The organism is Paenibacillus sp. FW126-R14 (genome assembly GCF_058789495.1).
Map to the genome: position 1 here is coordinate 1 of NZ_JBYTBS010000017.1, position 115,343 is coordinate 115,343.

Genomic DNA, 115,343 nt, shown 5'->3' on the forward strand with positions numbered 1-115,343 from the left:
TGAACATTTTCTATAAAATCTCATTTTCCCAGAGAGAAATAATGCACGCTTCTAATGGCTTATTTTGATTCCAACCTCCAACTTGCCCTAAAAACCCTTCTACTCCTTTTAATTGCTTCCATTGTTCTTGGGCTATCGAAAACATTTGTCTTTGGCTTTCAAGTACTTTGCATGTAATCCATTTTATAATCATTTCTTTCACTCCATTTATGGAAACTAGATAAAATTGCTCCTTTATTTGAACAAATACTTTGCTAGAACCATTAATAAAGCAACTGCAATAAACATTAATGAACCAACAAATAGAATAAAAAGAAACACTTTAATTAATTTTCTAACGTAAGTTTTACTTGGCTCATCAACCAAAAATGATAATAAAAGTGAAATTAAACACAAAGCGAGGAATTGCCACTTATATCCAATATGTAAATAAACGATTATTGCGTAGAGTAAAGAACCACCATACGATAAGTATTTTGTTTTTTTTGTCATGTTATAATGCTCCAACCTCTTCTATAGGGTTTCTTATAAATTCTATGTCTTATTACTCGTATATTTTTGATGCGTATAGAATATCAGCAAGCATCTTCCATGATGGTTGCTCTGGAATGGGTTGATTAGTATTGTTATAGTAACTATCCATTGTTCCTATCCAAGCTTCCATATTTTCAAGGTATCTTTCTAACGTTGGATTTTCCCAATCGTCGTTACTTGTAGCTAAGTCCTTCCTAAGAGCGGAAAGAAACTTAATGAAATCCTCTTTTGACCTTATTTCATGTATCATTTTATGTAGAAGCATATAACCCTCCGCAATCAAATTGCTTATTTAACAACTATGCTGGAAATAAATCAAGTGCCACAACACTTAAATCATCAGCATCAACCCAAAGTTCAATATAAGGAACAAATGATGCAAACATCCTTAGCGTTATAGAATGGCGAAGTTCATCTCCCAACTTCCATCCCGTAGGTGACAACGGCAATCGTTCACCTTTTGAAAAATAAGCATTTTCGATAAATCGCTGAATAGACTTTGTATCAGTTATTTTTAAAGGCTCTAACAAGTCTGTGTTGACTCTGAATTTTCGAAGTGTACGGCACGGCTTTTGAGAACTAAGTAAGTTTCTATTTTTGTTGCGATACAAATCAGCAACTACAGGTATCTTACCGTCGACCATTAGGTCTTGAAACAGCTTTCTTGATGAATCCGTTAGATATTGCATCATAATTTCTTCTATCTCAGTTTCAACCCACACAGCTTTGACCACTTTAAAATGCGGAGCAATTTCGTTGAGAATAAGGTTTCTTGCAGTCGAATCATTTGCAGGCAATTGAACCATTGTATTTTCAGATAATAAATAGCTTGGAGCAGCGAAAAATTGTCCAAGTTCAGTTACATTTGTTGGATTAGTTTCAAATCGCATCTGTTCAATTTCTAAAGGGCTTATGTTCCAGCGAAATTGCACTAAAACTTTTTCGTTCGACCTCTTCCAACCATGAGAACATATTGATTACCTACTTTCAATCAAATCGTGCTTTCATGAATCCTCATCATCGTATGCGTCACCTAGAGGAATAAAATCTTCTTCAAGGAAGTACCAGTATTGACCTTTGTTTTCAATTAGCTTCATTAGCAATTCAGTAAAAGTAAAAGGATTCATTGTTATTAGCTCAGTAAAAATGTCCTCACTCAGAAAGATCACCTCTACTTTTCATTATTTTCTAACCATTCTTTCCCCTATGATATCGCAGAAGAAAAGAAAAAACTCCCTTCTATTTGCTAAACGGCGCAGATAAAAGAGAGCTTTTTTCTCGCTCTATTGTTGCAGGAGTACGTGAAACTCCAGCGCCTTCATCACTTGAAAGCCTCATGTATCAAGACTTCCAAGCGATGAACGACAATATTCCCAGTCTACTCGCTTTTTTCTACCGTTTAGGATCCATCCAGCATATCCATATCGATTACTTTTGAGACAGTCTGCTTAATTTAATCGTCCTCATTTCACCGGCACCCTCAAAACCACTACCGTCCCCTCTCCCACCCGCGAATCAACAGTTAACTGGCCGCCTGCGCTCTTAGCTCTCTCCTCCATACTAAACAGGCCTACCCCTTTAGCCATGCTGTTTCTTATAAAACCTTTCCCCTTGTCAACTATTCGCACCTCAACGCAAGATTCAATCTCATGCAGGGAAACGCTAGCCTCTGAGACATCCGCATATTTAGCAATATTGGTAAGCGCTTCTTGTATGACGCGGTAGATCGTTGTTTCTTCCAGCGGACCGAGTCGTTTTCGCAAGGAGCTTTCCAGCTTTACTTTTATCCCATAGTGATCTGCATAGTTATCAATATAGGTGCGTATGGCAGGCACAACGCCTAGATCATCCAAAACCGAAGGCCGGATCTGCCATGCTAAGCTTCGCACTTCTTCAATGATTTCGGAAACGTTTTGCCTCAGAATCGTGATCTCCGGGTTCGCCGTTTCCCCTTCTCCAATGAACCGATCCATCTGGATGAGCAAAGAAAAAAGGCTTTGACCAATGCCGTCATGCAGTTCGCGGGAAAACTTTCTGCGCTCTTCCTCTTGAATTTGCATTACCTGCGACATCATCACCTTGAGCTCTTCTTCCACTCGTTTAAGTTCCGTAACCTCATTCCGAATCGCGAGATACTGATAAGGTTTGCCCTTTTCATCCACGAATGGAACGATCGTTGTATCTACCCAGTAATAGCTTCCGTCTTTCGCTTTATTTTTGATTTCCCCATGCCATACCTGCCCTGAGGAAATCGTTTGCCAGAGATGGGACATGAATTCCTTCGGGTGATAGCTGGAGTTAATAATCCGGTGATCGCGCCCTAACAGTTCAATGCGGGGATACTTTGAAATTTCGCAAAACTTGTCATTGACATAGAGAATGACTCCTTTGGGATCCGTCACCGCGACAATGGAGGATTCGTCGAGCGCAAATTTCACATTGGACAACTGCTGCAGCGACTGTCGTAAGTCCTGTTGAAATACGGCATCTGCGATATGCTCGTCAAGGCGATCCAATAATTCGCCGACATGCTCGCCGATGACATTCGGAAACTCTTTATCCAAAGTCTCACTCAAAGTTCAGCAGTCCTTTCTTCACGGCGAATTTCACTAATTCCGGTCTCGTCTTGAGGCCAAGCTTCTCCATTACGTTGCTTTTATGGGACTCCACGGTTTTGACACTGATGATCAATTGTTCGCCAATTTCTTTATTTGAGAAGCCTTTGGCAATCAGGCTCAACACTTCCTTTTCCCGCTCTGAGAGTGATTCGAAAGTGTCTTTATTTTCACCTTGTTTTAAACGTTCAATATATTCATTCATGAGCCTTTTCGTAGCCGTTGGATATAAATAGGCATTGCCCGCTGCTACAGAACGGATAGCCGTCAATAGCTCCTCGTGCGGGGCGCTTTTCAAGATGTATCCGGATGCGCCGACATGAATGGCTCTGAATAAGTATTCATCGTCATCATGCATGGTCAAAATCAGAATGGCTGCATCCGGCATTAGTCGTTTTAGTTCCGTTGTCGCGGTAAGTCCGTCCATGCCTGACGGCATATTCAGATCCATCAAAACAACATCCGGTTTCAACCGCAAGGCTGCCTGAATCCCTTCTGCACCATCCGCAGCTTCTCCGACGACTTCCATATTGTGTTTGCCATGGAGCAGCATCATTAATCCCGACCTCACCACGGCATGATCATCCACGACTAGAATTCTCAACATCCCATCCTCCTTGTAACCGGCTATTATGACCAGCCCTTCTTCTTCTGTCCTCTAATCATAACAAAAATGATGCCTTCCCGTAAGAACATTCACGTTGCCTTTTCCTCTATGAAGGAAGTTAAGGTGTGTATTCTATCTTGGACAGCTTCTATTTCACTGGCTTCAAATCTGGTTTGTTCCCGTTTCCCGATATATAGCAGACCCAATATCCGATGGCTTGAGCCGGTCACTAGCGGAAAAGCCGCAGCAGACTGCAAACGTTCAGCAAGCATAACGGGACAATGCAGTCTTTCCTGGTTAATCCGGGGATTCGTTTCATCCAGTTTAACCCAGCGGCCAAGGCGCAGAACAGCTCCGGCTAGTCCAAGGCTCACTTTTTTTATGACCATTTGTCGATATTTGTCGTTTCCATTGCCTAGTACATACTTCCAGTAGCTGCGCCCTCTGTCATCAGGAGGAGGCGCCAGCGCAATGAAATCACTTGAGGTCAAGCTTCGCAAAAGCTCCAGTTCTACTAGTATGTTTACCTCTCTACTTGCCACACAGGGCACCTCCGTTTCGACGAAGCAAAGCTGAGTTTTTCTTCACCAATCATTGTAAACGTTTTGAGACTTCTTGTAAGTCAGGGAAAACCCTGATTCCCGCATCAGGAATTTACGCAAATGCAAGAGCTGGCTGTGATTTTCCTCACAATTAAAATAAGGAGTTTCCCCCTGAAAGATCAGTAGAACTCCCGATAACAACCTAGAACGAAATTCGATAAGATGAAGATAACCAAAGATACGATGAGGAGCTGGTCCCCATGGCTATGATGACTGCACGAAAAGATGAAATGACTGCTTGCAAGGCAGTGGCACCGAAAGATCCAAAAGGGAATATGAATGGTTTCTCTCCGGAAAATTTCGCAAGACTGCAGAGCATTATGCATGTAAAACGTGCTGCTAAAGGGGATTTTTTGTTCTGGGAAGGCGACACGGCAGACAAATTATATTATATCGTCCAGGGCGGAGTCCGCGTCACCAAACAGTCTGAAACAGGCAAAAGCTTCATTCTTTATCTGCATCAAGCCGGTGATTTATTCGGCCAAATCGATCCCTTTCAGAACTCGCTGCATAGTTTCGGTGCGGAAGTGACCGAGGATGGTGAAATTGGCGTCATTCAACGCAAAGACCTCGAAGTCCTGCTTCGGCAGCACGGCGACCTGGCTATTGAATTTATGAAATGGATAGGACTCGTTCACCGCATGACCGAAACGAAATTTCGCGATTTAATGATGTATGGCAAGCCGGGCGCGCTCTGTTCTTTGCTGATTCGATTAAGCAATTCGTACGGCGTTCCCCAAGGCGGCAACATTCACATTCATTACAAAATAAACAATTCCGAAATGGCGGACATGATTGGAGCCACCCGCGAAAGCGTCAATCGCATGCTAAATGATATGAAAAAGGACAACGCTCTCGACTTCAACAATGGCTACATTGTCATTAGAAACATAACTTACCTTCGCAATATATGCCGCTGCGAGAACTGTCCGTTGGAAATATGCCGCATGTAGGCTTATTGGCTTGACATCCCGCTACGCACGTAAATTCCTCCTTTGATCAATGTACCTTTATTATATGCCTTTCCTACAACTTTCTCTGTGAGGTGTATCACAGCTGGAATGAAGTAAAAATAATGCTACGAATAATCAAAATACAGATAAAGAAAGACCGCCAATTTTCACTATACTTATGAAAGGTTCATCAGGACTAGGAATGACAGGAGGATATGACATGGATTTGGGATTGACAGGAAAAGTAGCTCTAATTACCGGCGGAAGCAAGGGGATCGGATTGGTGACAGCGATCACGCTAGCGTCTGAAGGCGCTCATATCGCCATTTGCGCTCGCAATGAAGACGACCTGCGGGGCGCATCTGCGAGGATTGTAGAGAAAACCGGCGCGAAGGTTCATTATATTAGGGCCGACGTGTCATGTGAAGAAGATTGCCAAAGAGCTGTTGCGGAAACGGTGGAGCGCTTTGGGCGTTTGGATATTTTGATCAACAATGCCGGAACCTTCGCCGCCAGCCCTTTCGAGCAAGCAACGCACGAGGTGTGGACACAGGATCTCGACTTGAAATTGTTTGGTGCTATTCATTGTTCCAAAGCAGCCCTGCCTTACTTGAAGGAGTCAGGTAAAGGAGCGATTGTGAACATGTCTACCTCATCCGCCAAAACCCCAGGCGCATCAACGCTGCCCACTTCGGTCAGCCGTGCTGCAGGCTTGGCGTTAACGAAGGCGATGAGCCAGGATTTGGCCGCCAGCCATATTCGCGTGAATGCCGTCTGCGTAGGATTAATTCAAAGCGATCAAATCGAGCGAAGCTGGAAAAACCAGTATCCCGAGCTGACCTGGGAGCAATTCTCGCAGCTTCCCCACCATCAAATTCCTTTGGGACGCATCGGCTACACGCAAGAGGCCGCCAACGTCATCGCGTTTCTCGTCTCCGATGCCGCCTCTTATGTGACCGGCACATCGGTGAATGTCGACGGCGGAAAAGGTGCAACGCTATAAGGCTCTGTATGTGAAAACCCTCCACCCTGATCAAACAGGGTGGAGGGTTTATTATTAACGCTGCTTTCTCAAAGCCCATTGACCGCCCTGAAGGATCAACTTCCGGTACATCGGGTGCTTGAATGATTCCACATGATGCCCTGGCATGAGGTACACAACTCTGCCCAGACCGTACTCATGTGCCCAAGCAGCAGGCCACTTCTCGCCCTCATGCGTGTATTCGAGCAGCACCGTCTTCTCTGACAACGGATCCATATCATAACGGTAAGGCTCTTCATTCATGGAGAACGGCTCGATCCCTTGCGTGATCTCGTGTTCGGCGGAGGTAAGGTGGAAATCCAACGATGTATAAGGAGGATGTCCCGTAAATTTGGCGCCTATCAATTGGCTAAGCTCGTATCTTGCTTGCAGCGATACCCCGTTATGTATAACAAGCAGCCCGCCGCCTCCGCTTACATACGCTAGTACGCCTGCTACTTGCTCTGGCGTCACCTGGATCTTCCAACTATCCGTATAAGAAATGAATAAATCGAACGCTTTCAACTCTTCAAATGTTAGCTTCTCCCGGTCTTCCGATATTTCCACACCGATATGATCCCGGAATACTTCCGTAATGTCATCAGCTACCGCTTGAAGCGGATGATATTTGGCGTTTGTGATATCCCCCAGCAATAAAGCTTTTTTGTCGTTGTTCATATGCATACAAGCCCCTTTCGATTCTTTTACCAGCTCATTGCCTCTGCCTTGTAATCAAGGAAAGCCGGGTGCGTCAATACTTCTTTGTTTTCTTGATACTGCAATAGCGTTTCCACGATCTGTGAAGCTGCTTCTGCCGCTGCGACATCGGCTGAATCGTTTAATTTTCCGCTCATATACGTCTTCATCCAGCCTGGGTGGATGACAAGAACGCGTCCTCCTTTATTTTTCAATTGATTATGAACAATGTTGGATTGAATGTTTAACGCCGCTTTCGACATGCAGTAGCCGTACCAGCTCTCCCGCCACGTTTGATTAATCTGTCCGGCTTCGGAAGAAATGTTGACGATCAGCTTGTCTTCACCGTTCATCAACAGCGATATGACCGCATTCGTCACGCGCAGCGGACCCAATGCATTCACATTATACAACCCCATCATCGCGTTGAAATCAATCTCGCCAAAAATCTCATCGTCCTTGCCGCTGGCGATACCCGCATTATTAATAACAAGATCCAGCTTGCTCGTATACCCGCCGATCTTGAGCGCAGCTTGCCTAACACTCTCGTCATCCGATACGTCCAAATCAATCGCGATTAGCCTTCCGTTATAGGCATAGACCGCTTTGTCGAGCTGATTCCAATCCAGCATAAATCGTCCAGCGAACACGGTGTATCCTCTTTCAAGCAGTTGAACAGCCAACTCATACCCTAACCCCCGGTCCGCTCCGGTTACCAATGCACACTTTGACATGGCTATCCCACCCCCGCATTTTTGACTTACACTTTGACACTTGCAAATGATTTTAGCTTTCTGTATTCGACAGGCGTCAGCCCGTTATAAGACTTGAATATTTTGATAAAATAGCTCTGGCTGTCATATCCCAACAGCTCGCAAATTTTACACATCGGCTCATTGGTCATATCCAGCAGTTCCTTTGCTCTTTCCATTTTCATTCGGGTTACGTATTCAATAAAAGTTTCCCCGATCTCCTTCTTGAACAAACGGCTGAAGTAGCTGGAATTCAAAAACAGATGCTCGGCCACCTCCTCCAGAGAGATGCGCTTATCCAAATTCATGGACACATATTGCAAAGCATTCAGCACAGACAGACGCTTGCTTTGGTCCATAATTTCCCCCGTCACCGAGATAGCGGAATGGAAGTAATCGATCAGCCAATGCTCCAACTCCGTCATCGTACCGATCTCCAGAATATCCTTGTGCATCACATCGACGGAATACGTGGATCGGAAATGCTGTAAGGATTCCAATTTCAGCTTCAAATCCAGCAGCAGCTTGAGTACCCAATCCTTCACCATCTCCGGTGGATACGCCTGCTCCTTAAATACGTTCATCCAACGCTTGATAGTTGGCAGCAAGGCCGCTTCTTTTTTATCGACAAGTATGTCCCTAAACTCTTCATTGGCTCTATCGTAATTAGCGAATACGCAGGCTGGGACAAGCTCCCGCTCCTGTTGTCTGGCAATCTCCCCTTCGCCTAAATAGAAACGCTGTGCAGTGCTGCCCAGCAGCCCTTTAAGACCCAGCTTCAGTTCCTCGGGACTAACGCTTATGCTTCCGATCAAATAAGTCATCTTTATTTTCAAAAATCGGTGCAGTGCCCCTTGTATCAACGCAATCGTCCGCTTGGTTTGCTCATAGGGATTGATCTTAAGACCCGGAGGATATAGAAACAGCATAAAAGATTCTTTGGCATCATAGTTGACATGAATCGCCCCGGAATGTTCCTTATCCAGGACCTCCCGAATCACATTGTTAACAGCAAAGCGCAAAATATCGCCTGATACGAATCGCTGCGCAACGCTTCGGTAATTGCTGATAAAGCCCATGACCGGCAGGCATACCTGCCCTTGAAAGCTTAAGCCGAAAGCTCCAGCCTCCGCCTCCCACTTGGCTGCATCCAAAATAGGCTCTTGAATGGTGCTGCGAATAAACTTCTCCTTCATCATCTCTTTGCTGCGATCAACCAGATTAAGCAGATGGGTATGCAGCTGATCCTGCCGCTGTTCTTGATCCAGCTTCTCCTTGAATTGGGCTAGCAGCTTCTCCAGATCTGTTGGATTCAGCGTGTCCTTCAATAGGTACTCCTGAACATTCAGCTTCATAGCCTGCTGCGCGTAATGAAATTCACTATGGCATGACAGAATTGCGACCCGAATATCCGGTTTCCGCTGCTGCAGCTCACGTATGAGGTCCAAACCGTTCATCTTAGGCATGCCAATATCCGTAATGACAATATCCGGCATGTCCTTATCGCACGCTTCCAGAGCGCTAATCCCATTCTCATGAACGCCGGTCAACTGCAAATCGAGGCTTTCCCAGGCAATGGCTTCCGATAATAACTCAAGAACGGGATAATCATCGTCCACCAATATTACTTTATACATGGCTGCGTCCCTCCATTTCCCTGGGAAAAAGCATCGTTACCCAGCTTCCTTTTCCCCGTTCACTGTCGATCTTCATTTCAAAAGCATCCCCAAAGGTCAGCTTCATCCGTTCCCATACATTAGGCAAACCTACGCTGGAGAAGCGGTATGCGTCTTCGCCCTCCGCCGTGTTCAATCCCTTGCCTAACAGCACAGTATGACGGAGTTTGGCTAATACGTGGGGTTCCATGCCTTGCCCGTTATCCTCAACAATCACGACGAATTGGCGTTCGTTGACAATGGCCCTCAGCGTAATCGTTCCAGGGCATTGATTCAACCCGTGAATAAGCGCATTTTCGATAATCGGCTGCAGAAAGAATCTCGGCACCTTCTCATAAAGCACATCCGGTGACACATCAACTTCAAGATTCACCTTTTCCTTTTGCCGCATATCCATTAATTGCACGTACTCCTTGACGGTCTCCACTTCCTCGTGAAAGCAGATCAAATCTTGATCCTGAGAGATCGTCATTCGGAGAAGCTTGGAAAGTGAGCTCATCATCTGCGCGCTTTCCACATCTCCTTTACGCAGCACTTTCATTCGAATCGAATTCAGGACATTGAACAAAAAATGCGGATTAATCTGCACCTGCAGCATGGCCAGCTCTGCCTTGCGCTTACGCGTCTGAGTCTCTGTAATTTCAGCAATCATTACCTTGATGTGATCCAGCATGTGATCGATGGACATGCCGAGAATTCCGATTTCATCCCTGCCCCGGATAAAGGAGCGAACCTCCAAATTGCCCCGCCGTACGGTTGCCGCCACTCTGCCAAGATGTGCAAGCGGTTTCGTGAACGCTTGGAGGAGATACAGCAGCAGCAATAAAAACACAAGAAATGAAATGACTTGATAAATCAATACCTTTTTAAAGATGGAATCGATTTTGAAAATCGCTTTTTTGTATGGAATTAGTGACACAAGCTTCCAATCCGTAACGCTTAGCGGGAGCGTTGTCAGCAAATAATCTTCATCCTCGATGCGAATGATATTCGAAGCGTGCTCTGCTGCTTGCTTCACATAAGGAAATTTCAATCCGACGTGCTCGCTGTTCCTTTGTGAAAGAATCGTATCTGACTCATCCAGCAGCAAGGTTCCCTGATCGGAAGCAATGCGGTTGAAAATTTGGTTCACTTGATTTTCCATGATGGTGACAATAACATAGCCGTAGATATCGAGCCCTTCGCCTCGCAGTGTGCGGGCTACAGAGATTTGATGTGAATTTTTCAACGACTTTTCGGTTGAAAACACGGTCGGCGCCGTTCCCACCCAGTAGGATTGAAGCCCGCTCAAATCTTTTAATTTACCGAACCAAGGCTCTTCGAAGATTTGCAGCGGTTCATACTCATACAGCGGGTAGTTGGTATAATACGTTCCGTTTTTCAATAAAATCGTGACATAGCTTTTCTCGCCTGTGAACGTAATATTCGTGATTTTGCTCGTTATCTTATATCTGTCTGCAAATTTCCGATATTCAATATCCGCTCCCTGATATCCGGTTCCTGAAACCTCTCTCAGAATCGTATTAATTTCCGAATCCATTTGAATATAATTCGTAATATTCAGCATGTATTTCAGTAAATTCGTGACGTAGCCGTCTACCAGCTTTAGCGATTCCGCCGCATTGGATACCGCTTGTTCCTTAACCGCGTCGCGCGTCAAATAGTTGTAGACCGAGATGGTCATACAAGCCGGAATCAAGATGCAGACAACGGATGCAATCATTAATTTAAATCGAAGCGTTCGGGGTGGCATCATTCTAGCCAGCATCTTCCACATCTGCGATCCTCCCTTATTGAAACCAGGAAGGGCTAGCCTGTGCCCCCTCCTACTTGCTTCTATTATAGCTATTTATTTTTTATTGGCATCAATCAATTTTTGAACGCGATCATTCGATTTTTTGATCATCGTGTCGATATCCTGCTTGCCGAAAATCAACAATTCAAATTCCTCATTGATCGCTTTATTGATTTCCGCTTGATACGTCACAGGAGGAATCGATTTGGCTGATTTGTAACCGGTCATCACGTTCGTAATCGAGGCTTTATCCACCTTTTCCGGGTTTTTCGTTTTGCTCAGAATGACATCGACAATTTTCCCCATTTCCTCCGGCTTGACTTTGCTCCATGCTGGAATCTGCTTGCCTTGGACGATTTGCCCTTCTGTCGTATACCAACGAATGAACTTATACGCTTCTTCCTTATGTTTGGAATTCGCCGCTATCGCCATGTAATCTGTGATATACGGCGCGTAGCCGCTAGGATCGCCAGGCGCGTTTTTCGGATATGGCGCTACGGCCACATTGAAATTCAGCGGGAATTGGTCTGTACCGCCAAGCTCGCTCGTAAACCAACTGCCCATCAGAACCATGCTTGTCGTTTGGTTAAAGAAGGCCGGACGATAGTGCAGCTTTTGCGATATTCTTTCGTCGTACGGAGTTAAAGATTTGTCCTCCTTCTCCATTTTGAGGTAAAGCTCAATTGTTTTTCTAAATAAAGGGCTATCGAGATTGGAGGTGCCGTCCGCTTTCAGGAATTCCATATTTTCCGGTTGATTGCCTAACTCCAGTTTCATAAACTCCATGAATCCGCCGTCAGTCGGCCCGTGGAAGAATGCTCCGTAACGCTTTGTTGCGCCATCGACTTTCGTCAATTTCTTGGCATAGTCCCTGAACTCATCCCAGGTCCAATCCGTAGGCACCTTCAGTCCCGCTTGATCCAAATGGTCTTTGTTCAAAACAACATACCAAGGTGTAAGCTTCGTCGGCAGAGCATAATATTTGCCGTTGAGCTGCGTATCGACCTTATATTCTTCACTAACCTTAAAGCCTTCTTTGGCAATGAATTCATCCATCGGCGCAGCAATCCCCAAGGCAACCCGCTTCGCAAAGCTGGCTGGGTCTGTCAGCATCAAGACATCCATCGTTTCCCCGGAGGAAGCGGCCAAATCGAGTTTTTTATTCGCCTCTGCCGTATCCCCCTTATCGCTAAGCTGAACCAGATCAATCTTAATATCGGGAAATTTCTTCTCAAAAGCGGGAATGGTTTCCTTCCAGTTGTAGTTCGAGTCCATGCCGTGCGTCAAAAACCGAATCGTAACCGCTTCCTTCGACTTCCCGCCGGACGGCGTGCTGCTTCCCTCTTTGGATTGTGTTTTATTTTCGGCGGAACAACCGACAAGCAAACTGATTCCCACAGTTCCTACTAGCAAAGCCTTGAACGCATTCTTTTTCAAGTGTACCCCTCCATATTTTGTGATAGCGTTTCCATTGCATGCTCGATTATTGTAACAAGATCTTTGACTACTTCTATAAAAGAGAATTGACTTTTTTACAGACTATTTTGACTTTATAACGTCAGCTCGCCCTGTCTTTATGCCAATTACCCTTTCACGCCTCCCATCGAGATGCCTTCAATAACGCTCTTTTGCCCGATCAAGAAAACGATGAGCAACGGGAAGATCGCGGAAACGGCAGCGGCCATAATGAGGGAATAGAACTCGCCATTAATGCTTGAAAATTTCTGCATAGCCAACTGGATCGTATACAACTTATCTGTTCTTAAGAAAATTAACGGATTCTGATAATCGTTCCATGTCCAAATGAATCGCAGGATGGCATAGGTGGCTATAGCCGGACGCACCAGGGGAATCGCAATGCTTAAATAAATTTTGAAATGTCCTGCGCCTTCCATTTTGGCCGATTCTATGTATTCGTTATGGATACCGATAAAAAACTGTCTCAGCATAAACGTACCGAGTACACTAAAGCTGTTAAGAATAATCAACCCCATATGGGTATCAAAAAAACCGGCGGAGCGGTATAAAATGAACTGCGGAATAAGAATGGCCTGTCCCGGAATCATATAGGTGGCAAGTACGATCAGAAACAGCCACTTGCCGGCTGGAAATTGAACTTTGGAGAAGCCATAGGCTGCCAAGCTGGAAACCGTACAGGAGATCAGCGTCGTTAGTACACTAATTTTAATGGAATTCCAATAGTACGTATAGAAGGGATAATGGCCAAACCATACCTCCTTGTAATTTCCCCAAGCATTCCAATGCACAGGAATCCATTCAATGGGGAAGTTGAAGACATCCGCTTCAATCTTGAACGATGCCGAAATCATCCAGAAGAAGGGCATTAGAAAAAGCAAGCTGAACAGAAACATGATGCCGGTAAGCGTTACTTTACGCAAATTGATTGCAGATTGCACAAGGCTTCCTCCTTCCTAATAATTGACCCATTTCTTTTGACCGAACCATTGCAGGATCGTAATAAGCAGAACGCAGAAAAACAACACGGATGCCATCGAGGAGGCATAGCCTATTTTCAAATTAACAAAAGCCATTTCATACATGTCCCACACCATCATCGAGGTCGCTCTCATCGGACCGCCTCTTGTGAGGACAGCAATCAAATCGAAGACTTTAAAGGTTGCAATGATACCGGATACGAGTAGAAAGAAAGAGGTAGGCGACAGGAGCGGCAGTGTAATTCGCTGAAATTTCACCCAGCCGTTGGCGCCGTCAATGTCAGCCGCTTCATACAGATCCTTGGGAATGTCCTGTAACCCGGCAATATATATGATCATATTAAAGCCGATTGATATCCATACGGATACCATCATCAGCGAAGGCAGCGCGTAGGACGGATCAGCAATCCATTTTGGCGGATTATTAATCCCAATAGAGACCAGAAATTGATTGACAGGACCTGTAGCTGGATTGAACAGCACCATCCACACCGTCGCAACAGCAACCACACTGGAAATATAGGGCATGAAAAAAGCGACCTTAAAAAAACTTTTGAAATAGATATGCTTTTCGATCAGAATCGCGAGCAGCAGCGCAATCCCCATATAAATCGGGACCGTCAGTAAAAACATGGCATTATTTTTCATCGACTTCAAAAACGAGACATCGCCCATCAGGGTTTGAAAATTACTTAAGCCAACCCATTTGAAGCCGCTAAGCCCCATGATAAAATTCCAATCCGAGAACGCGATCAGGAACGTAGCTAAAATTGGAATGAGCGTTAGAAACGTAACACCCAGGATCATCGGACTAACGAACAATAAACCTGCTAAGGATTCTTTGCGCTGCAACGATCCTAACCGCTGCTTGGAAACCGGTCTATCAATGGAAACTACCGAGGAATTTTGGTTCATCGACATTCACCTCTCTAATGAAATTTGTTGTGCAGACCAATCGCGAATCTTCTTATCGGATGGAAGCAGGAAGCCCATGCCGCCCAATAACGGCATAAACGAGCAGGCTGTAATGACCAGGGTCAAGCTCGTAGCATCAATCATTCCCCCCAAAGCTACGGCGCCTATCGCTCCCATGCCGAAAGAGAGACCTGTAATCAAGCCCGAAACGGTTCCCACCTTGCCAGGAACCAACTCCTGCACGTAGACGACCGTGACCGAAAAACTGCTATGGTTGAGAACACCAATGATAAATAACAGCGGATAGGTCCACAGCGCATTGGCATGCGGGAGCAGCATTGCGAATGGTGCCGAGCCCAGCAAAGAAAGCAAAATCACATTTTTCCGACCGATTCGGTCTGACAACGGGCCTCCTACAAATGTTCCGAGAATACCTGCGCCCAAATAAATGAATATATAGAGCTGCGCTGTAGGGACGGATATTTGAAAATGCTCCATCAAGTAAAATACGAAGTAGGTCGAGATGCTGGATCCAAACCAAGACCTGGCAAAAGCAATGAAAATAATCAAAATGATGGCATAGCGGATCGCCTTCTTGTGCATTTCATCCACCGGCTTGGCGTTCGCGCCGCTTTTCTTCACAGGAATGAGCGATAGATGCGCTCTATACCAGCGCGCAACCCGCAGCTGAATGGCTATGCCTATAGCTGCCAGCAGCGTGAACCAGATGGCTCCGAATTGTCCATACGGAAAAAAGATCAGTGCCGTCATCAACGGCGCGAGCGCGTTGCCCGTGTTTCCTCCAACTTGGAAAATGGATTGCGCCAAGCCCCTGCGCTGCCCGGCAGCCAAGTAGGAAATCCGCGACCCCTCCGGATGGAACATCGCCGAAGCCACGCCTACGCAGGCAACGGCGGCGAGCACCATCGCATACCCCGGGGCAAAAGCCAGCCCCAGCATGCCCAGAAGCGCGATCGCCATGCCCAAGGGCAGTAAATTCGGCGTAGGTCGCGCATCCGCATACATGCCGACAAAAGGCTGCATCACCGAAGACGAAAAATACAAGATGAACGTAATCATTCCTATTTGCGTAAAGGATAGATGCAGCGAATCCCTCAAGATCGGATATGAAGCCGGAATGACGGCTTGCAGCGCATCATTGATCAAATGAGCCAAACCTATCGCAAATAAGACGGGATAAATCGTGGGTTTCATCCTAAGTTGAACCTCCCTCTCTTTCTTTATAGCTTTCATTATAGGGGAAGGGGCTGCGGCAACTTTGCCACTATTTTGATTTTCTTTTGTAGAATTATGACTTTTGTCGCTCGGGATAAAAGAAAAAAACCGTCAGTTCACCCTGACGGCTCTTTATAAATCTATATCAACAGAAAAAGGATTCCAAATCCGTCATCACTTGCTCCGTTATTGGAAAAACAACCTGTTCCTCTATCGTAAAGTGGTCGTTTAATATCAAGCACGCTTGAACAAGATGAGCTGTGATCTCTGCTAATTGCTTCTTTGATACAAGAGGTGATACCTTGCTGGCAGCTTCTTGGAAAGATTCGATAAACGACAGCCCAAGTTGATGGTCTTTTTCCAATACCCAGAAAGAAGGCAGGATCGAAGGCGCCGAGTGCCGATCGAAATACGTCAGCAAAAACGGAAACAATTCCCGCTCCTCCCAATGGGAGTGCCGTTCCAGCATTTCTACGAATTGCTGAGTCTGATCTCTGAGTTGTTGAACAAGCTGTTTGCTCTTCAGCACATTATCCGATACAATCACTTCCTTGGCGCCCGTTTCGAGCTCCCTTAGCTTTTCTCTCAGTTCCTCATGCTCTGTCCTTAATCGATCGGTAGCATAAGCAAGCTCGTCTGGGTTTGAAGAAGCAATCCCTGAAGTATAGCCAGTCCCATGTATTTCCATATAGCGTCCCTCCCCATATCATCGTTTCCTCCCCTGCTCAATCAGATCTCTCGCCCGGGCAACCTCGCGATCAGTCGGTACAGGGCAATGTTCGAGCGGATACTCTTTCCCCATTTGCTGCCACTTATGAACGCCCATCCTGTGATAGGGCAGCAATTCCAATTTATTTACGTTTCGCATAGAGCCGATAAACTTGCCTAGCTCAAGCAAATCTTTGGCATCGTCCGTCCAACCCGGTACAAGCACATGGCGAATCCAGACAGGTTTGCCCATCTCGCTCAAGTATCGACCAAAGCGCTTCATGAGATCATTAGGCTGCGCCGTCAGCGCGATGTGCGTCTCTGGATTGATCTGTTTCAGATCAAGCAGCACTAGATCCGTGACGTTCAGAAGCTCCTGCGCATGACTCGGCTCACAAAACCCGTTGGTATCCAAGGCGGTATGCAGGCCCCAGCGCTTGCGGCATTCGGCAAACAAACGGGCCAGGAAGGGGGCCTGCAAAGTCGGCTCCCCGCCTGTTGCCGTAATGCCGCCTCCCGAGCGCCGGTAGTATTCGACGTAGGGTTCGATCTCCCGGAGAATCTCCTCGATCTCCATCTGCCTGCCCGCATGCATTTCCCATGAATCCGGGTTATGGCAGTACTTGCACTGCAGCGCACAGCCCTGCATGAAAAGCACAAAACGGATGCCCGGACCGTCAACGGTGCCGAAGGTGTCGAAGGAATGTATGCGTCCTTTCACCGGTGTGCCTCCTCTCTATCCTTACATGGTACCGTGGAAAGTACGATGTATTACGTCAAGCTGCTGTTCCTTGGTCAGCTTAATGAAATTGACGGCATAACCGGAGACACGAATCGTCAACTGCGGATACAGCTCCGGGTGCTCCATGGCATCAAGCAGCTTCGTCCTATCAAACACATTAATATTCAAATGATGACCTCCGTTAGCCATATAGCCGTCCAGCATGGCAACCAGATTCGAGATGCGCGTTTTCTCTTCCCGGCCAAGCGCCTTGGGCACGATGGAAAACGTGTTGGAGATGCCATCGAGGCAATGCTCATAAGGCAGCTTGGCTACGGAGGCGAGTGAAGCTAAAGCTCCCTTCCGGTCGCGTCCATGCATCGGGTTGGCGCCTGGGGCAAAAGGCTCTCCGGCTTTGCGGCCATCCGGCGTGCTTCCTGTCTTTTTGCCATAGACGACATTCGAGGTGATAGTCAGAACGGACATCGTTGGCACCGCACCGCGATAGGTGGTATGCTTCCTAATCTTATTCATGAACGTTTCCGTCAACTGCACGGCAATCACATCTACTCGCTCATCATTATTGCCATACTGCGGGTACTCGCCTTCAATGTCAAAGTCCACGGCAATGCCTTGTTCATTGCGGATCGGGCGTACGTGCGCATACTTAATCGCGCTGAGGGAGTCGGCTACTACCGATAAACCGGCAATGCCTGTAGCCATGGTGCGTACAATTTCACAATCGTGCAGAGCCATCTCCAAGCGCTCATAGCAGTATTTGTCATGCATATAGTGAATAACATTCAGAGTGTTTACGTACAGCTTCGCCAGCCACTCCATAATCGTATCGAAGTTCTCCATGACTTGCTCGTAGTTCAACACGTCTGTGGTCATAGGATCAATTCGAGGACCTACCTGAATCCCAAGCTTCTCATCTACTCCGCCGTTAATGGCATACAGCAATGCTTTGGCTAAATTGGCGCGAGCGCCGAAGAACTGCATCTGCTTGCCGATGCGCATAGCGGAGACACAGCAAGCAATGCCGTAGTCATCTCCGTAATAAGGACGCATGAGGTCATCATTTTCGTATTGAATCGAGCTCGTCTCGGCAGATACTTTAGCGCAGTACGCCTTGAAGCCATCCGGCAGCTGCGTGGACCAGAGCACGGTTAGATTCGGTTCAGGCGCCGGCCCCAGATTGTATAAGGTATGAAGAAAGCGGAAGGAGTTTTTGGTCACTCGCGCTCGGCCGTCCAGTCCCATGCCGCCAATGGATTCGGTCACCCACGTCGGATCCCCGCTGAATAATTCGTTATAATCAGGTGTTCGTAGAAACTTCACAATCCGCAGCTTCATTACAAAATGGTCAACGAGTTCCTGCGCCTCATCTTCCGTCAGCGTCCCCTCGTTCAGATCCCGCTCGATATAAATATCAAGGAAGCTGGATACCCGTCCAAGGCTCATCGCTGCACCGTTCTGCTCTTTAATCGCTGCCAAATAGGCAAAATACAGCCATTGCACGGCTTCCTTGGCATTCGCTGCCGGCTTCGCAATATCGAAACCGTACGTTTGGGCCATCTGCTTTAATTCGCCCAAACTGCGGATCTGCTCGGAGAGCTCCTCGCGCAGCCGGATCACATCCTCCGTGATGGCGTCAACTTCCATGAGCAGAAGATCTTTCTTCTTTTCTGCGATTAACCGGTCTACGCCGTACAGCGCAACCCGCCGGTAATCGCCGATGATCCGGCCGCGTCCGTAAGCATCCGGCAGCCCGGTAATAATGGCGGCCTTGCGCGCTGTTTTCATCTCAGTGGTGTAAGCATCGAACACACCTTGATTATGCGTTTTACGAATATCTGTAAAAACATGGACCATTTCTTCCGGCAGCTTGAATCCGTAGGCCTCGCAAGCATCGATCACCATGCGGATACCGCCGAAAGGCTGCACAGCGCGCTTCAGAGGAGCGTCGGTTTGCAGACCGACGATTTTCTCCTCATACTTGTCGATATAACCGGGCGCATGGGAGGTAATCGTGGATACCGTGCGGACATCAACATCCAATACGCCCCCGTTCTCCCGCTCTTGCCGGGTCAGCGCGCTGACTGCCTGCCACAGCTTGTTCGTTGCTTCCGTAGGACCGGACAGGAAGGTGTGATCACCTGAATAAACCGTCATATTGGTATCGATAAAGTCTTTCACATCAATCGCCGTTTGCCATTTTCCCTGTACAAATCCATGCCAATGACGGCCTGCCGCCAACTCTTCTGCTCTGATTGCCATACTCGTGCCTCCTTCGAAATCGCCATTAAAACTTGCCGTAAAAAGCGTTGCGATAAACGTCAGCCAACTCTGTCACCAGCGGCATCCGCGGATTGGCTGTCGTACATTGGTCTTCAAATGCCCGGTCCGCCAAATAATGCACCTTCGACTCGAATTGTTCCGCCTGGAATCCCAAATCCTGAAATTTCTCAGGAATGCCAAGCGTTCTGTTCAGCTTACGGATCGCTTCGATCAGGCTGTTCACGCCTTCTTCCGTTGTTTGGGCCGGCAGTCCCAGCATACGGGCAATTTCGGCATAGCGCTGATCCGCGATGAAATGATCATATTTCGGAAATGAAGTGAACTTGGTCGGTTTTTGCGCATTATAGCGAATGACATGCGGCATCAAAATCGCATTGGTACGGCCATGCGCGGTATGATATTCGCCGCCCCATTTATGCGCCAAGCTGTGATTAATACCGAGGAAAGCATTCGCAAAGGCCATGCCTGCGATCGTTGAAGCGTTATGCATTTTCTCCCGGGCAATCGGATCTCCCGTCGCAAACGACTTCTCCAAGTTTTGGAACACGAGCTGAATAGCTTTCATGGCCAACCCGTCGGAATAGTCGTTCGCCATAACCGACACATAGGCTTCAATGGCATGGGTCAAGACATCCATTCCTGTGTCGGCTACTGCCGTTTTAGGCAAGCTGTACACATAGTCAGGATCGATGATGGCAACGTCCGGCGTAAGCTCATAATCAGCCAGCGGATACTTCGTATTGCCTTTTTCCTTGTCGGTAATCACGGCGAAAGACGTCACTTCCGAGCCTGTGCCCGAAGTCGTCGGAATCGCGACGAATTTGGCTTTGCGCCCCAGACGCGGATATTTGTAGACCCGTTTGCGAATATCCATGAACTTTTGCTTCAAGGCGTCAAAGCTCGTATCCGGATATTCATAGAACAACCACATCGCCTTAGCCGCATCCATCGGCGATCCGCCGCCCAACGCAATAATGCAGTCCGGCTGGAAGCCGGCCATTTGGGCCCGCCCGCGTTCCACGGTTTCGACGGATGGATCTGGTTCCACATCCGAGAACACTTCGATGTAAACAGGCAGCTGCCTTTTGCGAAGATAGTATTCCACCCGCTCTACGTACCCAAGCTTCACCATCATAGGATCGGTGACAATCATAACCCGCGAGATGTCAGGCATTTTTTCCAAATACTGCGTAGCGCCTTTTTCAAAATAGATCTTTGGCGGTATCTTGAACCACTGCATATTGACCGTGCGGTAGGCTACCCGCTTCACGTTGATGAGATTGACAGCGCTCACGTTGGAAGTTGTAGAGTTATGTCCATAGGAACCGCAGCCAAGCGTCAAAGAAGGCAAGTTTGTATTATAAATGTCTCCAATGGCGCCATGTGTGGATGGCGAGTTGACGATGACGCGCCCCGTTTGCAGGTTGCTGGAGAAAGCCTGAATCACCTCTTCGTTCTGGGAATGAATGACCGAGGAATGGCCCATTCCGCCAAATTTGACCACTTCTACCGCACGGGCAATGCCTTGCTCCGCATTCTTTACTTTGTAACAAGCGAGCACAGGACTTAATTTCTCAGCGGATAATGGGAAAGCCTCTCCGACTCCGGCTAGCTCCGCCACCAGTATCCTCGTAGCCGCAGGCACCTTAATGCCGGCCATCTCAGCAATTTTCACGGCAGGTTGACCTACAATGACGGCGTTGACCGCACACTTCTCATCATTAATGACTAATTTGGAAACAGCTTCGGTTTCTTCTTTATTCAAAAAGTAACAGCCCTGATCCGCCATTAACTTTCTTGTTTCCACGTACACGGCTTCCTCGATGATAACAGCCTGCTCAGAAGCGCAAATCATACCATTGTCAAACGTTTTGGATAAAATCAAATCGTTCACAGCCTGCTGCAAATTCGCTGTCCTCTCAATGAAGCAAGGGACATTGCCCGGTCCGACACCCAAAGCCGGCTTCCCTGTGCTGTAGGCTGCCTTCACCATCGAAGACCCTCCGGTTGCCAGCACAAGCGCTACATCCGGGTGATTCATCAGCTCCTGCGTTGCTTCCACTGAGGGATGCTTCACCCATTGAATACAATGCTCGGGAGCTCCTGCTTTCAACGCCGCTTCCAGTAAAGACGCTGCCGCTGCCGTACTTGATTGCTGGGCGGACGGGTGGAACGCGAAGATGATCGGGTTGCGGGTTTTGGCCGCAATCAAGGACTTGAACATCGTCGTTGAAGTCGGATTGGTAACCGGTGTCACCCCGGCAATGATGCCGACGGGCTCCGCTACCACGCGGTAGTTCTCATACGTGTTTTCTTCGATTACACCCACCGTTTTGATGTTTTTGATGCTATGGTAAATGTACTCTGTCGCAAATAAATTTTTGGTGATTTTGTCTTCATACACACCACGGCCGGTTTCCTCCACAGCAAATTTGGCAAGAACCATGTGCCTGTCAATGCCCGCAAGTGCCATTTGCTGAATGATATGGTCGACCTGCGCTTGATCCAACTCCAGAAATTGCTGCTGCGCTTCCTTCGCTCTAGCCACCAGTTGGTTAACTTCGTCCTGCGCTGAAATTCGTTCGTTCGTTTTCGCTTCCTTGGTTGTCATGATTCCTTCACTCCTTTATTTGCTGATGAAATATGAGTACTTATCTTAATTTTGTTTTTAGATGGAATCGTTCCAAGACCTTATCGAACCATTTGTGCAGGTAGGGGAGAATCAAGTGGTCCACACCAAATTTCCCTGCGTTTGCGCCAGCAGCTATGATGAAGAAGCCTAGAAGTACTAACCAAGGATTCGTGCTAACCGTACCTGCGAACATATACATGAAATTCATCAATAAGCCAAAGAACACGGCTGCTGTAGTCAGCGCCCCAATCAGTAAGCCGATTCCCACCAAGAGCTCTCCCCAAGGAACTAAAACATTAAACCAACCGATATGGGGCAGTGCGAAGTTTTTCAAAAAGGCCACATAATTCGCATACACCAAATCATTCGTTCCACTTTCAAGAACAGGTTTGGCAATGGCCCCTTTCAAATATCCTGTGGCGTCAAAAGCTTTGTCGCCTGTAATTTTGTGCCATCCAGCGACTGCCCATTCCCACCCTACATATAATCGAATCACCGTCAACAAGATTGCCGCGTAATTATTTCCTCTTAACCAATTCATCATGTGAACCATCTCCTTCGTATCTGATGACTTTATTATAGATCGGAGAAAAACAGCTGTATGTGAAATAAATCACAGCCCACACGTTTCTTCTTGTTTACAATAAATGCTATATCCATTAAAGAAAAAAAGGAGATGATTCCTAGTGAAAAAAGAAATTACCGTTCATTTTAAAGTCATCCATCATGACCGAAGCTCCCTGTTAAGAGGGATTCTTTTCTTAGAGGAAAATCAACAGCCAACCATAGCCGATTACGAACAATGTCTTAGGGATTGCGGCCATAACGTCATGCTAGAGGATAAAGAGCACATCATTTTTCGAGCTTCTACGCCGGATGAAGCCTATATCATTCACATTTTAGAGGAAGAGAAAGCGACGATTCGGGATGTCATTGTTGAAAGATTAGTTAGTAATCTGATTCATTTAAATTAGATTTAAAATAAGAAGAACCCAGCCTGCGGCTAGGTCCTTGTCTTCATCTCATATCCATTCGCTTTCTCTTCCCCCGATTCGGTTGAAGGAGTCCAATGTCACCCTTCGGACACAGCGGCCGTTATTTTCGCGAAAAACGTCGTGTCTCTCTGTTGACGGACATCAGAGTCCTTATTTGCCAATTTCGGGGAAGAATCAGTCCCCAGGTGAGCAAGTAACAGCGCTGGTGTCCATTAAATGTTCGAAGAGATTCATTTCCTTCGAATAAGTGCCTCTCAGTCCGCTGGCGAGGACAAAAAACTGCAAAAAGCAGTTCATATTGAAATTCCGATCAACTAGGAGTAAGCTTCGCTTCCCCAAAACAAAGAAGGCTGCCTCAACAGGCAGCCTCCTTTCATGCTATTCCTCTTCTGGGTCCACCTCATAGGTGCATAGAAACCTCTCGACGCCTGGATATTTATCGCCAAGACTGCGAATCACGAAGCCGATGCTCCGGTAAAATTGTACCGCTTCCTCATCTGTCTCTGCCACGATTCTCACGGGGTGCATCTCTTCAATCATTTCGAGGATAATGCCCCGCCCGAATCCAGCCCCTCTGCTGTGAGGTTCGACCGCCAGATGTTGAATCGTCATTTCCTGTTCGGCATCGATGCGAAAACCGATAATTCCGACGAGAATTCCTTCTGATTCATATCCATAGAGCCACATGTTCGAATCGTTCTCGTAAAGCTTAATCGTCTCTTCCAATACATCGGGATCGGGAAAAACGCTGTAGCTGAGCAGTTCTTGAATAGCAGCCTCCTGAAGGCTGGATTTAACATCAATTAACACTTGCCGTCACTTCTTTCTCTTGATCTTCTGTAATCTATACATAATCTAACAGACTTAACAGGTTGTCAATGTGGGCTGCGGGCGTAACTCCCCTTTCCGCCAACGCAGAAGCCTCTATTTTATAACTTATGAATGGAATCGCCGCTCCCATCGATGCTTGGCCATCCAACCATGAATCTCCGACGGAAATCCAGTTCTGCGCTTCAATATCGGGAAAATGCTTCAAAACAGCCAAATGCCCTGCGGGTGAAGGCTTCATCGCCTCCATCTGCTCTCTGCCTATGATCAAATCGAACCGCTCCTTGGTGCCGGTCGTCTCCAGCGCTCGAACTGCAGCCGCATAGGAGTTGTTGGTCACTACTACTAAAGTATAAGCTTCATGCAGCTTTTCTAAAAGTTCTTTCGCTCCTGACTCCAGACCCGCTCCTTCCATTCCTCGCAGTTCATGTCCTTGTGCAAGCTGTAAGGCGGCGGCAATGATTGCCTCGGATGCTCCCTTCTCTTTCACATGAGCAAGGATTGTCGATGTTGTGTGATCCCCAACCGGGAAATCACGCGGCAGAAGCTCCTCATCGCTCAGAAATCGGGCAATCTCCTCCTTCATCGCTTGGAAATCGATATGGGATTGAAGAAGCGTATTATCCATATCAAAAATAATGCCTTTAACCGAACTTTCTTTGTTCTTCAGCGCTTCCACCTCACTATATCAAGATTTAGTGTATTTCGACATTATTCGATGCAAACTATCATGAACCGCTATATACACAGAATTGCCTGACAACTATAATAAAAACGATTGAAGACCGACACCATGTATCTAATCAAGAGAGGAAATGGACATGCATCTTGCAGATACTCATTACTATCGTTTATACCTCATCCTCCTGGCTTTCGCCATTGTTTTGTTAGCTTCATATACGAGTCTGAATTTATTGAGAAGGGTTGCCGCTGCTAACGCCCGGCATCAAAAACTTTGGATCGCATGCAGTGCAATCACCCTTGGCGTAGGCATCTGGTCGATGCATTTTATTGCGATGCTGGCCTGCCCTTTGCCTGCGGAGATCACTTACGATATTTCTACCGTCTTTACCTCCATGGCCGTCGCGGTCATTGGTTCGCTCATCGGTTTTTTTGTAACGTACTTCGTCAAATTCCACACACCTAAATTTCTGCTCGGCGGAACGTTCATGGGACTTACAATTTCCGGGATGCATTACATCGGAGTTGGCGCTCTTAATCAAGTTGAGATTCGGTATTTGCCCATTCCTTTCATACTTTCAATCCTGATTGCGATATTGGCCTCCATCATAACCTTATACCTGTCAGCTAGTTCTCGTCAAAGTTTGGTCACCAGCTGCCTCGTCATCTCAGTATCCTTTATAGGAATGCACGATATGGGGATGCTTGCTGCTGAAATGACATTCCCATATCTTGACACGCTTGCAATTCCTCAAAGCGCACACATAGACGTTTTTGTATTGGCCATCCTGGTCGCTTTCGGTACACTCATCTTTTTATCAATCAGCATGATTTGTTCTCTCAAAATCGATCAGCAGCTCGCTGAACAATCCGCTCTGAAAGCATCGCTGCTTGATACGAGTGTCGACTGTATGATGATGTTCAACAGCCGGGGGTGGATCATTGAATGTAATCCGGCTGCGGCGGCAGCGTTTGGTTATACCCGCAAACAAGCTTTATCCCTGACGATGTTCGATTTTCTGTTTCCTTTTGATCAAAACGGCGAGGCTGCCGCATCCCTGTTTCAGCAATTGAAACGTCAAGATGCAGCCTTGATCGGCAAACGGATCGAAATGACGGCCTATCGCTCAGACCGCTCCGAATTTCCTGCGGAAATTACGATAACCGGGTTTCAATTCGGCGGAAAGCAAGTGTTTGCGGTGATCATCAGAAATCTGTCCGAACATAGCAGGATAACAACAGCCACTGCTTCCTAATTGCAACAGTCACTGCCAATAATCAGAAAAAAGGAGTTACGCGGCTTGCATCGTACAAGCGGCATAACTCCTTTGCTTTTTTACAGCCTTTTACAGCTCCCTTATAGGACAGCCTCTTCTTTCTTTCCTCTATGCCGTCTGTTTAGACGTGGATTGGATCGCAAACGGGATAAACATCGCCACTATACTCATGATGAGGCCGAAAACGAACATCCCGTGAAAACCGCTGTAAAAAACGACCGCTTTCGTTAAAATCGCCCCCATAATCGTCACGGAAACCGCAGTTCCAATATTTCGCGCGAACAGTTGAAGGGAAGTGGAGATCCCTTTCTGATGCGCCTCAACGAGCTGCTGCGAGCCTATGGTTGTTACCGTGAAGATTAGTCCGAAGGCAAGCCCCAGCATCGTCATCGTTGCAAAAGAGTACCAGAAGGATGTGTTCTCACCCATCAAATAAAGCATAACAGCCGTTATCACGTGCAAAACGTTCCCCACAATGAGCAGCGGTTTATAACCGTACTGCAGCACCCATTTCCCGCAAGGGACCGCAACAACCATCCAGCCGATAGACGTTCCCAACAGCGCTATGCCACTGATAAATAACGAATATCCCTGGTTTTGCAAATAGAGCGGTATAAAACTCGAAGTGCCAAACAAAGCCGCGCAGGAGAGGAACGAGATGGCAATCATGATAGCAACAGGCCGGTTCCGAAGTAAATTCAAAGGTACGATCGGAGCACTGTGCCTTTTTTCATATAGGATAAAGGCAACTATGAATAATCCTCCTAATCCCCCGTATATGTAATTGTAATGCTCGACCGTTGTCGTGAGCAGCAGTAAAGAAATTCCTAGGGCGAACAAAACGGCGCCGCCGTAATCCACCACAGATTTCTTTGGTTGATACACTTCCTTGTATGGCTTCAATGCCAATAGAGAGACCAAGCAGATTGGAATATTCACAAAGAAAATCCATCGCCAACTCAAGTAAGTCACGAAAAATGTACCTAATAGCGGAGCTAAAACCGCTGACAGTCCCCACATCGCGGTGAAGAAAGCTTGTACTTTCCCGCGCTGCTCAACCGGATAAATATCCCCTGCGATAATCGCAGGAAAGGGCATCATCACGCCTGCGCCAATCCCCTGAATCGCTCTGAACAAGATGAGCTGCAGCATACTCTGGGACAGACCGCAGAGCACAGAACCGCCAAGGAACAACAAAATGCCTGCCGCATAAATTCTTTTCCGCCCGAACAAATCGGATAACCTGCCCGCTAACGGAGCGAGCACAGTAGAAAGCACCATATACGAAGTGAATGCCCATGCAAACAGATCGCTGCCGCCTATCTCTTTCACGATAATCGGCATTGTCGTATTGGCTATGGTTGCATCCATCGATGCCACTAGCATTGCCAAGACTATGCTGATCATGACCGTTGTTCGATTACTTCGATTACTCATGTTTGCGTACCTCCTAAGCCATCTTCATAGTCACATCCATATATTGTAACTGATTCCCTTACTAATGAATAGTTTATTTAGAGATTTGCCATCCGCGCTTCGATCCTATGTATCAAAAAATTTTTCTTTACATATAGCTTTACCTTATAATAAAATTAATCCAATTGAATTAGTCGGTAATTGATTGGGGACATGACAACATGACTTTAAGTGTTTTATTAATGGGTGTAATCGTTGGTTTCTTAGTCGGATTGACAGGTGTTGGCGGAGCTTCGCTGCTCACCCCCATCTTAATCCTCATCGGTATTCATCCTTCCATTGCCGTCGGAACAGATCTGCTTTACAATTCGATCACGAAGCTCTTTGGCACCATTCAGCATTGGCGGCAGAAAACGATTGATTTTAAACTTGTCAAAATGTTAGCTATGGGCAGTATTCCGGGTGTCATTGTTGCAGTTATTTTTCTGAAACTTTTCAATTCGTTTTACAATAATCAAGAGGTCATAATTAAGCACGCGCTAGGCTATGTCTTGATTCTTGTCGCTTTCGCCACGTTGTTCAAAGTTTTCTTCGGCCACAAGATCAAAGAAAACCGCTGGCAGCTCAAAAGCCTGGAGGAGAAAAAAGGTCTCATCATTACCGTGGGCGCAGTCCTTGGCTTCGTGGTAGGTCTGACCTCCATCGGTTCCGGCTCCTTGTATGCCATTGCGATGCTCTATTTCTTCCGCATGGCGCCTGCCCAGCTTGTCGGAACAGATATTGCTCACGCCTTCTTCTTGGCAACGACAGCAGGCATCCTGCATGCAAGCATGGGGAATGTCAATTACACGCTTGTGATCAATTTGCTCTTGGGCTCAATTCCCGGAGTTCTGCTCGGCAGCATGCTCGCAACGAAAGCTCCCACCAACGTCCTGCGAACGATCATTGCAAGCTTGGTTTTAATTAGCGGCCTTAAATTAATATGAAGACATCCCGGGAAATAAGGGAGGATGTCTCCAATAAAAAGAGCTATCGCGCAAGCCATAAATTGGCTGTAGGATAGCTCTTTTTTGTAGAAAGCAAGGTTTGTTTAGGATTCGCCTAACTTATTTTCTTCGTACAAACGGTACATCGCTTGAATCAGAGGCTCCGCTGGATCACGATTCAATAAATATAACGTCATTAAATATTGCAGCGGCAGCGCACAAGTATTGTTGCCTTCTTGTACGGCAACGAAGCCGGCTTCCAGAACCGGTCCATGTTCTTCATGAAGCTCCAGATCGACGTAGATCTTTTGGTCCGGGAACTCTTCACGCACGGCTGACGCACAGTAAGGGACAATATGTTTATCCAGCAGCTCTTTCGCCTCGTCTTCGGATTGCGGCGGATTAGGCAGCGGATGATTTTCCGGGCTTCTCAGCAAGTCCACAAAGAAGGAAGACAGCCAGAGTCCCGCATTGGGATTCGTTTGGAAATTTCGCATAATTTCATTCAAGAAAAATCCACAAGAAGTGAACTTCTCTTCTGATTTAAGTGTAAAAGCAAACATCGGACCATAGGTCGGGTTATTTCCAATTTGTCCCTCGACTTCATATTCCGGAAATTGCGATTTCATAACTTCGTTAATGTGCTGAAACCAACTCATAATGATTTGGGCCTGCTCTTGTTCGAGGTTTGCAGCATTATTTTCTTCAGTTTGTGTATCGATCTCTTTTTCTGTCATTGTAATGAAAGCCTCCTGAATCATTCATATTGGCACGAATACCCCTATTGTACCGCATTTGATCAAGTTCAGAAAGCTATTGTTGTATTTTTAAGGACGAATGCGGACGACACCGACTTCCGAAGCGTTTACCGAGATGGAGTTGCCGCCTTGACCGATGGTCGCGCTTGCGGATTGTCTCACTCTCACTTTCGTTTTTCCATTGCTGTAGCTGGACTTTTTGTTTGATTTGCGCTGCATCTATCACCACCCCCTCTCCATGAACAGGTCGTGCTCATCCTTTCAATGGGAAGGAGTCAGCGTTTTTTAGCCTTTTTGTAGATTTGAATATTTAAAGCGTTGCTGGCCAGCACATTGCCCATCTTTGCCGATGCCCGGGCCGTTTGATAAATGTGAATGACGATCACATTCTTTTTACCGATGCGATACCGGTATGTTTTCACCTTTGATCGCAGCACAGCGAGTCCCCCTTGTCCGTAGTCAATAACAACGCATCTATTGCTTTAACATATGCAAGATATTATGCGGTTGTATCAGCTAGTACATAAGGGGGAACACATTAACAACATGAACGGCTTATAGTCGTTTAGGCGTCGGCATGCCAAGCAATTCAAGCGCTTGATGGAGGGTAATCTTCACCGTTTGTGTGATCCAAAGGCGATGGGCCACGCGTTCATCTTTTCCTTTTAAGACCGGGCAAGCGCTATAGAAATGATTGAACAGCGATGCCAATTCAAATGCATAGTTGCAAATCAAGCTAGGCGTCAATTGCGATGTTGCATTCTCCAATGTCTCGGGCCAGTAAGCGAGATGTCTGAGCAAATGGTACTCCTGAACTTCCAGCAGACTGCCTGTGAACTTGGCTTCCAATGTTTGCACACGAGCATCTTTCTTCGCTTTATCCAAAATGCTGTTCGCTCTTGTATATGCATAGAGCAAATATACCCCTGTATTTCCCGTCACTTCCGTTGCTTGCTCTAAATCGAAAATCACTTCCGTCTGCAGTTGATATTTCAGCAAATAGTACCGGATCGCAGCCGCGGCGATGGCTCTGCTGGATATTCCCGCTTTCCTTGAGCGCTTGGCTGCAATGACGCTTTCCATGCGATCAAGCAAATCTGCGACCTTAATCCCGACGCCTTGACGGCCTGACATCGCATAGGAGCTTTTGCCTTCGGAGGTATCCAGGCCCAGACCTGCCGCCGTGCCGGGACTCAAGGAAACAACGCCATAGCTCACATGCTTAAGCTGGCTCGCTTGCTGATCGTACCCGAGAACCTCCAGCGCCAGTTTCACCATCTCTTGGGGATACTGCTGGCGATAATCAATCACATTAATGACCATATCGGCGTGCCCGATCGCTTTCTTCGTGCCTTGGGCAGCCGTAGACCACAGTCGGTCCTCCCATTTTTTATAAACGAAATCATTTTGCAGCAAACCGAATTTCCACAAATGATAGGCGATATCCTTCGCCGTGTAGGTCAGGATGCCATTAGAGCGAACGAGCACTTTATCCCCTTGATATTCCTGATTGTCTGCGGCGGCTTCCCCCGCTTCATCCAGATTTTTCAGCACCCAGCAGCCTGCTAATTTCCCCTCTGTCACCTTATGGAACATCTCTGTTTTGCTTAACAGTTCAAAGGTTGTATCCCAAAATCCCGCTCGCACAATGCTGCTTTCCCATACCAGCACATCATAGGAGATGCCGAACTGTTTCATTTCGTCCAACTGCTCGTTTACGATTCGCTCCGCCACCAAAGCGCCGATCCACGCAAGATTCGAAGTCCCGCTCTCAATCGCATGAAGAACCACTGAACGCTGTTCGGCAAGCTCCGGCTGCGCTTTATAGGCTTGATTCACCTTCGCGTAAGTTTCCCAGCAAAAATCTCCAAATCGCGGAAAACTCCCCTCTGTTTGCGTATGAAGCATACCTACTACCGTATCTGCCAATTGATTCCCAAGGTCGTCAATATAATTATGAACCTCCACCTCGTATCCGGCATGCGACAGCATGCGAGCCAGCGAATCCCCGATACAAGAATTTCTCAAGTGGCCAACATGCGCCGCTTTATTGGGATTAATGGAGGTGTGCTCCACCAGCACTTTAGTTCCCTTGCCGGGATTCGCGCGTTCACCAGATGTAGAATAAGCACCCGAAGCCCATGCTTCCCAATCGATATAAAAATTCAAAAAGCCCGGCGCTACGGCAGCCACTTTGCTGAAAAGTCCCTGTACGCGCCCATTCTGCTCGATGCGGCTTTGCAGCTCCCCGGCGATCTGCAAAGGGGATTTTCGCCATATTTTGGCAAGCTGCATCGCGATATTCGTGCTGTAATCCCCGTGCTCCGGATGCGCCGGATGCTCGGTTACAATTTTTAAATGAACCGGACGCTCGATCCCGGACTCTTGAAACATGGCCTCGACATGCTTCTCGATTTCTGCGGTTAAAAGCTGATGAATCATCATATTTTCCTCCCTAATGACTTAAATAGCATGCAAAAAAGCCCCCGTCTCTAAATAAGAGACGAGAGCTGTTCATTCCCGCGGTACCACTCTAAGTGTTAAATCAGCAGATTTAACCCCTCCAACGATAACGGCGTATGCCGGATCTCCCTACACCTCGGTTCGGAAGACCATTTCCCAGGTCCGCTTCGCTCCCGACATTCGTACCGGTTCCCACCAATCCCGGCTCGCTGCGACTGTCCGTCAAGAACTACTTTCCTGTTCATCAATGTTACCTATCAAGTTATGAATTGACTGAATATTACTGCAATATGACTCTATTGTCAAGAGGCAACCAGTTTCATCATCAGAATGCCGATGAACGCCAAAGCCAGTCCAGATTGCTCCATCCTCGAAAATTTATCCTTCAAAACAAACCGCGTGTACAGAAGTACAATCAACACGTTCAGTGCCACAACTGCAGAAACTAAGCCTGCTTTGCCATGATCAAAACCATGAAGAATGAAAATCATGCCGACCACATTCGTAATCCCGACGATCATGCCAAACAGAAAAGTCCGGCGTTCCGTCCAATTTCCTTTGGCAGCCTGTTGATTTTCCCCCTGCTTCTGATCTTTCAACCACCATAGGCCGAAACAGACGGTTCCTGTAGCGAACATGCAGAACAACGTCGGAAATAACGGAGCTGAAACTAACGTCGTCCATTTACCGGTCAAATCGTTTCCCGCAAATAGAATCATAGCCAGCGCTCCCCACCCCGCGCCTTGCAAGTTTTTCAGCGTAATATCATTGGAATAGCGAACGACGAGAATCCCGATAACAATAATGAAAAAGGCCAAGAACTGCATCGTATTTAATCGTTCATCCCAAACCAAAAACGCGACGAACACCACAACGACAGACGGCAAACCGGTGAGAATGGCGACCAGCGACGCTTTGCCTACGGCAAAGCCTTTGAACATGCTGGCATTGGCCCCGAAGGAAAACAGTCCCATTTGACAGCCGATCAGGGCAGTCACACTCCAAGCTTGATGGAGCACTATCGCGCAGATGCCGCTAATCAACGCCCCCATGAAAAATGTGCCGCATAGCAGCACATTTCGATTTAGCGATTGCTGGCTGGTCCAGTGATACAGAATGCCCCGCAGCCCGAAACTGAAAGCCGCAAGTACGGAATACATGAGCCACATTCGTACAGCTACCCCTTTCTTTCGCATGCAAAGATCGGGTTATTTTACCACATTAATGACTATTGGACAACACTTGGTTGCAGCAAAAGCCGCTCAAACATTCCTTCTTTTAATGGAATAAATCCATTCATACATAATAGGAACAACGACAAGTGTGAGCAGTGTCGAAGTGCTTAATCCCCCAATAACAACAACGGCTAAGCCCTTCGAAACGATCATCCCCTTAGATAGACCTAGAGCGAGTGGCATCAAAGCCATAATGGTCGCCCCTGCGGTCATAATGATAGGTCTCAGGCGTGTCATTCCCGCTTCAATCAACGATTGACGCAGCGGCTGCCCCTGTAGAACAAGCTGTTGGACCCTGTCGATGAGAACAATGGCATTGGTCACGACGATACCGATTAGCATAAGAAACCCGATTAAGGAAGTGACGTTGAGTGATTCTCCGGTGACGAAGAGGCTAAGTAATCCTCCAATAGCAGCGAGCGGCAAGCAGAACAGAATCGCGAATGGTGCTCTCGCATTCCCAAATGCAAGTACCATGACAAGATATACGATAAAAATCGACGCCCCCATGGCCATGAACATTTCCATGAAGCTTTTATTAATATCACCCGACACTCCCTTCACTTCGCGGCTTACGCCTAAGGGCAGCTCAATATTGGCAAGCTCTGCCGATATTTTTTTACTAATTCCGCCTTTATCGGCACTGTCGATTTGAGCTGTCACTGTAAGTACTTGCGACTGCATCTCCCGATGAATAGAGGCCGGAGCGTCGATTTGCTTAATTTTGGCGATCTCATTGATTTGTACAAGCTTACCGTTGACTGACTTAAGCATGAAGGTGCCTAGCTTATCCATCGAATCTTTGTATTTGTTATCGAGCATTACCTTCGTCTCATAAGTGATATGATTAAATGTGAGATCACCCAACTTATCGTCTTTTATCCAACTGTTCACGTTCTCCAGGACTTGGGCTGCAGTGAAGCCGTACAACATTGCCTTGGCTTCATCAACGGTAATCTCAACTTCTGTCTTTGTTTCACTTAGGCTGTTCTTAATCTCAGTAAGCTCCGGGAACTCTCTCAGCTTATTTTCAATCTGCTGAGCTGCCTGCTGCAAATACAGCTGATCATCTCCTGTTAATAAGTAGGAAAAATCTACCCCGCTTCCCGTGCCAGGTCCAAAAGTGAATACTTTACCGTTCACCTTGGCATCTTTGGGAAGAAGCTCTGCAATTTTTTCCTTATATTGTTTAAAAGCCAGTTTAGTGTCTACATGCCTACTAGATTCCGTGTAAATATCCGCCCAATCAGCCCCCACAATCGATTCGTTGTAGCTAAAAATGGATTGACCTGAGGCATTCTTGGCATCTTTCAGCAATGTTTCAATTTCTTTGGATTGAGCATTCATCATTTCGAGCGATGTGCCGCGAGGCATTTGAATCGTAAAAACCATTTGTCTTTCCGACGCGCTGGCGGGCATAAACGACGTTGCCAGATGCGGCACAGTAAGTACAATGGATAGAACTAACAAAATCCCTGCAAACAGCAACGTCTTTATACGGTTAGTTAAGGACCACTCTAACATTTGTTTGTAACGAAGCATGAACACATTCACTTGTTTTTCATTCCGACAAAGGATTTTGTTTTCTTTAAGTACCAGCAGCTTCGCCAGCATTGGAATGACCGTTAGGGCAACTAGCAAGGAAGACAGAAGCGCACAAATCAAGGTCAACGCAAATGGACGGAACACTTCGCCGACAATGCCACTCACGAATCCAATCGGTGCGAAAACACCAACCGTTGTAAGCGTTGACGAAGTAATCGCCGAGGCAACTTGCTGCGTAGCAAGCATAATAACCGATTCGCTGCGTTCCTGCGCTTTTTGCATCTGACTGTAAATATTTTCAATAACAACGATGCTGTCATCAACGACCCGACCAATGGCAATCGCCATCCCCCCGAGCGTCATAATGTTCAATGAAATGCCAAGAGGGTTCATAAATAGCAGCGTAATCAGAATTGAAAGCGGGATTGAAACCAGTACGATGAAGGTCATTCTCACATTCCGCAAAAAGATCAAGATCATTAGCGAAGCTAGCAGCGCACCTAGCCCTCCTTCTTGTACCATGCCGTGAATAGATTCCTTCACAGACGTTGCACCATTTAGTACAAGATGAAACTTCACTCCCTTCACAGACTTTTGCCAGGATGCTATTTGTTTATCCACTTCTGCAGCGAATTCTACAGTATTCGCATCCTTCGTCTTGTAAAGCAACACAGTGATCGCCGGTTTGCCATCTAGTCTGGCCGTGTAGGCCGATTCGCTGATCGCTTCCACTTTTGCGATTTGCTTAAGCAGAAGCGTGTCGCCTTCAAGCGTTCTTATTATCATATTGTCCAGGCTGTAAATAGAATCCAACTGTCCTTTTACCCTGAGCATCTGATGATTGCCATTAAAATCAACCGTGCCGGCCGGACTGGACACAAGTCCTCCTTGAATGAAGCCGGATATTTCTCGCGGCGTAAGACCGTACCGGTTCATTGCAGCGCCATCCAGCTTAATTGTAAGCACCGCTTCCCGATTGCCAAATGAATCTACATGGTCAACACCTTTAATCCCTTCGAGTCCGGGTAAAATAATATCTTTAAAAGCCTGATCCAGCCCCGTTTGATTCGTTCCCTCTTCAGCATAAAGCGCCAAATGATAGATAGGCTCGGAAGCGAAGCCCGCCGTTAATACCTTTGGCTTTTCAGAGCCCTGCGGGAGTCGCAAATTCGCGATCATGCTTTCCACATCTTTTTTAACATCCTCAGGTTTCTTGCCTTGCTCAAGTTGGATAACAATTTGCGAGTAATTATCCTGCGAACTGGAGCTTATATTCTTGAGCCCTTGCATTCCTGCTACCGCTTTCTCTAACGGTTTGGTGACCAACTCCATGACATCCTTCGGCGGAGCCGTATAATCAGTCGAAATAATAACAATCGGATAGGAAATATCCGGCATACTCTCTACATTCAAATTCGTCGCAGCGTAGCAACCCCCAGCAATCAACAGCCATATCACGATACAGACAGCTGTAACATTCTTCAGCGAAAACTCCGTAAGCTTCGTCAATTTTTCTACTTCTCCCCTCAATAGATGGCTAAAAAGGATGGCTAAAAAAATGCATGACAAATGAGCCGATTCTACCTTAGGGGCAATAATCGGCTGTGTGTGCATACGTGCGGGATGTTAACCTTTTTTTACGACAGGTATCGTGTCCTCTTTATCATTCCATTTAATATGAAGTTTAAAGCTCTCTTCCTCAACATAAGGCGATTCTTTGATAGACTTCCCGGTTATTTTCAAATTTTTCGAGCTCGTCTCGCTGTCACCCTTTTGATTGAAGTTTTCACTTTGCTGAAAAGCGTAGCTAACATTTTTAACAGACTGACTGTCTTTTCCAATATACGTGATCGCATATTCTTTGACTTGACCGGATGGAATTACCGTACATTCCACCCGCCAATCTTCCGTTTTCCCGATAAATTCGATAGGCTTAGAGCACCCTACCATGCCTAGTAAGCTTACCAGCATCAGGTATACCATCCATCGTCTCATAGCAAAGCCCCTTTGATCTTCATTTTCCTAGTACCATTAAATAAGCTTTAATTTTACGAAAAAATGAATCTGTCCCCCGCTTTGCTCCGCCCAAATGGCGCCGTCATGCGACTCCACAATACTTTTGGCAATGGCGAGCCCCAATCCCGACCCTCCTGTATGAGATGAGCGAGCTGCGTCAACCCGGTAGAACCGGTCAAATAACTGCAGTAAAGCGTCGTCGCTAAGCCATTCCGCTCCATTGCTAAATTGCAAAGTGACATAGCGGTAATCGTGGCGAAGAGTGACCGTAATTTCCCCCGGCTTCAAGCTGTACTTCAGCGCATTTCCCATGAGATTCTCGAAGACGCGTATCATCTTATCCACATCGATGCGAACCAACAGCCGCTCCTTAGGGATCGTGCGGTTGATGGTAAGCTGCTGCTCCTCGGCCGGTGTGACAAACTCCTCAAGCAGTTGGTCCAATAGTTCGTTGATCGCCACGCCTTCTTGATAAAGAGGCACATCGCGATTGGATAATTTCGTATACTCGAACAAGTCGTCAATGAGCAGCTTCAGCTTTTCCGATTTATTGTAGGCAATGCTTACATAACTTGCCGCCTGCTCCGGCGTCTCGTAGCTTTTATCTTGCAGCAGCCGCAAATAACCCATGATGAGTGTTAGCGGTGTGCGTAAATCATGCGAAACATTGGTAATCAGCTCGCGCTTCAAACGCTCGTTCCGTCTTTCTTCCTCCATTCTTTTCTGCAAATCCTCCGCCATGAAGTTCAGATCCCGGGCCAGGGAACCAAGCTCATCTTGGCTGCGTTCGATGACGCGGTAATCCAAGTTCCCCGTCGCAATGACGCGCAAACCACCGGCCAGTTCCTCCACGTGGCGCATTTTCTTTTGCGTTAGGAAGTAGAACAGAAGGATAAAAACAGCAACAGCAAACAGCAAGGACAGCGGGCTTTGACCCTTCCGATACGTAATGTGCGGTTCCGGGATGCCGGAGACAATGAGATAAGATTTCTGCCCCATATAGTTGACAGGGTAAAAGCTGGAAAATTCTTTCCGGCCATAATCGTGATCCGACCGGGCATTCATCGCGTTACTGATCACATTGTGAATTTCCACATTCGTTTCCGCAGCATTTTGGCTGCGGTATACGACACGGCCCTCTAGGTCCGTTATGAGCACCTTAAATTTCTGATCATTCATCCAGTTCACATGATTTTCGAAGAACTCCGGCCTCTCTCCCTCGCTTTCGCTACCGGCCATGTCTCTTTGTTTTTGGAGTGCAGATAATTCATTAACCAAGCCGCGAGTCTCACTATCTATTCGTTCAATGCCGTACTTATAGTCAATTACAGCCTGCTGCCTCATTTCGCCAAACAGATTGGTACAGATGCCGTACGTCAGCAATCCCGCCAACAAACAGATGCCAAAGGTTAGCATCAACTGCATCCGCAGACTTCGCTGCACATGCCTAATACTAAGCTTATACAGCATTCCAACCCAGATGATCAGCTTTAGAAGCAGGGTAAACGGGAATAAGGTAAATGGAAAACGGTTGAGTCTTGCGTGAAGATCGTATTCGGTTCGATTATTCAACTTTGTAGCCAACCCCCCATACCGTTTTTATAAATCTCGGTTTTCTTGGATTTTGTTCAATTTTTTCGCGAATTTTGCGAATATGCACCATGACCGTATTGTCGGAGTCATAAAACGCCTCTTCCTTCCAAATCGTTTCGTACAGCTTTTCCGAACTCCACACCATCCCTCGGTTGCGGACCAGCACCTCAAGAATGGCGAATTCCCTCGGGGTTAGCTTAATCTCTTTCCCTTCCAGCTTGACTTCGTGCGTCTGTGTGTTGATCGAAAGATCATCCACTTCAAGCTCGTGATCCTTGTTCACATGCGGCACATTAAGCCTGGTGTAACGGCGCAGCTGCGATTTGATTCGGGCGATAAGCTCCAAGGGATTAAACGGTTTACTCATGTAGTCGTCGGCGCCTGAGCTTAAGCCCCAGATTTTATCCATATCTTGACTCTTTGCAGAGAGCATGATGATCGGCATATTTTTTTGTTCCCGGATTTTAAAACAAGCTTCGATGCCATCCATGGTCGGCATCATAATGTCGAGAACGATCAAATCGACCACTTCTTTCTGAAGCACCTGCAAGGCTTCCTCTCCATTAGCTGCCCGGAGCAAAAGATAGCCTTCATTTTTCAAATAGATGGCCAGCATATCGATAATTTCTTTCTCGTCGTCGACAAGGAGTATCGTGGGTTGCGCCATTCCGGCTGCCCTCCTTTATAATTCTGCGTTGCGAATATATCCCTACCGTATCAAGTTGATCTGGTAAATACAACCAAAAAGTTGATAGCTATCATGAGACCTAGTCTAGACGGTGAATCTTAACAAATTAGGGGGACAATTCTTAAGATTATCTTAACGCAGCTTCCAGTTCTCCATCGTCCATCCTGTCCGTGGGAACTCCATTCCCTTATTTCGGCAAAAAGCGAAATTTCGGGCGTCAGAGGGGAACTACAGGGTGTTATTTCAGCTCAAATAATCTACCTTCTTGCTCGCATGGTGAAATAGCGGATCCTAGTCTCCCTCTCCCTTAACGAAAGGGCTGTTTCTAGCAAAATAGCGCTCTGTAGTTCCCCTTCTCCCCCAGCGGGTAATACTCATTAAAAAAACAGCCCGAAGGCTGGCGGTTAAACTTATGATCACACGTCTATTGAGATATTTTAAAGCTTTTAACGGACTTCTGCAGTTCAACCGACATCTCGGTCAGTTGGCGTATCGCCGCTGTAATTTCCTCAATGGATGCACTCTGCTCCTCTGCAGCGGCAGCTACTTCCTCATATCCGGCAGATTGCTGCTCGGTAATTCCGGAAATTTTTTGCATCATCCTGGAGATAGTCTCGAAAGATTTCACAGCTCGCTCTAGCGTGTCCAATAAATGATCAGTCCGATCGGAGAAAACGGAAATACCATTGAAAATCACCTTGAAATTTTCGTACGTATCGTTAATCCACGTCTGGCCTTGTTCTACGGCGTGATTTCCCTGAGCGATGCTTTGCATGACCAAATGACTGTCCATTTGAGTACCGGAGACGAGCTCGGTAATGGAGCTTGCCGCTTGGGTCGACTGCTCAGCCAGCTTCTTCACTTCGCCGGCAACAACGGCAAAGCCTTTTCCCTGCTCGCCGACACGGGCCGCTTCAATAGAAGCATTCAGAGCCAGCAGATTCGTCTGCTGAGCGATTTCCGTGATAATGTTGATGATCGCGCCGATTTCTTTGGAGCGGTTCCCCAATTGCAGCGCCGCTTCCTGAGATTGTTTCATCTCGCTTTGAATCACGTTCATCTGATGCAGCGTCTTCTCGACAAGCTGTTGACCGTCAACCGATTGGGCCCCCACCTTATGTGCCATTTCCTGCATCTCTTTGACTTCGGTCGTTACTTCGGTCAATTCCGAATTAATTTCAACGATGGAATGAGTACTCTCCGAAATCGACGTCACAACCTCGGCTACCCCGTCATACATCGTATTCATGGAGACGGCAACCAGCCCGGCGCTTGAGCTTGACTCATCTGCGGATTGATACAACTGCTCGCTCGTTTGGGTGATGATGTGCGAGGAGTCGTACATTTGACGAATCAAAGTTTCCAAATTCCTCCGCATCTCATTAAATGCCCCCGCCAGCTTCCCAATCTCATCGATGCGGTCGACTGAGACGGGTTCCGTCAAATACCCGCTGGCTACCTTCTCCGTTACCCGCATGAGCTGAACGACCGGTCTTGTCACGCTCCGGCTTATGAAATAGGCGATACAACTGCCCGCAGCTACAACCATCAGCGTGATGATCAGCGTTGTCCAAAACATATCTTGTTTCGTTTTGGGGATGATACTCGCATCCAAATCGATCCCGATAATGCCGACATTTTCACCATTCTTGCTGCGAAGCGGAACAAAGATCGATTTATGAATGCCGTATTCATCTTTGTAAATGCCGCTGATCATCGGCTTATCCTCGGCTATCGCCGCATTCATTTCCGGCGTAAACGGATACTCGGTGCCGAAATCATTATCAACCCCGGTTAGCAGCACGATTTGCTCTTTCTGTGGCGTTTTCGTCAGAACAAATACGTTCTCCAAGGCGCCTTGTTTTTTGAACTCCTCGAATTGCTTTTTTATTTTCGCGTGTGCCGGCTGCTTTGAATCCGTCATTTCCTCGGGTCGTTCAGGAATAACAGCTAAATAATTCGTAACGTTTTGAATATTAGACGTCAAGCGCAGAACAAATTGATCTTCCAGCTTCGCCGTTAAATTTTTACTGATCCAGTATCCGGAAAAGGAAAAGGCACCGCTAACGACAAGCAGCAGCAATACAAGGCTAAGCGTCATTTTAACGGCAATATGCTCACGGACCCAGTTCATTATTTTCTTACTGAAAAGCTCATCTTTTTCTGATAGTTTTGACGTTTGCGCAGCCACTTGTTGTTACCTCCTGCTTATCGTAGATGGTTCAGCATAGTTTTCGTAAACATGGGTTATGATTTTTTTCAAATGCCGAACAATCTCAGGGATATGTTCAACCTCCGTATATGGAGAAATGACAAAAATCTTACTCGCGTATAAAGCCATCAAGCCTTTATCCTTCGTTGGCACCATCAGGTGCTTTTTGGTATCGCCAAAAAAGATGCGCTCACGCTGCTTCCCCAGCATTTCGAACAAGATTTCATTGAACTTATTGTTCCGCTCAATCTCTTCCGATGTGCAGCTTCCCGACATTTCTTCCTGGAAACGATGCGTTCCCTCGGGATAAATTCGAAATAACGTAATAATACCGGGATTGTCCTCATTTACGATCTCAGCCTGAGGAATTTCCTGACGCAGCCTCGCCCGAAATGCGAGATTGACCTCAACGAACTGAGCCAGCAGTTGTTGGTAACCTTGTATGCCGAATGCGAGCAGCGCACTATAGATGCTAATGGAACTAGCCATGCGCGAGCATTCCAACGTATACCCGGTATGGTATTGTCCATATCCGCGATGTCCGACATACGGCGTTTCGTCCGGATGCAGGTCCATGAGCTTCAAATCTGCGGCTTCCTTGAGCAGGAACAGGCTTGTCAAATACGGCGTTTGCCCCAGCTTTTGAAAATCGAAGCACAGCGAGTCGGCCAAATGCAAATGTCTCATCCGGCTATGAATTGCCATAAGAGCCTCTGCGACCTCATCTTTAAAGCCTAGCGGATTGCCGGTGAAATCATAATCGTGAAAAAAAGCAAAGAATCCGCCTAACGCCGAGTCAGCATGAATATGAGCTCTCCGCAGTCCAAACTGTGCGGCAACTTGATTGGAAACCGCATAAATTTGCTCCAAATCGTCGATCCCCATCGCATCTGTCGATCCTGTCGTTCCGACAATATAGATCGGAATTCCGCCTCGCGCGATAACCTCTTCCATCTTGCGCCTCAAGTCGCAAGCATCCATGGAGCTGTCCGCCTTCGTACGAACACGGATTAATTTATCGCTGCCAATCCCCGTCGCTTCCATGGATTTGAACAGGCTGTAATGTGCCGAATTCGAACAAAACGCATACAAATTGTCGGGAATACCTTTTTGCAAAGCCTCCGGAAAAAATTTGGCAATCGCAATGCGAAGTCCGGAAAAGACGGCTCCCTGCCCGCCCCATGTCGTATATCCGCCGCTTGTCATCGCGTCATAACCAATTAATTTGGACATCATGCTGATGACTCTGACTTCCGCTTCAGCTCCCGCAGGACCATACACATCCCATAGATTGTTGCCGTTCACCATAAACGCCGCAATCATACCCAAGATGCCCGGGATGCTCGCCATCGGCAAAATATTGGTCAGGAAATATTTCGTATGGTAAGGATGATCATGCAGCAGTTTCAACAACTCGGTATTGACTTCCTCTAACGGGACGCTGGCCGCCGGAATTTCACTGCTTTGAATGAGGTGATGATAAAAACTTCCTGTTCGGTCTTTCTCGCCCTTCAGATTAACGCCATCCGGATTTTTCAGCACATCGACACCGGTTAAAATCTGTTCGATGAATCGCAGCATCATCTGACGCGCTTGCTCGTTTCCATCTTCACTGGGAAATAATTTCTGCGGATTTGGCCTTATGCTTTCTTTCATCATTTCCTCCTCTCGTCGACATAAATCGACAGAAATATTACAATTTTATACATTAGTATAGTCTAGTAAATTAAAATAAACAACACAATTTACCAGTAATTATAATTAAATAGTGTTTTTGTTATATAGTTGCTTAGCTTCTATTTACTGACCTTTGGTAGAATAATAGGACAAAAAAAGCTTTGTCACTCTTCCCGAAAGGAAGGCAACAAAGCTTTTATATGTTTAGGAGATCGGATGCGCTGCATCCATACTCCCCTGGGAGTGCAAATATAACTGCTCATAGTAACCGTGCAGCGCAAGCAATTCCGCATGGTTCCCTTCTTCGACGATTTGGCCTTGACTCATGACAATAATGCGGCTTGCATGAATAATCGTCGAGATGCGATGGGCAATGATAAGCGTTGTTCTCCCCTCGGCAACGACCTGCAGCGCCGTCTGTATCAACTGCTCCGTTTGGGAGTCCAAATTCGCCGTAGCCTCATCCAGTATCAATATTTTAGGCTGGAAAACGATGATTCTTGCAAAGGAAATCAGTTGTCTTTCGCCTGCGGATAAGCCGCTTCCTCTCTCCGAGATACGCGTCTCGTACCCATCCTTCAGCCTTGCAATCAGGCTGTCTGCTCCAACCAATTGACAGGCCTTAATGACATCCCCCGGCGCAATCGACTCATCAAACATCCGCACGTTATCGAGAATGCTTCCCGCATATAGATAAGGCTCCTGCTGAACCAGTCCTACCATCCGATGCAGATTAGCCTGCGGAATATCCCGAATGTCGGTGCGGTCAATCCGGATGCTGCCCTCCTGCACGTCATAGAAGCGGCAGAGCAGCGATATCAGCGAGCTTTTGCCCGCACCTGTCGTTCCTACAATCCCGATCATTTCACCGGGCTTTATGCGCAGCTCAAGGTCTTCAAGAACAGCGATATTTTTCAAATAACCGAACTTCACATGGTTAAAATGAATCTCGCCCTTAACCTCCTTAAGCGGGATATCTTTCGCATGCTCTTGGTCATTCACTTCCGGCTGCGTGGCGAAAATGTTCCAGATCCGGTTCATCGACACGGTCGTAGATTGCAGCGTATTCCACTGCTGAGTAATACTGTTAATCGGTTGAAAAAACTGCCGGATATATGTAATAAACGCATAAAGGACGCCGAACTCGACCGTTTTATCGAAAACGGCCATGCCGCCGATCCACGTAATAAACGCAACGGATAAATTACCCAAAATATCAAAAGAGCGGTTGAATAAGACGTTCGTTCGGATTTCCCGCAAATTCGCGCGGAAATAACTTAAATTTCGATCCGTGAAACGTTTCATTTGTTCGTTTTCTTGGTGAAAGGCTTGAATAAGATGCATCCCGGATAAATTTTCGGCCGCAAAGGCAACCATTTGAGATAGCTGCGTCCTGGAAAGCTGGTACGTTTTGCGCATATATCTGCGAAAGCTGATGGCAATGATAGCGATAATAGGGATCACTATCATGCTGTACATCGTTAGCGTCGGGTCCAGGTGATACATCAATACAATGATAAAAATTAATGTCATCCCGTCGCGCACGAGACTTAACAGCACTTGCGTGAAGAACTGATTCAGCGTCTCCGTATCGCTGGATACATGCGTAATCAGACTGCCGCTAGGCGTTTTGTCATAATAGGACATCGACTGTTTGAAAATGTGTTGAAACAAATCTTTACGAATTTTAGCCACGATGCTTTGGCCGGCAAACTGCAGCAAATTGTTCTGCAAATAGCTGAAAAACAAAGAGCTTACCGAAAGTCCTACATAGAACAAGCAGATGACGAGCAGCGCGTGATAGTCATTTTTGCCAATCATCAAATTATCGTCAATGGCGATCTTCACGAGATAAGGCTGAAACAAATCTGCGGCTATCCCCAGCAATGCGCACAGCAATACGGCTGCAAATGTAACCCTGTGCGGTTTGGCATAGACGGATAAAACCCGGAAGGACGTTTTGGCCGCTTGCGGCCCCTGCTTCGTGCTCTCTTTACTCCGCGACATCGTGGCTGCCCCCTTCCTGAATCGCATGAAGCTCCGCATATAAGCCTTCCTGCGCGATAAGTTCTTCATGGGTGCCGCGCTGCACAATGCGCCCCTCGTGAAGCACAATGATTTCGTCCGTATGCTTTAACGCCGAAATTCGGTGCGCGATCCAAATGGTCGTTTTGTTGGAACGTTCTTTACGGATCGTGTCGATGATATGCTTCTCCGTCACAGAATCGACGGCACTTACACTATCGTCAAGAATCATAAGCGGCGAATCCTTAATCATGCCTCTGGCCAGACTCGTTCGCTGGCGCTGCCCGCCAGAGAGCGTAACCCCGCGTTCGCCCAGCTTCGTCTCGAACTTCTCGGGAAAGGACGTGATGCTGTTCAGAATCTGCGCATTTTTGGCAGCGCGCTCTACCTGCTCAAGCGGCAGCTCCCTTTTATAGAAAGCGATGTTGTCCCGAATGGTTGTCGAAAACAGGAAGCCTTCTTGCGGCACGTAAGCGATTTGGTTGCGCAAGCTTTCCAGCGTCACATCCCGAATGTCCGTCTCCCCAATCCAAACGGTGCCCTCCGGAGGGTCATAAATCCGCAGCATCAGCTTCACCAGCGTCGACTTGCCGCTTCCTGTTTTGCCGATAATGCCAATGGATTTCCCCGGCTCGATCGTCAGAGAAATATCATGGAGCACCTCATCCTCATCATCCGGGTAGGCGAAGGACAAGTGCTCAATCCGAATGCCCTCTTGATCGAGATGAGTAGGCTGAGCCAGCTCTTTTTGCACAATTTCAGATTTCAAATCGAGCAGTTCATTGATCCGCTCAAGCGACGCTTTGGATCTCTGCATCGCATTGATGACACGGCCGATCTGTTGAAGCGGGTTGACCATCATTCTGATGTACAGCGTTAATTCAACGAAGTTTCCGATCGTAATTCGCCCTTGAATCGTCAAATAGCCCCCAAATGCAATCGCGATAATCAGCGATATTGCCCCCAGAAACGGAATCAATGCTTCAAATAGAGAAGAGAGGCGTACCAACCTTAGCTGATTGTCGCGAATCCGGTCCACGGTGGCGCTGAATCTGTCCATCATGATCGATTCGACCGCGAACTTTTTCGCGACGCGGATGCCGCCGAATTGCTCCTCGGCTGACTCGGTCATTTTGCCTAATGCCTCTTGGACCTGCAAGGAACGATTTTTAATAATAGGTTGAAATTTCACGGTCAGAACGGGAATGAGCAATAAAGGCAAGATACAGACTAGAATTAAATACAGCGGAATCGAACTGAACAGCATGGTCACAACCACAGAGATAATTAAAATCGCCGAGTTCACAATCTGGTTAATCCCCATCGAAATCGATTCCCGAATGACGGTCACATCGTTCATCACATAACTGAGCAGCTTGCCGACGCCATTCTTGGAGTAAAAGGTAGCCCCCAGCTTTGTAAAATGGTCAAACAAACGGTTTCTTGCTACGAACTCGAAGCGTCTGCCGCTCCGCATAATTAAGTACTGGCCAATCGCCGTCAAAATCCCGAAACTAACACCAATGAACAACAGCTTCCAGCTGTATCCAAAAATTAAATCTTTGCTTAAGCCCCCTTGCTGAAGGTGATCGGTGAATTCGCCAAGCAGCTTTGGGTAGTACGAATACACGATGTTTCCCACCGAGATTGATAATGCGGCTGCAAGGTACAACGGCCATTTCTGCTTTAAGAAATCAATTAATAACCTTGTTGACTTCAAAACGACATCACTTCCTGCTACTTGTTGTTTGGAATCATTCGGATTCCGAAGAAACTTCTGGTTCTTGCCTCGCATCCCCCTACAGTATACGCCTATTCAAAGCCACTTCCTATATCAGATATTGACGTTATAATAGAGAAGCATCTAATTTTCACATATGTTGCCTGGGAGGACGAACCGCATGGATTTTATTTTGGACCGCATTGACAATAAAATTGAGTTTTTTCAAGCTTATGACTTGAAATCGCTGGAGAAGCAAATTAACGAACAGATTGATAACAACAAAGCGCTTATGCTAGGCGTATTCGCCGTTCAGCATCACACCGTATTTGATCCAAACGCAGGCAAAATGCTGTACAGCGCAGTCGTACATTTTAAAGCATAATCGATATAAACAATAAAAATGACCTCCCATCCCAATGATGAGAGCGTCATTTTTTGCATGATTCTATCCTCTTTTTATTTTAAAAGGACCTTATAATCAGTGAAATCCGCAGCATGACCGTTAACAAATCGGCTCGTTTCGGAGCTGGGTCCGCTTTTGAAAACGAGCACGTCATCATTCAGCGTTGTGTAATGAATCGCGAAACCGTCTTCGTCATCCGTGGAGTATGCCGGTTGTTTCGTTCTCATGACGTCCGCAAATTGCTGGAGGCTGCCAATGCCCTTCAGCACCGCGTCCTTGCTGCCTGCACACTCAAAAACGACGGCATTCTTATTTCCACTGCTCGTAATTACGGAACGGTCGGCAAGTGCTTGCCTTTGATAAGGCTGCTGCACATAGACGGCCATGTACACATCACCGCATAAGCCGAACAAAGCGTGCTCCTCTTCCAGCCAATCTCCAGCCGGCAAGCAGCCGGTAATTTGATTGGGTATATTTTCAGGAATTTGATAATCGGCTATGACCGTACCGCGGTGGAAAAACACTTCTGAATATTCGCTTTGATGGCGCAAATCACCTTCTCCGTTTCCAAGAGCCGGATGGAAGAAATAAGCGTGATTGACTCCTTGCGCACGGTCAAGCGGCAGCGCTACATCCCAGCGGTGCTGCTCATTGTCAAACTCAAGCACGCGCTCGTAAATACCGCCCACAGCAAAGCTTTCTGTGATATATACATAGCTGTGAAGCACATCCTCTTCATTTGCCTCTGTGCCTGCTTGTTTGGGGATGCGAGACTTCACCTCAACAGGAACTTGGCGGTGCAAAGCAAGTTGAATGGCATCGGCCGGAGCCTCGTACGCAAGAAAACCTGCATATTCGGTCCGGGGCATTTCCTCGGGCAGCTTAAAATTGCCATACTGCACATAATCATGCAGCACATTCGTATCCTTCGGCATATCGTGCGGCCAAATTCGGGAATGCGGCCCCACCCATGCGCCTCCCAAATAAAAGGTCGAGCGAACGCGCCATAAATAATCCAACATGCGGGCGAGATCCGCTTTAATCTCTTCATCTTTCATCAACTGCCAAGCGCACGTAAACGCCTGCACCCAATGCCAGAACCACGGCAGCCCGCCGTACTCGGACATACCAAGCGTTGTCACGCGATCCAACGTGCGGCGCAAGCTCACAGCGCCGTCCTCCAGCAAGCTTCTATCCTCATAGCGCTGGCCGAAAATAAGCTTGGCTGCCGTATATTTCGCTTCGTGGTGATGATAGTGCTCGATCTCTTTGCGGTAGAAGCCGCTTTGATAAATATGGAAAAGCGCCCCCTCGAAGGAGCTGCGCAGCGGCTCGCTGAGAGCATCCGCATACCGCTCATAGAAATAAACCATCAAACTCCCCATTAATTCCACTGGGAGTGTATTTTTCGCGGCTTCATGCGGGGTTGGGTTTAACCTTAGCGGCCAATGCCCGTAGGTTGGGCTCTGCGCATTCTGATCCTGCAGCTCGGTTAAAGATTGGAGAATGCTTTCCGCTTTCGCTTTCGCCGATTCGCGGTCACCTTCAAACGCGATGTCCCCCTCCTGGGAAGCTGCAAATAAATAAGAAGCGTAATAGAAATTATCCCGGACATCTTGGTGAAACAAGAAACCGCTGCTCAGTAATGGTCGTTGATAGGCCTCTGCGGCAACTTTGGCCGTGATTTCATGTTGTCTTTGTTGCAAATTCGTCAAATTTGTCATCTCCTCGGAATATTCGTAAAAGAGCGTTTTCTATGTGATATAAAGCGCTGTTTTCACTTATTGAAACGTTTAACCCAAGTTTATATGCAAATAAATGCAGCGTCAATGCATCTGGAAAGTTTCATTTTTCATATTTTGGCTGTTGCTTACTCTTGTAATTTCTTATAAAATAATCTACCGTTGGCCAAAATATATGATCACCAACATTTGCATGGAATAGGAGGTATTCATCCTGATTCATATCGATAATTTACAAAAAGTGTACGAGGATATACCGGGACGCGTACCGGCTATCCAGCAGATCCGTTTACATATCGATCGCGGTGAAATATTCGGCATCATCGGGCACTCCGGCGCAGGAAAGAGCACCTTGCTGCGATGTGTAAATTTACTTGAGCGTCCGTCCTCAGGAAGCATCATGATCGATGGCGAAGACATGACAAGTTTAAACGCCAAACAGCTGCAGGTCAAACGCCGCAAGATCGGCATGATTTTTCAGCATTTTAATCTGCTTTCCTCATCTACCGTTGCCGAGAACATCGCCTTTCCGTTGAAACTGGCCGGTACGGGGCAAGCCGAGATCCGCGCGAGGATCAAGGAACTGCTTGAACTGGTCGGATTGCAAGAGCATGCGGACAAATATCCAAGCCAGCTGTCAGGCGGACAAAAGCAGCGGGTCGGCATCGCCAGAGCGCTTGCCAATCACCCGGATATTCTGCTTTGCGATGAAGCCACTTCTGCGCTCGATCCGCAGACGACGAATGCGATTCTCGCCCTGCTGCTCGATATTAATCGGAAGCTTGGCATTACGATCCTGCTGATTACGCATGAAATGCAGGTCATTCGTGCGATCTGCGACCGCGTAGCCGTCATGGAGAAAGGTTTGATCGTGGAAACCGGGAAAGTGCTGGATGTGTTCCTTCAGCCGCAGCATCCGGTAACGAAGGAGTTTGTCGGACAAGTTTCTGATTTTGCGGCAACCGGCACGGCAATCGACTCGAATAAGAAACAAGGAATCACAGCGGGCACGGTCATCCGGATTACGTACATCGGCGCGAAAACGTACGAACCGATTTTGTTCGAGACGGTCAAGTCGACGAATGTGACCTTTGCCATTTTGCAGGGCACGATTTCTTCCATGAAAGGTGTGCCTTACGGTCAGTTGGTCGTCCAATTATCCGGCGCTCAGCCTGAGGAAATCTCTGCGGTTATCGCGAAGCTGAAGCAGGAAGGAATGGATGTGGAGGTGATGGCCCCATGAATATGACCTGGGAAATCAACTGGGCTGAAATTGTAAAAGCAACGGGAGATACGCTTGTGATGCTGGGGTGGTCGCTCCTATTCACCGTTATTATCGGCTTGGCGTTAGGCATTATTTTATTCTTGACGTCCAAAGGACAGCTGCTGCAAAATATGCCGCTGTACGGAGTACTCTCGCTGATTGTGAACATCCTGCGCTCCGTGCCCTTCGTCATTCTCATGATCTCCGTGTTCCCGATTACGAAAGCGCTCGTGCACACCACCATCGGCGTGAAAGGCGCGATCCCGCCTCTCGTGATCGCCGCCGCGCCATTTCTTGCGCGGCTGGTCGAATCCGCGCTGCGCGAGATCGAAAGCGGCGTCATTGAAGCCGCTCAGTCCATGGGCGCAACGCCATGGCAAATCGTCTGGCGCGTTCTGCTGCCGGAGGCGCGCTCGGGCTTGATCTCAGCCGTAACCGTTACGGCTGTGGCACTGCTCTCCTACTCCGCAATGTCAGGCGTCGTAGGCGGCGGCGGGCTTGGCGATCTTTCGCTCCGCTACGGCTATATGCGGTTCCGTACGGACATTATGATCGTCACCGTCGTCATCCTTGTCATCTTTGTTCAGCTTCTACAAATGTTCGGCGATCGTATGGTCGCCAAATACAACCGCAAATAAGACATCACTGATTATTGGAGGTCATTTTTACAATGAAAAAACTTACTGTATCGCTCGTTTCCTTGTTCCTCGTGCTGGCGCTTGCCGCTTGCGGACAAAAACCGGTTGAGAATCAAGCCAGCTCGGCGCCAGCCGCATCGGCTTCACCTGCCGCTACGACATCTGCTAAAGAAGTAACATTGAAAGTCGGCGCGTCTTCCGTGCCTCATGCTGAAATTTTGAACAACGTGAAAGCAAAATTGAAAACAGAAGGCGTTAACTTGGAAGTTATCGAGTTCAACGACTATGTGCAACCGAACGTGCAAGTGTTTGAAAAACAATTGGACGCTAACTTTTTCCAACACCAGCCTTACCTGGACCAATTCAATGCCGATAAAAAGCAAAACCTGGTCAAAGTCGTTGGCGTACACATTGAGCCATTCGGCGCTTACTCTCAAAAAGTGAAGTCCGCGGCGGAACTGAAAGAAGGCGCAACCGTAGCCATTCCAAACGATCCTTCCAATGCGGGCCGTGCGCTTGCGCTGATGGAGAAAAACGGTTTGATTAAGTTGAAAGACGGCATTGGCATCAAAGGAACTGTGAACGACATCGTAGAAAACAGCAAAAAGCTTCAAATTAAAGAGCTTGACCCTGCTATGCTGCCTCGTACGATCGGTGAGTTCGATCTTGCTCTGATCAACACGAACTATGCGCTGCAAGCAAACTTAATGCCGACCAAAGACGCTCTGTTCATCGAGGACAAAAACTCGCCTTACGCGAACATTCTCGTATCCCGTCCGGACAATAAAGATTCTGAAGCTATGCAGAAGCTGGCGAAAGAATTGAACTCCGCTGACACGAAGAAATTCATTGAAGACAAATACAAAGGCGCTATCGTTCCAGCGTTCTAATATCAAAAAAAGCTGCTCTCCCAGGTTTGACCTGGAGGGGCAGCTTTTTTAATAGGGATTTATTGTAAAAGCGAGTATACGTCCGTGTATTCATATCCGTGCGCTTCGGCAACTGCCTTGTAAGTGACATGCCCGGCAACCACATTAATGCCTTTGGCGATGGCTTTGTTGTCCAAAGCAGCGCGTACATAGCCTTTGCCGGCAATTTGCAGACCGTATGGCGTCGTTACATTCGTCAGCGCCAAAGTTGACGTGCGCGCTACGGCACCTGGCATGTTCGCTACGGCATAATGAATAACTCCGTGCTTCTCATAGGTCGGTTGATCATGCGTCGTGATGCGGTCAATCGTCTCAATGGAGCCGCCTTGATCAATCGCAACGTCTACGATCACACTGCCCGGGCTCATCGTTTTGACCATCTCTTCAGTCACGAGACGAGGTGCGCGAGCTCCCGGAATCAATACGGCGCCTACGACCAAATCAGCGTTCCGCACCACTTCCGCGATGTTATAAGGGCTGGACATGATCGTTTTCACGCGTCCTTGGAAGAGATCATCCAACTGGCGCAAACGATCCGGATTCAAGTCAACGATCGTCACATCGGCGCCTAATCCGATGGCCATTTTCGCCGCATTCGCGCCTACGATGCCTCCGCCGATGACGGCAACCCGCCCAGGCTCAACGCCCGGTACGCCGCCAAGCAAAATCCCTTTGCCGCCATGCGCTTTCTCCAGGAAATGCGCGCCGATCTGGACGGACATGCGGCCTGCCACTTCACTCATCGGCGTCAGCAGCGGAAGGCTGCCATTGTCGAGTTGAATCGTCTCATAAGCGATTGCAGTTACTTTATTGCGAGCCAGCGCATGCGTCAATTCAGCCTCAGGTGCAAGGTGAAGATACGTGTACAAAATCAATCCTTCATGAAAGTAGCCGTACTCCTCCGGCAGCGGCTCTTTCACTTTCACAACCATGTCGGCTTTCCATACTTCCGCTGCCGATGCTGCAATCGTCGCTCCTGCTTGCACGTAATCTTCATCCTTAAACCCGATGCTCAGACCTGCCGAGGTTTCAACTCTAACCTCATGCCCTGCTTTTGTGTATGAAAGCACGGAGCTTGGCGTCATGCCAACGCGATACTCATTATTTTTAATTTCCTTCGGAACCCCAATAATCATTCTGCATCTGCCTCTCTGTGGGATCCATCAAAAATGGATCCGTCTCTACTTGATGATTCCAAGTATAAAAGGGATCCGCCTGCGTGCCATTAGACAAATTGTAAAGAAACTGTCCGGTTTTTTTTCACAATTTTATTTCCGGATACAACAGTTGAAAGGCACGGATGCCCACTTGCAGCGCTAGCCGTTTCTCCGGCAGCATGTAGTTTGCGCCAAGCAGCTCCTCTATTTTCTCCAGACGGTAATAGAGCGATTGCCTGACGATAAAAAGCTGCTGTGCCGCAATCTGCTTGGAGCCGTCACTGTCCAGATATACTTTAAGCGTGCGGAGCAGCTCGCTGCCTTTCATATGATCATAGTCGATGATCGGCCCCAAATACGTGCGTACAAAAGACTGCAGCATGTGCTTATCCCCAATATGAAGCAGCAGTTGAAACACACCAAGCTCGTCATAAAACAGCACTTTGCTTTGCAGTGTCGCGCAAAGCGATATCGCTTGCAGCGCTTCTTGGTAGCTTTGGTGCGCTTGCATAAAGCTCCGGTTGCTTTGTCCGACCCCGATCGTCAGCTCCATCTCTTCCTCCGCTTTCAACAGCTGAAGGGATTGAAAGACGTGCTGCAGCCGCTCTTTGGCAGGACGTTTGGGTGTTTTGTCAAACGCTACGACAACAAGCCGGTTATTTTTCAAGGTTAAAAGGGGATGAAACGTATGCTGCTCAAAAATAGAGCGAGCGGCAAGCGATAGATGAATTCCCGCAGATTCAATGCCTTCGCCATCGCCTAGAGCAGGGTAATCTTCCGTTTGTTTGTGTGCAAATTCGATCAAAATGACATGGTAAGGCAGCTCGTTAAGCTGTCTGAAAGTATGGCCGATCAGCATTTTGATCTGCTCTTCGTCACGGATGCGGAGGTGCAGCAGATCATCCATCCATAACGTTTGCGAATATAATTTACGTTCTTCCATATAGCGCTTACGCAGTAAATCCTGCGCGATCGATAAAGAAGCGGAGTCTAGAATCAAGTATTCATATTCCTGCGGCTTGCGGCTCAGCACGAGGATGATATGGGCCCAGGATTTGCCCATGGCGCCAACAGGCTGCACGATAACCGTCTGGCCCTCGACTTCGAAGACAGCGGGCGAGCCGGCATGCCTGGCGTTCAAGTCCGAGGCAAGGCGGCCCTCCAGCAATTCCAGCCACTGGCCGGACTCGCGGCTCCCCAGCTGGGGGATGAATTTGGGCTGCCCATCCTGCGGCACATAGATCACTTGGGCTTTCGTACTGCTTTGCAGAAGCCCCAGCACGTGGGACACGCCTTGCGAGGACAGCGTCATGCGATGGAACTCACGCGATATTTTCTCCAGATCCTGGAGCGCTTTATGGTGTTGGTTGATGATATGCGCATGAATATCCTGCGTAATATCGATAAACCGCACGGCTTGCGGAAAAATGATGAGCGGCAGCCCGCAGGCTTCCGCGGCATCGATCCAGGCCTGCGGAACGGAACTCAAATAATGGCCCATCTCAATACACAGACAGGACACGTTATTGTTCATGAGCTGCTCCAGATACGTCATAAACAGTTTCGTATCGCTTTTGAAAGCGGCTCCTGTCGTCAGAATCATCTCTCCACCCTGAAGCAGCTCTTCAAACTGGATCACTTCAATAATGTGCACCCAGCGGACGAGACGCTGCAAGCCGTCTTGACCTGCCGCGATATAGGCTTGCTGAAAGAATGGTCTTCTCAGCACTTCTTGTACCGTTAATTGATAAATTTCATTCAAAAGCGTCACGCTTCTTTCTTCTGGCTCAACAAAGTTATCCACAACTGCCGTTTCAGGCTATTTGGGGATAAGGGAATAACGAATTTAGTATACATGAAAAAAGGAACGGCGTCATAAATTGCGGGAAAAACGCAAAGAAACTGCCGCTTGATTGAAGTGGCAGTTTCTTTGACAGTTGTGCAGCGGCTTAAAAGATTCCTACGTCTCCTCTCGCTTCGGACATAGCGGCCGTTATTTTCCCGAAAAGTATCTTGTCACTCTGCTTATGGACATCAGAGTCGTTATTTGCCAATACCGGGGCGAAGTCAGTCCCTTAATGAGCAAATAACAGTATTGATGTCCTTTACATGTTCGAAGAGGTTCGTTTCCAGCGAATAAGGGCCACTCTGTCTGTTAGCGAGGACAACGGCTGCGCTAACGCTACTTGCTCGACCGGCTGAACAAGCACCCTTTTAAGCTTTTCGTCTAACATTGATGTAAAAGGTGCTGCTTATTTCGGCGAATGGAACCATGTTTCACTAGGAAACAGAACGCTTTTGGAGATTCCATCTTATATCGCTTTGTCAATGGCAACGGTTTGCCCTGACCAAACCTTCTGCGAGGTCCAAGGCGCATCCGCCCCTTGCCAGAACTCATCATCCGACGGCAAGCCAAGCGGTAGAAACACGGCAGAGCATAAGTAAAGACTGCCCGTGGAAATGTACGTCTCGCCAAGCTCCGGCTGGTGGCCGCACAGGCCGATCCGCAGCCAGCCCGCTTCATCGAACGTAGCCGGCGCTTCGATCAGGCGCTTAATGACCGCGGTCAACGCGCATCTGACTTGAGCCGGCGCTACGCCGGTCGGCAGCTCGCGGCGCAGAGCCGTCTGGGCCAGCGACTGGAACGCGCCGAACCGGTATGCCAGTGACCGGCCAATGACAGGGAACGTTCCCTCCGGCGAAATCGAACGCTCCTGTACCGCGGCAAAGCGCTGGGCGCGAATCAAAATATTCTCGCGCATAGCGTCCCAATCCGGATATTCCCCATGGACATGCTCGATAATATCAACCAGCATCGGCTGAATGACGAAGCTGTTGTAATAGTCAGCGTGATAGTCAGGCCCATCGCCGTACATGCCGTCGCCGAGGTACCACTGCTCATGCTGCTTCAGAGCAAAGTCCACGCGCATCCGGTCCCAATCTGCGCCCATGTAACGAAGCGCCGTCTCGGTCATGGCTGCAAACAACAACCAATTGCTGAAGAACGGCTTGCGCGTTCTCGATGATTGCAAAGCTTTCACCACATTAGCCTGCACGCGGCTGTCTAATCCATGCCACAGCGCGTTCGGTGCTCTCAGAATCGCATGAGCCAGAAAGGCGGTGTCAACGACAGGCTGAAATCCTTGACTAAAGTTCAAGAAATCAGGCGACTCGGGATCCGTCGCGGCGTCCAGACCTGCACGCACAAGCTCGGCGTAATGCGTTCGGAGCTTTTCTTCCTCCGCATCCAGCGCAGGGCTTTCCAGCCATGGCGCCATGCCGACGAGCGTACGGGCAAAAGCTTCCAAATGAGAGAATTGGCGCTGCTCCTCGTTTTTATTTTCAACGGGCATGACCGCTCGCAGCTTTCGCTCCGCTAATGCTTCCAATACGGGATTCGCGATGCGAAGCATCGTTTGCAGCCAGTAAGCGCGAGCATTGCCGCCTGCAGCTTGATTATTCATACCAGTACCCTTTGATTCCTTTGTCCATACGAACCAGCGCTTCCAGGTAGTAGTAATCTCCCCAAATCATGAAGTCGTCAGGCGCGTTTCCGCCGCGTACGCTATAAGAACCGCGCTCGATGAAGCCCTGTGCATCCGGCTTGCCGATCGTCGCATACGATTTCACCAATCCGGTCATGGAACGCTGAATCGCATTCTCTAAATAAGCGCGATCCGCATCATCTTCAGCCAAATGTTCCAACAATTCAAGAGCACCGGCGGAAGCGATCGCGGAAGCGGAGCTGTCGCGCTTCGTTTCTGCGTTCACTGGCGCATTGAAATCCCAGTAAACGACATCGTCCTGCGACAAGCGGTCAAAGAAGTAACGAGCCAGGCGCTTGGATGTTTCCAAGTACAGGGGATTTTTCGTATAGCGGTACGAGAGCGCGAATCCATAAATTCCCCAAGCTTGGCCGCGGGTCCATGTAGAACCGTCGCTATAGCCTTGCGCAGTTCCGCCATGCAGCGGCTCGCCGTTCTCTTGATCGAAGTAAAACGTATGGAACGAGGAATCATCGCCGCGCACCAAATAACGGCGGCTCAAGTCGGCGTGGATAACCGCAACTTCTTTGTATTTAGCGTCGCCGGTTTGTTCGTAGGCCCAGTACAAGAGCGGCAGGTTCATCATGCAATCAATGATAATGCGTCCCCCGTTGTGCTCATCGCCTTCTGGACCCCAGGCCTGAATATATTGACCTTTTGGTCTCCAACGTTTCATCAGCACATCGGCTGCCTGCAGCGTAAGCTGTCTCGCATTTTCATCTTTTTCAATGATCCACTGCGCTTTTGAAGAAAGCGAATATAAGAATCCGATATCATGGTGATCCAGCTCAACAAGGTTTTCCAATCTTTGTTTAAAACTTGCGACAGTTCTCTGGGCAGCCTCTTGAAATGCTTTGTCCCCGCTGTATTGGTAGCCCAACCACAGAATGCCGGACCAAAAGCCGTCCGTCCAATCCGTATTCGGATTCAGATGATACACATCATTTTCACTCACGTGCGGAAAAAGATCCCCAAAACGTTCAATGTTCGCTTTCGTTTTCTGTAATGCGTCCTCAATGGCTTGTTTCCACATGAATGATTCACTCCGATTCGTATAATTTAGTTGTTTCTCGTTCGATAAAAGTAAGGGGAACCTCGATTTCACGCTCTTCGCCTGACTCCGCTTGATGGCCAAGCTTGTGCAATAACTTAGCTACAGCCATTCGCGATTGATTGTTATAAGGAATGTCCCAGCTTGAAATGCCCGGATAGCTTTCCTTCGCCATATATTCGTTATTAATCCCAATAAGTTTTAAACGGTTCGGCATATCGATATGCAGCTTATTAGCGGCCGATAAAATTTTCAAAGCCACATAATCATCAAAAGCTACAATGCCAACCGGCCTCTCATGACGCTGCATAAGATCCTTCAGATATGCCTCGGCATCCAAGCTCATCGCGTCCACGATTTCATGCTTGATACCGCTTCCGTATTGCGCAACCCCGGCATGGAAACCGAGCAGGCGCTGTTCGTCAATCACTTTCGACCGTTTGCTGCCTATGTAGCAAATTGCTTCGCAGCCGCGTTCAGCAAGCAGCTTGACGGATTCCCGGCAAGCGCCGGCAAACCCAAGATTTACGGCTCCTGTGGCGATGTCCTCCGGCCAATTCCAGCCATTAATCAACACTAACGGCGTCCCGCTGTTCACAATCGAACGCGTGGTTTCGAACCCCATGGCTAATCCATGGCAAATCAAACCGTCCACTCTGCGCTGCAGCAAAACTTCCAAGTGCCTCCGTTCAATATCCGGATCGAATCCCCCGGAGGAAAAAACGGATAAGTGGTATCCCGCATTGTGCGCTTCAATCTGCAAATGTTCGGCAAGCTGTCCATAGTAGCTGGTCATCGCCGGTATGATGAGACCGATTTCATAAGTTTTGCTGCGGCTTAACCCTGCCGCCATCGTATTGCGTCGATATCCCAGTTGTTCAGCAGCCAATTCGACCTTGCGAATCGTCTCTTTCGACGAACGAATACCACCTCGATTCAACACATTGGAGACGGTGGCAATCGACACACCTGCTGCTTCGGCCACTTCCACAATGGTGACTTGTTTGGGCTTGGTCATCCCTGATTCAACTCCGTTTTGTTAAACGTTTAACATACACTAATAGCTTAATTTGAAACGTTTAACCTGTCAAGAGAAAAAAGACCGGTTCTCCATGTTCCAGGAGGCCCGGTCTTTCTCTTCGGCGATAAGTTACTTCGCTTTATTTTTTTCTAAAATAGCGTTAGCGTCCTTACGGAATTTCGCTGCGGCCTCTTCGACACTCGTTTTCTTATACAAAATTTGCTCGCTCGCCGCTTTGAGCAATTTCTCGACTTCGATTGATCCTAATGGATTCGGAGGATCCATTTGAGAGCTGTTTTGCTCTGCCCATGCCACATAATCAAAGATTTTCACTTCGTTTGGTGAAAGAAGCGGCTTCAGGGCATCTTTCACTTTGGAGGAAACAGGCACACCGCGATCACCTTTAATCAATTTGTTCGCTTCAACATCGTTGACGAAGAAGGAAATGAATTTCGCCGCTTCTTCTTTTTGCTTGGAGCTGTTTGCAACGGAAAAGTACATACTTGGCTTCATGAATAGACCTTTATTGCCGTTGCGGCCAGGCAGCGGGAACAATTCCAGCGGGCGGTCTTTGACCAAGTTAGCTACAGCTAAGAATTGGTTGGACCATCCATTGCCGGTCACCGCGTTGTTCAGCAAAATTTCATCTTCCTCGGCTACCCCTTTCTTCTGTGACTCTTTGTCAAGAGAAAGGATATTGCCGGCATCGTACCATTTCTGATATCGCTTGAAGTAATCAATGAACGGTTTATCATCGTTATAACCTAGAGCTGTTCCGTCTGCATTATACATTTTTTGATCGACGGAACGAAGATAATACGGGAAGAAGACTTCATGGTGGAGTGCAAAACCGCCGATTTGCTTGCCCCCGGCTTTCGCTTTGGCCGCAACCGCATCATAATCATCCCAAGTCCAATCTTTGGTAGGCATGTTGATGCCCAAGCTTTTGAACGTATTCACATCAACCGTAGTAGCTAGCGCATTCACACCTAAGTTCATGGCGACCAGTTTACCGCCCACTTCACCGCCGGAAATGGCATTCGGAGAGATGGAGGAAACATCGATTAGCCCGTTTTTGGTGTAAGGCGTCAAATCAGCCAGCTGATTTTTCCCGCCGTATTGCGTCAAGTAAGAGATATCCATTTGAATAATATCCGGCAGTTGATTCGCTGAGGCTTGCGGAGCAAGCTTTTTCCAATAGTCGTCAAATGGCGCGTATTCCGCTTCAATCTTAACGTTCGGATTCTGTTTCTCGTACATCTCGATGACTTTAAGCGTGTAATCATGACGCGCTTGTCCACCCCACCATGCGATGCGAAGCTTGACTGGATCTTTGCTTGGCGCTGTTGTCGCCACCGCCGCTTTGGTCGGTTCGCTGGTCGGCGCAGGCGTGGCCGTATTGGTCGTGCCGGACGAGCAAGCCACCGCCGTAAACATCATGGATAGCGACAGAGCTAAAGTGAATACTTTTTTCATCTCTATTCCTCCCCTAAGTACCGTTCAAATTTGGATAACGCTTACAAGTTTATTATCCAACTTTATGGCATAAAGTTTAATCCAGAAAGTAGAGGTATTTGTTTAAAAAACAGTGTTAATAAATAATTAAAAAAAATAAAACCATCCCAACACTTTTTACGTAGTACTGTTTAATGCATGACATACTTTCAGGGTTAGGGAGGTTTCTTGCTTATGACAATGACACTCAGATATTACCAAACCGCTTCAATCGGTGACGCCATTTCCATGTTAGTCTGGTATTTACGTAAAAAACGCCGCGGATAACATGACTTATATGTACGTGCAACCAAGGATAAACGACCAAGGTAGACGCGCTGCAAAAGTATAAAACTTATCCTTTCTTATCTACTCACAAAGGCTGCTCCCTAGTAGAACTCCTACTAAAGGGAAGCAGCCTTTGTGCTAGTCTATAGCTAGTTATATTGCAAAATCAATCAATAACTCGTGAGCAACCAGTTGACTTTAGCCCAGTTTAACTTCGCAGCTCCTGAGCCGTCTGCTGCTGTAAGCCTTGTTTTTAAAGTGGCAACCGGGTCAAGACTGTAGCTGTAAGGCAGAGAAGAAAAACCGTTCCATGAAAATGCTTTGACCGGTGCAGGCACTGGCGCGAGCGGGCTGCCCGCTGTATCGCTGCTGCCTGTAAATACGGAACCGTCTAGTGAGTACTGCGTATTTACTGCGCGAATTTTGCCTGTGTAGGAGGCATCGGCAGGATCCGCTTGGTTGTTGCGAATTGGCGAAGCGATGTCGATAATTTGCGAGTTTTCAACCAGTACGGCACCATTCTCGGTAGAAATAGCGCCATTGCTCGTTACACCGAAATGATAGCCTTTCCCAGATAAGGCGCTTTCCATCGCCGATGTTATTTTTTTCTTGGCTGACCAGGCGTCTTTATTGTCCATCACGATGTTATATACGTGGGCATTGCCGGCACGCAGACGCGGCATCCGGTCTTGCATATCCTTATAGTAATTATGATGAAGGGTAACTTGCAGGTCGGCATTGTCGGATGCAAATTCTGTCGCTCCCACCAGATGTCCCTTCTTCTGTCCGGCAGCAACGGCAATAATATCCGCCTTGCTCAGGCCGATAGCGCTGCTTCGCAAATAAGCATACATCGGGTAAGCCGACATATTGGCTTCCAAGGCGTTGATTTGCTGCGTAACCCAGCTGTTCGAGCTTTGATCGTCAGGAACGAACGATGACCATGAGACCGTGACTCCGTTGCTGCCTTTTTTCACGTCAAGCACGCCGTCGTAGGCTTTGTGGAATGTACAGTGATCCACCCAAACTTTGGAAGTGGCACCTTCAATGGTGACATAATCCCAGTCATTTTTGTCATAGTTGCCTTTGGAGGCTTCATCCCACTCCCATAATTCATCGAATTCGAGATTGCGAATAATGATGTTCGAACTGTATTTGATCGTGAAGGCCGCATGTTTGATTTTTGACCCGTTCGCCGAGAAGATCGTTAGACCGTTAAAGCTATCGATGTAGATTTTGCTTACTCCGGTTGTTTTCAGCACAGGATGCGTCTGAGCAGGGTTGTTCTCGCTGAAAGGCATAACTTGTGCAGCAGCCGGAATCTCATTCCAGCCCAAATTCAAATCGTTCATAATCTCGACGACTCTGATGCCGGAATTCTTCTTCAAAGCGACAGCTAAATCTGTCGCGTTGTACACTTTCTTGTACCGGGCATCTGTGTCCGGGATGTTCCCCCCGCCTGTATTGCCGGCAGCAAAGCCAGTCAGATTGTAGGCGCTCATAGAGCCCGCCGGCGGAGTCGGTGTCGGGGTTGCTGTCGGCGTCGGACTTGGCGTTGTCGTTGGCGTTGTTGTCGGGGTTGGCGTTGGCGACGATGATCCGCCTGTATCTGTGACCACGACATCATCGAACTTGGAAACGGTTTTGTAAGCGACAAGTCCAACCGCACCGGATGTTAAGCCTGTATCTACAGCGGAAAGCTGCAGGGTTCCATTCACATACATCTTGATGGATGAACCGACCATCTCTAATTTAACCGTATACCATGTGCCTGTGGCCAGCGGATAATTCGTTTTGCTTGCCAAAGTTGTCGTGGAACCGCTTACTTTTTTGCGGATTTCAAGCGTTCCACCGCTGCTGTTATAAAGGGAGGCTGCATAGAAGTTATTGCCGTCTTTGTACCTTCCGGCGACATAGGATCTATTTGAACCATTGAAATCTTCTACCTTTACCTTCGCTTCTACGCTATAGTCCGTCCACGACTGACTTCCTGCAGAAGTTCTCCCCTCATCAGTGCTCGATTGGCTGTACACATAATTTCCCGCATCCTGTACGACAGACCATGTGCCGCTAGTCGCAGTCCATCCTGCCGCCGTGCCGTCATTAAAATTGCTGTTGAGTAAAGCAGCCGCATTTGCCGGAAAAGCCATGACGAAAGATAAGGCCAGTGCAAGGCATAGCATCAATGCAATTGACTTTTCGAATTTTTTCCTGTTAAGTATGTTATTCATATTTGAATCGTCAGCTCCCTCACATGTTTATGGTTCATTTCGGCCGATACGCATCTCAAATGAGTCTCATTAATTGCTTTCCTCCTTCCATTGTGTCAATTTAATCCGTGTGCATGTTCCTAGATGATGAGCCCAAGCCTTACACCCATACAAGCAGTCACTATTGCGCCATATATCCCCCTCCCGCACCTCGACTATATCCAGCGATTACCAAGTTCAGCAATAATCATTTTTACATAAATTAACTTTTACCTGTAAAATCTGACTTCTTAGCGCTCAATAATCACTAGCTCAGATGATAATCACTACGTTAGTTTATGTGCGAAAGTGGTGCGGTGGCGGGGGTTGGAGCACTGTGATCGGGCGTGAGGGTGGATACGCGAGTGGGGGGCACCGGGGGCATGTTCGCGGATTTGATGGCGATGGGAACTACAGGGCTTTATTTGCCAAAAAGCTGCTTTTTGACAATCGAGTGGGAACTATGATCCTCTATTTCGCTGTTTTGGGCTGAAAATGGGGAAAATCGGGCAAATAAGATCCTATAGTTCCCCTTCGGCAGCCAAATCGGCTGATTTCTCTAAAATAGCGGATTGTAGTTCCCGTGGCGACAAAGCATTGCGCCGGAAGGTGTGGCGTGGAGGGCGAGGTGCAGAAGCATTATTTACTTGTTGGTGGGGATCGGACTGGTGAGCGTATATTGAATACTTGTTGGCGGATGCGGACTGGTGGGGGTACGTTGAATACATGTTGGCGGTTAGCTGACTGGTGGGTGTACATTGAATACTTGTTGGCTGATGCGGAATGGTGAGTGGGCATTGAATACTTCTTGGCTGATGCGGAATGGTGAGTGGGCATTGAATACTTCTTGGCGGAGATTGGACTTGTGAGTAGACATTGGATACTTGTTGGCGGGGAGCGGACGGGTAGGTGCAGCGGAATCATGTGTTGGGTGGGCAATGAAAGATGCTCAAGGCAGTCGATGCAAGTTTGCGAGTCTCAGGTTGGTGGATACGAGCAGTGATTGTGAGTACGAGTGAAGCAGGGAGAACTACAGGGCTTTATTTTGCCCAAAGCTGCTTTTTGGCAAAATAGTGGGAACTATAGTCCGCTATTTTGCTGTTTTGGGCTAAAAACGGGGGAATTCGGGCAAATAAGGCCCTATATTCCCCCCTATCAAGCCAAATCGGCTGATTTCTCCGAAATAGCGGACTGCAGTTCCCTTTCGGACGGAGCAACGCGCCGAAAAGCAATGACATTGCGCAGCAGTGCCACAGCTGGCTCAGCAAATCATCGAGCTCAGCAGTGCCACAGCCGGATCAACAAATAATCGAGCTCAGCAGTTCATATGAGCGCAGTCTTTTATCGTAGTCGGCAATCGGCGTAACGACGAGGTATTCGTCGATGCCGCAGCGCTGCGCTTCCCGCTCCAATTGCTCCTGCACGCTGGCCGCAGTGCCCAGAAACATCCTGCGCTGGGCTAGAGGCTGACCCTCTGCTCCAGCTCCAGCGCCTCCCTCATCTGCCACCTGCAGCCAAGGCAGTGCAGCAGCCAAAGCCCGCGCTTCCTCCTCCGAATCGGCGCAAACTACGCCGGCCGCTACGATGACACGGGGGCGCTCGCCTTGAGCGGACGGCATGAATTTCTCCCGATATCCGCCGACAACTTCCACAACATCGCTATCGCTCATGAACTGTCCAAACACATAACCGGTTCCAAGCTCTGCTGCGAATGCAGCGCTTTTGCTGTTCGTGCCGAGCATCCAGACGTTTGGCGGAATCGCTGGCACCGGCCTTGCAGTTACCGGCTGCCCCTCGCACTCAAACCGGCCTTCCAGCAAGGCCATTAACGACTTCAATGAATCCGGCAGCTGCCGAACGTTTTCCAGAAAATTCCCGCTGAGCGCAATCGTCGCATGCGCCGAGCCACCCGGCGCCCGCCCGATGCCTAGATCGATCCTGCCGGGATACAAAGCAGACAGCATATGAAAGTTTTCAGCCACCTTCATAGGTTTATAATGCGGAAGCAGCAGAGCGCCCGAACCAAGCCGGATTCGCTCAGTCCGCGCGCCAATATGAGCAAGCAGCACTTCCGGCGACGGACAAGCCAGCGCGGGCATATCGTGGTGTTCGGCGACCCAATAGCGTGAGTAGCCCCATTGTTCAGCATGCCTGGCCAGTCTCACGGCTTGCTCATAAGCAGCGCCGGCATCTGCCGGGGAGATAATCGGCACAAGATCCAATACACTAAGTTTCATTCGAATGTACCTTATAGCGCTTCGCCTTTGCCGCCATCCACGTTGACGGAAGTTCCCGTCACATAGGAAGCCACTTTAGATGATAGAAACGCGATAACGTTCGCCGCTTCATCGGCATCGCCGATCCGGCCAAGCGGAATGCCGTGCCTTGCATCTCGGGCGTACTCGTCCCAAGTCAGCTCCGGCGCCTCCCGCTTCCAGCCCTTTTCCAGCTGATCGCTGCGAATCTTCCCGATGCAAACCGTGTTGACGCGGATGCCATCCCCGGCAAGATCCTTGCTCAACGCATTGGTTAAGGCGAGTCCTGCTGCACGGCTGACGCTTGTGGGCAAGGAGGATGCCGGCGGTGTTTTGGCTGCGGATGTTGTAATATTTACAATCGAACCGCCACCGGCTTGACGCATATGCGGAATGGCGAACCGGGAGCAATGAATCGCACCAAAAAGTTTCAGCTCAAGATCGTGCCGCCATACTTCCGTACCTACCTGTTCAAAAGGCTTGGCCGCAGAAGTCCCGGCATTGTTCACCAAAATATCGATACCTCCGAATGCTTCGACCGTTTGCTCAACGGCGCGTTGGCAATCCTCCTCGGAAGTGACATCGGCTTGGATCGTCAGCACCTTGCTCCCTGTGATACTCGCAATATGTTTGGCGGCTTCCTGAAGCTGCTCCTCATTCCGTGCACAAATAGCAACCTTCGCTCCCTCGCGGGATAGCGTTATGGCTGTCGCTAAACCAATCCCTTTACTCCCGCCTGTAATTAAGGCGACTTGACCATGCAAGCCTAAATCCATTGCTTCATCCATCCTTTCATTGACACAACCAGAGTAGTTCAAGCATACTCCTTTTTTATGGCATAGGAAAGAGCACTCCGGATAGGGGGATCCGATCCTCCATTTCTGCGACCGCAGCGCATCAAAAAAGAGAGGCCTGGGCCTCTCCTTCATTCATATTAAGCATTCAAATAAACAGCTTTACCCGTGCGCGCCGATTCATAAATAGCTTCCAAAATTTGCGACACGACATACGCTTGCTCAGGCGTTACGACAGGCTCTGAATCCGTTTCGATCGCCTTGATCCACGTGCGCATTTCCAAATCCGCATCGCTTTCTTTGGCCCCGTCATAAAAAGCAACTCCGCCTGCTTTCAAATCCACTTCCGTCGTATACAAACGGCTGTGCTTCTCGCCATTGATGCGAAGTCCGCCTTTCATATCAGCGCCGCCTTCCGTTCCGCTAAGTGAACATTTGGCTTCGTCGACTTCCAGCGTGTTCAAGGCCCAGCTGGATTCCAGCATGATGGTTGCTCCGTTTTCCATCACGATCATACCGAATGCCGAATCTTCCACGGTGAATTTGCTTGGATCCCATGGGCCCCATGCGTTGGCAGCATTCTCCTTTTGGGACAATTCGTGATAGGACGTCCCTAACACAACTTTCGGCTTATAGTTATCCATCATCCAGAGCGTCAAGTCCAAGGCATGTGTCCCGATATCAATTAAAGGACCTCCGCCTTGTTTTTCTTCATCCAGGAATACGCCCCATGTCGGAACCGCACGGCGGCGAATCGCATGCGCTTTGGCAAAATAAATCTCGCCAAGCTCCCCTTGCTCGCAAACCCGCTTCAAATGCTGGCTGTCCGCGCGGAAACGGTTGTTGTAGCCAATCGTAAGCTTTTTGCCTGTACGCTTAGCTGTTTCGGCCATGCGTTTGGCATCGGCTGCCGTTTTCGCCATCGGCTTTTCACACATAACATGCTTGCCCGCTTCCAGCGCCGCAATGGCAATTTCCGCATGCGAATCGTTCGGCGTAAGCACATGCACGATATCGATGGTCGCATCCGTTAGAAGCTCTTTGTAATCTTCATACACGGCAGCGCCCTCTGCGCCGTATTTGTCCGCCGCCTTTTCTGCACGTTCTCCAACGATGTCACAGAATGCAACAATTTCAACATTTTTCAACTTAGCCAAGCTCGGCAAATGCTTGCCGTTTGCAATACCGCCACAACCAATAATACCGATACGGAAAATACGTGACATGAGAATACCTCCAAAGCTTCGTCTGTTTTATTTAGTTAGGAAGTTCAATTGTGACTTCGCGTTTCAGAACCGAGGAACGGATGATGCCGTCGATTATCGCTTGATTCCGAACGATCTGTTCACCTGGAATCGGTGCTGGCTTGCCGTCACGAACCGCTTCCACAAAATCGCGGACCTTTTCGTTAAACAGGTTCTTTTTATGTTCAATGAGCGGAATTTGGCTTTCCGTATGGTGTCCAAGAACATCGTGGAAGTACGTAATGGATCCTACAGATCCGTCAAATACGCCGCTCCACGGCCCTTTACCGGCAGGAGTCACCTTCAATCCGCCATCTGTTCCAAGGAACAAAGTTGGTCCTAAAGTATCCATATGCATCGCCCATGAGATTTTAAAATTCAGCACGAGATCGTCCTCGAACCGGATCATCGCAACGCCGAAATCCTCTACATCGAAGCGGGCTGCTTCTTTATGATATAACGGGTTCGTTCCAAAAAAATTAGAACTGTAAGCGGATACGGTAAGCGGTTTCGGATAACCCATTGCATTTAACGCCATATCAAGCGAATAGCAGCCGATATCCGCCATCGCGCCGGCACCGGCAATTTCTTTGGAAATAAATGTCCCGCCAGGCATGCCTCTTCGGCGTCCGCCGCCGGTTTCCACATAATACACTTTGCCCAATTGACCGGACTGAACGACATCTTGAATGACTTTCATGTTCGGGTCATATCTCGGTTGGAAGCCAACATTGAGCATAAAGCCTGTCTTTTTCGCCGTTTGCGCCATCTCTACCGCTTCATCCAGTGTGACGGACATCGGCTTCTCAAGCATAACATGCTTGCCTGCCAGCAAGGCATTCACCGTTGTGCGGTGATGGGCGACGTTCGGCGTGCAAATGCTTACCCCGTCAAGCTCCAACTCCAGCAGCTGCCGGTAATCATCAAAGGCCTGCGCCGATGAAAGCTGCCAGTAATCAATAAATTGCGCCGCTTTGCCAGGCACTGCATCAGCAACGGCGACAATTTCTACGTCCGCCAACTCTCGGTAGGCTTTTACATGAGCGCCGGCAATACCGCCGCCGCCAATAATGCCGATTTTCAATGTTTTGCTCATCCCATTACCTCATCGCTACATGTAATATTAAGACATCCTCCTTAAATGTAGCATAGGAATAGAGGGATTTTTAGTCTAACATTAGGACAAATAGGCTAAGGAATTACGACACGATAAATTTCAAACAAGTCCAAAAGGCTGCCCTCCAGCAGATAGATCTGCTTTCGAAACAGCCTCGCCGCAAGCTTTTGCCATCATTGCCAATCTTGCCATTCGTACCATCCTTCGCAATTCTCTCAGGCAGCTCCTCTATGATCCTCCAGCTTTTACACGCCTTCCTTACCGCCTGCCTTATTCCGTGCATCTTCCAAAAAGCTCCGATACGCCTGCTGCTCCGGATGATCACGCACTAAGTCCTCATAGTAACGAGTGACCCGTTGAAAATAGTAGGGATGGACGTCCTGCGTCGGAACCAGCCTGTATGGATTCCACCGATACGTCTGCACTTGGAAGGCTTTGTCATGATCCTTCACCCATAGCGCGATTTCGCATAATCCGTCTCTGCCTTCTCTCGTTGGCATATCCTCAACTTCCAAATGATTGTACGAGGTTCCGGGAGGAATCATCCGTTGGAAACCGTTTGGCGTCCATTGGATGATATCGAGCTCGGAACCGGCGCCCTCCTGCACCCAGCCGACGATCACATCCCAGCCTTCTCTGCGGGAAACAGGCGCCGCGACAAAATCGGTCACATCCCTAATGCCTCCCGTGGCTGCGGATGCGATAGGAAACCAGGTACCGGAGTAATCCTTGAGTGAAAACAGGTACTGGTTGTCTAAGTATCTATACATGGCCGTGATTTCGGGAGAGCCGTCACCATCCACGTCAGCATGTAAGATCGCCGCGGGATTCCCTTGCTGCTGCAGCTGTACAATCTCTGCTTGTCGCGGAATACAGCTTCGGACGACAGAAAGAAAATCAATCGGAGTCAAACTCATGGTTATCCCTCTTTTCGCATCAGTCTCAACTAAAGTATATGCGTCAGTGGACTTGGCCCATGATCAGTTCGTCTCCGCGCAGCAAAAAGACCATAAAATTCAACCAAGGTTGAGGTTTATGGTCTTTTTTACCCGTTAAGCGCTCCCCAGATACACCTGCGTCTGATGAACGCAATGAATGAAACGCACCGTCTGCGTTTCGGCTCGCATCACGACCGAGTGAGTCTCCGCCCGTCCGCCGAGCTGAACTTTCACGCCGCTCAAGAAATCGCCTGAAGTGACTCCTGTAGCTGCGAAGTAGATGTCGGATTCACCGACCAAATCGCGCATGCTAAGCACTTTGGACGGATCAGTAATGCCCATTGCCAAACAGCGGGCCACCTCATCTTCATTTTCCGGCAGAAGCCGTCCTTGGAATTCACCGCCCATGCAACGCAGTGCTGCCGCGGCAAGCACGCCTTCCGGCGCTCCCCCCGATCCCACGTGCAGATCGATGCCCGTCTCGGGAAAGGCTGCCGCCATGGCTCCCGCCACATCGCCATCGCTGAGCAGATGGATTTTGACGCCAAGTGTGCGCAGAACCAGAATTTTATCGGCATGCCGTTTGCGATCCAGAATGGAGACCGTTAGCTCTGTTACGTCTTTTTGCAGAACGTCTGCTGCTTTGCGCACGGTGACTTCGAGCGGGTCCTCCAGCCTCAGATGACCGGCTAAGCGCGGCCCGACCGCAAGTTTCTCCATGTACATATCCGGAGCGTGCAGCAAATTCCCTTTTTCAGCAACGGCTACCACAGAGAGTGCATTGTTTCTGCCGCTTGCGACAATATCCGTACCCTCAAGCGGATCAACGGCTACATCGTACTCAGGACCAACGCCGCTGCCGACAGACTCGCCGATGTAGAGCATCGGGGCTTCATCCATCTCCCCTTCTCCAATAACAACCGTTCCCCGAAAAGGAATGGAGCTAAAAATAGAACGCATAGCAGAAGTTGCCGCCTCGTCCGCGCTATGCTTATTCCCTTTTCCAGTCCACCGTGCGGATGCTAAAGCAGCGTATTCCGTAACCCGTACAATTTCCAGTGATAAATCCCTTTGCATACACCCATTCGCCCTTTCTATTTTAGAATCGTTTGAAGCACTCAAGTTCTGTCAGCCAAAATAAGACCTGCTGTTTCTTCAATCGCCTTCTCACTGACATCAATCACTTGGCAGCCGAGCTCACGATACAATTTCATCGCAAAAGCAAGCTCTTCTTTCACGCGCTCCTCTGTTGCGTATTTCGCGCCAAAGGGAAGCCCGACCGATTTCAATCGTTCGGTACGAATGCGCACCAGGTGATCAGGATTCATCGTTAAACCGATTAGTTTCTTCGGATCTAACTCATATAGAATGGCAGGCGGTTTTACCTCAGGAACGAGCGGGTAATTCGCCACCTTATTTCCTTTATGCGCCAAATAGATGCTAAGCGGTGTTTTGGAGGTGCGGGAAGGCCCCAAAAGTACAATATGGGCGTGCCTCATCGCGCTGGGATCTTTGCCATCGTCACAATTTACGGTGAACTCTACCGCTTCTACCCGCTGATAGTACTGCTCATCCAACTGGTAAAGCAGGCCTACTTTCCGCTTCGGAGAATCCTTAAACGTATCGATGAAAGCCTGCATCATAGGTCCCATAATATCGATCGCATGAACGCTGAGCCGGATCGCTTCCTGCCGCATCATTTCCCTGAGCTCGGGGAGCACAAGCGTGTAGGCGATAAAACCGTTTACTTTCGATGCTTCTTCCACTACGGAGCGCACTTCATCTTCCGTTCGGATCGAACCGAAGCGTTTCACTTGCACTTGGCTGGCATTAAATTGACGGATGGTTGCTTGTACGACGGTATTCGCCGTTTCCCCCACAGCATCCGAACAAACGAAAATCGTATGCATCTTCTCTCCCACTTGCACTCCTCCTGATTAAGTTCCCAGCGCTACTTCGAGCAGCAATTTGGTCATCGTCGTTTTCGTAATTCGGCCAATTACTTCATCATGGTCCAGATCCGGCCCTGCCGACTTAACGACAGGCAGTCCGTCGACTTGATGATGAATCATTTTCCGAGCTGCCTCTAGCACACTGTCGTCCGGGTTCACTGTCACAATGTTCGGATGTCTCGTCATGACTAGCGAAATGGGCATTGCATTTGCCGAAGATTGCCCCAGCGTAACCTTGAGCAAATCCTTTCGTGAAACAATACCGACTAAAGCTCCCGCTTGATTAACAACCATTAAGCTGCCTACATTTTCGAGAAAAAGCGTCACAACGGCGTCGCTGACCGTCACGGTTTCCCTTAGTACGACGGGAATGCCCATGACTTCTTTGACTTTCAACGCTTCGATATGCTTGAATGGCGAATTTACCTCAAGCGCAGCCTTCCCGAGAAAATAGCCGACTTTCGGCTTGGCATCGATATGCTGAAGCATGACCAGAACAGCCAGATCCGAACGGATCGTTGGCCGGCTTATACCTAAAAGCTCCGCAATACGTTCCCCCGTAATCGGGGCATGTTTGCCCACTAGATCAATAATTTCCAACTGGCGGGTTGTAAGCTCGATGATGTTTCCCTCCTAAACATTTCAAAAGAACTCAATAGTGTGTTCTATTTTTTATATATTGTATATTATATAGCATAATTAAGGAAAATAACATTGTTTATAGCACATAAAATAAAATTTTATCGCCCGGAGTCGTTAATCGAAGTGGATCGAGTATGTCAAAAAGCTCCCTATCCACTTCCGCGAGGAAATGAAAGAGAGCTTGGCAAGCTTTGAATCTATTGAAAAAACACAATTCCCATAATGCCCGCGCCTACAATAATAATAAAAGGATGCAGCTTATATTTAACAATGCCCAGGAAAGCGCCGACTGTGATTAAAATCGTCGCGATCTGCGGCCAAGTGACCGGCAGCTTCGCTTCTCCCCAGCCCGCCATACCGAAGTGAATGGCCGCAAATACAATCAGGCCGGTTACTACAGGCTTTAAACCGTAGAAGGATGACTTGAACCACTTATTGTTATGCCATTTGTACAAAAATGCCGCTAACAAAATAATCAGAATCAAAGATGGCAGCACCATCCCGAGTGTCGCTACAATGGCTCCAATCACGCCTGCTGTTTGAAAGCCGATCAATGTGGCGCTGTTCGTTGCGATCGGCCCGGGACCTGTCCCTGCCAAAGACACGATTTGATTAAAATCATCCGCCGAGAGCCATTGATTCCGGCTTACTTCATGCTGGATGATCGGCATCATCGCGTAACCGCCGCCGAAAGACATACATCCGATTTTAAAGAAAGTAAGAAACAATTTTAGAAGCAAAATCCCTCACCTTCCCTCATATGCCGTCTGCGATGAAATAATCTGCTGCCCGATTGCTCATTGACGGTTGCGGTGGCGTATCTTTGCTCGCGAACGGATCTTTCATTCCCCATTTTTGCTTCAGGAACACTACCGCAATTCCGATCACAAAACCGAACACAATCATCAAAATCGGCGAAATCGGGAGAAACAGCAGAGCAAGCACGGTGACCACGGCAGCGAATAACGTCATTTTATCAATAATGGACGACTTCGCCATTTTGTACGCGGCAGCTGCGATCAGTCCAACGATAGCAGCGTGAATACCTCCCATAATGGCTTGCATCTTCGGATAATTTTGAAGAAAAGCGTAAACCATACTAAGGACCATGACAATCAAAAAAGCAGGGAGCGTAATGCCGATGACGGCTGCTACCGCTCCTCGAATGCCAGCCAGATGGTAACCGACTAAGGCTGACACGTTCACGCCTACGCCGCCCGGAGCCGCTCCGGAAATGGCAAGCAATTCTGTCATTTCGTCATCGGACATCCACTTGTTCGTTTCCACCACTTCTCTGTGAATGGCAGGCAGCATCGCATAACCGCCGCCAAAGGTGAGTGGGCTGATCCGCAAAAAAGTCCAGAAAATACGCATTAATTTAGAAAAGTTATATATTGGCATGTTGGTTGACCTCCCCTGCACTTGATTCTATTTTGAACTAAAGTCAGAGAAATGTCCAATCATTTTTACTAATCCCTTCCCTAAATCCCCCTTATAATGCAGGACAATTACGCACTTTCAAATCCGATCATCCCGATTAAAGATCTAAGTTTAATTTTTTTCGGAATAAAGGTGAGAGCTTGGTTCCAGAAGGGTAAGCAGACATAAGAACATCTTATATTCACAACGAAAGGAATGATGAGGGATGAGCCGAATGATACAAGCCTATTTTCACACCGAAAATCAAGCTGAGGACGCAAGGGTGCTGCTGCTGAAATATGATCCGAGACAACTTGAAGTTGGAAGATTGCCTGATGGCTACGGCGGCAGCGGGCGGCTGCTGCTTCCGATCATGGAAGGCGGCGGCTTGATAAGCGAAGTCAACGCGAACAACAAGTACGGCATCGTTGACGTGCTGCCGACTGCGGCTCCGGTGTCAGCCGGTGATTCGAACAACGGAGATGTCCATGCGCTGCATTATGTGCTTTCAGCCAAAGTCGCTGACGCTGACTATTCAGCCGCCGTGGAGGAGATACGCCGTAATTACGGCCATTTGGAGGAGTTCGACGAGTAGCGATTTACTTCTATTGCTAGCGCTAACGGACCGAGCAGGCTTTATCCGAAGAAAATCAGCTATTTATGAATACTAACGGACACCGAAGCAGTTATTCACGAAAAATCCGCGTAATTATGAAGTATATTAGTCTAGTAACGACTCTGGAGTCTGTTTTGATGAGAAGAAGCCCACTTATCGAAAATAACGACAATGAGGTCCGATATTGAGCTTAGAGGCTGCCTCAAGGTTGATTTGCCTTGGGACAGCCTCTTCTTCATGCGGCCTGCGTTTGCCGTTTTTTCATCGCATAATTCGTTAAATAGACACCGGTCACAATCCATACGGCGCCTATAAGATGATACAGCTGCAGCGACTCGCCCGTAAAAGCCGTGGCGAAAATCGCGCTGAACATCGGGATGAAATTCAGAAAACCTGCGCATCGCTGCGGGCCGGCCAATGCGATAGCGCGGTTCCAGCTTAGGAAAGCAACGATCGAAGCGAATAGTCCGATATAGATGAGTCCGGAAACGAGGCCCGAATTCCAAACAATCTGCGGGGATTTCACCGCCCATTCCATAAGCGAAAGCGGAATCAGCATCAGCAATGCGAAAGCAACCTGAGCCAGCAGCAAAGGGCTGGACGGAAACTGTCCCCCTGCCTTTTTCATCCCGACGGAATATAATCCCCAACACAAAACAGCTATCAGCATAAACAAGTCACCTTTATTGAAGGAAAGATGAAGCAGAGCGGACAAGCTGCCGTGACTGATGATCCAGCTTACGCCAGCCATCGAAATCAGAATGCCGGGCAATGCCGTCCACGCAAACTTTTCCCTCATCACCAGCCATGTTAAGACAACCACAATAATCGGTGTGGCAGAGTTCATTAAGGAGGCATTAATCGATCCTGTGTATTGCACAGCGATATAGGTCAGCGTGTTAAACCCGGCAACGCCCGTTGCAGACAGGAACAATAGCGTTTTCCAATGCTTTAGCAATTGCGCTCTTAACCGCCAAGTTTGCCTGCCATAGAAAGGCAGCAAACATAGAAAAGCGATGCCCCAACGCAGGGCAGCGAGCGTAACCGGGGGAATATGCAGGACAAGCGCTTTGCCCGCAACAAAATTGCCTCCCCATATACATGTGGCAAGCAATAAAAGTATGTAAGGTGATCGTCGTATCATGCCGTCTTGAGCTCCTTTAACGTTATCATCTTGGTCACTCATCTATCCATGATAACATATGACGGAATCGGCCGGGTGATGAGAGTGTTCGAATTGCTCCCAAAAAACAGGCTCGTTGACAGGTAGGATTCCTATCTATTACGATGACTAAGTATAATTATCCAGCGGTCATAAAACATATAGGAGACTTCCGCCATGCCGAATAGTTTTGTTTCTCATCTCTATTGCCCCAAATGCGCCTCACGTTACAACATCGAAGACAAGCATCAGCTTTGCCTCTGCGGTTCGCCGCTATTAGTCGCATACGATATGGAGCGTTTAGCCGGGTCCTTGACTCCCGCCATGCTGCGTGAGCGCGAACCGAGCCTATGGCGGTATCGCGAGCTTCTGCCGGTCATCCATCCGGAGCATATAGTTACGCTCGGCGAAGGCTTTACCCCGCTGCTGCCCATGCCAAGCATCGGCGCAGACATGCAGATTCCAGGTCTGCTCATGAAAGACGAAGGCTTGCTGCCAACCGGCTCTTTCAAGGCCCGGGGCGCAGCAGTCGGAATATCCAAAGCGAAAGAATTGGGTGTGCAGGAGCTCGCCATGCCAACCAATGGCAATGCCGGAGCCGCTTGGTCTTTGTATGCGGCCAGAGCCAAGATGAAATCCACCGTCATTATGCCTGTGGATGCACCGCTCATTACTCGCAACGAGTGCGCGATTTCCGGGTCCAACCTCTACCTCGTCGACGGGCTGATCAGCGATGCGGGACGGATCGTTGCGGATCTCGTCAAAGCCTACGGTCTCTACGACGCGTCAACGCTCAAAGAACCTTACCGTATCGAAGGCAAGAAAACGATGGGGTTGGAAATCGCCGAGCAGTTGGACTGGAAACTGCCCGATGTTATTTTGTATCCAACCGGCGGCGGTGTCGGGTTGATCGGCATTTATAAAGCGCTAAAGGAACTGCAAACCTTAGGATGGGTACAAGGCAAATTACCGCGGCTTGTCGCTGTTCAAGCGGAAGGCTGCGCTCCGATCGTGAAAGCTTGGGAGGATCAGGAGAAAGAATCACAATTTTGGGCGGAATCCAAAACGGTCGCCTTCGGCATTAACGTTCCGAAAGCGCTTGGCGATTTCCTAGTATTGGAGGCGCTGTATGCGACAGGCGGATGCGCGGTTTCCATTCAAGACGAAGAGCTGCTGCAAGAACAACAGCGGGTGGCGGAGCTGGAAGGGGCATTCGTATGCCCAGAGGGAGCGGCCACGTTCGCAGCCGCAAGAAAACTGAAGCAATCCGGCTGGATCGGAGACGATGAGATCGTCATCGCGCTGAACACGGGTGCAGGAATTAAATATCCGGATACCGTAACCGTGCAGGTTCCCGTGTTGCAACCCGGGGAGCGGATCACGAGATAAAGCCGGAGGTGAATTTGTATTGAATAAGACGCTATTGACGGACATGCAATTATTCGCGGCGGCACTCACACAAGTGAATGTCGCCGTCATCCAGCGAACCGCCGATGATATTCCTGTTTTTCTCGCAGTAGGTGTCATTAAAAGATACACGCCTTATGAGGTACAGGTCGGCGAATTCACTTATATACGGGAAGAAAGCGAATTTCGCGTTGAAGAGGAGTAAATCGGTAAACCCTCCATTTAATAGAATGACACATCACAATAAGAGCCCAATGGAATGATTTCATTCAAATAGCTGTACATGGCTTCTTTCTCGCGATTTTGAAGACTTCTTGTCGCATAAAAAGCAAAATAAATCACGCTCTCAGCTCTATCATATTTGACAAACGTTAACCGGCCGAATGGAAACAACCGATTAATCGCCTCAATAATGCCATATTGATTCAAATTTCTGCGCTTAGCGGTTTGGACTACGGCTTCCGGCATGACCTGCTCGAGCGGAACTTTATCCGTTTGCACCAAATGATAAGCTTTCACTTGGTAGCGAACGTACGGATATAAGTAACCGCTTGCAAATTGCTGCAGCCGCTCTGCGTCCTTTTCCGTTAAGTGCAGATCTTCATTCCATGCATAGATCGTCGCCTTATGCTTTTCCGTCGTATGAATCCGAACATATTTCAAATGCGGAAAACGATTTTTCACCAGCTGCTCCGATAATAAACGAGTTCCCATCTGTGATCACTCCTTCGGATGATTAGCCTGTCTCTGCCGCATATGCGGTAGAAAAAAGGCAGCTAACCTTTTTACGGTGACAAAGGTAGCTGCCTCATTCTTATTATCTTATTCCGGTACGGATAATTCAAGACCTCTCCGCAGGTTATCTTTTTAGCCTATTCGTTTAAGATATATCTGGCTACTATACTTAAATCCAGAATATCAATCACGCCGTCCGCGTTGACGTCCGCTTTGCTGTTCCAATTAGGATCGGCGCTCGTTTGTCCGTAGTGGGCGGCAATGAAGGCTAAGTCACCGACACTCACTTGACCGGAATTGTTAACGTCGTAAGCATGGCTTGTGTTCACCGAAGCCTGGAAGGCTGACAAGGCGGCATTCAGCTCAGCAACGGCTTGCGTAATTTCCGCTTGGGTGACATTTGGATTCGCTTGAACAGCCTTGGCCTTCGCAATGGCAGCTCCAAGCGCAGCTTTCGAGCCTACCGGATACTCTCCTTGACCGATGCCTTCCACCGCTTGTGCATAGCTTGTTTCTGCCGAGCTGATCAGCGCATTCAAGGATGACAAGTCCGCATACCGAATCGTAATTGGTTTACCCACAGATTGGAAGGTCGTTTCTACACCTTGGGCATTCGCGACCTGGGCTGAGCTGTAGACATTCGTATCAACCGTGCTGCTTACCGCCTTGGCTCTCAACTGAAGCGACACTAATTCACTGCTGCCCGTCACCCCGTAATCCGTTCCTAAACTAGCCAAAATGATTCGCACCTTGCCCGGCGTGCTGTACACATTGCCTACAACACTTACACCCTCTTGTAGTCCTGTTACTGACACATACTCGAAATATTCCGGATCGTAGGTAAAGCTCACATTTTGTGCGATGACCTGTTCTGTAATGCCAGTCAGCCCGTATTTGAGCGAAATCGTCTCGCCCGGCTTCAGCATGCTGCCGCCGCTTAATGTAACGCCCGCTTCCTGCAGATCGCCTGCAGGCACCGTAATGTTCGGCATTGGCGGCATGGTCATTCCGCCACCGAGATAATAGCCGACATGCGGCGGCTGATTGTAGGCGGTATTTTCACGGGCTACACCTAACCGGTAAACAGGATCGTGCATAAGCGTATAGAAGCGATAATCCGTTACGTCTGTTGTCATGTAGATGCGAAGCGCGCTGCTGTCTTCAAGCCGCCACATCGCTTCTTCGCGCCAGTCGCCGAATAGATCGGCTTGCAGCCCCGGATTCCCCTTTGTTCCATTGTTGGAGAAAGTTCCTTCTGCTATAAGCAGCGGTACCACACGTGAATTCTCATAATCCCATTTCAAAATGTTGCCTACGCCTGTTAAAGTCTTATCGTTGTACGTATGATCCAGCAGCTCGCGCTGCAGATCTCCGTCCCACCAAATGGCGAAGTTCGCAGGCGGGATATGAGTGGAAATCTCATTGCCCTTCACATCGTACAAGCCTCCTGAGGTGCTGTTCCAGCCCCCCGCATCAATAGCCCAAGACTCGGCTCCCTTATATCTTGGATCGATATCCGCGGAAAGACCACGGCCCACGTCATACGTTGTCGGTTTCCCCCAGATGAGCTCTCCTGTTCTCGCGTCGCGGAATTCCAAGCCTGCCGGGCTCGGCTTCTCCTCATGAACTTGAAAGACCTCGTACCCGGGACGATCCGGGTCCAAATCGCTCAGGTGCATCGCATCGCCATGACCTAACCCCGTCGTATACAAGCCTTTGCCATCGTGATCTACGGCCATCGCGCCATAAACAATTTCATCCTTGCCGTCGCCGTCTACGTCTGCAACGCTTAAGTTATGATTTCCTTGACCTGCATAACCGCCATTTCCGGGAGTGTCGGAATCGAACGTCCATACCTTGGACAGCTGCCCGTCTCTCCAGTTATAGGCGACAAGAACGGATCTTGTATAGTAGCCTCGCGCCATAATCAGACTGGGGCGCTCGCCATCCAGATAGGCAATAGCCGCCAGAAAGCGATCGACTCGGTTGCCGTAAGTATCTCCCCAGTTTCCGACTGTTCCCCTCGGAGGCTCGTAGGAGGTGGTAGTCAGCGTTTTGCCTGTGGCTCCCTCAAAAATGCTCAAGTACTCCGGTCCGGTTAAAATGTAGCCGGATGAATTGCGGTAATCCGCCGCACCGTTTCCAAGCACGACGCCGGCTCCATCGATGGTGCCGTCTGCTGTTTTCATCGCGACTTCGGCTTTGCCGTCCCCATCGAGGTCATACACCATAAATTGCGTGTAGTGAGCACCAGCGCGGATATTTTTGCCCAAATCAATGCGCCATAATTGCGTGCCGTCCAGTTTATACGCATCGATGTATACATTGCCTGTGTAGCCGGACTGAGAGTTGTCCTTGGAATTGGACGGGTCCCATTTCACGACATATTCGTATTGTCCATCGCCATCCAAATCGCCTACGCTGACATCATTCGCACTGTACGTGTAGGCGACGCCATCCGGTGTCGTGCCGCCCGCAGGCTTGTTTATCGGGATATCCAAATAATTCTTTGCCATGACAGTTGCGCTGCCTGAAGCCGTTTGTTCAATCCCGCCAATCACCGCTCGAACGGTATACGTCGATTCAGGCGTTCCGTCACTGTCCAGGAAGTTTGTGCTCGATGTGATCGGCGAGGCGTTAATTTTCCGGCCGTCCCGATACAAATTGAATGAAACGGTACTAGGTTCGGTGCCAAACAACCGCCAACCGACGTATACACCGTTACTCACTTTGATTGCGGTAAGGCCGCGTTCCAGGCGTTCCATTTGGCGCTTGAAGATTTTTTTGATCGGCGATGCGGCAAAAGGTGTGAGATCGGATAGTCCCGCCGTGCTTACCGCTGCAATTTTGTAATAATAAGGAACATTCGTTGTCACGGATCGATCTACATAAGTCGGCTCCGACGTTGCAGCAATTTTACTATAGGTCCCGGTCTCGCTTGCCGATCTGTATACATAGTAAATAGTTGCCCCGGCAGCAGCGTCCCACCCTAAGGTGACGGAATCTTCTGTCGCGTTCGAAACGATAAAATGAGCAGGAACAGCCGGTTTTTGACCCGACCCGTCGGCGACAGTGACCGTAAGCGGATCGCTTTTCGGAGATTCATAACCCCCGCTCGTGTTCGTCACTGTATAGGTGTAGGTTAAGCCAAGCTCCACAGAGGCGTCCGAATAGGCAGCTCCGCTCGTCGTTGCGATTTTGACATAGTCCGATTGGCCTTCCGCTTTCCTGTAAATGCTGTATTCGCTCCCGCTCTGTGCCGCATCCCAGCTTAGCTGCACGCTTGGTACGGGCGTTACGCTCACGCTTTCAACCTTGACACCCCGCATCACGACGGCAGGCGTGATTTCAATAGCATTCACTCGGCCGTCATTCCCGCCAATGTCAAAGTTCATCTGACCGTCCGCGACAGTTACAACTGCCGTAATGTCCTGGAAGCTGCCGCTGGCGGTATTGGTTGAGCCACGGTTTATGCCTTCAATCGTTACAGAGGTCTTATTGCTTGCGATCCCATCGCCAGCGCTTAATTTAACGAAATAATCCCCATTTTCCATATCGACTTTAAAAGAAAAGCTTTTATCAATCACAAAATCTCTTAAAAGATCGCTGTAAGCAGCCCCCCGGTCCCGACTGGCTATGACTTTGCTCAGCCCGTATCCGAGTGCGGTGGTGTACAACGTCGATTCGGAGACGCGCGTATATCCGGGAGCTACAGGGCTTGTCACCGTTCCAAAATCAAACAGATAGGCATGCGGAGCGGCATGGCCGGTCTGGGGAAGCAGCGCTGCGCTTGAAAACACGCTGCATGCCATCGTTGCGCTTAGCAAAAACGGAAGCATTTTTCTCATTTTCATTGTCGCATTCATCTACCTTTCGTTTGCAGCTTACAAGTCGTCGCCCATAATTAAACGAGCCAGTATAGAGAGATCCACAATATCGATCATTTTATCGTTATTGAGGTCATATTTCTTCCAATCTTCCCAATCCGGGTCAGCTTGCGATTTGCCGTATGCTTTGACCATAAGCGCCAAGTCGCCGATGGTTGTTTTGCCATCGTTTGTATAGTCGCCGACAACGCTTGTAACAACACTGTTACGGAAAGTCTGCAATTTAGCGGAAAGCTCGGCAATCACTTGATTAATAAGCTCTTGTCCGATAGTCGGATCATTGGCTGCTTGAGTCGCTTTATCAATAGCCGCCTGCAGGATCGCTTTGGATCCGGCTGGATATTGTCCGATATGACCGCCCTCAACAGCTGCGTTAATCACACCCTGCGCTTCTGCGATCAAGGCATTCAGCTGCGTTTTGTCCCCGGAACCGATTTGTACGGCGTACGAACTGCCTTGAAGCCGCTGCTCTGCGCCTTCTCTGTTCGCAACAGTCAGCGCTGAGACAGATGCAGTGCCAACTCCGGATTGCACGGAGGCTTTGGCGGTCAAGGCAATGCTAAACAACGGGCCGTTCGGACGCGCTTGTTTGTCTCCGAAGTGAACGCCAAGAATGCGAATCTTGCCAGGCGTTATTTTGTAATCGAGCACTTTGAAAGTGTCCGTGTCCAAAGAAACAGGAGGCGAATTGACGATATCCAGCTTCGACGTATCCACATCAATCGTGATATCTTCCGCTAAAACCTCCGAGGGTACATACTCTAAACCATAAGTAACGTTGAACGATTGACCCGGGGCGACAGCGTCAGGACCGCTTAATGATGCGCCTGCCACAAATGGCTTCATGTTCGGAATCGGAACCTTGGACCAATCCGTGTCAGAGGCAAAATAAAAACTTGTATACGCCGGTTGATTGTACGCCGTGTTCTGTCTGGCAATTTCAGCACGATACTGCGGATCATGCATCAATGTATACAGCTTGCGATTCGTTTCTTCTGTGCTCATATAGATTCGGATAGCCGAACTGTCTGTCTTCCTTACGAGCAATTCCTCTCTCCAATCGCCGAAAATGTCCGCAACCAGCGACGGATTCCCTTTCGTGGAGTTATTCGTCGTTGTTCCGGTAGCCGTCAGCGCTCTCGCTCCTCCCCACACATCAATCGTCGGTGTGGAGCCTTCCGCACCGTTCACAATTTGCGTCGTCATGTTGCCCGCCCATTTGATGCTCATATTTGTGCCCGGCATGGATGTTCCGAGCGTCGTGCCGTCTGCCATGCGCAGTGCAGTGGCCCATGTTTCTATGCCTCTTTTGGTCGTATCGACATCCCCGATCATGCCACGGCCTGTGTCTTTTCCAGTATAGGCGCCATAGATGGTTTCCCCTGTTTTCGCGTCACGCAAGGAATAGCCGTAAGGCACGCTTGTTGCACCCTCATGGACCATGAAAATTTCCAAGCCTGGACGATCAGGGTCAATGTCAGTGACATGAAGGGCGTCTCCATGGCCGAGAAGCGCATAAGTGCCCGCATTCGGTCCTGTGGAGATCGTATCGCCTGAGCTGTATAACAATGTGCCATCATGATCAATCGTCGAGGAGCCGTATACGATTTCTTGTTTGCCGTCGCCGTCCACATCAGCGCTGCTCAAAGAGTGAGCTCCCTGCGTGGTGAGCGAGGCGTAGGCTGGATTGGAGCCCGGTCTGCCGTGTGGTGTGTCATTGAATGGATTGGTCATTTTCACCCACCCGCTGTCAACGTACCAATATTCCTCTAAATGCTTGCCGTTCCAGCGGTAAGATACGATCGTACTTCTGGTATAGTAGCCTCTGGCAATAATCGCATACGGATTAGCGCCGTCCAGATAAGATACGCCTGACAAGAAACGGTCAACCCTATTAGCCGGTTCAATTCTGGCAAGTGCGTAATCTCCCCACATAAGTCCGTCGTCTTCACGGCCCGGCTTGTAGTGAATGGTCTCCAGCTCCTTGCCTGTCGCACCTTCAAATACGGTCAAATACTCAGGACCATCCACAATAAATCCTTCGAATTCGCGTAATTTGTTATTCGTGCTGCGGCTAGGGGCGTATACGTCCATAAAATAATCCGCTAAAAGCTTGGCATCCCCTACGGAAAGCGGATACGCATATTTTTTGGGAATGCCGAAGCATTCTTCCAATGTTTTAGGCCACGAGCCGTTAACTACCTCGGGATGCTTGTCCCAATTCATGAACATGCTGACCACGTGATTATAGTAGCCTGCGGCACTCAAACGATAATCGTCGGTGTTCGAGTAGCCTGCCGCAAGATCTTCGCCCGGCATCGTAATGTACTTCGTAGATGTGACATTCCCTTGCGCATCGTAATTGCTGATCTTCGTGCCCGGCGCTGTTTTGAACATCATTTCCGCTTTCCCGTCGCCATCGAAATCATAGACCATGAATTGCGTATAATGTGCTCCCGCCCGAACGTTTACCCCAAGATCGATGCGGTACAAAAGAGTCCCGTCAAACTTGTAGCAATCTACGTAGACATTGCCTGTATAACCTTTTTGAGACACGTCTTTGGAGTTGGAAGGGTCCCATTTGACGAAATATTCGTACTGGCCGTCTCCGTCCACATCGCCAACGCTCATGTCGTTCGCTTTGTACGTATAGGCTTCTCCTGCCGGCGTTACGCCGTCTGCCGGTTTTTTCAACGGTAAGTCGTAGAAACCGTTGGCCCACGGCGTAACGTATGCGCTTTTATCCACTTCTTTTCCGTTTGTAACCGCAGCAACGTAATACTTTGACGAAGATTTGCCTGAGCTGTCGAAATAATTCGTACTGCTATCAATCGTCGCAATCTTCACGCCGTCTCTATACAGATTGAAATTTCTCCCTGTTAGCCCTGTGGCAGAGTACCCTGTCACCTCATTGCCGAGCAGCCGCCAACTAAGAAACACACCGGTGCCTTTCACAACGGCCGTCAAGCCACGATCCAAATACTCCAGTTGTACTCCTGTTGAGGGTGATGTTGACACCTGATTGCCCAACTGCTCATTGGCTGCTGCTGTTCCGACCATGCCGCTGAACAAAACCATACAGCCCGTTGTGATAGTAAGCGCTTTCTTTGCGATGTTGGATTTTCTTTTCGCCATGCTTTTAGTCACCATCCTTATCGGTTATGAAACTTCTGTTTCGACATAATTCGATACAATATGTTTCTAGATTTGATGCTCAAGATTTTTTTGTGAAATACAACATTGGAAGCACTTTATGCCGCACTTCTTGAAAGAGCGATTTACAAATCCCCTGCGGATATTAGCTCGATGTTATCCTATCTGTGCAGTTGCAGCCTCCTCTCACCGTTGCTTCGTAACTCCATGACTCGTCCATGTTTCTCACTACCTCTAAAATGATACATTGTGTATTTTTTATTTACCAAATAAAAAACCGTTATTTTTGTTCAAGAAACAGTCATATTCCCTGATTGTTAGACAGGACAACCTGAGAACGTAAAGAGGACAACCTGAGAATGTAAAGAGGACAACCTGAGAATGTAAAGAGGACTATCTGAGAATGCAAACACAAATAGAACCTAGCCTGCGGCTAGGTTCTTGTCTTAACTCGTACGTTAGAGCGTGGGGAGGGAGATGGATATAGTGCTCCAGCCTTTTCTTAGAATCGTATGTTCTTACTCCGATTCGGTTGAAGGAATGGTACGTCTCATCACGCTTCGGACACAACAACTGTTATTTTCGCGATAAGCGTCGTATCTCTCTGCTAACGGACATCAGAGGCTGTATCTGCCGATTTCGTAGCGAAATCAGTCCCCAAATGAGCAAATAACAGCGCTGGTGTCCGCTGCATGTTAGTGAGGGTCTTCTTCCATCGAATAAGGGCCTCTCTGTCCGTCTTGAAAATCCAATCCTTCCTGCCTGCCTAATGATGAATAAGATCCCAAACATGTACCTCGCTATTCAATAGGGAGCTCCATTCCCTTATTTGAGCAAAAATCAGTTCTCTACTCTCGACTTCTCAAGCTTCTACTTCTACTTCTACTTCTACTTCTACTTCTACTTCTACTTCTTAACGTTACTTTCAACACTGTGCTCTATCCTACAAATCTCCACTCACCTTAACTCTCTGCTGCATCCAACATTTCCCAGTACTCAAACACGTTAGAAGTTAGTCTCCTACTGGCCCTCATTGGACGAAATCCAATGTAATCGCCTTGCAGACGTGCTTTTTCTCCGTTTCATTGGATGGATTCCAACGAGAGCGGCTAAAATGGCGCTAATACTATCCAAAATTCATCACTTCGTTGGATTTTTTTGTCCAGTGTAATTAGCAGTAGGCGTCCAAAATCGCATGTTCGTTGGAATTCATCCAACGAGCCTGCGTCTCCTCTGGCGTTGCTCCCCGTACGTTGTACTTTATACAACGATTAGGGTTCTTTTCGGGGCCAAACTAACTCTTCATTGTATAAAATACAATGATTCTCCTTCAAATACGCCGAACACACGGCCACAAGGATCATATGGTTGCACATACTGCAACATAGCCTCCAGCCCCAGCGTAAAAAGGCGCAAATGATTGCACATAGTGCAACATCAGCGCCAGAAAACCTTACAACTTCAGCTACTTCTACTTCTGCTTCTGCTTCTGCTCCTACTTATGCTTCTACTCCTGCTTCTGCTTCTGCCTCTACTTCTACTTCTACTTCTACTTCTACTTCTACTCCTGCTTCTGCCTCTGCCTCTGCTTCTACTCCTGCTTCTGCCTCTGCTTCTACTCCTGCTTCTGCTTCTGCTTCTGCTTTTGCTTCTGCTTCTTAACATTACTTTCCACACTGTGCTCTCTCCTACAAATCTCCACTCACCTTAACTCTCTGCTGCATCCCGCATTTCCCAGTACCCAAACACGTTAGAATTTAGTCGCCTACTGGCCCTCAGTGGACGAAATCCAATGTAATCGCCTTGCAGACGTCCTTTTTCTCCATTTCATTGGATGGATTCCAACGAGAGTTGCGCTAACTCTAATATCATCCGAAATTCATCACTTCGTTTAATTTTTTGTCCAATGTGATTGGCATATTAACATCCAAAATCGCATGTTCGTTGGAATTCATCCAACGAGCCTGAGTCTCCTCAGGCGTAGCTCCCCGTACGTTGTACTTTATACAACGATTAGGGTTCCTTTCGGGGCCAAACTAACTCTACATTGTATAAAATACAATGATTCTCCTCAATTTCGCCGAAAACACGGCCACAAGGGATCAAATGGTTGCACATAGTGCAACGAAGCCTCCATCCACAGCGTAGAGAGGCGCAAATGATTGCATAAAATGCAACATACGCGCCAGAAAACCTTACAACTTCAGCTCCGTGACAGCCTCCAACCATATCCCAGGGCCCCTTATTTAATCCCTGCCCGCACAGAAGCCAGTTTAAGCACCCAAAATCACATGTTCGTTGGAATTCATCCAACGAGCCTGCGCCACCTCTGGCGTAACTCCCCGTACGTTGTACTTTATACAACGATTTGGGTTCTTTTCGGGGCTAAACTAACCCTACATTGTATAAAATACAATGATTCTCCTCAATTGCGCCGAATACACAGCCACAAGGGATTAAATGGTTGCACATAATGCAACCAAGCCTCCATCCGTAGCGTAAAAAGGCGCAAATGATTGCACAAAGTGCAACATAAGCGCCAGAAAACCTTACAACTTAGGCTGCATATCAGCCCCCAACCATATCCCCGAATCTCTTACTTCCCTGCCCGCAATGAAGCCAAATAAGTCCGCATTACATGCTCCGCTTTTTGCGTCAGCAGCCCAGCAGTCCTGTCCATCGCCTCCTGCAGCGACATCGGCCCGTTCACGATACTATGGATGCTCGTGATGCCATACTCGAAGAGGACTTCCACGCCTTGTCCGATAGCACCGCTCAGCACAACAACAGGCACGCCCTTCTTCTGAGCAGCTTGAGCGATGCCCATTGGAGCTTTGCCAGAAGCAGTTTGCGCATCTGTCCGGCCTTCGCCCGTAAACACAAGCGAGGCACCTTGCAGATGCTGATCAAACTTGCACGTTTCCATCACAATCTCAACACCGCGCCGCATTTTGGAGGGGAAAAATGCTTGAAACGCGCCTCCCAGTCCACCTGCCGCCCCTGCGCCAGGCACATTATGAACGGCGATGCCCGTATGAGCCTCCATAAGATCCGCCCAATGTCGAAGCGCCTTATCAAGCTCTTCGACCATCTCGGGACTCGCCCCCTTCTGCGGCCCGAACACATAGGACGCTCCTTGCGGGCCAACGAAGGGGTTGACCACATCAGACGCAATCGTGAAAGACGATTGTGCAATTCGCACATCCCAATTAGCGGCATCAATGCGGCTAATTTGTGTAAGACCTTGCGCCCCATACGAGACAGGCTGCCCGTCCGCATCCAAAAGCCCTAACCCGAGCGCTTGGAGCATACCGCTGCCACCATCGTTGGTTGCACTGCCGCCGAGCGCCAAAATAAACTTGCGATACCCGCTATCCAGCGCATGCCGAATGAGCTCCCCCGTTCCGTAGGTCGTCGCTAGCCAAGGATTTCTCAGCTCCTCACGGATCAAAATGAGCCCGGAAGCCGCTGCCATCTCAATGACGCACGTTTCTTGATCGCCGAGAACGCCGTATTCGGCTGTCACCTCATCTAACAGAGGGCCGCGAACAGGCACTCGGATTGTCGTCCCCTGCGTCGCGCCGATCAGACTATCGACCGTTCCTTCTCCGCCGTCAGCCATCGGCACGAGCACGGTTTTCGCGTCGGGAGCCGCCTTTCGAATGCCTCGCTCGATCGCAAGAGCGGCCTCTTTTGCGCTTAAACTGCCCTTAAATGAATCGGGCGCAATGACAATTTTCACAGACGTCCCCTCGATCCCGGTCACATTTGATTAAAGTCTGCTGATCAATTTATATAACGCATGCGTACCGCTGTCTTCCTCACCGCTCGCAGCCAATTGTTCGTAGAGAGATTCGGCCAACGCAAGCCCTGGCAGCTTCGCATTCATTTCTTCAGCGGATTGAAGCGCGATTTTCATATCTTTAATAAAATGTTTGACATAAAAACCGGGCGCGAAATTCCCGGCAATCATCCGGGGTGCCAAGTTGCTTAACGACCAGCTGCCCGCGGCGCCCGATTCAATGCTTTTCAGCACAGTGGCAGGATCCAGCCCTGATTTTTCCGCATAGACAAGCGCTTCGACCACACCCATCATATTGCTGGCAATGGCGATTTGATTGCACATTTTGGTATGCTGGCCTGCGCCTGCTTCCCCTTGGTAGACGATGTTCGTACCCAGCTTTTGAAACAATGGCAGCACAGCATCAAAAGCTTCGCGCGAACCCCCCACCATAATCGACAGTCTCGCTTCTTTCGCCCCGACATCTCCGCCGGAAACCGGCGCATCGAGCGCATACATCCCGCGGGAACGAGCCTCCGCTTCAATCCGCTGGGCAAGCTTCGGGGAGGACGTTGTCATGTCTATGACATAGCTGCCCAGCTTGGCGTTCTGCAAAATCCCATTTTCGCCCAAATAAATTTCTTCCACATCGCTTGGGAAACCAACCATTGTAAGAATAACATTACACTGCTGCGCCAAACTCCCGGGAGTTTCTGACCAGTGAGCACCTCGATCGAGGAGCTCTTGCGCTTTGGATTTTGTCCGTGAAAACAGGTGAACCTGGTAGCCTGCCTGCATGAGATGGCCTGCCATACTTTTGCCCATAACGCCAGTTCCTATAAATCCAACAACGGTTTGTGCCGGATGAATGACCACACAGAAAACCACCTTTCTAAAATCAACATGTTCTTGTTGCCCGAAATGATGCCATTTTTCAGCCAATACTCCTAACTTAACATCCTCTTCAGGCTAGGTCAATGTAAGGTGTACAGCATTCGCCGCTGCAGTCCAAGCACCCCATCACGAAACAGGGAAGTATGAAAAAAAGCCGCTTCGATACAGGGTATCGGGCGGCTTTTTGAAGTTAGGCTAACGGACAGAGCAGTCTTTATTCAAAAGAAAACTAATCCTATATTCCTTTGAAGGAGAAAGAATACGCATAGGTACGGTTAGCAAACAGCGTGAACTCCGGATGCGTTCTTGCTCCCCAGCTGTCATCCCCGCCAACGCCCATTTGCTTGTAATTGACGCGGAGCACGACTTTATCGCTGACAGGCAGCTTATACGGGTGGTCATGAGCTTCTAATTCCGCTGGCGAATACGGCAGTGCATTCAACTCGACCGTAGGAAGTCCGGTAATGCGAAGACCGCGGCCCTCGTCATTCGTTACTGTCGCCCAACGTACATCCGTCTTATTGCCGCATTCCTGCGGGCGTAAATACGGAACGAACTGTTCCTGCACGGTCCCGCTGTGCAAGGCCAGCTTAGCACCTGTCGCACGATCCCAATGATTCTCATGTGGGCCGCGTCCGTACCAGCTTAATTGCCCGAAGGAGCGGTCCAATTCGAACATCACGCCGACTTCCGGAATTTCTGGCAGATTAGCGCCCGGAACAAGCTCCATGCGCAGTTCCACTTCCCCATTCGGCGATACCGCGTACACCAGTTTCACTGTTGAAACCGGCTCTGTGGCAAGCGCATAATCAACATGCACTTCCGCGCGCCCGTCAACAGCGGACTTTGCTTGCAAGGATTGCAGCGTTCTGCCGCTGCCCGCTCCTTGCCACGGCGCGCATCGAATAGGATGCTGGTTGCCCCGGTCGTTATCCGTATACGCGCGCCAGAAATTAGGCGCCGGTCCTGTCCGGAACAGCTCGGTACCCTCATACTCGTAAGAGACGATATCCCCTGTCGCCGCAAGGAATCTAAGCGAGAAATGGCTGCCTTTCAGCGTTACTGCATCAGGCGTAAAGGTCACTTGCACAGCTTCAAGCTCCGCTAACGCCGCAGCCGATTCCGCCTGTGCAGTCACCCCGGCATGCGCCCATGCCCTACGGACAGGCAGTACGAACTGTTCCCAAGCGATTTCGTGCCCTTTGGGAGCCCATGCCGTGTCGTCTTTGAGCTGCAAGCTAATCGTCAGCACGAACTCGTCCTGAGGCAGCACCGCCTCCGCCGGCTCCAAGGCAAGCTCAATTGTCGCTGTTTCTCCTGGCTTCACAGCAAATTGTCCTTGCTTCTCTTCGCCAACTAAGACACCGTTACGCGCAATGGTCCATACCCAATTATACTCGCTCAGATCCGTGAACAAGTGCTGATTCGTTACCGACACCAGCCCTTTAGCTATATCCAGAGCTGTGATTTTCACATTCTGATAGCATTTCTTTACTTCATATATTTTCGGCGATGGCGTGCGATCTGCGAAAATCAATCCATTGCCGCAGAAATTGCCGTCATTCGGCGTATCCCCGAAATCCCCGCCATAGGCTTGATAACTCACGCCTTCCGGAGTTGTCTGGCGGATCGATTGATCGATCCAATCCCAAATAAAACCGCCTTGAAGGATCGGGTACTGATCAAAGAGCTCCCAATACTTATGCAAATTGCCGCAAGAATTCCCCATCGCATGGCTGTATTCGCATAAAATGAACGGCTTCTTCGGTTTATTTTTGGCGTATTCTTCGATTTTCTCAATTTTGGAATACATTTGGCTTTCGATATCGGAGGCAGCCTCCGAGGCGCGGCAGTGAAAAATCCCTTCATAATGAACCACACGGGATGGATCGGCCTCGCGGAGAAAGTCATGCATTTTAATAAAATTGTCTCCGCCCCATGATTCATTCCCCAGCGACCAAATCACGATCGAAGGATGATTCTTATCTCTTTGCATCATGGAATTCGCCCGGTCCAGAACGGCTTCCGTCCATTCAGGCTTGCTTCCCGGAACGGTGTCGCCTTCTTCCTCTTGACCGTAGCTCCAGGAACCGTGCGTTTCGAGATTCGTTTCATCGATGACATATAGTCCGTACTCATCACACAGCTCATACCAACGGGAATTATTCGGATAATGAGAGGTGCGCACCGCATTGATATTATACTGTTTCATCAACAAAATATCCGCAACCATGCTGGCGTTATCGACAGAACGGCCGCGATCCGTATCAAATTCATGCCGGTTAACGCCTTTAAATACAATGCGCTCGCCGTTGATTTTCATCAAACCGTCGTGAATTTCGAACTTACGGAAGCCTACCTTGCAGCTCTCCGTTTCCAGCAGTGTTCCGTTCTCGTCCCTCAAACTCAAAACAAGCGTGTAAAGATAAGGCTTTTCCGCGCTCCAAAGCTCAGGACGCTCCACCTTGACCGACAGCTCCACTTCCTGGCTCTCAGTGCCGCCAACTTCGACTATCGCAGACAAGGGCGCGTTCCATAACGGTTTGAGCTCACGATCATATAAAACAGCTTCTACCCGGCGCGTCCCCGTGCCAAGGCCGTCATAGTTCGAGACCTTCGCCTGAATGCGCAGCTCCGCATGTTCGAAAGCATCGTCGAGATCTGTCAGCACTTTGAAATCCGCAATATGGGTGAGAGGCGTGGTATAGAGATAGACGTCGCGGAAAATACCGCTTAACCGCCAGAAATCCTGATCCTCCAGCCAGCTTGCATCGCTCCAGCGGTATACTTCAACCGCGAGCTTGTTCTCGCCTTCCACCAAATAGGGCGTAATATCAAATTCCGCAGGTGTGAAAGAATCTTGGCTGAAGCCAACCAATTCACCGTTCACCCAAACATAAAAGGCGGACTCAACGCCCTGAAAGCTCAAATAGACAGGCTGCTCGGCCCATGACACCGGAACCGTGAAGCTGCGGGAGTACGAACCGACAGGATTATATTTGACAGGAGCAAAAGGAGGTTTCAGATCCTCATGTCCTACCCAAGGATAAATCAAATTCGTATATTGCGGGAAGTCGAAGCCCTGGAGCTGCCAATGGGATGGCACCGCAATGTCGGACCAGCCGCTGCAATCATAGCCAGTTGTATAAAAATCTTGCGGACGTCCCTGTGCATTCTCTGCAAAATGGAACTTCCAAACGCCATTCAGCGATTGGTACGAAGCGGATGCTTCACGCACACCGGCAAGCGCTTCAGCTTCCGTATGGTAAGGCATCAATGTTGCATGCGCTTCCAGCCGGTTCAATTGAAAAATCTGTGGATTATTATTCCATTCCGGAAAGCCGTTTGCGGGCGGTGTATAGACGAACTTGTCAGCCATCGGTTAAAACCTCGCTTCTTGTGGGTTGTATTATTTTCATCAACGATGTATTTATTGTACAGGACAATAATTTCTTTTAAAATATAAGATACTACGCATGGCATATTAAAAAATGAAAGAGATGGCTGTCCTAAAGATGACTCAAGACTACAGAAAATTTTTCGTCATTACGGAAACGGACCGGAAGCTGCCGCTAATCCTGGAAACGGTCGGGTACGAGAATCAGCAGCTGTATTACAAGCGGGAAGAAGGCTATCCCTGCTTTCACTGGCTGCAAACGGTCGAAGGAGCCGGGGAAATTATCCTCGATAACTCATCGGTCAAACTTGGCGAAAATCAAGGCATGCTGCTTGCCGCGGGCGTTCCGCATGAATACAAAGTTCTTTCGCCCAAATGGTCAACCTGGTATGTAACCTTTGACGGCGCACTCGCCGCCTCCATCGTCTATGCCTTGGAGATTCCGTTATCCACACAGATCAGCTGGGGGTCGGATACTCCGCTTGCCGGCATTCACAACTATTTTTACGAAAAATACCGATACAGCTATGATTTCACCGGAATGAACGGTTCGCTTGAAGTTTATCAATTCCTTACGCTGCTGAAAAATCACGGAAACATCAACAAAAGCGCCTCCTTCTCCCAAAGCCACCAGCGGTTGCTGCCGCTATTGTTTCAGTTGGAGATGAACTTCGCTTCCGCCGAGGTCGGCCTTACGTGGATGTCGGAGGAGCTGGGTGTCAGCCCGCAGCACGTCAATACGCTGTTCCGCAAAGCTTTTGGTCTCTCTCCGTATCAATACCTGCTGCAGCTGCGGCTTCAGAAATCCAAGGAGCTCCTGATTACGCAGCAGAGCCGGACCATCAAGCAGATTGCGGAAGCAACCGGCTTTCTTGATGCTTCGCATTTTATCTCAACCTTTCGAAAAACCGTCGGATTAACGCCTGAAGTATTCAGAAATCAATATAATAACAATCATATAGAAAAAGGATAGAACGAGTCGCCTCGTCTATCCTCACGTATGCTTCTTTTATTCAGGATTTAATGATTGGGTACAAACTCACTATGAACCTCAATGAGCTTTCGGACGAAAATCTCAAAATCATTTTTACTAGACGAAAATTTGAAATCGGTTACACCTGTGTTGAAATCAATCACGGTAAGCGCCACTCGGTTCTGTGGATATTCTGGGATCGGCTCGGAGGCAAGAGTAATATTTTTGAAAGGGTAAATGGACGTTTCACCGTACAAACGCAGCACAGTCAGATGATCATCTCTCAATTCCAACGAAATCTGTTGATCGGAATCAGTGAAACTTTTCAGTGTACTCATCCTTTATCAATCCTCCTCTTGTCCTCTATTTTACTCTCAAATGGCAAGATAAAGAAGCCCAAAACGAAAAAAAATCCCTATTTATTTCCTGTTTAAAAGCTTGTACAGGCGGGTAAATGAGTGTAGGGCTGAACGCCGCTTTTTACAACGCTACGGAGGTGCAGAACATGAGCACAACGATTTTACTATCTGAACGAAGGGGTCCTGTGAAAAAAATGCGAGAACAAGGCCATATTCCCGCTGTCGTCTACAGCTCTCGTATGGATTCCGAGCATGTCACCGTCCCGGAAAAAGAAATCCGCGCATCGCTGAAGCGCAATCCGCATGCTATTCTGAAAGTTGCCTTGCCTTCCAAAACCAAAGAATCCGTCATCGTCCATCACGTTCAAAAAGATTCGCTGACGGGCCAATTGCTGCACGTTGATTTCTTGCAAATTAATATGAAAGAAAAGCTAGAAACGTCGATCGCCGTCCACTTGGCAGGTGAGGCTAAAGGCACGAAGGAAGGCGGCATCCTCCAAATAGAAACGCACGAAGTCATGATCCGCTGCATGCCGAACAAGCTGCCCGAATCTCTTCCGCTGAATATAAGCCAGCTGAACATAGGCGAGCATCTCACCGTTGCCGATCTCAAGGTTCCTAAGCACATTGAGGTACTTTCCGATCCTGAGATCGTGCTTGTTACGGTTCTCGGCGTGCAGAAGTTGGACGTGTCCGCCGAACCTGCTGCACAATCGGAAGCCGATTCTGAATAGTTAAGGATATGAACAGAGGCCGCCCCATAAGTCATAGAAATGACGGGGCAGCCTCTTTATTTGATAACGTTTCTATCCTGCTTTTCCAAATGCATGCATCTGATTGCTCATGACTTTCGAAACGATTAATTTATGTTGTTCGGCTCTAGCTACAATCACTTGCAAACTATTGCGTATTTCTAAAGCTTCATCCAAGTATTCCCTATCACCAAAAATCTCGTACAGCCTCATATAATCATTATACTCATCCAACCATTGATCGAAGTAAGAAGATGTCAAATCTATCAACTCCCTTAGTTCCATGATAGAGCAAAATGATTAATTTATTATTAGGAATAGATTAATTTTTCTTAAACAACATCAAAAAACCGCCAAACGCTTATGCAGCGTATAACGGTTCTCAGCCTACTCTATTATATCTTCCTTCTGCGCAAAGCCTATACCGCAAATGATCAAGACGGTTAGAAATAATAGCACACCTAACACATCCCACCATAAACTGTCCGCAACGTTAGGAAGAGTGCCTATGCCTAAAATAAGTGCAGGTGCGAACCACAACATTTTTTCCAATATTCCCCGAAGTGCTTTTAGTCTTTGCAAGATGTACGACCCCTATATGCTGCAGTATGTTGTTCGGACCTGACACCGTATACACTTCGAAGTGGGCTTATCATTTCTGACCGTCCCAACGGCTCAAAAATCCATCCAATTTGTGGAATCATACAGGCAACAACATTCAGGGATTTTAGTAAAAAAAAGGACCGAGGATATTAGTATATCCTCCGCCCCATTTATCATTACTGATATTTTTGTATAAATGCAATGGCGCTGGCAATATCTTTCTCAGGCTGCTCCCCGACTTCGCGCTCAATCGTCAGATAGCCTTTATATCCGATGTCCCGCAGCGCTTGGAAGTAACGCGCAAAATCAACATGGCCTTCTCCAAGCGCCAGCTCGCGATAATAAGGACCGGACGTCGCGGCCTCGGCGATCTGCTCATGACTCATCGGCTTATACCCCAGCGAGCCATAAATTTCGCGCGGATCGGCTTGTCGCAGACGAACTCCGTCTTTCACATGCGTATGAACAATATAGTCCTTCAACGTAATAACGCCTTGAACCGGATCATCGCCTGTAACCATGACCATATTGGCCGGATCAAAGTTTACCGAAACCCCGTTGGTAGAGAGGGAATCCAGAAAGCCCTTCAGATGAGCGGCTGTTTCCGGACCGGTTTCGATGGCAAAGTAGGCATCTAAACTTTTGGCATAAACGCCTAATTCTTCACAAGCGCGGTGCATCGTTTCGTAAATCGGATCGTTTGTTTGCTCAGGTACGACACCGATATGAGTTGTGACAACCTTCGTGCCCAGATCAACCGCAAGGTCGAGAATACGCTTCGATTTCTCAATCTTCGCTGCATTCGCAGAGGCATCCTGGAAGCCATGACCGCCCAAGTCTCCGCACAGAGCGGAAATCTCAAGACCGAGTGAAGCAATGTAGTCTTTCAGCTCCATGCGTGCTCCAGCCGTTAAATTCGCCGGGTCCATCTCGCCGGATACGGCGTAAATTTGCACGCCGTTCGCTCCAAGCTCCTTCGCTTTCTTCAAACCGTCACGCACGCCCAGACGGAGACTGTCCACCATGATACCGATTGGATTCATCCTAATTCGTCAACACCTTTCGCAATACTTTTGCTTGCTGCCTATTCCATATCTTCCCATAATCTTTTAATATTTTGCAACCCGATCAACGTGCCCGTTTTGCACTCTTCCATCCCTTCGAATTCCAAGGAAATGTAGCCGTCATAGCCAGAGCTTTTGATAACGCGCAGCACTGCTCGCATATCGATATCGCCATGTCCCGCAATAGCCCCGCGCAAATAATTGCCCTGCAAGGTCTGGAACCAGCCTTGACCCGGATTTTGGTGCGACGGACGCAAATAAAAGTCTTTCACATGAACCATTGAAGCGAAAGAAATGTTATTCTTCACCGCGGCAACCGAATTCTCGTCGGCACACATGAAATTGCCTACATCCAAAGTTGTCCGGAAATTCGGACGGTCTACAGTTTGGATTAACGCTTGAACCCGGTCGCTCTGCTGGACAAAGTAACCATGGTTTTCAACACTAGTCGTGATGCCGTAAGTCAGCGCATAATCGGCGATTTGACGGCAGGCCTCAGCCATACGCCCAAGCTCCCTGTTGAAATTCGCGATGGAGCGGTCCGCGCTTTGCGCAACGTCATGCCGCATTTTTTTGACGCCAAGTCTAGCGGCAAGATCGACTTCACCTTTGACCCGCTCAATTTCCTTGAGGTAAGCCTCTTCGGAATCACTCAAAAAATTAGCGCCAATCGCGTAATTGGAAATTTCGATGCCGCGCGACTCCGCCTTTTGCCGAATCTGGTCAGCCAGTTCGAAATTACCCGGTAAATCAAAGCCCAGCGGCACAATTTCCACATGCTCGCCGCCTTGATCCGCGATCCAGTCAATGACCGCCATTATATCCATTTCGCCGGACTTCAGCGCTTGAAATAAACTATACGTACTAACCCCTAATTTCATATAAGTACCTCCATGCTTGTTCCCAACGGACTATAATTTAATTTCTTGACCTTTGGCTGCCGATTCATAAATGCCGCACAAGATTTTCATCATGTTAACCCCGTCTTCGACAGGACTAATCGGCGCATTCCCCGTTTGACAGCTCTCGATAAAGTGATTGATTTCATTTTGAAAAGCTTGCGGCACATTGATCGACTTGGCATCCGTTTGCGGGGATACATTCAAGATCGTATCATGCATTTCCGTTACAAAAACGAGCTCAGGCTCGATTTCCACGCCGCCTTTATCTCCGTACAGCTTAACTGCGATCTCATCCTTTTTGGCATGCAGCGTAAAGCTGACATCGACGAGGAGGGAAGCTCCGTTTTCAAAGCGGATTAAAGCGTTTGCCATATCTTCAACCGTATTGTGATCAACATCATAATCGGCTGCTTTATAGAAGGAAAGATTGCGCACATTCGCACGGTTGCCAAGCTTATTATACGTATTGCCGCTGACGGAAACCGGCTTCGGTCTGCCCATCAAATACCAGCACAGGTCGATGACATGCACACCGATATCAATCAAAGGTCCGCCGCCGGAGCGCTCCGAATCCGCAAACCAGCCGCCCGGATTGCCTAAACGGCGAAGACAGGAGGCTTTGGCATAATAAACTTCGCCTAAGTTATCGTTGTCTACAAATGTTTTAACGAGTTGGGCATTGGCGTCGTATCTGCGTACGAAACCTACCTGCAGCGTTTTTCCCGTTTCATGCACGGCCTCTTGAATGCGCAGCGCTTCTTCAACAGTTTTGCACAGCGGCTTCTCTACCAAAACATGCTTGCCTGCGCGCAAAGCCGCTATGCTGATTTCGGCATGCGTATTATTCCATGTGCAAATGCTGACGGCATCGATCTCAGGATTGGCTAGCAGCTCGCGATAGTCGGTGTAGACATGCTCCAGGTTATACTTTGCTGCTTTTTCCTCTGCTCTTTGGCGATTTAGATCGCATACGGCGTATAAATTGGCGTTAGCTTGCTTCGCGTAAGACTCAAAGTGCATTTCGGAAATCGAGCCTGCTCCGATGACACCAATATTCAACTTGTTCGTGCTCATAGCGAATTCTTGCCTCCCTTGGTTGTCTCATAGACTCAGGATAGCATGCTTTCAGCCGAGGTAGAATGTATAGAATGAGCAAGTGCATGGACTATATGTTCAAAATAAAAAGAAGACCTGGCGAGATAAGCATCGCCAAGTCCCTATCACATCCGCGCCATCCGCGCGTCCGTTCGGCTCCCTTGTTCTTTTAGCATAAAGAAAATATTGATAAGTCCAAACAGCAGGAAGGCGATCCAAGGAAGCGCGCTCCAGCCAAGCACCGTTCCCAAATCGTACAAATAACCGCCGCCTACATTACCGATCATCGCACCGATCGACAGGGCAAAGCTGTTAAAACCGAAATAGCTGGCTACACTTCCGGTCCCGGCAAACTCGGATACCATCGTATTCATCATCGGCTGCAGAAACACTTGTCCAATCATAAACGCAATGACCCCCGCATAAATCCCGACCATGGAACTTGTCACTCCGATCGTGAATAGCCCTGACGCAAGGAGCAGCGTCGCGAGCGACAGCACGCCGAAGGGCTGCATTTTGGCATGGCCCAGCTTGGCAAACGGCACCTGCAGCAGCACCATCAGGGCGGCGCCGCAGGAGTAGATTAGGCCGATATTAGCTCCGGGGGCAATCTGATTCACGCGAAACGGAACGGCAATATACAGCTGTGCGACGAGCGACCACGACATCATGGTGAACACCATAAAGCGGCGAAAGGGCCGGTTTTGAAGCACTTTTTTCATCTGCGTCCACATTCGGGCGTCCTGCAGCTGCATCCCTTCCTTATTAATATGCGGCAATAGAAACAGACTCAGCAAAAAAGAAAAGACAAAGATCAGCGTCGCCGTCAGGCTGACATATTTGAAATGGAACCCCATGAGCAGAGCGCCGAGAACCGGTCCCACGACAAATCCCATGTTGCTAAGCATTTCGCGAATCGCATACACCGTGATCCTGTTTTGCGGCGTCGAGAGCGCTGCGTAGTACGCATAACTCGCCGGTTGAAACAGCGCTGCGCCTAGCCCGGAGAAGAAGCACGCGATAATCAACCCCGGCACATGACTGACGAAGCCGAACATGCCGAAACCAAACGTGCGGATGAACAACCCGATCATAATCGTCCGCTTATAGCCAATCCGGTCGGCAATTGTGCCGCACAAGGCAGAAAGGCCCTGCTGGCTAAAGCTGCGAATCGCCGAAATCACACCGACGATCGTCACGCTTAGCAGCAAATCGTGCAGCAAGTAAGAGGCGAGCAACGGAATCATCATATAGAACCCGACCGCCATGCTGAACGTATTCAGAAACATCACCCAAAAGGGCAGCTTGATGTCCGATAGCTTTTTCCATAGATGCATCCTCATATCCTCGTTTCCATCTGCGTTGTGTCAATCCACAACACGATACCCGATTCTAATACGATTGCATAGGGACTTTCTTTGTATAGACTTGGGTATATTATGGGCTGTCCGAGGAGGAGTTGGGGGATATGAGGAAGGCAGATGTAGATAACTGGAAAATTTACCTTTAAATTACTCGAATGGGAATCTCGTAGGAAAATAGAAGAATAACCTCCCTTTAATTCCACCGGACTTCGTAGATTCCCGCGAAATCGGTGCAAATAGAAGGAGGTTTGCCAGTTAATTGGTTCTAACAAGCTTCTGCAGTCAAATTAGAAGGAATTTCTCCCATAATTTCACTTATAAGACTATGGCTACGGAATGAGCAGGATTTTCCCCGTGCTCTGTCTGCTCTCAATCACGCGGTGAGCCTCAGCGCCATCCTTCAGAGGGAAAGTTGTTATCCCGCCCAACTGAATAATGCCCTCGCGCAGCGCCTGGAACAGCGCCTCTGCCCGCTCGATTCGATTAGCCAGCGTGGTCACATGGTTCCACAAATCGCCGCCGGTCAGCGTCTTCGAGGTGTCCATAAGCATTCGCGGATCAACATGCGGCGGATCTCCGCCGGCCATGCCATAGAAAACGACCGTCCCCTTCGTTCGTACAGCCGCAAAGCTGTCCATCAGCGTCGATCCCACGGAATCGTAAACGGCGTCCGCACCCTGTTTCCCCTCCGTGAAGCGGATCACCTCTTGCGCCCACGCTTGATCGTAGCCGAATACGACGTCGGCGCCTGCCTTCAGCGCGACAGTTTTTTTGGCTTCCGATGAGGTCAAACCAATGACCCGGGCTCCTTTGCTTTTGGCAAGCTGAATCAAAATTTGACCTACACCGCCTGCTGCCGCGTGAACGACGATATCATCGCCGGCTTGTACCGGGTAGCTGTCGTTGACTAAGTAATGAGCCGTCATTCCTTGAAGCAGAATAGCCGCTGCCTGTTCAAATGCAATATCGGCCGGCACCGGGATAGCCCGGTCAACAGGCACAGCGACTAATTCGCTGTTGGCGAAAGGAACGTCGCAGAAGGCGATACGGTCGCCGGCTTGGAGATGCTCCACATCCGCTGCCACCCGCTCCACGATACCCGCTCCCTCATAGCCCAGAATGAAAGGCGGTTTTCCCGCCAAATGATAATTCCCACGTCTCCGGTAAACATCGGCAAAGTTAAGCCCGATTGCTTTGGTTCTAACCAGAATATGTCCAGGTTCTAAGCCAGGCTCCGGAACATCTGCATACTGCAGTACCTCGGGCCCGCCAAACCGTTCAAATAGTAATGCTTTCATCGACTACCTCCAACATGCTTTTCATTCCCAAAAATTGTACCATACCCTTTCTCGATTGCAAAAAGCGTGGGTTGGAACGCAATGAGCCCTCCATATCCGAATGGAGGGCTCTCTCATTACAGCTGGTTTTCTCCCGTGCTTTGGAAAAACTCAAGAATTTCACCGTTCAACCCTTTGACAAATGCAATCCGAACAGGTGTCGGAGGATGGTTGCCCAAAACTGCATCTTTAGGTTCCACCGTCACTGTCGCGCCGGCAGCAACAGCCGCGGCTACGGCTTTATCAACATCATTGCTGCGGAAAGCTACATGAAAGTAGGAGCCTTCCGATTTCGGTTCGCCGGAGCCGCCAGCGAAAACTTCCATATAATTACCGTCACCGGTGTCCAGCAAAACAACTCGTTTATCGCCTTCGCCCCAGCTGTTCGTTTCTGTAAAACCGAGGCCCTCCGTGTAAAATTTAACCGTCGCTTCAAAGTCATTCGCCCTTAACGCGACATGATGAAAGCCGCCGCCGCCAATTTTATGATTGGTACTCATGATACAAGCCTCCTTAGCATCTTAGCATCCTCTACCTCAACGAGTATAACTGATTCGCTGGTGTTAGAAAATAAGTTACTTCGAAGTAACTAGCTTTTAGCCTCATGAACGATTATTTCCGATGGCTTGGGCAGAAGGGCAAGATCAGCCGGCTTATTGATAAAATAGCCCTGTATCCCCCAGCACGCCATGTCCTTCAGCATGATATACTGCTCATAGGTTTCAATGCCCTCGGCGATTACCTGCAAATGAAGTGCGTTGGCCATGGCCAGCATCGCTGAAATTAGCGGTACATTGCCATCCGCGATGAACGATCTGTCGATTTTCAGCTTATCGATCGGCAGCAAAGTGAGCATGCTTAATGACGAGTATCCTGTTCCGAAATCATCCAGCGCAACCGTAAAGCCGCTTCCGCGCAGCTGGCGCAACGTTTGCTGGACATCCTGCATGGAATGCATCGTCGTGCTCTCTGTAATTTCCAGTTCCACAGATCCGGGAGCGACATGCTCTTCCTTTAAGATTCGCAAAATCTGCTGAACGAAATCTTTTTCATTCAACTGTACCCTGGAAATGTTAACCGAGACTTTAAATTCGGAGCCATAGTCCTCTTTTAACAAGTGCCAATCCCGGCAAGCCCGGCGGATAACCCAGTAACCGATATCGACAATCAATCCCGTTTCCTCCGCTACCGGAATAAAGCTGCTCGGCTGGACAGTGCCGCGGCTCTCGCTATGCCATCTCAAAAGCGCTTCCGCGCCAATGACCGTTTCCTGCACCGGATGATAGATCAGTTGATATTGTATATCAAGCTCTTCTTTTTCAATTGCATGGGAAAGTTCCAGCTCGTTAATGAAATTCTCAATATGATCGTACTTGAAAGCGGCTTCGTAAATATGAAATCTTTTTCTTCCGGCGCCTTTCGCTTTATACAGCGCAATATCGGCTTGCTTGAGAAGAATCTGAATCGTCTCATGATCCTCTCGCTTAGAGACCCCGATGCTTGCGCTGATCTTCATTTGCCGGTCCTTTACGTTGAACGCTTGCTGAAACAGTTGAATAATAGCCTCTGCCGTCTGCTCCACCGGTTCATGGATGTGATCGGCTACAACAATAAATTCGTCTCCGCCTAGACGGACCAACGTATACTTATCGCCAAATTGTTGACTGAGACGATTCGCGACCTCTACGAGAACGGTATCGCCAACGTCATGTCCGAACATATCATTTATATTTTTAAAATAGTCCAAGTCAAGCAAAAACAACGCTGCCGGACTTATTACATGTTCGAATAAATATCTCCTGTTGTACAACCTGCTGAGCTCGTCATGATAAGCGTAATCATAAAGCAAATTCTCATGTATTTTGCGTTCGGTAATGTCGCGCGTGACGGTGATAATATATGTCAGACGATCGTGGTCGTCAAAAATAGGAGTCAAAATACTTTCCCCGCTTAACATCCCGTTCGGCAAAATAAAGCCATCCTCATACTTAATCGTTCGCCGCTCGTTAACGACCCTGATGTATTTCTTATATAAATATTTCGCCATATGGCTTGGATTCGCATCAAAAAATGTCTGCCCGACGGCCTCCATCGTAATCCCACTAAACTGTGTGGCTGCCCGGTTCAAATAGTAGTATTTCAAATCGGTTCCATCCACGCTCATGATGTAAATTGAGTCTTCAATATGATCCAGCATGTGTAGGAGTAAGCTTTCATCAAAAAGTTTATTCATTCGCCCCTCACCTCTACCCATCACAATGTTCTCAGCTTCATGCTGCACAGACTAGCATTCGACAAAAATTGTCGAAATCCTCCATTTTTTGCGAGTTGTAGAGCAAACAAAAAGGCTCCACGCTGCTAGCGTGAAGCCTTTCTCTCTAATTTATTCGATGGCCCCGACAGCCTGCAGCCAAGCTTTGGCGATCAGCGCATGTCCGGCAGGGGACGGATGTACGCCGTCCGGCGCCCAGAACGCACTATCAGCCCGCGTAGATGCTTGCGCGAATAAACCGTCTAAGCACACAAGACGTGCGTCGAACTCTCTGGCTAACTCGCGGACTACCGTGATTTTCGGATCCAGATCTTCTCTCCACAGCTTGCGGTCTTCTGGCACCGGAAGCACAAAAGGCTCGATGAGTACAATCTTCGCGCCTGATTCCGCCGTTTGCGCGAGCAGGTCACGGTAACCGGTTTCAAATTTATCTGTCGACGTCGGGTCGTTACGGTCATAACGTCTCCAAGTATCGTTAATCCCGATATAGATAGAGACTAAGTTAGGCTTCAAATTCAAGCAATCCTGATCCCAACGCTGCTGCAGATCCACGACACGATTGCCAGAAATGCCCCGATTGAGGAATTGCACCTGTTTCTCCGGGTATTTCGCCGAAAATTGGGCTGCTGCCATCAGCGCATAGCCTTTGCCTAAATCATTTTCATTGTCACGAATACGTCCAGCATCTGTAATACTGTCCCCTTGAAATAAAACGACATCCCCTTGTCCAATCCATGCTGACATGTGCGTCGATCCTCCTCTTTCTCCCTTGTTTCTTTCGGATTTCCAAAAGTTTCCTAGAGTATAGCACAGCCTCTTTGAGCTATCAATTGTGACATTATACTAAATAATCTAGTTCTTCTTGCGTCATCTAACGGCTCGCTAATCTCGCATACACCACAAAAAACAGCGCCATTTCACCAATGATCGCATAGTTCGGTACAACCACAAATATATCCAGCACAAAAAATCCACCAAGTATTCCTAAAAATAAGGCCAAATGAACCGGCTTCAATTGAAGATGTTTATGCCTGTACCGATGAAAAATGAGTGTCGTCGAGGCAAAGTACAGCAGAACCGATAGAAACACCATGCCCAGCATGAAGAAGTAGTCCAATTGCTCCAAAAATAAAAGCTGAATCGATGCCGCGATTGTGCTCAGAGATAAATAAACGAGCAAATGGCCATAAATAATCGTCTGTCCGGCCGTTTGCAGCTCCTTATTCACCTTTCTCTCGATATTCTCAAAATATTGCCACCAAATCGCAATAACTAGAATAAAAGCCAATGCCGCAAACAAAATCGATGCCAAAGTGCCGTTGCTAGTTTGTAAAACAGCTAACGTGCTCACTACGGATTCGCCTAGGAGAATGAGAGTAAACAAGGCAAAACGCTCCAACAAATGATGTGTATTGATGGGCGTATGCACCAAGAACCGTCTGCCGAGGAGCGGCAGAAAGACATCTACGGCGATTCCAGCGTATAGAATTAAATATCGTACCCATGAATCGAAAAATAAAGAGGCGCCCGAAATCACGATTCCGATCCAAAACCGTGTTCCCAGAAATCGCGCTGTCGCAGCCCGGTGAGAAACTTCCCCTTTTTGAACAGCTAAATACTGGAGAGCTGTCAGCACCCTCGAGCCTATGTATCCGATGAAGAACGGAACGTAGTAACGATCAAAATCCGTAGACAGACTAAATGTCATGATCAGCACAAAAAACAACTGCAGGATCATGTAGATCCGGTGAGTGAAGACATCTTGACCGTAACGGTTATTAAACAGCGTTTGTCCTACCCAAGCCCACCAGATGGGAATAAAAATCAGCACAAACTTGATGATGTATTCAGGCGCAATCGACTCGTGTTCGGCATGAAGCAGCACATGTGTGGCCTTAGAAACCGCCGCTACAAACAGCAGGTCATAAAAAAGCTCCAGCCATGTTACTTTTTTCGCGATGTTCATTTCAATCCTCCGTTTATTGAAATCCTACAACTTGCTGCATCTATTATACCGAACAAACGAGGGTTTATTGGTAATTATTTTATTGACGAGGCCAAGCGGTAGAAAAGCATCAGGGGACTTTCCATCATCATGGAGAGTCCCCTGCTATTGATCTTATCGTTAACCTGATTATTTTCTCTCCAGCTTGGCGGATACGCCCGTGAGGATCACGGCGACAAGGACCATCAATCCACCGATCCACGGTGTGTGCTTAAGTCCGATGGAATCGACAACGACTCCGCCTACAATAGAACCTACGGCAATCCCAACGTTGAACGCGGCGATATTTAGAGCGGAAGCAACGTCCACTGCGGAAGGCACATACTTTTCGGCAAGCTGAACGATATTTAATTGAAGACCCGGCACGTTCATGAACGCGAGCAGCCCCATCAGAAACACGCCGATCAATCCGGCCACTTTGAATGGCAGCATAAATGTGAGCACGATCAAAATTGCCGCGTGAACGATAAACATCCAAAATAAGGCGCGAAGCGGATTCTGATTGGCCCATTTTCCGCCAACCGAATTGCCGATAGCCACCGCGATCCCATAAACGAGCAGAACGATCGAGACGATATGTTGATTAAGTCCTGTTACATCTTGCAAAATCGGGGTTAAATACGTAAAAGCAACGAATGTTCCACCATATCCGAGCGCTGTGATGGCATATCCCAAAATCAAACGTGAATTTGTTAACAGGCGCATGATATCTGAAAATTTAGCGGGAGGCGATTGCTTCAAGTTTTTAGGAATGAGCACTGCACTTGCGATGAGCGCAATCACACCCAGTATGGCGACTCCCCAAAACGTCGCTCTCCAACCGAACGATTGCCCGATAAACGTTCCGAGAGGCACGCCGGTAACTGTCGCAACCGTAAGACCGGTAAACATCAAGGCGATGGCACTGGCCTTTTTCTGCGGCGGCACGAGCTGAACGGCGATCGTGGCGCCAATCGAGAAGAAGACGCCATGGGAGAACGCCGTAATGAAACGTCCGACCAGTAATAGCGTGAACGAAGTGGAAAGCGCAGCTGCGGCGTTGCCGATAATGAAAATGACCATTAGAACCATGAGCAATGTCTTGCGGTTCATCCGATTGGTCAATGCGGTGAGGATTGGCGCGCCAAGCGCGACCCCGATGGCATAGCCTGAAATAAGAAGCCCGGCCAGCGTAATGCCGATATGCAAGTCATCCGCAATGGATGCAAGCAGACCGACCGGGACAAATTCCGTCGTACCAATGCCGAAAGCGCTGATGGCAAGCGCAAGGAGCGCCCATTTGCCGGTAAGCAGCTTTTCTTTTTGTATAGATGCAGATGGTGTAATTGTTTGGCTCATAGTATCCTCCTATATGAATGAGTGTGACCTGCAACAACATTTCACTTTTGTTGTCTGAGTGTTATTATAGGAGCACACGAACTTTTTGATAAGTACGCACTTTGAAGTGATATAGATACTACAAAGTACTATAGACACTTATAAGTTCCTATCATTTTTACGGAGGTTAGCTATGCCTTATAATGTTCCCGTTGAAGCTACGCTTGATGTAATCGGCGGCAAATGGAAAGTCGTCATCCTCTGCCATCTGGACAAAGGCGACAAACGAACAAGCGAATTAAAGAGATTAATGCCCGATATTACCCAAAAAATGCTGACCCAGCAATTGCGCGAGCTTGAGCAGGACGGCATGGTGAAAAGAACAAGCTATGAGCAAGTGCCGCCCAAAGTTGTTTATTCGTTAACCCCCTATGGTTGGTCATTTAAACCGATTTTGGATGCCATGTGCGCTTGGGGAGAGGAGCATGTGAAACAGAAGGAGCTACTACACTTATAGAAACAATATGAGGAGGCGGTTTGTTTGAAAATTATGATTTCAGCCGCGGAAGCTATTGAAAAAGGTGTATGGACTGAGATTCTTCGTCTCTTCGGCAGAGACAAGGATGAGGAGATTTGGCCCAAAGAGGAATTCATCTTGACGGAAGAACAAGCTTTACAATTGAAGCTGATTAAGAAATAAATTAATAACGTGCAGGAGGCCATCTCTTACGTCTTTTCAGACTTCGAGACAGCCTCCTGTTTTGCTCTAATCCATATAGCGCTGCCACCTGGCAGCTCCCGGATACGGGCAGCTTTTGGCTTTCAGTTTGGCGGCCACCCGCACAATGCATCCGCATAGCGAGCACGTATTGCCGCTCAGCAGCTTCGGACACCTGCTGCACATGCTTAACCGCTCGCGGTAAACTGAATCAGGCACGCACGCCTCCTCCGACTGAAACATAGGCGCTTGAAGCATCCTGTCAATTTGCGCTTCCGTAACCTTAAACTCTTCCCGGCACCCTTTGCACGCCCGATTCTCAAGCATCCATGCCTACTCCGCGACGACTTCCAAAACCGTAACGGACATCGGAGGAAGCTCCGCATGGAGCAGCTGGCCGTCCAAGGTGAACGCTGTGAACTCCGTCGGCGCCACTCTATTTGCCTCTTCGAATGTGTTGTGGCCGTCGATCGCATCCGAAGTCAAGGTCGTCCCTTTAATCAAGACAGTTGTGCCTGCCAAGCCGCGCAGCTCCAGTTCAACTTTCGAGCCTGCTTGATGATCCAGATTGCATAAGCTGATATGAATCCGACCCTTGGCATCCTTGGAAGCAGAGACGGATATTTGCGGAATTGCCTGCTGACCTTCACCCAACTCCGCAATGGACTCGTGAATATCCAGCAGCTCGGCGTCCTGATGAACCTTGTACATGTCGAAGACATGATAGGTTGGCGTGAGCACCATTTTCTCCCCTTCGGTCAAAATAACGGCTTGCAGCACATTCACTAATTGTGCGATATTCGCCATCTGCACGCGGTCACAGTGCGCATTGAAAATATGCAATGAAATCCCTGCGACAAGCGCGTCGCGGATTGTGTTCTGCTGATACAGGAAGCCCGGATTCGTTCCCGGCTCCACATCGTGCCATGTTCCCCATTCGTCGACGAGCAGCCCGATTCGTTTCTCCGGATCGTACTGATCCATGATGGCCGACTGCTTACGAATCAGCTCCTCCATGAACAGAGCTTTCTTCATCGTGACATGCCACATCTCTTCCGGAAAACCGGTTGCCGCCCCCTTCTCCTGCCAAGATTCACCCGGAACCGTGTAATAGTGCAGCGTGATCGAATCCATGTAACGATGAGCCTGCTTCATCAGCGTTTCCATCCAATGATAGTCGTCCGAATTAGGACCGCAGGCAACTTTATGTATACGATTGCTTCCGTAATTACGGACATAGGTTTGGAACTGGCGGTACAGGTCCGCATAATATTCCGGCCGCATATTGCCGCCGCAGCCCCAATTCTCATTGCCCACTCCGAAGTATTTCACCTTCCACGGCTCTGTACGTCCGTTGGCCGCGCGCATCTCCGCCATTGGGGACACACCCTCGAAAGTCAAATATTCCACCCACTCCGACATTTCCTGAACGGTGCCGCTACCGACATTTCCATTGATGTAGGGTTCGCACTCCAGCATCTCGCAGAGCATCATAAACTCATGCGTTCCGAAATGATTATTTTCCACCACACCGCCCCAATGCGTATTAATCATCCGTTTCCGGTTTTCTTTGGGACCAATGCCGTCCTTCCAGTGATACTCGTCCGCAAAACATCCGCCCGGCCATCTGAGCACAGGGATTTTCATCTGTTTCAATGCGGCCGCAACATCGTTGCGAATCCCATTCGTGTTAGGAATCTCGGAATCTTCGCCGACCCATAGGCCCTCGTAAATACAGCGCCCCAGATGCTCGGAGAAATGTCCGTAAATATTGCGATTAATGGTGCCTTTCGCCCTGTCGGCGTTAATCGTAATCCGGTTAGCCACAGAAATCCGCCCCTTAAATTAATAATTTTATTAATTAATAAGTAATTTCATGAATTCAATTCTATCATAAGTGGATCCCCGGCCTTTTGCAACCGTTTTTTTGGCGTGCTGCTTCCATCTTCATACCTTGTGTGCCGCGTATTCCCTTTGTTTCTGGCGGATAATTTTGAGCGGATTGTTCTACACTAAGCTTTGTCTTTCCAAAAAAACCAATGGGAGTGATACACATGCGTGAAGGTTTAATCCCTGCTGTGCTTGGAACTGTCGTAACAGCTTCTGCTGCTTCGCTGCTTAGAAGCAAGTATAAAATTGCAGCAACCGGTGTGCTGGGATTCGGACTGGCTCATGTCGTTTTGGGGGCTATTGACCTTATCGAACATCGGTAATTGTTGGAAAGATTGTCACGTGGAAGGTTGTCCCAGATGCAGAAATCTGCTTTGGGATAGCCTTTCTATAATTTAGTTGTCGCTCATGCAAAAAAAAGTGCTTCGCTCATAATGAGGAAGCACTTTTGTCGTTCTTATTTGGAGGCTGGCTCAGCCACAGCTTTGTATTTGGAAGACACATACGTTACCGCTTTAGGTTCGGTAATGACTTGCGCATTCATAGAGTCCGGCTGAGGATCTGTCAGCGTATACGTAATGATCGCGCGGCCGTCCTGCTGGAATTGGATGCCCGTAATTTCAATCCCGTAGCCTCCGGTAGGTTTGGTTTCGCGCGACAGCGTCACTTTATTGACGTCGTCAGTCACTTTTTCAACATTTACCGCGATGCTCTCTGTCGGTGCCGGTTTCTGCGCATGCGCAGCCAGCACCTTGCTTGCGTTGTAAACCCAAGTTGCCGCTTCACCGCGCGTTAGCTCCGCCTTCGGATTCAACTTGCCATTATTATCGAGCGCGGCAATTTTATACACCAGCATACGCTGCAGAGCGCCTTGATACTCCGGCGTAATTTGGTCCGCATCCTTAATGTCTGCAGGCGCGATTTTGATCATGGGGAAGTTGCCCTTCTTCTCAAGAGCGCGAATCAACAAATCTCCGAATTGCTCGCGGGTGATTGTTGCGTTCGGATTGACATCCTTCGGAATTTCCACGCCATTGTAATGCGCGATGATGAACGCATCGGCATACCAAGCGTCATTCGGAATATTTGTAAAATAATCCGATGCAACCGGCTTCTTGACGAAGCGCAGCAGATCCAAGTTCAGATCCAAGCCTTTCACGATGATTTGAACGGTTTGGGCATAGCTGATTTTATTTTTCGGCGCAAAATGTTGGTGATCCACGCCGCTTACTACTCCGCGATCATATAAAGCGTTAATAGCCTCAGCTTGTCCGCTTTCGACATCCGAAAAGGCAAATGCAGTATTAAAAGTCAGGGCTCCCAAAATGATTGATGACAAAGTTGCAGTAGCTATTTTTTTCACAGTAACTTCTCTCCTTTTAACTGATTATTTTTTATAACCCTCTTGGGTCAATTAAATAAACGGAGAGGTTACAAAAAAGGTTGCACGGGTTTCACTTTTGAATTGTAAATTTTTCTTAACATTCCCTCTTTCCCCATTGCAAACAATGATAACCGACTTCTTCGTCGCTTTCTTATCTGCAAAAAAACTGCCGTTAATCACGGCAGTCCACGGGTCAATAAAGCCTATTCGTATAGCTTTCATTCAATTCTTTGGCCACTTGTTCCGCTGTCGTATTGGAGATTTGCGCATGGTCCATCAACATTTGCGGAACGGAGGGCAGTTCCGTTTGGGAGCTCCAGGACTCCGGCGACCATAGCCCCGATCGTATAAATGCTTTGGCGCAGTGGATGTAACACTCTTCCACCTCAACGCCTATGCCGAATAACGGGCTGCGTCCGTTCACGGCGCTTTGCTCAAGCAGCTCCGGATCGCGGGTTACACAGGCTTTGCCATTGACCCTGAGCGTCTCCCCTAATCCCGGGATAAAAAATAGAAGTCCGATATGAGGATTCGTCAACATATTTTGGATCGAATCCATTCTCCGATTGCCCGTACGTTCCGGAATAAACAGCCGATGCTCGTCAAGGACGCGTACAAACCCAGGGGCATCGCCCCGCGGGGAAACGTCGCATTGCCCATTGCGATGGGAAGTAGCCAAAGCTACGAATGGAGATTTGGCAATAAACGCCCGGCAATGATGATCCAATACGGAAATAACTTTATCCGCAGCCCGCTGGCTTGGATAGCCGCCGCAAATCGATCGTAATTCTTCAAATTGTTCCTCAGTTGCGATAACATCACGAAAGCCAGAGCTCATACCGTTTTTTCCTTTCTGCCGTACGATTATTTTTTATAGTTGGCGTGAATGACAGCGCCCTTCTTCTGCTGCAAACTTTCCTTGTACTCCACCAGCTCGATCTCGCAGCCTGCGCCTATGGTCACGCGATTTCCGCGAACGATCCTGGCTTTCGTATGCTCCAGATCAATGTCATCCCCTTCAATGACATCCGCCGTTAACTGCGCATCGGAAGCCGGCATGAAAAAGAAACTGTACGGGCTCAGCACACTCGCCTTCCGAATCCTTATTTTTTCGCCGCCAATTTCCTTCGCGCTCGAAATCCGGTACAGCTTGATATCCAGCTCCCCGGCATTCAACAAACCGCCGACTTCAAACATGCCTCTGGATTTGAACACCTCCGCTTCACAGTCGCCGGCTGTCACCAACTGCCCTTTCAGCTCCAGCCGGTCACTGTACAGGTCGCCTCGCGCTTCTACGGCCCCAGAGCCGCTGATCCTGCCAATGCTGGCATCGCCGCCAACCGTCACCGTCCCTGAAACTTTGAGAGCCTCCCCTTGAAGGCCGCCGGTCCATGAACAAGTCCCTACGACACTCATGCGCTCGGCTTTCAAGCTGCCGTCCATTTCCAAGGTGCCTATGCATCTTAGCAGATTGCACTGAACGTCCCCTTCGATTATGCCATCGCCGACAATTTTCACTTTATCATACTGGCCGCCTGTGGCCGTTGAACTGCCCGTAATCGTGAGATTTCCTTTCATCCTGCTTTCCTCCCTTCGTATCCGGATTTTATACTTTCTTATACTGCTTAACGACAGCACTTTTGTCTTGATCGAACTTCAACGTATATTCAACCAGTCCAATCTCACAACCAGGACCGATTTTCACATTCGCGCCCCGGACTACTTCAGCCGTTGTATAGGCGAGCTCAATGTGATCTCCTTCTATCATTTCCGCCGTAAGCCTATTGCCAAAAGGCAAAGGCAGCACGTTCAGCCATTTGGCAAAATCAATGCCGGGCTGTTTGCGAATGCGGATCGTTTCCCCGCCAATTTCGGCAACGGAGCTGTTTCCGTGAACGGTGATATGAATGGCATCCGCGTTCAAGGCGCCCAACTGCAGCTTCCCGGTCGCGTTGAACGTTTCCGCCTCGCAGCTCCCTTTGACTATAAGGGTTCCATTCACTTCCAGGCTTCCCCCGTCAAAATCGCCCTCGATCCGGACTCTCCCCTGGATGCGCGTGCGTGCGGCAAGCAAATCCCCTGCAATGACCGCCGATCCATTCATTTCCGCGCTTTCGGCTTTCACACTGCCCATTACTTCCACTCGGCCATTCAAAATAAAGTCGGTACACGCGATGTCACCGTCTACTTTGCCGACGCCGTCAATTTTGGCATTCCGTACGGTGCCTCCGTTGGAAGAGCCTATTCCGTTGATGATCAGGTTGCGGCTGCCATCTGAACGCATCCTATTTCCTCCTTCATATCGCTGTTATTCTCATCTTCAGCTCTTCCACTTTCTTGGCCATGTGAACCCGGAACACGACTTTCGCACTATTCTCCGCATACAGCTCGCTGCCCGATGACACGAGCACGAACAAAGACATGCCCATTTTTCGTATAAAAATCAAGTCAGAAGGCTTCCCCTCAAATCGGGGGTAGTTCTCGCTGAGCGTCTGAAGCAAGTGCTTGCCTTCATCCAGATTCATCTCGCCGGATTGCAAGCAGTAGTCAAGCAAATACAAATATAAGAATTGCTCGAAGCTGTAGACCGCAGCGGGTCCCAAGAAAGGCTCCGCATATTCCGCGGCTATATTCGAAACAATGTTTCGTTTTATTAATTCATTTGCATCTATACGCAGATCTGTCGGAACCGGCGAGAATACTTCGGCCAATTCGTCGAGCGACAGATCATCTTTCATATTTTTAATTTTATCGATTCTGGCAAGCATCTGGCCCTTGGGGAAAAACGTTTCCTGCCCCGTAAACGCCGATTTCCGGATAAACCATTCTTCGGGCAGCAAGTTTTTGCGCTTCCAACGATATAATTGACCATAAGATATGCCTGTTAATTCCAATAAGTCTTTCTTTGAAATCAATTCCTCATCCAATTCGCAGCCCTCCTTCACAAACAATGTAACATAACATTGTTACGTTGTAAATGCAAAAAGAGGAGTTAAGCAGCCTATCTTTGCTTAACTCCTTATCCGTGTCCTAATTTTATACGCCCGAATAAGCCATAAACCCGCCGTCCACCGGAATTGTGGCGCCCGTCACGAAGCCGGACAAGTTAGGGTCCGTCAGCCATAGCAGCGTACCGAGCAGATCCTCAGGCTTGCCGAAGCGGCGCATCGGCGTATGGGAGATGATCTTGTGCGAGCGCTCGGTGAGCGTGCCATCTTCCTTCAGCAGCAGCTTCTCGTTCTGCTTCGTCAAGAAGAAGCCCGGCGCAATCGCGTTGACGCGAATGCCGCTTTCCGCCATATGCACGGCCAGCCACTGCGTGAAGTTGTCGATGGCTGCTTTCGCAGCGCTGTAGGCCGGCACTTTGGTCATCGGCGAAGGCGCGCTCATAGATGAAATATTGATGACCGTCACGTCTGGCCGCCCGATCATCTGTTTCGTAAAAATTTGCGTCGGAATCAACGTTCCGACAAAGTTCAAGTCAAGCACATTGCGGAACCCTGTTACGCTTAAATCGTAGAATGTTTGAATGTCCGGATTAGTTAAATCTTCCAATTTGAAGATTTCGTTCGTCGTATTCGCACTGGCATGATTGCCTCCGGCTCCATTGATCAGGATATCGCAAGGTCCAAGGAGCTCCAGAACCGTTTCCGCCGCTTTGGCCACGCTTTCTGCATCCGTCACGTCGCATGACAACGCGATGGCATCGCCGCCTGCAGCGGCAATCTCAGCAACAACCTCCTGCCCTTTCTCCACGGACCGGTTCAAAATCGCGATCCGTCCACCTTGACGAGCCAGCTCAAGCGCCATAACCCGGCACAGGACGCCGGCTCCTCCTGTAATAACGACAACTTTGCCTTGCAAAGCAGGAAATTGCGTAATGCCCTTCATGTTTAGTCGACCTTCCTTTCCCCGAGTGAATGTCTGCGGTTAGCGTCCCATAATCCCCATAAATACATGATGCCGAGCGCGCGGTCATAAAGCCCGTACCCGGGTCTGCACTGCTCGCCCCATATATGCCGGCCGTGGTCCGGGCGGCAGAAACCCTCATAATCGTACTCCGACAGCGCATTCACAATGCCTGCGATATCTACTGTGCCATCTGTTGTGCGGTGGGATGTTTCTATAAAGTCTCCGTTGTCATACACGCGAACATTGCGAATATGCGCAAAAGGAATCCGGTCTGCGAACTCATGCACGATAGACACGATATCGTTCGCGGGGTTCGCGCCAAGCGATCCGCTGCACATCGTCAGACCGTTGTACGGACTGTCAACGAGTCCTAAATAACGGCGAATATTCGCTTGACCGGTAATGAGCCGCGGCAGTCCGAAGATCGGCCAAGGCGGATCGTCCGGATGGATCGCCATGCGAATATCGTGCTCGGCAGCAAACGGGATAATTTCATCGAGAAAATATTTGGCGTTGGCCCAAAGATGCTCTTCCGTCACATCCTTGTAGGCTTCGAACAATTCGCTGAGACGCTCCAGCCGCTCCGGTTCCCAGCCCGGCATGGTGAAATTCGGATTCGCGTTAATCCTTTTCACCTGCTCGTCTAAGTTGAGATGGGCGACTTTCTCTTTTTCATAAAACAGTGCGGTTGAGCCGTCCTCCAATTCCTTATGGAGATCTGTTCGCACCCAATCAAAAACCGGCATGAAATTATAGCAGATCACCTTCACGCCGACCTTCGCCAGCTTCGCAATCGTCTTCTTATAATTATCTATGTAGATATCGCGGCTTGGAAGTCCCAGCTTAATATCCTCATGAATGTTGACGCTTTCGACAACCTTCATGTGAAGACCCGCTTTGTCCGCGGCTTCCTTAATCTGCATGATTTTATCCATCGGCCACTCTTCACCGGCCGGAACGTCATGCAGCGCCCAAACAATCCCCTCTACGCCGGGAATTTGCTTGATTTGCCCAAGCGTCACGGTGTCGTTGCCTTCGCCAAACCAGCGAAAAACCATTTTCATCGTCTTTGTGCCTCCCTGCCATTCATTCTTTGAAGTATGTCGGAAATTTCTCTTTCAAGACGGTTTGATCTGCAATCGTGAGGTGAAGATGCGTGTTTATTAATTGCTCAGCCTTGCCGCTTTCGTGCCCCTCAATCGCTTCTACCATCTGTTGATGCTGCTCATACAGCTCATCCCATCTGTGATCTGCCGCGAGTCTAAGCATGCGGGTTCGGTTAAGATGAACGTTCACTTGCTGGATGACAGCCCATGTATTCAGCTTCTTGCACCCTTCAAAGATCGTTCGGTGGAACGCTTCATCAAGCTCGAACATCTTCTTGAAATCTTTCTCCCGCATCGACACTTGCTGATAAGCCAAATTCGAGCGGAGCTGCTGCAGCGACTCCTGCGGAAAGCTTTCACAAGCCAGCATAATGACGGCCCGCTCCAGCTGTTCCCGGATAAAGCGCGCCTCTTCCACACGCTCCAAATCGATCAGCGACACGACCGTGCCACGCTGCGGATAAATATCAAGCAGTCCTTCTTGGGACAGTTGAACGAAGCTCTCGCGCACCGGAGTCCGGCTCACACCGAATTGCACGGAGATTTCCTTCTCCGAAATTCCGGTACCCGGCAGCAAATCCAGCATAAGAATTTGCTCTTTCAGCGCATGATAAACGGCATCGCGCGTTGTACTAATGATGGGTTTGATAAACAATGTTGGCTTCACCTCCAATTTCCTGATGTTATTACCATACTACCATACAAGTGTGGTAGTGTTAAAGAGTTTTCATTTTACCAAATAAAAAAACCTCGTCTTTGCTATCGAGCTGCAAAGACG

101 protein-coding genes, 1 pseudogene and 1 other annotated feature are annotated in these 115,343 nt (G+C 48.5%); of the genes and pseudogenes, 18 read left to right on the forward strand and 84 right to left on the reverse strand.

Annotation, left to right across the window (positions count from 1 at the left end; all coding sequences use genetic code 11):
* Positions 1–10: 10 nt before the first annotated feature.
* From AC3WRW_RS13175 to AC3WRW_RS13205, 7 genes are all read right to left on the reverse strand, one after another.
* Positions 11–193 carry a DUF4937 domain-containing protein gene (locus tag AC3WRW_RS13175; protein WP_492546863.1) on the reverse strand — a complete coding sequence of 61 codons (183 nt, stop codon included), beginning with the start codon at positions 191–193 and terminating at the stop codon, positions 11–13.
* A gap of 41 nt (positions 194–234) precedes the next feature.
* A complete protein-coding gene (locus AC3WRW_RS13180; protein WP_492546771.1) occupies positions 235–492 on the reverse strand; it encodes a hypothetical protein in 258 nt (85 codons plus the stop codon).
* A 52-nt stretch (positions 493–544) separates the two neighbouring features.
* Positions 545–799: a DUF7660 family protein gene (locus AC3WRW_RS13185; RefSeq protein WP_492546772.1), complete on the reverse strand. Its 255-nt coding sequence runs from the start codon at positions 797–799 to the stop codon at positions 545–547.
* A gap of 34 nt (positions 800–833) precedes the next feature.
* A complete protein-coding gene (locus AC3WRW_RS13190) occupies positions 834–1,466 on the reverse strand; it encodes a hypothetical protein (protein ID WP_492546773.1) in 633 nt (210 codons plus the stop codon).
* Positions 1,467–1,997: 531 nt separating this feature from the next.
* The gene (locus AC3WRW_RS13195; protein ID WP_492546774.1) at positions 1,998–3,110 is read right to left on the reverse strand and encodes a PAS domain-containing sensor histidine kinase; all 1,113 of its coding nucleotides are present in this window, start codon (positions 3,108–3,110) and stop codon (positions 1,998–2,000) included.
* Complete coding sequence (locus AC3WRW_RS13200) at positions 3,103–3,756, reverse strand: response regulator (RefSeq protein ID WP_492546775.1); 654 nt, start codon at positions 3,754–3,756, stop codon at positions 3,103–3,105. Before AC3WRW_RS13200 ends, AC3WRW_RS13195 begins: the two co-directional genes overlap by 8 nt.
* 89 nt (positions 3,757–3,845) lie before the next feature.
* Positions 3,846–4,298: a GAF domain-containing protein gene (locus AC3WRW_RS13205; RefSeq protein ID WP_171684819.1), complete on the reverse strand. Its 453-nt coding sequence runs from the start codon at positions 4,296–4,298 to the stop codon at positions 3,846–3,848.
* Between the two features lie 290 nt (positions 4,299–4,588).
* On the opposite strand from AC3WRW_RS13205, the gene AC3WRW_RS13210 reads away from it, so the two are divergent.
* Together AC3WRW_RS13210 and AC3WRW_RS13215 are read left to right on the forward strand one after the other, a co-directional pair.
* Entirely contained in the window at positions 4,589–5,311 is a 723-nt protein-coding gene (locus AC3WRW_RS13210; protein ID WP_492546864.1) for a Crp/Fnr family transcriptional regulator, read from the forward strand.
* A 220-nt stretch (positions 5,312–5,531) separates the two neighbouring features.
* The gene (locus AC3WRW_RS13215) at positions 5,532–6,314 is read left to right on the forward strand and encodes an SDR family NAD(P)-dependent oxidoreductase (protein ID WP_492546776.1); all 783 of its coding nucleotides are present in this window, start codon (positions 5,532–5,534) and stop codon (positions 6,312–6,314) included.
* 54 nt (positions 6,315–6,368) lie between these two features.
* Here AC3WRW_RS13215 and AC3WRW_RS13220 read toward each other — a convergent pair whose 3' ends face one another.
* The 13 genes from AC3WRW_RS13220 to AC3WRW_RS13280 form a co-directional block, all read right to left on the reverse strand.
* The gene (locus AC3WRW_RS13220) at positions 6,369–7,010 is read right to left on the reverse strand and encodes a ThuA domain-containing protein (protein WP_492546777.1); all 642 of its coding nucleotides are present in this window, start codon (positions 7,008–7,010) and stop codon (positions 6,369–6,371) included.
* A gap of 26 nt (positions 7,011–7,036) precedes the next feature.
* Positions 7,037–7,762 (reverse strand): SDR family NAD(P)-dependent oxidoreductase, encoded by a 726-nt coding sequence (locus AC3WRW_RS13225; protein WP_492546778.1) that lies wholly within the window; start codon positions 7,760–7,762, stop codon positions 7,037–7,039.
* 26 nt (positions 7,763–7,788) lie between these two features.
* Complete coding sequence (locus tag AC3WRW_RS13230) at positions 7,789–9,417, reverse strand: response regulator transcription factor (protein ID WP_492546779.1); 1,629 nt, start codon at positions 9,415–9,417, stop codon at positions 7,789–7,791.
* A complete protein-coding gene (locus AC3WRW_RS13235; protein ID WP_492546780.1) occupies positions 9,410–11,233 on the reverse strand; it encodes a cache domain-containing sensor histidine kinase in 1,824 nt (607 codons plus the stop codon). The genes AC3WRW_RS13230 and AC3WRW_RS13235 overlap by 8 nt, the downstream gene beginning before the upstream one ends.
* 72 nt (positions 11,234–11,305) lie before the next feature.
* Positions 11,306–12,688 (reverse strand): ABC transporter substrate-binding protein, encoded by a 1,383-nt coding sequence (locus tag AC3WRW_RS13240; protein WP_492546781.1) that lies wholly within the window; start codon positions 12,686–12,688, stop codon positions 11,306–11,308.
* 146 nt (positions 12,689–12,834) lie between these two features.
* Entirely contained in the window at positions 12,835–13,623 is a 789-nt protein-coding gene (locus tag AC3WRW_RS13245) for a carbohydrate ABC transporter permease (protein ID WP_492546865.1), read from the reverse strand.
* A gap of 60 nt (positions 13,624–13,683) precedes the next feature.
* A complete protein-coding gene (locus tag AC3WRW_RS13250) occupies positions 13,684–14,622 on the reverse strand; it encodes a carbohydrate ABC transporter permease (RefSeq protein WP_492546782.1) in 939 nt (312 codons plus the stop codon).
* A 6-nt stretch (positions 14,623–14,628) separates the two neighbouring features.
* The gene (locus tag AC3WRW_RS13255; RefSeq protein ID WP_492546783.1) at positions 14,629–15,876 is read right to left on the reverse strand and encodes an MFS transporter; all 1,248 of its coding nucleotides are present in this window, start codon (positions 15,874–15,876) and stop codon (positions 14,629–14,631) included.
* A gap of 127 nt (positions 15,877–16,003) precedes the next feature.
* Positions 16,004–16,546, reverse strand: a complete 543-nt coding sequence (locus tag AC3WRW_RS13260) for a hemerythrin domain-containing protein (protein WP_492546784.1) — start codon at positions 16,544–16,546, stop codon at positions 16,004–16,006.
* Between the two features lie 18 nt (positions 16,547–16,564).
* Positions 16,565–17,287 (reverse strand): pyruvate formate-lyase-activating protein, encoded by a 723-nt coding sequence (gene pflA / locus AC3WRW_RS13265; RefSeq protein WP_492546785.1) that lies wholly within the window; start codon positions 17,285–17,287, stop codon positions 16,565–16,567.
* A 21-nt stretch (positions 17,288–17,308) separates the two neighbouring features.
* On the reverse strand, positions 17,309–19,567 hold the full coding sequence (gene pflB / locus AC3WRW_RS13270; RefSeq protein WP_492546786.1) for a formate C-acetyltransferase: 2,259 nt from the start codon (positions 19,565–19,567) through the stop codon (positions 17,309–17,311).
* A gap of 25 nt (positions 19,568–19,592) precedes the next feature.
* Complete coding sequence (gene adhE / locus AC3WRW_RS13275) at positions 19,593–22,199, reverse strand: bifunctional acetaldehyde-CoA/alcohol dehydrogenase (protein WP_492546787.1); 2,607 nt, start codon at positions 22,197–22,199, stop codon at positions 19,593–19,595.
* Between the two features lie 40 nt (positions 22,200–22,239).
* A complete protein-coding gene (locus tag AC3WRW_RS13280) occupies positions 22,240–22,764 on the reverse strand; it encodes a DoxX family protein (protein ID WP_492546788.1) in 525 nt (174 codons plus the stop codon).
* Positions 22,765–22,906: 142 nt separating this feature from the next.
* Between AC3WRW_RS13280 and AC3WRW_RS13285 the strand changes: the two genes are divergently transcribed.
* On the forward strand, positions 22,907–23,194 hold the full coding sequence (locus AC3WRW_RS13285; RefSeq protein ID WP_492546789.1) for a hypothetical protein: 288 nt from the start codon (positions 22,907–22,909) through the stop codon (positions 23,192–23,194).
* Positions 23,195–23,593: 399 nt separating this feature from the next.
* Here AC3WRW_RS13285 and AC3WRW_RS13290 read toward each other — a convergent pair whose 3' ends face one another.
* Together AC3WRW_RS13290 and AC3WRW_RS13295 are read right to left on the reverse strand one after the other, a co-directional pair.
* Complete coding sequence (locus tag AC3WRW_RS13290) at positions 23,594–24,025, reverse strand: GNAT family N-acetyltransferase (protein WP_492546790.1); 432 nt, start codon at positions 24,023–24,025, stop codon at positions 23,594–23,596.
* A 34-nt stretch (positions 24,026–24,059) separates the two neighbouring features.
* Complete coding sequence (locus AC3WRW_RS13295) at positions 24,060–24,722, reverse strand: HAD family hydrolase (RefSeq protein ID WP_492546791.1); 663 nt, start codon at positions 24,720–24,722, stop codon at positions 24,060–24,062.
* Positions 24,723–24,864: 142 nt separating this feature from the next.
* On the opposite strand from AC3WRW_RS13295, the gene AC3WRW_RS13300 reads away from it, so the two are divergent.
* On the forward strand, positions 24,865–25,980 hold the full coding sequence (locus AC3WRW_RS13300) for an MHYT domain-containing protein (protein WP_492546792.1): 1,116 nt from the start codon (positions 24,865–24,867) through the stop codon (positions 25,978–25,980).
* A gap of 129 nt (positions 25,981–26,109) precedes the next feature.
* Here AC3WRW_RS13300 and AC3WRW_RS13305 read toward each other — a convergent pair whose 3' ends face one another.
* The gene (locus tag AC3WRW_RS13305) at positions 26,110–27,438 is read right to left on the reverse strand and encodes an MFS transporter (protein ID WP_492546793.1); all 1,329 of its coding nucleotides are present in this window, start codon (positions 27,436–27,438) and stop codon (positions 26,110–26,112) included.
* A gap of 200 nt (positions 27,439–27,638) precedes the next feature.
* On the opposite strand from AC3WRW_RS13305, the gene AC3WRW_RS13310 reads away from it, so the two are divergent.
* Positions 27,639–28,403, forward strand: coding sequence for a sulfite exporter TauE/SafE family protein (locus tag AC3WRW_RS13310; RefSeq protein WP_492546794.1), 765 nt, complete (start codon positions 27,639–27,641; stop codon positions 28,401–28,403).
* Between the two features lie 104 nt (positions 28,404–28,507).
* On the opposite strand, the gene AC3WRW_RS13315 is transcribed toward AC3WRW_RS13310, so the two are convergent.
* The 13 genes from AC3WRW_RS13315 to AC3WRW_RS13375 all read right to left on the reverse strand — a co-directional run bounded on the left by AC3WRW_RS13315 (position 28,508) and on the right by AC3WRW_RS13375 (position 46,335).
* Complete coding sequence (locus tag AC3WRW_RS13315; RefSeq protein ID WP_492546795.1) at positions 28,508–29,140, reverse strand: hypothetical protein; 633 nt, start codon at positions 29,138–29,140, stop codon at positions 28,508–28,510.
* Positions 29,141–29,230: 90 nt separating this feature from the next.
* On the reverse strand, positions 29,231–29,380 hold the full coding sequence (locus AC3WRW_RS13320) for a hypothetical protein (protein ID WP_167053455.1): 150 nt from the start codon (positions 29,378–29,380) through the stop codon (positions 29,231–29,233).
* Positions 29,381–29,436: 56 nt separating this feature from the next.
* Positions 29,437–29,598, reverse strand: a complete 162-nt coding sequence (locus tag AC3WRW_RS13325) for a hypothetical protein (protein ID WP_492546796.1) — start codon at positions 29,596–29,598, stop codon at positions 29,437–29,439.
* Positions 29,599–29,716: 118 nt separating this feature from the next.
* Positions 29,717–31,603: an arginine--tRNA ligase gene (locus AC3WRW_RS13330; RefSeq protein ID WP_492546797.1), complete on the reverse strand. Its 1,887-nt coding sequence runs from the start codon at positions 31,601–31,603 to the stop codon at positions 29,717–29,719.
* A gap of 54 nt (positions 31,604–31,657) precedes the next feature.
* Positions 31,658–31,878, reverse strand: a binding site (T-box leader).
* Positions 31,879–31,926: 48 nt separating this feature from the next.
* A complete protein-coding gene (locus tag AC3WRW_RS13335; RefSeq protein WP_492546798.1) occupies positions 31,927–32,793 on the reverse strand; it encodes an EamA family transporter in 867 nt (288 codons plus the stop codon).
* Between the two features lie 93 nt (positions 32,794–32,886).
* Positions 32,887–35,913 (reverse strand): efflux RND transporter permease subunit, encoded by a 3,027-nt coding sequence (locus tag AC3WRW_RS13340; RefSeq protein WP_492546799.1) that lies wholly within the window; start codon positions 35,911–35,913, stop codon positions 32,887–32,889.
* Between the two features lie 117 nt (positions 35,914–36,030).
* Positions 36,031–36,399, reverse strand: coding sequence for a hypothetical protein (locus AC3WRW_RS13345; RefSeq protein WP_492546800.1), 369 nt, complete (start codon positions 36,397–36,399; stop codon positions 36,031–36,033).
* Positions 36,400–36,435: 36 nt separating this feature from the next.
* Positions 36,436–37,992 carry a sensor histidine kinase gene (locus AC3WRW_RS13350; protein WP_492546801.1) on the reverse strand — a complete coding sequence of 519 codons (1,557 nt, stop codon included), beginning with the start codon at positions 37,990–37,992 and terminating at the stop codon, positions 36,436–36,438.
* The gene (locus tag AC3WRW_RS13355; RefSeq protein ID WP_492546802.1) at positions 37,985–38,680 is read right to left on the reverse strand and encodes a response regulator transcription factor; all 696 of its coding nucleotides are present in this window, start codon (positions 38,678–38,680) and stop codon (positions 37,985–37,987) included. The genes AC3WRW_RS13350 and AC3WRW_RS13355 overlap by 8 nt, the downstream gene beginning before the upstream one ends.
* A 445-nt stretch (positions 38,681–39,125) precedes the next feature.
* The gene (locus tag AC3WRW_RS13360) at positions 39,126–40,892 is read right to left on the reverse strand and encodes a methyl-accepting chemotaxis protein (RefSeq protein ID WP_492546803.1); all 1,767 of its coding nucleotides are present in this window, start codon (positions 40,890–40,892) and stop codon (positions 39,126–39,128) included.
* A 6-nt stretch (positions 40,893–40,898) separates the two neighbouring features.
* The gene (locus tag AC3WRW_RS13365; RefSeq protein WP_492546804.1) at positions 40,899–42,569 is read right to left on the reverse strand and encodes a pyridoxal phosphate-dependent decarboxylase family protein; all 1,671 of its coding nucleotides are present in this window, start codon (positions 42,567–42,569) and stop codon (positions 40,899–40,901) included.
* A gap of 225 nt (positions 42,570–42,794) precedes the next feature.
* The gene (locus AC3WRW_RS13370; RefSeq protein ID WP_492546805.1) at positions 42,795–44,597 is read right to left on the reverse strand and encodes an ABC transporter ATP-binding protein; all 1,803 of its coding nucleotides are present in this window, start codon (positions 44,595–44,597) and stop codon (positions 42,795–42,797) included.
* Positions 44,584–46,335, reverse strand: a complete 1,752-nt coding sequence (locus AC3WRW_RS13375; RefSeq protein ID WP_492546806.1) for an ABC transporter ATP-binding protein — start codon at positions 46,333–46,335, stop codon at positions 44,584–44,586. The genes AC3WRW_RS13370 and AC3WRW_RS13375 overlap by 14 nt, the downstream gene beginning before the upstream one ends.
* A 181-nt stretch (positions 46,336–46,516) precedes the next feature.
* On the opposite strand from AC3WRW_RS13375, the gene AC3WRW_RS13380 reads away from it, so the two are divergent.
* Positions 46,517–46,720, forward strand: coding sequence for a YrzA family protein (locus AC3WRW_RS13380; protein ID WP_492546807.1), 204 nt, complete (start codon positions 46,517–46,519; stop codon positions 46,718–46,720).
* A 74-nt stretch (positions 46,721–46,794) separates the two neighbouring features.
* On the opposite strand, the gene AC3WRW_RS13385 is transcribed toward AC3WRW_RS13380, so the two are convergent.
* Positions 46,795–48,465: a hypothetical protein gene (locus tag AC3WRW_RS13385; RefSeq protein ID WP_492546808.1), complete on the reverse strand. Its 1,671-nt coding sequence runs from the start codon at positions 48,463–48,465 to the stop codon at positions 46,795–46,797.
* A 232-nt stretch (positions 48,466–48,697) separates the two neighbouring features.
* Here AC3WRW_RS13385 and AC3WRW_RS13390 point away from each other — a divergent pair, with 232 nt between their 5' ends.
* From AC3WRW_RS13390 to AC3WRW_RS13400, 3 genes are read left to right on the forward strand one after another with little or no spacing between them, the layout of a single operon-like run.
* A complete protein-coding gene (locus AC3WRW_RS13390) occupies positions 48,698–49,726 on the forward strand; it encodes a methionine ABC transporter ATP-binding protein (protein WP_492546866.1) in 1,029 nt (342 codons plus the stop codon).
* Complete coding sequence (locus AC3WRW_RS13395) at positions 49,723–50,385, forward strand: methionine ABC transporter permease (RefSeq protein WP_492546809.1); 663 nt, start codon at positions 49,723–49,725, stop codon at positions 50,383–50,385. Before AC3WRW_RS13390 ends, AC3WRW_RS13395 begins: the two co-directional genes overlap by 4 nt.
* A 32-nt stretch (positions 50,386–50,417) precedes the next feature.
* Positions 50,418–51,275 (forward strand): MetQ/NlpA family ABC transporter substrate-binding protein, encoded by an 858-nt coding sequence (locus AC3WRW_RS13400; RefSeq protein ID WP_492546810.1) that lies wholly within the window; start codon positions 50,418–50,420, stop codon positions 51,273–51,275.
* Positions 51,276–51,334: 59 nt separating this feature from the next.
* On the opposite strand, the gene ald is transcribed toward AC3WRW_RS13400, so the two are convergent.
* From ald to AC3WRW_RS13485, 17 genes are all read right to left on the reverse strand, one after another.
* Positions 51,335–52,450: an alanine dehydrogenase gene (gene ald / locus AC3WRW_RS13405; protein ID WP_492546811.1), complete on the reverse strand. Its 1,116-nt coding sequence runs from the start codon at positions 52,448–52,450 to the stop codon at positions 51,335–51,337.
* A gap of 124 nt (positions 52,451–52,574) precedes the next feature.
* Complete coding sequence (locus AC3WRW_RS13410; RefSeq protein WP_492546812.1) at positions 52,575–54,242, reverse strand: PucR family transcriptional regulator; 1,668 nt, start codon at positions 54,240–54,242, stop codon at positions 52,575–52,577.
* A 541-nt stretch (positions 54,243–54,783) separates the two neighbouring features.
* On the reverse strand, positions 54,784–55,935 hold the full coding sequence (locus AC3WRW_RS13415; protein ID WP_492546813.1) for a DUF2264 domain-containing protein: 1,152 nt from the start codon (positions 55,933–55,935) through the stop codon (positions 54,784–54,786).
* The gene (locus tag AC3WRW_RS13420) at positions 55,928–57,049 is read right to left on the reverse strand and encodes a glycoside hydrolase family 88 protein (RefSeq protein WP_492546814.1); all 1,122 of its coding nucleotides are present in this window, start codon (positions 57,047–57,049) and stop codon (positions 55,928–55,930) included. The genes AC3WRW_RS13415 and AC3WRW_RS13420 overlap by 8 nt, the downstream gene beginning before the upstream one ends.
* A 7-nt stretch (positions 57,050–57,056) precedes the next feature.
* On the reverse strand, positions 57,057–58,085 hold the full coding sequence (locus AC3WRW_RS13425; RefSeq protein WP_492546815.1) for a LacI family DNA-binding transcriptional regulator: 1,029 nt from the start codon (positions 58,083–58,085) through the stop codon (positions 57,057–57,059).
* A gap of 132 nt (positions 58,086–58,217) precedes the next feature.
* Positions 58,218–59,564: an ABC transporter substrate-binding protein gene (locus AC3WRW_RS13430; RefSeq protein WP_492546816.1), complete on the reverse strand. Its 1,347-nt coding sequence runs from the start codon at positions 59,562–59,564 to the stop codon at positions 58,218–58,220.
* A gap of 476 nt (positions 59,565–60,040) precedes the next feature.
* Positions 60,041–62,101, reverse strand: coding sequence for a pectate lyase family protein (locus AC3WRW_RS13435; protein ID WP_492546817.1), 2,061 nt, complete (start codon positions 62,099–62,101; stop codon positions 60,041–60,043).
* A gap of 1,316 nt (positions 62,102–63,417) precedes the next feature.
* Complete coding sequence (locus AC3WRW_RS13440; protein ID WP_492546818.1) at positions 63,418–64,356, reverse strand: MsnO8 family LLM class oxidoreductase; 939 nt, start codon at positions 64,354–64,356, stop codon at positions 63,418–63,420.
* 11 nt (positions 64,357–64,367) lie between these two features.
* Complete coding sequence (locus AC3WRW_RS13445; protein ID WP_492546819.1) at positions 64,368–65,150, reverse strand: SDR family NAD(P)-dependent oxidoreductase; 783 nt, start codon at positions 65,148–65,150, stop codon at positions 64,368–64,370.
* 158 nt (positions 65,151–65,308) lie between these two features.
* On the reverse strand, positions 65,309–66,394 hold the full coding sequence (locus AC3WRW_RS13450; RefSeq protein ID WP_492546820.1) for a Gfo/Idh/MocA family protein: 1,086 nt from the start codon (positions 66,392–66,394) through the stop codon (positions 65,309–65,311).
* Positions 66,395–66,425: 31 nt separating this feature from the next.
* Positions 66,426–67,508, reverse strand: coding sequence for a Gfo/Idh/MocA family protein (locus AC3WRW_RS13455; RefSeq protein WP_492546821.1), 1,083 nt, complete (start codon positions 67,506–67,508; stop codon positions 66,426–66,428).
* 266 nt (positions 67,509–67,774) lie between these two features.
* Complete coding sequence (locus tag AC3WRW_RS13460; protein WP_492546822.1) at positions 67,775–68,446, reverse strand: hypothetical protein; 672 nt, start codon at positions 68,444–68,446, stop codon at positions 67,775–67,777.
* A 135-nt stretch (positions 68,447–68,581) separates the two neighbouring features.
* Positions 68,582–69,544, reverse strand: a complete 963-nt coding sequence (gene glpX, locus AC3WRW_RS13465; RefSeq protein ID WP_492546823.1) for a class II fructose-bisphosphatase — start codon at positions 69,542–69,544, stop codon at positions 68,582–68,584.
* A gap of 41 nt (positions 69,545–69,585) precedes the next feature.
* On the reverse strand, positions 69,586–70,377 hold the full coding sequence (locus AC3WRW_RS13470) for a pyruvate, water dikinase regulatory protein (protein WP_492546867.1): 792 nt from the start codon (positions 70,375–70,377) through the stop codon (positions 69,586–69,588).
* 27 nt (positions 70,378–70,404) lie between these two features.
* Complete coding sequence (locus AC3WRW_RS13475) at positions 70,405–71,019, reverse strand: helix-turn-helix transcriptional regulator (protein ID WP_492546824.1); 615 nt, start codon at positions 71,017–71,019, stop codon at positions 70,405–70,407.
* A gap of 239 nt (positions 71,020–71,258) precedes the next feature.
* Positions 71,259–71,801 carry a chromate transporter gene (locus AC3WRW_RS13480; RefSeq protein ID WP_492546825.1) on the reverse strand — a complete coding sequence of 181 codons (543 nt, stop codon included), beginning with the start codon at positions 71,799–71,801 and terminating at the stop codon, positions 71,259–71,261.
* A 16-nt stretch (positions 71,802–71,817) separates the two neighbouring features.
* Positions 71,818–72,462 carry a chromate transporter gene (locus AC3WRW_RS13485; RefSeq protein ID WP_492546826.1) on the reverse strand — a complete coding sequence of 215 codons (645 nt, stop codon included), beginning with the start codon at positions 72,460–72,462 and terminating at the stop codon, positions 71,818–71,820.
* A 244-nt stretch (positions 72,463–72,706) separates the two neighbouring features.
* Between AC3WRW_RS13485 and AC3WRW_RS13490 the strand changes: the two genes are divergently transcribed.
* Complete coding sequence (locus AC3WRW_RS13490) at positions 72,707–73,075, forward strand: hypothetical protein (RefSeq protein ID WP_492546827.1); 369 nt, start codon at positions 72,707–72,709, stop codon at positions 73,073–73,075.
* 256 nt (positions 73,076–73,331) lie between these two features.
* Here the strand turns inward: AC3WRW_RS13490 and AC3WRW_RS13495 are convergent, their stop codons facing one another.
* Complete coding sequence (locus AC3WRW_RS13495; RefSeq protein ID WP_492546828.1) at positions 73,332–74,240, reverse strand: DMT family transporter; 909 nt, start codon at positions 74,238–74,240, stop codon at positions 73,332–73,334.
* Between the two features lie 195 nt (positions 74,241–74,435).
* Between AC3WRW_RS13495 and AC3WRW_RS13500 the strand changes: the two genes are divergently transcribed.
* On the forward strand, positions 74,436–75,647 hold the full coding sequence (locus tag AC3WRW_RS13500) for a threonine synthase (protein ID WP_492546829.1): 1,212 nt from the start codon (positions 74,436–74,438) through the stop codon (positions 75,645–75,647).
* A gap of 19 nt (positions 75,648–75,666) precedes the next feature.
* Positions 75,667–75,870, forward strand: coding sequence for a hypothetical protein (locus tag AC3WRW_RS13505; protein WP_492546830.1), 204 nt, complete (start codon positions 75,667–75,669; stop codon positions 75,868–75,870).
* 17 nt (positions 75,871–75,887) lie between these two features.
* Here the strand turns inward: AC3WRW_RS13505 and AC3WRW_RS13510 are convergent, their stop codons facing one another.
* The 4 genes and pseudogenes from AC3WRW_RS13510 to AC3WRW_RS13525 form a co-directional block, all read right to left on the reverse strand.
* Positions 75,888–76,379, reverse strand: coding sequence for a hypothetical protein (locus AC3WRW_RS13510; RefSeq protein WP_492546831.1), 492 nt, complete (start codon positions 76,377–76,379; stop codon positions 75,888–75,890).
* A gap of 158 nt (positions 76,380–76,537) precedes the next feature.
* Entirely contained in the window at positions 76,538–80,248 is a 3,711-nt protein-coding gene (locus AC3WRW_RS13515) for a rhamnogalacturonan lyase family protein (protein ID WP_492546832.1), read from the reverse strand.
* A gap of 36 nt (positions 80,249–80,284) precedes the next feature.
* On the reverse strand, positions 80,285–81,133 hold the full coding sequence (locus tag AC3WRW_RS13520; RefSeq protein ID WP_492546868.1) for a DUF4972 domain-containing protein: 849 nt from the start codon (positions 81,131–81,133) through the stop codon (positions 80,285–80,287).
* Positions 81,131–83,422, reverse strand: a pseudogene (locus AC3WRW_RS13525) (rhamnogalacturonan lyase); the annotation flags it as partial. The gene AC3WRW_RS13520 and the pseudogene AC3WRW_RS13525, both read right to left, overlap by 3 nt.
* A 1,386-nt stretch (positions 83,423–84,808) precedes the next feature.
* On the opposite strand from AC3WRW_RS13525, the gene AC3WRW_RS13530 reads away from it, so the two are divergent.
* Positions 84,809–85,102, forward strand: a complete 294-nt coding sequence (locus AC3WRW_RS13530; protein ID WP_492546833.1) for a hypothetical protein — start codon at positions 84,809–84,811, stop codon at positions 85,100–85,102.
* A gap of 934 nt (positions 85,103–86,036) precedes the next feature.
* On the opposite strand, the gene AC3WRW_RS13535 is transcribed toward AC3WRW_RS13530, so the two are convergent.
* The 3 genes from AC3WRW_RS13535 to lacZ form a co-directional block, all read right to left on the reverse strand.
* Positions 86,037–87,182 (reverse strand): glycerate kinase, encoded by a 1,146-nt coding sequence (locus tag AC3WRW_RS13535; RefSeq protein ID WP_492546869.1) that lies wholly within the window; start codon positions 87,180–87,182, stop codon positions 86,037–86,039.
* Positions 87,183–87,212: 30 nt separating this feature from the next.
* Positions 87,213–88,097, reverse strand: coding sequence for an NAD(P)-dependent oxidoreductase (locus AC3WRW_RS13540; protein ID WP_492546834.1), 885 nt, complete (start codon positions 88,095–88,097; stop codon positions 87,213–87,215).
* A gap of 253 nt (positions 88,098–88,350) precedes the next feature.
* Positions 88,351–91,494 carry a beta-galactosidase, LacZ type gene (gene lacZ / locus AC3WRW_RS13545; protein ID WP_492546835.1) on the reverse strand — a complete coding sequence of 1,048 codons (3,144 nt, stop codon included), beginning with the start codon at positions 91,492–91,494 and terminating at the stop codon, positions 88,351–88,353.
* Positions 91,495–91,630: 136 nt separating this feature from the next.
* Here lacZ and AC3WRW_RS13550 point away from each other — a divergent pair, with 136 nt between their 5' ends.
* The gene (locus tag AC3WRW_RS13550) at positions 91,631–92,485 is read left to right on the forward strand and encodes an AraC family transcriptional regulator (protein ID WP_492546836.1); all 855 of its coding nucleotides are present in this window, start codon (positions 91,631–91,633) and stop codon (positions 92,483–92,485) included.
* 47 nt (positions 92,486–92,532) lie between these two features.
* Here AC3WRW_RS13550 and AC3WRW_RS13555 read toward each other — a convergent pair whose 3' ends face one another.
* A complete protein-coding gene (locus tag AC3WRW_RS13555) occupies positions 92,533–92,823 on the reverse strand; it encodes a hypothetical protein (RefSeq protein ID WP_171684882.1) in 291 nt (96 codons plus the stop codon).
* Positions 92,824–92,990: 167 nt separating this feature from the next.
* On the opposite strand from AC3WRW_RS13555, the gene AC3WRW_RS13560 reads away from it, so the two are divergent.
* A complete protein-coding gene (locus AC3WRW_RS13560; protein ID WP_492546837.1) occupies positions 92,991–93,578 on the forward strand; it encodes a 50S ribosomal protein L25 in 588 nt (195 codons plus the stop codon).
* A 72-nt stretch (positions 93,579–93,650) separates the two neighbouring features.
* Here AC3WRW_RS13560 and AC3WRW_RS13565 read toward each other — a convergent pair whose 3' ends face one another.
* The 11 genes from AC3WRW_RS13565 to AC3WRW_RS13615 all read right to left on the reverse strand — a co-directional run bounded on the left by AC3WRW_RS13565 (position 93,651) and on the right by AC3WRW_RS13615 (position 105,576).
* Positions 93,651–93,857 (reverse strand): YodN-related protein, encoded by a 207-nt coding sequence (locus AC3WRW_RS13565; protein WP_492546838.1) that lies wholly within the window; start codon positions 93,855–93,857, stop codon positions 93,651–93,653.
* A 518-nt stretch (positions 93,858–94,375) separates the two neighbouring features.
* Positions 94,376–95,242: a sugar phosphate isomerase/epimerase family protein gene (locus tag AC3WRW_RS13570; protein WP_492546839.1), complete on the reverse strand. Its 867-nt coding sequence runs from the start codon at positions 95,240–95,242 to the stop codon at positions 94,376–94,378.
* A 41-nt stretch (positions 95,243–95,283) separates the two neighbouring features.
* Complete coding sequence (locus AC3WRW_RS13575; protein WP_492546840.1) at positions 95,284–96,144, reverse strand: sugar phosphate isomerase/epimerase family protein; 861 nt, start codon at positions 96,142–96,144, stop codon at positions 95,284–95,286.
* Positions 96,145–96,174: 30 nt separating this feature from the next.
* Complete coding sequence (locus tag AC3WRW_RS13580; RefSeq protein WP_492546841.1) at positions 96,175–97,239, reverse strand: Gfo/Idh/MocA family protein; 1,065 nt, start codon at positions 97,237–97,239, stop codon at positions 96,175–96,177.
* Between the two features lie 146 nt (positions 97,240–97,385).
* Entirely contained in the window at positions 97,386–98,597 is a 1,212-nt protein-coding gene (locus AC3WRW_RS13585; RefSeq protein WP_492546842.1) for an MFS transporter, read from the reverse strand.
* A gap of 356 nt (positions 98,598–98,953) precedes the next feature.
* Positions 98,954–99,922 carry a quinone oxidoreductase family protein gene (locus tag AC3WRW_RS13590; RefSeq protein WP_492546843.1) on the reverse strand — a complete coding sequence of 323 codons (969 nt, stop codon included), beginning with the start codon at positions 99,920–99,922 and terminating at the stop codon, positions 98,954–98,956.
* 116 nt (positions 99,923–100,038) lie between these two features.
* The gene (locus tag AC3WRW_RS13595) at positions 100,039–100,461 is read right to left on the reverse strand and encodes a VOC family protein (RefSeq protein WP_492546844.1); all 423 of its coding nucleotides are present in this window, start codon (positions 100,459–100,461) and stop codon (positions 100,039–100,041) included.
* 89 nt (positions 100,462–100,550) lie between these two features.
* Positions 100,551–102,194 carry a putative bifunctional diguanylate cyclase/phosphodiesterase gene (locus tag AC3WRW_RS13600; protein ID WP_492546845.1) on the reverse strand — a complete coding sequence of 548 codons (1,644 nt, stop codon included), beginning with the start codon at positions 102,192–102,194 and terminating at the stop codon, positions 100,551–100,553.
* A 150-nt stretch (positions 102,195–102,344) separates the two neighbouring features.
* Positions 102,345–102,977, reverse strand: a complete 633-nt coding sequence (locus AC3WRW_RS13605; RefSeq protein ID WP_492546846.1) for an SGNH/GDSL hydrolase family protein — start codon at positions 102,975–102,977, stop codon at positions 102,345–102,347.
* A 127-nt stretch (positions 102,978–103,104) separates the two neighbouring features.
* Complete coding sequence (locus AC3WRW_RS13610) at positions 103,105–104,199, reverse strand: low temperature requirement protein A (protein ID WP_492546847.1); 1,095 nt, start codon at positions 104,197–104,199, stop codon at positions 103,105–103,107.
* A gap of 168 nt (positions 104,200–104,367) precedes the next feature.
* Entirely contained in the window at positions 104,368–105,576 is a 1,209-nt protein-coding gene (locus tag AC3WRW_RS13615; protein WP_492546848.1) for an MFS transporter, read from the reverse strand.
* Between the two features lie 172 nt (positions 105,577–105,748).
* On the opposite strand from AC3WRW_RS13615, the gene AC3WRW_RS13620 reads away from it, so the two are divergent.
* Positions 105,749–106,072, forward strand: coding sequence for a winged helix-turn-helix transcriptional regulator (locus AC3WRW_RS13620; protein WP_171684899.1), 324 nt, complete (start codon positions 105,749–105,751; stop codon positions 106,070–106,072).
* A 24-nt stretch (positions 106,073–106,096) separates the two neighbouring features.
* Positions 106,097–106,255, forward strand: a complete 159-nt coding sequence (locus tag AC3WRW_RS13625; RefSeq protein WP_171684900.1) for a hypothetical protein — start codon at positions 106,097–106,099, stop codon at positions 106,253–106,255.
* Positions 106,256–106,321: 66 nt separating this feature from the next.
* On the opposite strand, the gene AC3WRW_RS13630 is transcribed toward AC3WRW_RS13625, so the two are convergent.
* Together AC3WRW_RS13630 and AC3WRW_RS13635 are read right to left on the reverse strand one after the other, a co-directional pair.
* Positions 106,322–106,600 carry a DUF6171 family protein gene (locus tag AC3WRW_RS13630; RefSeq protein WP_492546849.1) on the reverse strand — a complete coding sequence of 93 codons (279 nt, stop codon included), beginning with the start codon at positions 106,598–106,600 and terminating at the stop codon, positions 106,322–106,324.
* 6 nt (positions 106,601–106,606) lie between these two features.
* Positions 106,607–108,100 (reverse strand): alpha-N-arabinofuranosidase, encoded by a 1,494-nt coding sequence (locus AC3WRW_RS13635; protein ID WP_492546850.1) that lies wholly within the window; start codon positions 108,098–108,100, stop codon positions 106,607–106,609.
* Positions 108,101–108,327: 227 nt separating this feature from the next.
* Here AC3WRW_RS13635 and AC3WRW_RS13640 point away from each other — a divergent pair, with 227 nt between their 5' ends.
* Positions 108,328–108,486: an asparagine synthase gene (locus tag AC3WRW_RS13640; RefSeq protein ID WP_492546851.1), complete on the forward strand. Its 159-nt coding sequence runs from the start codon at positions 108,328–108,330 to the stop codon at positions 108,484–108,486.
* 134 nt (positions 108,487–108,620) lie between these two features.
* On the opposite strand, the gene AC3WRW_RS13645 is transcribed toward AC3WRW_RS13640, so the two are convergent.
* From AC3WRW_RS13645 to AC3WRW_RS13680, 8 genes are all read right to left on the reverse strand, one after another.
* Positions 108,621–109,526, reverse strand: a complete 906-nt coding sequence (locus AC3WRW_RS13645) for an S-layer homology domain-containing protein (RefSeq protein WP_492546852.1) — start codon at positions 109,524–109,526, stop codon at positions 108,621–108,623.
* A 214-nt stretch (positions 109,527–109,740) separates the two neighbouring features.
* Positions 109,741–110,385 (reverse strand): pyridoxamine 5'-phosphate oxidase family protein, encoded by a 645-nt coding sequence (locus tag AC3WRW_RS13650; RefSeq protein WP_492546853.1) that lies wholly within the window; start codon positions 110,383–110,385, stop codon positions 109,741–109,743.
* Positions 110,386–110,411: 26 nt separating this feature from the next.
* The gene (locus AC3WRW_RS13655; RefSeq protein WP_492546854.1) at positions 110,412–111,125 is read right to left on the reverse strand and encodes a hypothetical protein; all 714 of its coding nucleotides are present in this window, start codon (positions 111,123–111,125) and stop codon (positions 110,412–110,414) included.
* A gap of 28 nt (positions 111,126–111,153) precedes the next feature.
* The gene (locus AC3WRW_RS13660) at positions 111,154–111,831 is read right to left on the reverse strand and encodes a polymer-forming cytoskeletal protein (RefSeq protein WP_492546855.1); all 678 of its coding nucleotides are present in this window, start codon (positions 111,829–111,831) and stop codon (positions 111,154–111,156) included.
* Positions 111,832–111,844: 13 nt separating this feature from the next.
* Entirely contained in the window at positions 111,845–112,474 is a 630-nt protein-coding gene (locus tag AC3WRW_RS13665; RefSeq protein ID WP_492546856.1) for a YhbD family protein, read from the reverse strand.
* 109 nt (positions 112,475–112,583) lie between these two features.
* Complete coding sequence (locus tag AC3WRW_RS13670) at positions 112,584–113,438, reverse strand: SDR family oxidoreductase (RefSeq protein ID WP_492546857.1); 855 nt, start codon at positions 113,436–113,438, stop codon at positions 112,584–112,586.
* Positions 113,439–113,440: 2 nt separating this feature from the next.
* Positions 113,441–114,523 carry a mannonate dehydratase gene (gene uxuA, locus AC3WRW_RS13675; protein WP_492546858.1) on the reverse strand — a complete coding sequence of 361 codons (1,083 nt, stop codon included), beginning with the start codon at positions 114,521–114,523 and terminating at the stop codon, positions 113,441–113,443.
* A 22-nt stretch (positions 114,524–114,545) separates the two neighbouring features.
* On the reverse strand, positions 114,546–115,220 hold the full coding sequence (locus tag AC3WRW_RS13680) for a GntR family transcriptional regulator (RefSeq protein ID WP_492546859.1): 675 nt from the start codon (positions 115,218–115,220) through the stop codon (positions 114,546–114,548).
* Positions 115,221–115,343: the final 123 nt, after the last annotated feature.

Excerpts from the sequence above, each read along its gene's own strand:
- AC3WRW_RS13175 (WP_492546863.1), bottom strand. The coding sequence starts at position 193 with ATGATTATAAAATGGATTACATGCAAAGTACTTGAAAGCCAAAGACAA.
- AC3WRW_RS13180 (WP_492546771.1), bottom strand. The coding sequence starts at position 492 with ATGACAAAAAAAACAAAATACTTATCGTATGGTGGTTCTTTACTCTAC.
- AC3WRW_RS13185 (WP_492546772.1), bottom strand. The coding sequence starts at position 799 with ATGCTTCTACATAAAATGATACATGAAATAAGGTCAAAAGAGGATTTC.
- AC3WRW_RS13200 (WP_492546775.1), bottom strand. The coding sequence starts at position 3,756 with ATGTTGAGAATTCTAGTCGTGGATGATCATGCCGTGGTGAGGTCGGGA.
- AC3WRW_RS13210 (WP_492546864.1), top strand. The coding sequence starts at position 4,589 with ATGACTGCTTGCAAGGCAGTGGCACCGAAAGATCCAAAAGGGAATATG.
- AC3WRW_RS13215 (WP_492546776.1), top strand. The coding sequence starts at position 5,532 with ATGGATTTGGGATTGACAGGAAAAGTAGCTCTAATTACCGGCGGAAGC.
- AC3WRW_RS13220 (WP_492546777.1), bottom strand. The coding sequence starts at position 7,010 with ATGAACAACGACAAAAAAGCTTTATTGCTGGGGGATATCACAAACGCC.
- AC3WRW_RS13225 (WP_492546778.1), bottom strand. The coding sequence starts at position 7,762 with ATGTCAAAGTGTGCATTGGTAACCGGAGCGGACCGGGGGTTAGGGTAT.
- AC3WRW_RS13230 (WP_492546779.1), bottom strand. The coding sequence starts at position 9,417 with ATGTATAAAGTAATATTGGTGGACGATGATTATCCCGTTCTTGAGTTA.
- AC3WRW_RS13235 (WP_492546780.1), bottom strand. The coding sequence starts at position 11,233 with ATGTGGAAGATGCTGGCTAGAATGATGCCACCCCGAACGCTTCGATTT.
- AC3WRW_RS13245 (WP_492546865.1), bottom strand. The coding sequence starts at position 13,623 with ATGTTTCTGTTCAGCTTGCTTTTTCTAATGCCCTTCTTCTGGATGATT.
- AC3WRW_RS13250 (WP_492546782.1), bottom strand. The coding sequence starts at position 14,622 with ATGAACCAAAATTCCTCGGTAGTTTCCATTGATAGACCGGTTTCCAAG.
- AC3WRW_RS13255 (WP_492546783.1), bottom strand. The coding sequence starts at position 15,876 with ATGAAAGCTATAAAGAAAGAGAGGGAGGTTCAACTTAGGATGAAACCC.
- AC3WRW_RS13260 (WP_492546784.1), bottom strand. The coding sequence starts at position 16,546 with ATGGAAATACATGGGACTGGCTATACTTCAGGGATTGCTTCTTCAAAC.
- pflB (WP_492546786.1), bottom strand. The coding sequence starts at position 19,567 with ATGGCAATCAGAGCAGAAGAGTTGGCGGCAGGCCGTCATTGGCATGGA.
- adhE (WP_492546787.1), bottom strand. The coding sequence starts at position 22,199 with ATGACAACCAAGGAAGCGAAAACGAACGAACGAATTTCAGCGCAGGAC.
- AC3WRW_RS13280 (WP_492546788.1), bottom strand. The coding sequence starts at position 22,764 with ATGATGAATTGGTTAAGAGGAAATAATTACGCGGCAATCTTGTTGACG.
- AC3WRW_RS13300 (WP_492546792.1), top strand. The coding sequence starts at position 24,865 with ATGCATCTTGCAGATACTCATTACTATCGTTTATACCTCATCCTCCTG.
- AC3WRW_RS13305 (WP_492546793.1), bottom strand. The coding sequence starts at position 27,438 with ATGAGTAATCGAAGTAATCGAACAACGGTCATGATCAGCATAGTCTTG.
- AC3WRW_RS13310 (WP_492546794.1), top strand. The coding sequence starts at position 27,639 with ATGACTTTAAGTGTTTTATTAATGGGTGTAATCGTTGGTTTCTTAGTC.
- AC3WRW_RS13315 (WP_492546795.1), bottom strand. The coding sequence starts at position 29,140 with ATGACAGAAAAAGAGATCGATACACAAACTGAAGAAAATAATGCTGCA.
- AC3WRW_RS13320 (WP_167053455.1), bottom strand. The coding sequence starts at position 29,380 with ATGCAGCGCAAATCAAACAAAAAGTCCAGCTACAGCAATGGAAAAACG.
- AC3WRW_RS13330 (WP_492546797.1), bottom strand. The coding sequence starts at position 31,603 with ATGATTCATCAGCTTTTAACCGCAGAAATCGAGAAGCATGTCGAGGCC.
- AC3WRW_RS13335 (WP_492546798.1), bottom strand. The coding sequence starts at position 32,793 with ATGTGGCTCATGTATTCCGTACTTGCGGCTTTCAGTTTCGGGCTGCGG.
- AC3WRW_RS13345 (WP_492546800.1), bottom strand. The coding sequence starts at position 36,399 with ATGAGACGATGGATGGTATACCTGATGCTGGTAAGCTTACTAGGCATG.
- AC3WRW_RS13355 (WP_492546802.1), bottom strand. The coding sequence starts at position 38,680 with ATGGCGCAACCCACGATACTCCTTGTCGACGACGAGAAAGAAATTATC.
- AC3WRW_RS13365 (WP_492546804.1), bottom strand. The coding sequence starts at position 42,569 with ATGAAAGAAAGCATAAGGCCAAATCCGCAGAAATTATTTCCCAGTGAA.
- AC3WRW_RS13370 (WP_492546805.1), bottom strand. The coding sequence starts at position 44,597 with ATGTCGCGGAGTAAAGAGAGCACGAAGCAGGGGCCGCAAGCGGCCAAA.
- AC3WRW_RS13380 (WP_492546807.1), top strand. The coding sequence starts at position 46,517 with ATGGATTTTATTTTGGACCGCATTGACAATAAAATTGAGTTTTTTCAA.
- AC3WRW_RS13385 (WP_492546808.1), bottom strand. The coding sequence starts at position 48,465 with ATGACAAATTTGACGAATTTGCAACAAAGACAACATGAAATCACGGCC.
- AC3WRW_RS13395 (WP_492546809.1), top strand. The coding sequence starts at position 49,723 with ATGAATATGACCTGGGAAATCAACTGGGCTGAAATTGTAAAAGCAACG.
- AC3WRW_RS13400 (WP_492546810.1), top strand. The coding sequence starts at position 50,418 with ATGAAAAAACTTACTGTATCGCTCGTTTCCTTGTTCCTCGTGCTGGCG.
- ald (WP_492546811.1), bottom strand. The coding sequence starts at position 52,450 with ATGATTATTGGGGTTCCGAAGGAAATTAAAAATAATGAGTATCGCGTT.
- AC3WRW_RS13415 (WP_492546813.1), bottom strand. The coding sequence starts at position 55,935 with ATGAATAATCAAGCTGCAGGCGGCAATGCTCGCGCTTACTGGCTGCAA.
- AC3WRW_RS13420 (WP_492546814.1), bottom strand. The coding sequence starts at position 57,049 with ATGTGGAAACAAGCCATTGAGGACGCATTACAGAAAACGAAAGCGAAC.
- AC3WRW_RS13425 (WP_492546815.1), bottom strand. The coding sequence starts at position 58,085 with ATGACCAAGCCCAAACAAGTCACCATTGTGGAAGTGGCCGAAGCAGCA.
- AC3WRW_RS13430 (WP_492546816.1), bottom strand. The coding sequence starts at position 59,564 with ATGAAAAAAGTATTCACTTTAGCTCTGTCGCTATCCATGATGTTTACG.
- AC3WRW_RS13435 (WP_492546817.1), bottom strand. The coding sequence starts at position 62,101 with ATGAATAACATACTTAACAGGAAAAAATTCGAAAAGTCAATTGCATTG.
- AC3WRW_RS13440 (WP_492546818.1), bottom strand. The coding sequence starts at position 64,356 with ATGAAACTTAGTGTATTGGATCTTGTGCCGATTATCTCCCCGGCAGAT.
- AC3WRW_RS13445 (WP_492546819.1), bottom strand. The coding sequence starts at position 65,150 with ATGGATTTAGGCTTGCATGGTCAAGTCGCCTTAATTACAGGCGGGAGT.
- AC3WRW_RS13450 (WP_492546820.1), bottom strand. The coding sequence starts at position 66,394 with ATGTCACGTATTTTCCGTATCGGTATTATTGGTTGTGGCGGTATTGCA.
- AC3WRW_RS13455 (WP_492546821.1), bottom strand. The coding sequence starts at position 67,508 with ATGAGCAAAACATTGAAAATCGGCATTATTGGCGGCGGCGGTATTGCC.
- AC3WRW_RS13460 (WP_492546822.1), bottom strand. The coding sequence starts at position 68,446 with ATGAGTTTGACTCCGATTGATTTTCTTTCTGTCGTCCGAAGCTGTATT.
- glpX (WP_492546823.1), bottom strand. The coding sequence starts at position 69,544 with ATGCAAAGGGATTTATCACTGGAAATTGTACGGGTTACGGAATACGCT.
- AC3WRW_RS13470 (WP_492546867.1), bottom strand. The coding sequence starts at position 70,377 with ATGCATACGATTTTCGTTTGTTCGGATGCTGTGGGGGAAACGGCGAAT.
- AC3WRW_RS13485 (WP_492546826.1), bottom strand. The coding sequence starts at position 72,462 with ATGCCAATATATAACTTTTCTAAATTAATGCGTATTTTCTGGACTTTT.
- AC3WRW_RS13490 (WP_492546827.1), top strand. The coding sequence starts at position 72,707 with ATGAGCCGAATGATACAAGCCTATTTTCACACCGAAAATCAAGCTGAG.
- AC3WRW_RS13495 (WP_492546828.1), bottom strand. The coding sequence starts at position 74,240 with ATGATACGACGATCACCTTACATACTTTTATTGCTTGCCACATGTATA.
- AC3WRW_RS13500 (WP_492546829.1), top strand. The coding sequence starts at position 74,436 with ATGCCGAATAGTTTTGTTTCTCATCTCTATTGCCCCAAATGCGCCTCA.
- AC3WRW_RS13510 (WP_492546831.1), bottom strand. The coding sequence starts at position 76,379 with ATGGGAACTCGTTTATTATCGGAGCAGCTGGTGAAAAATCGTTTTCCG.
- AC3WRW_RS13515 (WP_492546832.1), bottom strand. The coding sequence starts at position 80,248 with ATGAGAAAAATGCTTCCGTTTTTGCTAAGCGCAACGATGGCATGCAGC.
- AC3WRW_RS13520 (WP_492546868.1), bottom strand. The coding sequence starts at position 81,133 with ATGAAGCCATTTGTGGCAGGCGCATCATTAAGCGGTCCTGACGCTGTC.
- lacZ (WP_492546835.1), bottom strand. The coding sequence starts at position 91,494 with ATGGCTGACAAGTTCGTCTATACACCGCCCGCAAACGGCTTTCCGGAA.
- AC3WRW_RS13550 (WP_492546836.1), top strand. The coding sequence starts at position 91,631 with ATGACTCAAGACTACAGAAAATTTTTCGTCATTACGGAAACGGACCGG.
- AC3WRW_RS13555 (WP_171684882.1), bottom strand. The coding sequence starts at position 92,823 with ATGAGTACACTGAAAAGTTTCACTGATTCCGATCAACAGATTTCGTTG.
- AC3WRW_RS13560 (WP_492546837.1), top strand. The coding sequence starts at position 92,991 with ATGAGCACAACGATTTTACTATCTGAACGAAGGGGTCCTGTGAAAAAA.
- AC3WRW_RS13570 (WP_492546839.1), bottom strand. The coding sequence starts at position 95,242 with ATGAATCCAATCGGTATCATGGTGGACAGTCTCCGTCTGGGCGTGCGT.
- AC3WRW_RS13575 (WP_492546840.1), bottom strand. The coding sequence starts at position 96,144 with ATGAAATTAGGGGTTAGTACGTATAGTTTATTTCAAGCGCTGAAGTCC.
- AC3WRW_RS13580 (WP_492546841.1), bottom strand. The coding sequence starts at position 97,239 with ATGAGCACGAACAAGTTGAATATTGGTGTCATCGGAGCAGGCTCGATT.
- AC3WRW_RS13585 (WP_492546842.1), bottom strand. The coding sequence starts at position 98,597 with ATGCATCTATGGAAAAAGCTATCGGACATCAAGCTGCCCTTTTGGGTG.
- AC3WRW_RS13590 (WP_492546843.1), bottom strand. The coding sequence starts at position 99,922 with ATGAAAGCATTACTATTTGAACGGTTTGGCGGGCCCGAGGTACTGCAG.
- AC3WRW_RS13595 (WP_492546844.1), bottom strand. The coding sequence starts at position 100,461 with ATGAGTACCAATCATAAAATTGGCGGCGGCGGCTTTCATCATGTCGCG.
- AC3WRW_RS13600 (WP_492546845.1), bottom strand. The coding sequence starts at position 102,194 with ATGAATAAACTTTTTGATGAAAGCTTACTCCTACACATGCTGGATCAT.
- AC3WRW_RS13605 (WP_492546846.1), bottom strand. The coding sequence starts at position 102,977 with ATGTCAGCATGGATTGGACAAGGGGATGTCGTTTTATTTCAAGGGGAC.
- AC3WRW_RS13610 (WP_492546847.1), bottom strand. The coding sequence starts at position 104,199 with ATGAACATCGCGAAAAAAGTAACATGGCTGGAGCTTTTTTATGACCTG.
- AC3WRW_RS13615 (WP_492546848.1), bottom strand. The coding sequence starts at position 105,576 with ATGAGCCAAACAATTACACCATCTGCATCTATACAAAAAGAAAAGCTG.
- AC3WRW_RS13620 (WP_171684899.1), top strand. The coding sequence starts at position 105,749 with ATGCCTTATAATGTTCCCGTTGAAGCTACGCTTGATGTAATCGGCGGC.
- AC3WRW_RS13630 (WP_492546849.1), bottom strand. The coding sequence starts at position 106,600 with ATGCTTGAGAATCGGGCGTGCAAAGGGTGCCGGGAAGAGTTTAAGGTT.
- AC3WRW_RS13640 (WP_492546851.1), top strand. The coding sequence starts at position 108,328 with ATGCGTGAAGGTTTAATCCCTGCTGTGCTTGGAACTGTCGTAACAGCT.
- AC3WRW_RS13650 (WP_492546853.1), bottom strand. The coding sequence starts at position 110,385 with ATGAGCTCTGGCTTTCGTGATGTTATCGCAACTGAGGAACAATTTGAA.
- AC3WRW_RS13655 (WP_492546854.1), bottom strand. The coding sequence starts at position 111,125 with ATGAAAGGAAATCTCACGATTACGGGCAGTTCAACGGCCACAGGCGGC.
- AC3WRW_RS13660 (WP_492546855.1), bottom strand. The coding sequence starts at position 111,831 with ATGCGTTCAGATGGCAGCCGCAACCTGATCATCAACGGAATAGGCTCT.
- AC3WRW_RS13670 (WP_492546857.1), bottom strand. The coding sequence starts at position 113,438 with ATGAAGGGCATTACGCAATTTCCTGCTTTGCAAGGCAAAGTTGTCGTT.
- uxuA (WP_492546858.1), bottom strand. The coding sequence starts at position 114,523 with ATGAAAATGGTTTTTCGCTGGTTTGGCGAAGGCAACGACACCGTGACG.